Origin of the sequence: Sphingomonas sp. CFBP 13714 (assembly GCF_014842205.1) — a bacterium.
GTDB classification, from domain to species: Bacteria; Pseudomonadota; Alphaproteobacteria; order Sphingomonadales; family Sphingomonadaceae; genus Sphingomonas; species Sphingomonas aerolata.
Genome location: NZ_JACYVG010000004.1, coordinates 228,578 through 342,632, shown reverse-complemented (window position 1 = coordinate 342,632; position 114,055 = coordinate 228,578). Strand labels below are relative to the sequence as shown.

104 protein-coding genes, 2 tRNA genes, 1 pseudogene and 1 riboswitch (1 of these 108 only partly in view) are annotated in these 114,055 nt (G+C 66.5%); of the genes and pseudogenes, 55 read left to right on the top strand and 52 right to left on the bottom strand.

What is annotated here, in order from left to right; all coding sequences use genetic code 11:
- Positions 1-520: 520 nt before the first annotated feature.
- The 7 genes from IFT54_RS11760 to IFT54_RS11730 all read left to right on the top strand — a co-directional run bounded on the left by IFT54_RS11760 (position 521) and on the right by IFT54_RS11730 (position 8,487).
- Positions 521-1,855 (top strand): chloride channel protein, encoded by a 1,335-nt coding sequence (locus IFT54_RS11760; RefSeq protein WP_192070744.1) that lies wholly within the window; start codon positions 521-523, stop codon positions 1,853-1,855.
- A gap of 35 nt (positions 1,856-1,890) precedes the next feature.
- Positions 1,891-3,354 (top strand): DUF389 domain-containing protein, encoded by a 1,464-nt coding sequence (locus IFT54_RS11755; RefSeq protein ID WP_192070743.1) that lies wholly within the window; start codon positions 1,891-1,893, stop codon positions 3,352-3,354.
- 140 nt (positions 3,355-3,494) lie between these two features.
- On the top strand, positions 3,495-4,679 hold the full coding sequence (locus IFT54_RS11750; RefSeq protein WP_192070742.1) for a trypsin-like peptidase domain-containing protein: 1,185 nt from the start codon (positions 3,495-3,497) through the stop codon (positions 4,677-4,679).
- Between the two features lie 66 nt (positions 4,680-4,745).
- A complete protein-coding gene (locus IFT54_RS11745) occupies positions 4,746-5,423 on the top strand; it encodes a winged helix-turn-helix domain-containing protein (RefSeq protein ID WP_192070741.1) in 678 nt (225 codons plus the stop codon).
- A gap of 2 nt (positions 5,424-5,425) precedes the next feature.
- Entirely contained in the window at positions 5,426-6,787 is a 1,362-nt protein-coding gene (locus IFT54_RS11740; protein ID WP_192070740.1) for a sensor histidine kinase, read from the top strand.
- Positions 6,788-6,850: 63 nt separating this feature from the next.
- Entirely contained in the window at positions 6,851-7,618 is a 768-nt protein-coding gene (locus IFT54_RS11735; RefSeq protein ID WP_244648904.1) for a bacteriorhodopsin, read from the top strand.
- Complete coding sequence (locus IFT54_RS11730; protein WP_192070739.1) at positions 7,615-8,487, top strand: Brp/Blh family beta-carotene 15,15'-dioxygenase; 873 nt, start codon at positions 7,615-7,617, stop codon at positions 8,485-8,487. The genes IFT54_RS11735 and IFT54_RS11730 overlap by 4 nt, the downstream gene beginning before the upstream one ends.
- Positions 8,488-8,553: 66 nt before the next feature.
- On the opposite strand, the gene IFT54_RS11725 is transcribed toward IFT54_RS11730, so the two are convergent.
- The 3 genes from IFT54_RS11725 to IFT54_RS11715 all read right to left on the bottom strand — a co-directional run bounded on the left by IFT54_RS11725 (position 8,554) and on the right by IFT54_RS11715 (position 12,099).
- Entirely contained in the window at positions 8,554-9,798 is a 1,245-nt protein-coding gene (locus IFT54_RS11725; protein WP_192070738.1) for a DUF2254 domain-containing protein, read from the bottom strand.
- Between the two features lie 188 nt (positions 9,799-9,986).
- Positions 9,987-11,102, bottom strand: a complete 1,116-nt coding sequence (locus IFT54_RS11720) for a sialidase family protein (RefSeq protein WP_192070737.1) — start codon at positions 11,100-11,102, stop codon at positions 9,987-9,989.
- A gap of 160 nt (positions 11,103-11,262) precedes the next feature.
- The gene (locus IFT54_RS11715) at positions 11,263-12,099 is read right to left on the bottom strand and encodes a hypothetical protein (protein ID WP_192070736.1); all 837 of its coding nucleotides are present in this window, start codon (positions 12,097-12,099) and stop codon (positions 11,263-11,265) included.
- Positions 12,100-12,419: 320 nt separating this feature from the next.
- Between IFT54_RS11715 and IFT54_RS11710 the strand changes: the two genes are divergently transcribed.
- The gene (locus IFT54_RS11710) at positions 12,420-13,082 is read left to right on the top strand and encodes a hypothetical protein (RefSeq protein WP_192070735.1); all 663 of its coding nucleotides are present in this window, start codon (positions 12,420-12,422) and stop codon (positions 13,080-13,082) included.
- A 91-nt stretch (positions 13,083-13,173) separates the two neighbouring features.
- On the opposite strand, the gene IFT54_RS11705 is transcribed toward IFT54_RS11710, so the two are convergent.
- The 3 genes from IFT54_RS11705 to katG form a co-directional block, all read right to left on the bottom strand.
- On the bottom strand, positions 13,174-13,629 hold the full coding sequence (locus tag IFT54_RS11705) for an SRPBCC domain-containing protein (RefSeq protein ID WP_192070734.1): 456 nt from the start codon (positions 13,627-13,629) through the stop codon (positions 13,174-13,176).
- Complete coding sequence (locus IFT54_RS11700; protein WP_192070820.1) at positions 13,626-14,237, bottom strand: TetR/AcrR family transcriptional regulator; 612 nt, start codon at positions 14,235-14,237, stop codon at positions 13,626-13,628. The genes IFT54_RS11705 and IFT54_RS11700 overlap by 4 nt, the downstream gene beginning before the upstream one ends.
- A gap of 434 nt (positions 14,238-14,671) precedes the next feature.
- A complete protein-coding gene (katG, locus tag IFT54_RS11695; RefSeq protein WP_244648861.1) occupies positions 14,672-16,858 on the bottom strand; it encodes a catalase/peroxidase HPI in 2,187 nt (728 codons plus the stop codon).
- 589 nt (positions 16,859-17,447) lie between these two features.
- Here katG and IFT54_RS11690 point away from each other — a divergent pair.
- A complete protein-coding gene (locus IFT54_RS11690) occupies positions 17,448-18,545 on the top strand; it encodes an alkaline phosphatase (protein WP_192070732.1) in 1,098 nt (365 codons plus the stop codon).
- Between the two features lie 166 nt (positions 18,546-18,711).
- Here the strand turns inward: IFT54_RS11690 and IFT54_RS11685 are convergent, their stop codons facing one another.
- Both IFT54_RS11685 and IFT54_RS11680 read right to left on the bottom strand, forming a co-directional pair.
- A complete protein-coding gene (locus IFT54_RS11685; protein ID WP_037533177.1) occupies positions 18,712-19,263 on the bottom strand; it encodes a hypothetical protein in 552 nt (183 codons plus the stop codon).
- A gap of 72 nt (positions 19,264-19,335) precedes the next feature.
- Positions 19,336-19,518 carry a hypothetical protein gene (locus IFT54_RS11680; protein WP_192070731.1) on the bottom strand — a complete coding sequence of 61 codons (183 nt, stop codon included), beginning with the start codon at positions 19,516-19,518 and terminating at the stop codon, positions 19,336-19,338.
- Positions 19,519-19,801: 283 nt separating this feature from the next.
- Here IFT54_RS11680 and IFT54_RS11675 point away from each other — a divergent pair, with 283 nt between their 5' ends.
- The 3 genes from IFT54_RS11675 (at position 19,802) to IFT54_RS11665 (ending at position 25,295) form a co-directional block, all read left to right on the top strand.
- Positions 19,802-20,632 (top strand): 23S rRNA (adenine(2030)-N(6))-methyltransferase RlmJ, encoded by an 831-nt coding sequence (locus IFT54_RS11675; protein ID WP_192070730.1) that lies wholly within the window; start codon positions 19,802-19,804, stop codon positions 20,630-20,632.
- 288 nt (positions 20,633-20,920) lie between these two features.
- The gene (locus IFT54_RS11670; RefSeq protein ID WP_192070729.1) at positions 20,921-21,655 is read left to right on the top strand and encodes a metallophosphoesterase family protein; all 735 of its coding nucleotides are present in this window, start codon (positions 20,921-20,923) and stop codon (positions 21,653-21,655) included.
- 1,018 nt (positions 21,656-22,673) lie between these two features.
- Positions 22,674-25,295 carry an HWE histidine kinase domain-containing protein gene (locus tag IFT54_RS11665; RefSeq protein WP_244648858.1) on the top strand — a complete coding sequence of 874 codons (2,622 nt, stop codon included), beginning with the start codon at positions 22,674-22,676 and terminating at the stop codon, positions 25,293-25,295.
- A 198-nt stretch (positions 25,296-25,493) separates the two neighbouring features.
- On the opposite strand, the gene IFT54_RS11660 is transcribed toward IFT54_RS11665, so the two are convergent.
- Positions 25,494-28,382 (bottom strand): PAS domain S-box protein, encoded by a 2,889-nt coding sequence (locus IFT54_RS11660; protein WP_192070728.1) that lies wholly within the window; start codon positions 28,380-28,382, stop codon positions 25,494-25,496.
- Positions 28,383-29,052: 670 nt separating this feature from the next.
- On the opposite strand from IFT54_RS11660, the pseudogene IFT54_RS11655 reads away from it, so the two are divergent.
- A pseudogene (locus tag IFT54_RS11655) lies at positions 29,053-29,199 on the top strand (formate/nitrite transporter family protein); the annotation flags it as partial.
- A gap of 60 nt (positions 29,200-29,259) precedes the next feature.
- On the opposite strand, the gene IFT54_RS11650 reads toward IFT54_RS11655, so the two are convergent.
- Together IFT54_RS11650 and IFT54_RS11645 are read right to left on the bottom strand one after the other, a co-directional pair.
- Positions 29,260-30,234 carry a glutathione S-transferase family protein gene (locus IFT54_RS11650; protein ID WP_192070727.1) on the bottom strand — a complete coding sequence of 325 codons (975 nt, stop codon included), beginning with the start codon at positions 30,232-30,234 and terminating at the stop codon, positions 29,260-29,262.
- A gap of 25 nt (positions 30,235-30,259) precedes the next feature.
- Positions 30,260-30,472 (bottom strand): hypothetical protein, encoded by a 213-nt coding sequence (locus tag IFT54_RS11645; protein ID WP_192070726.1) that lies wholly within the window; start codon positions 30,470-30,472, stop codon positions 30,260-30,262.
- On the opposite strand from IFT54_RS11645, the gene IFT54_RS11640 reads away from it, so the two are divergent.
- Complete coding sequence (locus IFT54_RS11640) at positions 30,461-31,579, top strand: SGNH/GDSL hydrolase family protein (RefSeq protein ID WP_244648856.1); 1,119 nt, start codon at positions 30,461-30,463, stop codon at positions 31,577-31,579. The two genes, IFT54_RS11645 and IFT54_RS11640, sit on opposite strands and share 12 nt — an antisense overlap.
- 72 nt (positions 31,580-31,651) lie before the next feature.
- Positions 31,652-32,692 carry a cupin-like domain-containing protein gene (locus tag IFT54_RS11635; RefSeq protein ID WP_107930180.1) on the top strand — a complete coding sequence of 347 codons (1,041 nt, stop codon included), beginning with the start codon at positions 31,652-31,654 and terminating at the stop codon, positions 32,690-32,692.
- A gap of 3 nt (positions 32,693-32,695) precedes the next feature.
- On the opposite strand, the gene IFT54_RS11630 is transcribed toward IFT54_RS11635, so the two are convergent.
- Genes IFT54_RS11630 through IFT54_RS11610 form a run of 5 tightly spaced genes read right to left on the bottom strand, consistent with a single transcriptional unit; the run spans position 32,696 to position 40,377 of the window.
- Positions 32,696-34,438, bottom strand: coding sequence for a glycoside hydrolase family 9 protein (locus IFT54_RS11630; RefSeq protein WP_192070725.1), 1,743 nt, complete (start codon positions 34,436-34,438; stop codon positions 32,696-32,698).
- A complete protein-coding gene (locus IFT54_RS11625) occupies positions 34,438-35,940 on the bottom strand; it encodes a tryptophan halogenase family protein (protein ID WP_192070724.1) in 1,503 nt (500 codons plus the stop codon). The genes IFT54_RS11630 and IFT54_RS11625 overlap by 1 nt, the downstream gene beginning before the upstream one ends.
- Positions 35,937-37,454: a tryptophan halogenase family protein gene (locus tag IFT54_RS11620; protein ID WP_192070723.1), complete on the bottom strand. Its 1,518-nt coding sequence runs from the start codon at positions 37,452-37,454 to the stop codon at positions 35,937-35,939. The genes IFT54_RS11625 and IFT54_RS11620 overlap by 4 nt, the downstream gene beginning before the upstream one ends.
- Positions 37,451-38,854, bottom strand: a complete 1,404-nt coding sequence (locus tag IFT54_RS11615) for a tryptophan 7-halogenase (protein WP_192070722.1) — start codon at positions 38,852-38,854, stop codon at positions 37,451-37,453. Before IFT54_RS11615 ends, IFT54_RS11620 begins: the two co-directional genes overlap by 4 nt.
- Entirely contained in the window at positions 38,851-40,377 is a 1,527-nt protein-coding gene (locus IFT54_RS11610; protein WP_446740669.1) for a tryptophan halogenase family protein, read from the bottom strand. Before IFT54_RS11610 ends, IFT54_RS11615 begins: the two co-directional genes overlap by 4 nt.
- Before the next feature lie 157 nt (positions 40,378-40,534).
- Between IFT54_RS11610 and IFT54_RS11605 the strand changes: the two genes are divergently transcribed.
- Positions 40,535-43,924 (top strand): TonB-dependent receptor, encoded by a 3,390-nt coding sequence (locus IFT54_RS11605; protein ID WP_192070720.1) that lies wholly within the window; start codon positions 40,535-40,537, stop codon positions 43,922-43,924.
- Positions 43,925-44,025: 101 nt separating this feature from the next.
- Here the strand turns inward: IFT54_RS11605 and IFT54_RS11600 are convergent, their stop codons facing one another.
- The 5 genes from IFT54_RS11600 to IFT54_RS11580 form a co-directional block, all read right to left on the bottom strand.
- Positions 44,026-45,168, bottom strand: coding sequence for an endo-1,4-beta-xylanase (locus IFT54_RS11600; RefSeq protein ID WP_342354815.1), 1,143 nt, complete (start codon positions 45,166-45,168; stop codon positions 44,026-44,028).
- A 137-nt stretch (positions 45,169-45,305) separates the two neighbouring features.
- Positions 45,306-46,712: a DUF2779 domain-containing protein gene (locus IFT54_RS11595; RefSeq protein ID WP_197984649.1), complete on the bottom strand. Its 1,407-nt coding sequence runs from the start codon at positions 46,710-46,712 to the stop codon at positions 45,306-45,308.
- Positions 46,713-46,770: 58 nt separating this feature from the next.
- A complete protein-coding gene (locus IFT54_RS11590; protein WP_192070719.1) occupies positions 46,771-47,142 on the bottom strand; it encodes a hypothetical protein in 372 nt (123 codons plus the stop codon).
- 23 nt (positions 47,143-47,165) lie between these two features.
- Positions 47,166-47,762, bottom strand: coding sequence for a response regulator transcription factor (locus tag IFT54_RS11585; protein ID WP_031393582.1), 597 nt, complete (start codon positions 47,760-47,762; stop codon positions 47,166-47,168).
- Positions 47,759-49,312 carry an ATP-binding protein gene (locus tag IFT54_RS11580; protein WP_192070718.1) on the bottom strand — a complete coding sequence of 518 codons (1,554 nt, stop codon included), beginning with the start codon at positions 49,310-49,312 and terminating at the stop codon, positions 47,759-47,761. The genes IFT54_RS11585 and IFT54_RS11580 overlap by 4 nt, the downstream gene beginning before the upstream one ends.
- Positions 49,313-49,542: 230 nt before the next feature.
- On the opposite strand from IFT54_RS11580, the gene IFT54_RS11575 reads away from it, so the two are divergent.
- Complete coding sequence (locus IFT54_RS11575; RefSeq protein ID WP_192070717.1) at positions 49,543-49,827, top strand: hypothetical protein; 285 nt, start codon at positions 49,543-49,545, stop codon at positions 49,825-49,827.
- Positions 49,828-49,939: 112 nt separating this feature from the next.
- Here IFT54_RS11575 and IFT54_RS11570 read toward each other — a convergent pair whose 3' ends face one another.
- The gene (locus tag IFT54_RS11570) at positions 49,940-51,073 is read right to left on the bottom strand and encodes a hypothetical protein (RefSeq protein ID WP_192070716.1); all 1,134 of its coding nucleotides are present in this window, start codon (positions 51,071-51,073) and stop codon (positions 49,940-49,942) included.
- Positions 51,074-51,200: 127 nt separating this feature from the next.
- Positions 51,201-53,291, bottom strand: coding sequence for a TonB-dependent receptor (locus IFT54_RS11565; protein ID WP_342354814.1), 2,091 nt, complete (start codon positions 53,289-53,291; stop codon positions 51,201-51,203).
- Positions 53,292-53,540: 249 nt separating this feature from the next.
- Positions 53,541-53,781, bottom strand: a riboswitch (cobalamin riboswitch).
- 218 nt (positions 53,782-53,999) lie between these two features.
- Between IFT54_RS11565 and IFT54_RS11560 the strand changes: the two genes are divergently transcribed.
- From IFT54_RS11560 to IFT54_RS11525, 9 genes are all read left to right on the top strand, one after another.
- The gene (locus IFT54_RS11560) at positions 54,000-55,700 is read left to right on the top strand and encodes a catalase (protein WP_274604147.1); all 1,701 of its coding nucleotides are present in this window, start codon (positions 54,000-54,002) and stop codon (positions 55,698-55,700) included.
- Positions 55,701-55,770: 70 nt separating this feature from the next.
- Positions 55,771-56,343, top strand: a complete 573-nt coding sequence (locus IFT54_RS11555; RefSeq protein WP_192070714.1) for an ankyrin repeat domain-containing protein — start codon at positions 55,771-55,773, stop codon at positions 56,341-56,343.
- Between the two features lie 93 nt (positions 56,344-56,436).
- Positions 56,437-56,646, top strand: coding sequence for a hypothetical protein (locus IFT54_RS11550; RefSeq protein ID WP_192070713.1), 210 nt, complete (start codon positions 56,437-56,439; stop codon positions 56,644-56,646).
- A gap of 142 nt (positions 56,647-56,788) precedes the next feature.
- On the top strand, positions 56,789-59,101 hold the full coding sequence (locus IFT54_RS11545) for a glycoside hydrolase family 127 protein (RefSeq protein ID WP_192070712.1): 2,313 nt from the start codon (positions 56,789-56,791) through the stop codon (positions 59,099-59,101).
- Positions 59,102-59,210: 109 nt separating this feature from the next.
- Entirely contained in the window at positions 59,211-60,143 is a 933-nt protein-coding gene (locus IFT54_RS11540) for an NAD(P)/FAD-dependent oxidoreductase (protein WP_192070711.1), read from the top strand.
- A 125-nt stretch (positions 60,144-60,268) separates the two neighbouring features.
- A complete protein-coding gene (leuC, locus tag IFT54_RS11535) occupies positions 60,269-61,708 on the top strand; it encodes a 3-isopropylmalate dehydratase large subunit (protein WP_031441613.1) in 1,440 nt (479 codons plus the stop codon).
- On the top strand, positions 61,705-61,830 hold the full coding sequence (locus tag IFT54_RS20730) for a hypothetical protein (RefSeq protein WP_261362615.1): 126 nt from the start codon (positions 61,705-61,707) through the stop codon (positions 61,828-61,830). The genes leuC and IFT54_RS20730 overlap by 4 nt, the downstream gene beginning before the upstream one ends.
- Entirely contained in the window at positions 61,827-62,456 is a 630-nt protein-coding gene (gene leuD, locus IFT54_RS11530) for a 3-isopropylmalate dehydratase small subunit (protein WP_192070710.1), read from the top strand. Before IFT54_RS20730 ends, leuD begins: the two co-directional genes overlap by 4 nt.
- On the top strand, positions 62,419-63,417 hold the full coding sequence (locus IFT54_RS11525) for an NADPH:quinone oxidoreductase family protein (RefSeq protein ID WP_031441615.1): 999 nt from the start codon (positions 62,419-62,421) through the stop codon (positions 63,415-63,417). Before leuD ends, IFT54_RS11525 begins: the two co-directional genes overlap by 38 nt.
- 24 nt (positions 63,418-63,441) lie before the next feature.
- Here the strand turns inward: IFT54_RS11525 and IFT54_RS11520 are convergent, their stop codons facing one another.
- Positions 63,442-63,639 (bottom strand): hypothetical protein, encoded by a 198-nt coding sequence (locus IFT54_RS11520; RefSeq protein WP_107930146.1) that lies wholly within the window; start codon positions 63,637-63,639, stop codon positions 63,442-63,444.
- A gap of 150 nt (positions 63,640-63,789) precedes the next feature.
- Between IFT54_RS11520 and IFT54_RS11515 the strand changes: the two genes are divergently transcribed.
- The 11 genes from IFT54_RS11515 to IFT54_RS11465 all read left to right on the top strand — a co-directional run bounded on the left by IFT54_RS11515 (position 63,790) and on the right by IFT54_RS11465 (position 71,823).
- Positions 63,790-64,113: a DUF1476 domain-containing protein gene (locus tag IFT54_RS11515; RefSeq protein ID WP_192070709.1), complete on the top strand. Its 324-nt coding sequence runs from the start codon at positions 63,790-63,792 to the stop codon at positions 64,111-64,113.
- Between the two features lie 4 nt (positions 64,114-64,117).
- Positions 64,118-64,348: a BolA family protein gene (locus IFT54_RS11510; RefSeq protein WP_031395261.1), complete on the top strand. Its 231-nt coding sequence runs from the start codon at positions 64,118-64,120 to the stop codon at positions 64,346-64,348.
- 10 nt (positions 64,349-64,358) lie between these two features.
- Positions 64,359-64,685 (top strand): Grx4 family monothiol glutaredoxin, encoded by a 327-nt coding sequence (grxD, locus tag IFT54_RS11505; protein WP_031395260.1) that lies wholly within the window; start codon positions 64,359-64,361, stop codon positions 64,683-64,685.
- Between the two features lie 352 nt (positions 64,686-65,037).
- Complete coding sequence (locus IFT54_RS11500; protein ID WP_031441616.1) at positions 65,038-65,406, top strand: BlaI/MecI/CopY family transcriptional regulator; 369 nt, start codon at positions 65,038-65,040, stop codon at positions 65,404-65,406.
- Complete coding sequence (locus IFT54_RS11495; protein WP_192070708.1) at positions 65,403-67,025, top strand: M56 family metallopeptidase; 1,623 nt, start codon at positions 65,403-65,405, stop codon at positions 67,023-67,025. Before IFT54_RS11500 ends, IFT54_RS11495 begins: the two co-directional genes overlap by 4 nt.
- 146 nt (positions 67,026-67,171) lie before the next feature.
- On the top strand, positions 67,172-68,023 hold the full coding sequence (locus IFT54_RS11490; RefSeq protein ID WP_107931418.1) for an MBL fold metallo-hydrolase: 852 nt from the start codon (positions 67,172-67,174) through the stop codon (positions 68,021-68,023).
- Positions 68,008-68,748 (top strand): DUF4230 domain-containing protein, encoded by a 741-nt coding sequence (locus IFT54_RS11485; protein ID WP_192070707.1) that lies wholly within the window; start codon positions 68,008-68,010, stop codon positions 68,746-68,748. The genes IFT54_RS11490 and IFT54_RS11485 overlap by 16 nt, the downstream gene beginning before the upstream one ends.
- Positions 68,749-68,762: 14 nt before the next feature.
- Positions 68,763-69,767 carry a quinolinate synthase NadA gene (gene nadA / locus IFT54_RS11480; protein WP_037527429.1) on the top strand — a complete coding sequence of 335 codons (1,005 nt, stop codon included), beginning with the start codon at positions 68,763-68,765 and terminating at the stop codon, positions 69,765-69,767.
- Positions 69,764-70,609 carry a carboxylating nicotinate-nucleotide diphosphorylase gene (nadC, locus tag IFT54_RS11475; RefSeq protein ID WP_192070706.1) on the top strand — a complete coding sequence of 282 codons (846 nt, stop codon included), beginning with the start codon at positions 69,764-69,766 and terminating at the stop codon, positions 70,607-70,609. The genes nadA and nadC overlap by 4 nt, the downstream gene beginning before the upstream one ends.
- A 66-nt stretch (positions 70,610-70,675) precedes the next feature.
- Complete coding sequence (locus IFT54_RS11470) at positions 70,676-71,098, top strand: hypothetical protein (RefSeq protein ID WP_031395952.1); 423 nt, start codon at positions 70,676-70,678, stop codon at positions 71,096-71,098.
- Between the two features lie 5 nt (positions 71,099-71,103).
- A complete protein-coding gene (locus IFT54_RS11465; protein ID WP_192070814.1) occupies positions 71,104-71,823 on the top strand; it encodes a ribonuclease T2 family protein in 720 nt (239 codons plus the stop codon).
- Between the two features lie 7 nt (positions 71,824-71,830).
- Here IFT54_RS11465 and IFT54_RS11460 read toward each other — a convergent pair whose 3' ends face one another.
- The 5 genes from IFT54_RS11460 to rpsA all read right to left on the bottom strand — a co-directional run bounded on the left by IFT54_RS11460 (position 71,831) and on the right by rpsA (position 75,992).
- Positions 71,831-72,256: a DUF4112 domain-containing protein gene (locus IFT54_RS11460; protein ID WP_192070705.1), complete on the bottom strand. Its 426-nt coding sequence runs from the start codon at positions 72,254-72,256 to the stop codon at positions 71,831-71,833.
- A gap of 5 nt (positions 72,257-72,261) precedes the next feature.
- The gene (locus tag IFT54_RS11455; RefSeq protein WP_244648854.1) at positions 72,262-73,566 is read right to left on the bottom strand and encodes an ABC transporter substrate-binding protein; all 1,305 of its coding nucleotides are present in this window, start codon (positions 73,564-73,566) and stop codon (positions 72,262-72,264) included.
- Between the two features lie 149 nt (positions 73,567-73,715).
- Positions 73,716-73,799 (bottom strand) — tRNA-Leu (locus tag IFT54_RS11450).
- Positions 73,800-73,863: 64 nt separating this feature from the next.
- Positions 73,864-74,145: an integration host factor subunit beta gene (locus IFT54_RS11445; protein WP_031393082.1), complete on the bottom strand. Its 282-nt coding sequence runs from the start codon at positions 74,143-74,145 to the stop codon at positions 73,864-73,866.
- 128 nt (positions 74,146-74,273) lie between these two features.
- On the bottom strand, positions 74,274-75,992 hold the full coding sequence (rpsA, locus tag IFT54_RS11440; protein ID WP_031393081.1) for a 30S ribosomal protein S1: 1,719 nt from the start codon (positions 75,990-75,992) through the stop codon (positions 74,274-74,276).
- Between the two features lie 275 nt (positions 75,993-76,267).
- On the opposite strand from rpsA, the gene IFT54_RS11435 reads away from it, so the two are divergent.
- Positions 76,268-76,525, top strand: a complete 258-nt coding sequence (locus IFT54_RS11435; protein WP_192070704.1) for a SemiSWEET family transporter — start codon at positions 76,268-76,270, stop codon at positions 76,523-76,525.
- Between the two features lie 244 nt (positions 76,526-76,769).
- Here IFT54_RS11435 and cmk read toward each other — a convergent pair whose 3' ends face one another.
- Positions 76,770-77,405, bottom strand: a complete 636-nt coding sequence (gene cmk / locus IFT54_RS11430; protein ID WP_192070703.1) for a (d)CMP kinase — start codon at positions 77,403-77,405, stop codon at positions 76,770-76,772.
- 1 nt (position 77,406) lies between these two features.
- The gene (aroA, locus tag IFT54_RS11425; protein ID WP_192070702.1) at positions 77,407-78,753 is read right to left on the bottom strand and encodes a 3-phosphoshikimate 1-carboxyvinyltransferase; all 1,347 of its coding nucleotides are present in this window, start codon (positions 78,751-78,753) and stop codon (positions 77,407-77,409) included.
- Between the two features lie 98 nt (positions 78,754-78,851).
- Between aroA and IFT54_RS11420 the strand changes: the two genes are divergently transcribed.
- Together IFT54_RS11420 and IFT54_RS11415 are read left to right on the top strand one after the other, a co-directional pair.
- Positions 78,852-79,178 (top strand): TIGR02300 family protein, encoded by a 327-nt coding sequence (locus IFT54_RS11420; protein WP_031395784.1) that lies wholly within the window; start codon positions 78,852-78,854, stop codon positions 79,176-79,178.
- Between the two features lie 82 nt (positions 79,179-79,260).
- Positions 79,261-79,336, top strand: a tRNA-Ala gene (locus tag IFT54_RS11415).
- Positions 79,337-79,424: 88 nt separating this feature from the next.
- Here the strand turns inward: IFT54_RS11415 and IFT54_RS20725 are convergent.
- On the bottom strand, positions 79,425-80,639 hold the full coding sequence (locus IFT54_RS20725; protein WP_192070701.1) for a methyl-accepting chemotaxis protein: 1,215 nt from the start codon (positions 80,637-80,639) through the stop codon (positions 79,425-79,427).
- Between the two features lie 140 nt (positions 80,640-80,779).
- Positions 80,780-81,463 carry a peptidylprolyl isomerase gene (locus IFT54_RS11405; RefSeq protein ID WP_192070700.1) on the bottom strand — a complete coding sequence of 228 codons (684 nt, stop codon included), beginning with the start codon at positions 81,461-81,463 and terminating at the stop codon, positions 80,780-80,782.
- A gap of 96 nt (positions 81,464-81,559) precedes the next feature.
- Between IFT54_RS11405 and IFT54_RS11400 the strand changes: the two genes are divergently transcribed.
- The gene (locus IFT54_RS11400) at positions 81,560-81,727 is read left to right on the top strand and encodes a hypothetical protein (RefSeq protein WP_168427553.1); all 168 of its coding nucleotides are present in this window, start codon (positions 81,560-81,562) and stop codon (positions 81,725-81,727) included.
- On the opposite strand, the gene IFT54_RS11395 is transcribed toward IFT54_RS11400, so the two are convergent.
- On the bottom strand, positions 81,717-83,048 hold the full coding sequence (locus IFT54_RS11395) for an MFS transporter (RefSeq protein ID WP_052148897.1): 1,332 nt from the start codon (positions 83,046-83,048) through the stop codon (positions 81,717-81,719). The two genes, IFT54_RS11400 and IFT54_RS11395, sit on opposite strands and share 11 nt — an antisense overlap.
- 223 nt (positions 83,049-83,271) lie before the next feature.
- Here IFT54_RS11395 and pgsA point away from each other — a divergent pair, with 223 nt between their 5' ends.
- From pgsA to IFT54_RS11380, 3 genes are read left to right on the top strand one after another with little or no spacing between them, the layout of a single operon-like run.
- On the top strand, positions 83,272-83,823 hold the full coding sequence (gene pgsA, locus IFT54_RS11390; protein WP_031395843.1) for a CDP-diacylglycerol--glycerol-3-phosphate 3-phosphatidyltransferase: 552 nt from the start codon (positions 83,272-83,274) through the stop codon (positions 83,821-83,823).
- Positions 83,824-83,827: 4 nt separating this feature from the next.
- Entirely contained in the window at positions 83,828-84,085 is a 258-nt protein-coding gene (gene moaD / locus IFT54_RS11385; RefSeq protein WP_031395844.1) for a molybdopterin converting factor subunit 1, read from the top strand.
- A complete protein-coding gene (locus IFT54_RS11380; protein ID WP_192070699.1) occupies positions 84,082-84,531 on the top strand; it encodes a molybdenum cofactor biosynthesis protein MoaE in 450 nt (149 codons plus the stop codon). The genes moaD and IFT54_RS11380 overlap by 4 nt, the downstream gene beginning before the upstream one ends.
- A gap of 6 nt (positions 84,532-84,537) precedes the next feature.
- Here IFT54_RS11380 and IFT54_RS11375 read toward each other — a convergent pair whose 3' ends face one another.
- From IFT54_RS11375 to IFT54_RS11365, 3 genes are all read right to left on the bottom strand, one after another.
- A complete protein-coding gene (locus IFT54_RS11375; protein WP_192070698.1) occupies positions 84,538-85,206 on the bottom strand; it encodes a fasciclin domain-containing protein in 669 nt (222 codons plus the stop codon).
- Positions 85,207-85,352: 146 nt separating this feature from the next.
- On the bottom strand, positions 85,353-86,000 hold the full coding sequence (locus IFT54_RS11370) for a fasciclin domain-containing protein (protein WP_192070697.1): 648 nt from the start codon (positions 85,998-86,000) through the stop codon (positions 85,353-85,355).
- An 86-nt stretch (positions 86,001-86,086) separates the two neighbouring features.
- Positions 86,087-87,004 carry a LysR substrate-binding domain-containing protein gene (locus IFT54_RS11365; RefSeq protein ID WP_031395848.1) on the bottom strand — a complete coding sequence of 306 codons (918 nt, stop codon included), beginning with the start codon at positions 87,002-87,004 and terminating at the stop codon, positions 86,087-86,089.
- 150 nt (positions 87,005-87,154) lie between these two features.
- Here IFT54_RS11365 and epsC point away from each other — a divergent pair, with 150 nt between their 5' ends.
- Both epsC and IFT54_RS11355 read left to right on the top strand, forming a co-directional pair.
- A complete protein-coding gene (epsC, locus tag IFT54_RS11360) occupies positions 87,155-87,886 on the top strand; it encodes a serine O-acetyltransferase EpsC (protein WP_192070696.1) in 732 nt (243 codons plus the stop codon).
- 9 nt (positions 87,887-87,895) lie between these two features.
- Positions 87,896-88,240 (top strand): DUF2794 domain-containing protein, encoded by a 345-nt coding sequence (locus IFT54_RS11355; RefSeq protein WP_031395850.1) that lies wholly within the window; start codon positions 87,896-87,898, stop codon positions 88,238-88,240.
- A gap of 17 nt (positions 88,241-88,257) precedes the next feature.
- Here the strand turns inward: IFT54_RS11355 and IFT54_RS11350 are convergent, their stop codons facing one another.
- From IFT54_RS11350 to IFT54_RS11310, 9 genes are all read right to left on the bottom strand, one after another.
- Positions 88,258-89,172, bottom strand: a complete 915-nt coding sequence (locus IFT54_RS11350; RefSeq protein ID WP_192070695.1) for an SDR family NAD(P)-dependent oxidoreductase — start codon at positions 89,170-89,172, stop codon at positions 88,258-88,260.
- A 102-nt stretch (positions 89,173-89,274) separates the two neighbouring features.
- Positions 89,275-89,643 carry a hypothetical protein gene (locus IFT54_RS11345; RefSeq protein ID WP_192070694.1) on the bottom strand — a complete coding sequence of 123 codons (369 nt, stop codon included), beginning with the start codon at positions 89,641-89,643 and terminating at the stop codon, positions 89,275-89,277.
- Positions 89,644-89,799: 156 nt separating this feature from the next.
- The gene (gene phoB, locus IFT54_RS11340) at positions 89,800-90,492 is read right to left on the bottom strand and encodes a phosphate regulon transcriptional regulator PhoB (RefSeq protein ID WP_031395853.1); all 693 of its coding nucleotides are present in this window, start codon (positions 90,490-90,492) and stop codon (positions 89,800-89,802) included.
- A gap of 5 nt (positions 90,493-90,497) precedes the next feature.
- Positions 90,498-91,181 (bottom strand): phosphate signaling complex protein PhoU, encoded by a 684-nt coding sequence (gene phoU, locus IFT54_RS11335; RefSeq protein ID WP_031395854.1) that lies wholly within the window; start codon positions 91,179-91,181, stop codon positions 90,498-90,500.
- Positions 91,182-91,195: 14 nt separating this feature from the next.
- Entirely contained in the window at positions 91,196-91,957 is a 762-nt protein-coding gene (gene pstB, locus IFT54_RS11330; RefSeq protein WP_192070811.1) for a phosphate ABC transporter ATP-binding protein PstB, read from the bottom strand.
- Positions 91,957-93,171, bottom strand: coding sequence for a phosphate ABC transporter permease PstA (gene pstA / locus IFT54_RS11325; protein ID WP_192070812.1), 1,215 nt, complete (start codon positions 93,169-93,171; stop codon positions 91,957-91,959). The genes pstB and pstA overlap by 1 nt, the downstream gene beginning before the upstream one ends.
- An 88-nt stretch (positions 93,172-93,259) precedes the next feature.
- Positions 93,260-94,636 (bottom strand): phosphate ABC transporter permease subunit PstC, encoded by a 1,377-nt coding sequence (pstC, locus tag IFT54_RS11320; RefSeq protein WP_031395857.1) that lies wholly within the window; start codon positions 94,634-94,636, stop codon positions 93,260-93,262.
- Between the two features lie 49 nt (positions 94,637-94,685).
- Positions 94,686-95,753 (bottom strand): substrate-binding domain-containing protein, encoded by a 1,068-nt coding sequence (locus tag IFT54_RS11315; protein WP_342354813.1) that lies wholly within the window; start codon positions 95,751-95,753, stop codon positions 94,686-94,688.
- A 61-nt stretch (positions 95,754-95,814) separates the two neighbouring features.
- A complete protein-coding gene (locus IFT54_RS11310) occupies positions 95,815-97,047 on the bottom strand; it encodes an ATP-binding protein (RefSeq protein WP_056406039.1) in 1,233 nt (410 codons plus the stop codon).
- Between the two features lie 142 nt (positions 97,048-97,189).
- On the opposite strand from IFT54_RS11310, the gene IFT54_RS11305 reads away from it, so the two are divergent.
- The 4 genes from IFT54_RS11305 (at position 97,190) to IFT54_RS11290 (ending at position 99,747) form a co-directional block, all read left to right on the top strand.
- Positions 97,190-97,600: a hypothetical protein gene (locus IFT54_RS11305; protein ID WP_031441639.1), complete on the top strand. Its 411-nt coding sequence runs from the start codon at positions 97,190-97,192 to the stop codon at positions 97,598-97,600.
- Positions 97,601-97,604: 4 nt separating this feature from the next.
- A complete protein-coding gene (locus tag IFT54_RS11300) occupies positions 97,605-97,892 on the top strand; it encodes an HPr-rel-A system PqqD family peptide chaperone (protein ID WP_342354812.1) in 288 nt (95 codons plus the stop codon).
- A complete protein-coding gene (locus tag IFT54_RS11295) occupies positions 97,889-98,749 on the top strand; it encodes an HprK-related kinase A (RefSeq protein ID WP_192070693.1) in 861 nt (286 codons plus the stop codon). The genes IFT54_RS11300 and IFT54_RS11295 overlap by 4 nt, the downstream gene beginning before the upstream one ends.
- 71 nt (positions 98,750-98,820) lie before the next feature.
- Positions 98,821-99,747: a nucleotidyltransferase domain-containing protein gene (locus IFT54_RS11290; protein ID WP_244648895.1), complete on the top strand. Its 927-nt coding sequence runs from the start codon at positions 98,821-98,823 to the stop codon at positions 99,745-99,747.
- Between the two features lie 16 nt (positions 99,748-99,763).
- On the opposite strand, the gene IFT54_RS11285 is transcribed toward IFT54_RS11290, so the two are convergent.
- Both IFT54_RS11285 and IFT54_RS11280 read right to left on the bottom strand, forming a co-directional pair.
- The gene (locus IFT54_RS11285; RefSeq protein ID WP_342354811.1) at positions 99,764-100,147 is read right to left on the bottom strand and encodes a hypothetical protein; all 384 of its coding nucleotides are present in this window, start codon (positions 100,145-100,147) and stop codon (positions 99,764-99,766) included.
- On the bottom strand, positions 100,144-100,863 hold the full coding sequence (locus IFT54_RS11280) for an HAD hydrolase-like protein (protein ID WP_192070691.1): 720 nt from the start codon (positions 100,861-100,863) through the stop codon (positions 100,144-100,146). Before IFT54_RS11280 ends, IFT54_RS11285 begins: the two co-directional genes overlap by 4 nt.
- A gap of 62 nt (positions 100,864-100,925) precedes the next feature.
- Between IFT54_RS11280 and glmU the strand changes: the two genes are divergently transcribed.
- Both glmU and glmS read left to right on the top strand, forming a co-directional pair.
- Positions 100,926-102,296: a bifunctional UDP-N-acetylglucosamine diphosphorylase/glucosamine-1-phosphate N-acetyltransferase GlmU gene (glmU, locus tag IFT54_RS11275; RefSeq protein WP_244648852.1), complete on the top strand. Its 1,371-nt coding sequence runs from the start codon at positions 100,926-100,928 to the stop codon at positions 102,294-102,296.
- 96 nt (positions 102,297-102,392) lie between these two features.
- Positions 102,393-104,216: a glutamine--fructose-6-phosphate transaminase (isomerizing) gene (gene glmS, locus IFT54_RS11270; protein WP_192070690.1), complete on the top strand. Its 1,824-nt coding sequence runs from the start codon at positions 102,393-102,395 to the stop codon at positions 104,214-104,216.
- A gap of 12 nt (positions 104,217-104,228) precedes the next feature.
- Here glmS and IFT54_RS11265 read toward each other — a convergent pair whose 3' ends face one another.
- Positions 104,229-106,022: a putative bifunctional diguanylate cyclase/phosphodiesterase gene (locus tag IFT54_RS11265; protein ID WP_192070689.1), complete on the bottom strand. Its 1,794-nt coding sequence runs from the start codon at positions 106,020-106,022 to the stop codon at positions 104,229-104,231.
- A gap of 147 nt (positions 106,023-106,169) precedes the next feature.
- On the opposite strand from IFT54_RS11265, the gene IFT54_RS11260 reads away from it, so the two are divergent.
- A complete protein-coding gene (locus tag IFT54_RS11260; protein WP_166746162.1) occupies positions 106,170-107,096 on the top strand; it encodes an ROK family protein in 927 nt (308 codons plus the stop codon).
- Between the two features lie 88 nt (positions 107,097-107,184).
- Positions 107,185-109,020 carry a putative bifunctional diguanylate cyclase/phosphodiesterase gene (locus IFT54_RS11255; protein ID WP_192070688.1) on the top strand — a complete coding sequence of 612 codons (1,836 nt, stop codon included), beginning with the start codon at positions 107,185-107,187 and terminating at the stop codon, positions 109,018-109,020.
- Between the two features lie 27 nt (positions 109,021-109,047).
- On the opposite strand, the gene dinB is transcribed toward IFT54_RS11255, so the two are convergent.
- Positions 109,048-110,136 (bottom strand): DNA polymerase IV, encoded by a 1,089-nt coding sequence (gene dinB, locus IFT54_RS11250; protein ID WP_031395771.1) that lies wholly within the window; start codon positions 110,134-110,136, stop codon positions 109,048-109,050.
- 147 nt (positions 110,137-110,283) lie between these two features.
- On the opposite strand from dinB, the gene IFT54_RS11245 reads away from it, so the two are divergent.
- The gene (locus IFT54_RS11245) at positions 110,284-111,678 is read left to right on the top strand and encodes a phospholipase D-like domain-containing protein (RefSeq protein WP_192070808.1); all 1,395 of its coding nucleotides are present in this window, start codon (positions 110,284-110,286) and stop codon (positions 111,676-111,678) included.
- A 31-nt stretch (positions 111,679-111,709) separates the two neighbouring features.
- Here IFT54_RS11245 and IFT54_RS11240 read toward each other — a convergent pair whose 3' ends face one another.
- Complete coding sequence (locus IFT54_RS11240) at positions 111,710-113,389, bottom strand: formate--tetrahydrofolate ligase (RefSeq protein ID WP_192070687.1); 1,680 nt, start codon at positions 113,387-113,389, stop codon at positions 111,710-111,712.
- 4 nt (positions 113,390-113,393) lie between these two features.
- Positions 113,394-114,055, bottom strand: the 3' portion of a protein-coding gene (locus IFT54_RS11235; protein WP_031441650.1) for an ABC transporter permease. The gene runs 193 nt beyond the window's last position; 662 of the gene's 855 nt are visible here — the last part of the coding sequence; its start codon lies beyond the right edge, outside the window; the stop codon is at positions 113,394-113,396.

Below are 114,055 nucleotides of genomic sequence, written 5' to 3'. Positions count from 1 at the left end.
TTCGTGGTCTGAAGGGCAGGCATGCCCCATCTCCGTCAAGTATTCACTTTTAGCGCGTCAGGTTTAGTCATTGCGGCAGGCAGCCAGATCACGACTGTCGGCGTAACGGCCGGTCTTGCGCAGCTTCGCATCTGTGTCATCTCGCTCCTATCGAGAATGTCCGCTTGAGGGAGGAGGCACCGAATAGGACCGCTATCGGGCGACTGTGGAAAGGCCGCTTCGTGACGTCCGCTCGCCCCTCGAGAATGGCACGACGTTGGAGTTGGCTGCACATACCGCGGTACTGGCGATTTCCCGTTCTCGCCTCCTTCTGCGCCCGCCGCTTCGGCGTTCGTTTATCGAGCTATATTGCCTTAGCCGCCATCCCGACGCCGACCATCGGCTTGATCTGCTGCGGTGTGGCATGACGCGTTCTGAGGGCGCTCAGCTGACAGATGGGGTCGACGCCATACACCTCGTCCTGGTTCAACTGCTTGGTGTCAGGGGTGGCCTAACTGGCGCCGCGACCTAAAAGAGCCCGATGGCTGGCCTGTTCAATCGTCTCTTACCGTCCAAACGCTGGACGCCGTCGCGGTATCGGGCGTTGCTGCGCGCGCGCGGGCCGCGATCGACGCAGTTCCGGACGCGGGGTGCGATCCTTGCGGGGGCGATCCTGATCGGGATCGTCGCGACGCTGTTTGCGGAGGCGGCCGATTGGGCGGGCGAGGTTTTCAGCGACTTTGCAAAGACCTGGCATTGGTTGCCGCTGGTCACGACGCCGCTGACGTTCATGGGGCTGGTCTGGCTGACCCGTCGCTATGCGCCGTTCGCGCGGGGATCCGGGATTCCCCAGGTGATCGCGGCGCAGGCCAATCCGAACGACGCCACCAGGACGCTGATCTCGATCCGGACGGTGGCGGCCAAGGCGGTGCTGACGATCGGCGCTGTGCTGGGTGGCGCATCGGTTGGCCGGGAAGGCCCGACCGTCCAGCTGGCGGCGGCCGTCATGGGATTTACGCACCGTCTCGTCCGCGTGCCGTTGCGGGGCGGAGTCCTTATCGCTGGCGGTGCGGCGGGCGTCGCGGCGGCGTTCAACACGCCGCTCGCCGGGCTGCTGTTCGCGATCGAGGAACTCGCGTCTGCCTATGAGCAGAGGGTGACGCTGCTCGTCCTTGCCGCGATCGTGATCGCCGGGATGGTCGCCCAGTCGGTGCAGGGCGACTATATCTATTTCGGCGCGATCGGTGCGCATATGCCGCTGCTGTCCGCGCTGATCGTCGCGCCGGTCGCAGGGATCGCGGGTGGCATGACCGGCGGGCTGTTCTCGCGCATTCTCCTGGCGATGGCGGTCAGCCGCAATCGCGTGACGGGGTGGACGCGCGCGCATCCCGTCGCGTTCGCCGGTGTCTGCGGGGGCGTCGTCGCGGTACTCGGCGTCGTGACAGGGCTGACATGGGGAACCGGCTATGCCCCGGCGCGCGCGATGATCGTCGGCGTGGATGCGCCGCTCTGGTTCGGGCCGGCCAAGCTGGTCGCCACCGCCGCGACGGCGATCGCGGGCCTGCCGGGCGGCATCTTCGCGCCGTCGCTCGCCGTCGGCGCTGGCGTCGGCAATCTGCTGCGCGAAATTTTCCCCGGCGAGCCCGCCAGCGCGATCGTGATCCTGGGCATGGTCGCCTATTTCGCGGGCGTCGTCCGCGCGCCGCTCACCGCGGTCATCATCCTGTCGGAGACGACCGCGAGCCGCGGCCTGATGCTGCCGATGTTCGCGACCGCGTTCATCGCCGATGCGGCCAGCCAGTGGGTATGCCGCGAGAAGCTGTACCACGGTCTATCGAAGACCTTCGCCATGACGGAGACGACCCGATCCACCTGAACCCTGCCAAATTCGCAACGCTCCCCCGGGCGTGGATGGCCAAGGCCACCGAAAGCGTCGACCATGACGGCATCCTGCGACAGATTGCCGAGGAAGCGGGGTGGTCGGGACGCTACGCCTTCCTGATCGTCATTTCGGCCGCGATCTCGTTGCTCGGGCTGCTGATGCCCTCGGTCGCGGTACTGATCGGCGCCATGCTGCTGTCGCCGCTGATGATGCCGATCATCGGGCTGGGCTTCGGCATCGCGACGCTCGACTTCCACGAGATACGCCGGGCGGCGACCGCGTTGATGCTGGGGGCGGCCATCGCGGTGGCGCTGTCGGTCGTGCTGATCCTGCTCTCCCCGGTCCAGACGATCACGAGCGAGATCGCCGGGCGGACGCAGCCGACGCTGTTCGACCTGCTCGTCGCTCTGCTGTCGGCCATCGCAGGCGGCTATGCGCTGATCCGCGGGCGCGGGGGTACGGTCGTCGGCGTGGCGATCGCCATCGCCCTGATGCCGCCGCTGGTGGTGGTCGGATTCGGCATCGCGACGTGGAACTGGGTGGTGTTCTCCGGCGCGCTGTTGCTGTTCCTCACCAATGCCATCACCATCGCGCTGACCGCCGCACTCGTCGCGCGCTGTTACGGTTTCGGCAGCCACCTGTCGCCGCACCACACCGGGTGGCAGCTCATGCTGTTCGCGGTCGCGATCGGGGTGCTGTCGATCCCTCTCGGCGCGGGGCTGCGCCGGATCGCGTTCGAGGCGGTCGCCCAGCGGCAGGTACGCGATGCACTGGGCGAGGACTTTCCGCCCGGCGCGCGGCTGAGCCAGGTCGAGATCGACCATGGCGCGAACCCGGTCCGCGTTCGCGCGGTCATGCTGACGCCGCGGATCGAGCCGGGGGCGGATCGCAAGCTCGCGGCGGACCTTCGCCAACGATTGTCGCGGCCGGTCGATGTCCATGTCGACCAGGTCCGCATCTCGCCCGAGACCGGCGCGGTCGAGGCGGCGCAGATCGCGCGGGCGGGCAATGGCGATGCGCTGCGCGTCGCACGCGAGCGCGATCGGGCGATCGCGGACGTTGCGCTGATCGCGGGCATTCCCGTTTCATCGGTGCAGCTGGATTCCACGGCGCGAACGATCCGCGCGACGGCGGCGCCCCTGACGGGGCTTGGCATTGCGGGCTATCGCGACCTGGAACGTCGTGCGGACGCGGTGGTCGCCGATTGGCATGTCAGTCTCAATCCGCCGAACGATGTCGTCTTGCCGGACGTCGGTATCAAATCCGGCGTCATCGACGATCAGGCGCTCGGCGACGCAGCCTGGGTATCCGCCCGGTTCGCGCGGGCGATCGACGTGCTGGGCGGGACCCTGCGTCAGCGTACAGCGATAGCACAGGGTATCGTCGCGCGAGGGGGCAGGGCAGCCCCGGGGCGTGCGGGCGGTCGCTTGCGCCTGATATGGTCGGTCGACACGGACTCATCTCCGGCGGAAACAGGCGAGCGCGGGGCATAGCCGCTCCGGCTGGAAAGATTGCACGGATGTAATGTTCGAAACAGGCTGCGCCCATCATCCGGGTTCAGAAAGGAGCATCTGCTTTTAACTGAACAAGGACATGGATCGTGGTATTCAAGCGTCGCCTGACTGTACGTCCAATGATCGCCGCCGTCGCGCTTGGCACAACCGCACTCGCCGGCGTCGCGGGTGGCGCGATCGCTGCGGACGACGGTCGCATGAATATCGCCGACCGGTTCATTGCATCCGGTCCTGCTGCCGTCGCGTCGACCGGTGTGCACGCCTCTTTGTCGGATATGGTCGAGGCCGTAGGACCGAGCGTCGTTCAGATCCAGGTCAAGCCCGCGGCTCTTCAGGCGTTGCAATTCGAACCGACACAGTTCGGCTCAGACGATAGCGAACTGGCGGATCGTCTGGGGCAGCTGTTCGGCTTTGGCATGCAGGATCGTCACGGGCAATTCGAAGCGCCGCAGCAGCGGCAAGGCCCGCAGCGCGGATCGCTCGGCTCGGGGTTCATCGTCGATGCCTCCGGGATCGTCATCACGAACAACCATGTCGTCAACGGCGCCGATCGCGTCACCGTTCAGATGTCGGACGGACGGGAGTTTTCCGGTCGCGTCCTGGGCCGCGATCCCAAGATCGATGTCGCCGTGGTGAAGATCGACGGGAAGGGTAGATTCACCCCGATCAAATGGGGTGACAGCGATCATATCCGGGTAGGCGATAGCGTGTTTGCGGTCGGCAGTCCCTTCGGCCTCGGCAATACCGTGACGTCCGGCATCGTGTCTGCCCGCGGCCGTGAGATCGGGGCCGGGCCGTATGACGATTTCCTCCAGGTCGACGCTGCGATCAACAGCGGCAACTCGGGCGGGCCCTTGTTCGATGGGGCAGGCCGGGTCGTCGGCGTGAACACCGCCATCTTCTCGCCGACGGGCGGTAACGTGGGCATCGGCTTTGCGATACCCGCCGCAATGGCGCGCAAGGTCGCGCTTCAGATTGCGCAAAACGGCCACGTGTCGCGGGGGCGGATCGGCGTTTCCTTGCAGGACATGTCACCGGACATCGCGCGTGCGATGGGCTCGGACGTCACCAAGGGCGCGCTTATCGCCGAAGTCGAAGATAGCGGGGCCGCTGCCCGATCCGGCCTGCAGCGCGGCGACGTCGTTCGACGCTTCGGATCCACGCCGGTAGATAACGGGCGCGACCTTGCCCGGGCCGTAGCAGAGGCTCGGATCGGTTCGATCGTCCCGACGCAGGTGGTGCGTGACGGCCGTCAGGTCTCCCTGAACCTGCGCATCGCCAGCGAAACGTCGGGCCAGTCCTGAGCGTGTGGAACCGGGGGGCGGTACACGCGTCCGCTCCCTGAACACCTGAAAAGGATTATCGCGCGCTTGAAGCTGCTCCTGATCGAAGACGATGCACAAACCGCTGAGTATGTCCGCCGCGGGCTGGTCGAACTCGGACACGCGTCGGATCATGCCGCCACCGGCATCGACGGTCTCACGGCCGCTATCGTCGGCAAATACGATGCGATCATTCTGGACCGGAACCTGCCCGGGCTCGACGGACTTTCGGTGCTGAAGTCGCTGCGCGCAAAGGGTGACCAGACGCCGGTGCTGCTTCTGTCCGCGCTGGGGCAGGTGGACGACAGGATCGCAGGGCTGCAGGCCGGCAGCGACGATTACCTCGCCAAGCCGTTTTCGTTCGGCGAACTCGTTGCCCGTCTGGAGGCGATCGTGCGGCGGCGCAGCGATACGCACGCCACGCAAGGTACCAGGCAGACGGGCTCGTTGACGCTCGACCTGCTCGGCCGCACGGCCATGCGCAACGGCAGACGTATCGAACTGCTCAACAAGGAGTATCAGCTGCTCGACTATCTGACTCGCCATGCCGGGCAGGTGGTGACGCGTACGATGCTGATCGAGGCGATCTGGGATTATAACTTCGATCCGGGGACGAATGTCGTTGATGTCCATGTCAGTCGTCTGCGTGCCAAGATCGACGGTCCGGAGGATGTCCCGATGATCAGAACGATGCGCGGCTCCGGCTATCGACTGGATGCTGTCTGACGATGCGCTTGCCCTCGACGGCCGCATTGCGCGGCGCGCTCTGGATCACGCTGATCGCACTCATCGCAACCGGGATCGCCCTGAGCGTTCAATATGTCCAGACGATACGCCTGCTCGACGCGCGCGCCCAGGCGGCGGTCGACGACGAGACGGCAGGCCTGATCGAGCGCTATCAGAGTGAGGGGCCATTTGCCGTCGCACAGTCTGTGTCGCGTGCGGTCGGGCGCCCGCGCGTCACCGATTTCATCTATCTGATGACGGACGCGTCGGGACAGCCGGTTGCGGGCAATCTCGCCAAATGGCCTGACGAGATCGACCGCACCGGGTATCGCACCTTTGAAACCCAGGTCGCGACGACACGCGGCAGGGTGTTCGAACGACAGGTCGCCGCGCGCACGGTGCTTCTCGGCAACGACTATCGACTACTGGTCGGCAGCCTCTCGGACGATCGCCGCCTGCTGCACGACCGCTATGTGTCGGCACTGGCCTGGTCACTGACCGCCACCGGAGTGATCGGCCTGCTTTTCGGCTTCTGGTACAGCCGGCGCGGGCTTGCCTTTCTCGATGCCGCCAGCACTGCCGGCGATCGTTTCCGGGCAGGACATCTTGACGAGCGCTTGCCCGTGACGGGGCGCGGCGACGAATATGACCGGCTTGCAGCGACGCTGAACCATGGCTTTGCGGAGATCGAACGTTTGGTGGATTCGCTGCGAACCGCGACGGATGCGCTTGCTCATGACCTGAAGACGCCGCTGACGCGGATCCGGTCTCGGCTCGAGCTTGCGGCTTTGGGCGGGGGTCATAGTGACGCGACATCGGATATGCGCAGCGATCTCGACGCCCTGCTTCGCACGATCGACGATACGCTAAGACTGGCCCGTGCGGAGACGACGATGGCCAGCGAGTTCGGTCCTGTCGATCTGGCCGCAATCGTCATCGAGGCCGTGGAGCTTTTCGAGCCCGTGGCAGATGATCGCGGACTGGATCTGACAATCGAAACGACGCCGGTGACCATAAGGGGCGTTCGTTCGCTGTTGGGGCAGATCGTCGCCAATCTGCTCGACAATGCGATCAAATATACGCCGCCCGGCGGGTCGATCCGCGTGACTCTTGGGCATGAGATCAATGGGTTCACGCTCGTCGTGGCAGATACGGGACCGGGTATACCGGCTGACCAGCGCGAGCATGTCGTGACGCGCTTCGTTCGGCTCGACACGAGCCGGCATTCCGAAGGTTCTGGCCTTGGTCTCAGCATCGCACAGGTCGCGGCCCGCGTTCATGGCGCATCGCTGACATTAACCGACAACGCGCCGGGTCTTCGTGCGGCGGTACACTTCCCGAGGACACAGGAAATCGTCAGTTGAGACGCCGTCAAACATGACAGCTTCATGAACTTATCGCGAGCCAGGACCCAAAACATCTGAGTGATGTTGGTGGCTCAAGGTCGGCGCCGGGTCGTCCTCATGATAGGGGGCTCCCTGGTGGATCAAACCGCTTTCCTGATCGGCTTCAGCGTGATGTCGGTCGCGTCGCTGGCCATATATGCGACGGGTAAGAAGACGCAGCCGTCGGGCCATCATACGCTCCTGCACGCCAGCGTGCCGTTCATCGCGGCGACCGCGTATCTCGCAATGGCCTTTGGCATCGGCACGCTTATCAACAGCGACGGTTCGCTGACATATCTGGCACGCTACGTGGATTGGTCGGTGACGACGCCGATCCTGTTGTCGGGTCTCGTGCTGCTGGCTTTTCACGAGCATGGGAAGACGGGTGAGGTTGGTGGGTATCTGACCTCGGTCATCGTGCTCGATGTGCTGATGATCGTCACGGGGCTGATATCGTCGCTTGCCGCACCATCTATGGCGAAATGGATCTGGTACGGATGGTCCTGCGTCGCGTTTCTGGGCGTCCTGTATCTTCTATGGGGTCCATTGCGATCACTGGCGCTCAGCCGTGGTGCTGCCTTGGGAATGGCCTATGGCAAGAACCTCACCTTCCTGACCGTCATCTGGTTCCTCTATCCGATCGTCTTCCTGATAGGACCGGAAGGTTTGAAGCTGATCACCGATCCTGCATCGGTCTGGGCGTTCCTGATCATGGATGTGATCGCCAAGGTCGTCTACGCATTCTACGCGGCAGCCAACCTCGACAAGGCGTTGGCGCACGATCACGGCGAACGCGGCCACCGGGCATGACACGGCGCGCCCCGGCCCTTGGCTGGGGCTTCCTTCTGGCGGGGGCTTTGGTCGCCTCGTTTTGCGTGCTCACCGTACAGCTCGCGTTCGCAGCCCTTGCTGTCGGGGTCGTCGGCATGGCGCACGGTGCAAGTGATCTCGCTATCGTCGAGCATCGGCGGCGCCCGGCATTCCTGATGCTGTACGTATCTGCACTGTTTGTCTGTCTTATGTGGTGGATCGTCGATTCTGCGATCGCACTCCCTGCATTCCTGCTGGCGTCGGCAGTCCATTTTGGTCTTGAGGATGCCCCCGCGAGCAGGCCGTTCGAAAGGATTGCCCGCGGCATAAGCCTGGTCGCAACGCCTGCGACGCTGCACGCGGCAAGCCTCACCCGCATTCTCGATCTTGCCGGAGTTCGAGAGTCCGGTGCGCCGGCCATGGTCAGCATTTTGGCAATTGCGGGTGGCGTAGCAGCCGCCTGCCTGGTGATCATCGGCGCGGCACGCCATGATCGACGTCTTCTGGTCGGAACGACCGCGCTTCTCATTCTGCCCCCGCTCGTCGGGTTCTCAGTCGGGTTTCTGGTGCTGCACGCCGTGCCGCAGACGAAAGAACGTCGTGATCAGTTGCGGTGCGTGACGACCATTACGTATCTCCGCGCCACGGGACCAATCCTCGTCCTGGCTGTGCTGCTGGTCGGAATCATGGGCGGAGTGCTGCTGCGGTGGGACCCCTCGGGCGTGCGTTCACTCTTTGCCGGCGTCGCGGCACTGGCGATGCCGCATCTGCTGGTGACGCCGTATTTCGACAGGGTTGCGCGGCGATCCGGGTCGATGGGGCTGCCTCGTGCCCACAGGGACGTGGTGCGTGCTCATGTCCTTGAATGACGTCAGGCTGTCGGCAGAGGCCGCGATGTCGTCGAACCAGATGGCAGCATGCGGCCTGATCGTGGCTCAAGCGGGCCAGTGCCTGAGATAGGCGTCGTTGAATGCGGTCAGGTCGTCGGGATCTTCCATGGTCGTCGCCACCCGCTTCGCGTGGCGGTTGGCCCAGTGCTCGATCTCCCGACGCGCAGCCGGCAGGCTTGCGTGCATCGCCGCAAGCGTGGCCGTCAGTCGCAACGACACCTCGACCTCTGCAATCCCTTCGCGCAGGATCGGGCCGAAGGCATCACCGAGCATATCCTCCATGGTTGGCTGGCCGATGTGAACCCGTGGGGAGTCCGGCTTCTCATCGACACGCGCCGCACCGGGGCTCAGCGTGAGGAACACACGAAGCAGGGCATTGAGAACCTCGATCCCCGTTCCTGGATCATTGGTCGCCGGAGCCAAGGCCCGGCTGGCAATTTCGGACAGCGCAATCAGCCCCAGTCGAGGATCCTGGTCGAACGAGCGATGCCGTTCGATCGTGAACGTCTTGACCAGTTCGCTTCGGATGCCGTCGTCGATCTTTCCCGAGACCTGCAGAAGCGTACGCGCGGGATGCATCATCGCGCCAGGCAGGACATCGACATACACCGTCAGGTCATTGCGGTCAGCGATCGTGCCAAGTGCGGTGATGTCGATATGCGTGACATATCCGGTCTGCACCGCGGTGACTGTGACGGCATCGGCGGGGATGGCGACAGCCGCACGGCCGCCAAGATGAGGGTGTGCAGCAAAATCCTGCATTGCCTGGGTTGCGGCCTCCTCGACGCGGTCGATCACATCGGCCATCCGTCCAAACGCCGTGATATGACCGATCCAGCGCAGCAGCGTGCCGACCACCAGCAGGATGATCAGCACGGTCGCTGCGAACAGGATGATCCGGCCGTCATGGCCATAGGCGCTGGTGTTCAGGCCAACGATCCCGACCATCGAGAAAACAAAGGCGCCGAGGAAGGTCGACAACGCGTTCTGCGACGTCGGATCGCTGACCATCAGCTGGGTCGCACGCGGCGTCGCCAGCTGCGTTGCGGAGGAGTAGGCGCTGACCATTGCGGTCAACGAAAAGGTCGTGACCGCCAGCATGCTCGAGGCCATGATCTGAAGGATCGTGCCGACAGATTGCTGCCCGATATCGGCATCGAACGTGTACGGCAGATACGGCGTGACAAAAGCGGCGAGGATCGCCAGCGCGACGCTGAGCAGGCTGATGATCGCTGCCCGGAACCAGACCTGCCGGACGATCCGGCTCAAAATCCATGTCCATTGCGTCATTTAGCGCTCCTTGCGCTGGCTGGTAGCCGAATAGTCGCAACGACAACAGCCTGGCGATCCAGCGGCTCCGCTCGAACTCTCCGCAGATCATCTGTGCGAAGCAAATCATGCCCCGCGTCGATCACATTCACCGGCTGGCGCCGGAAAGATCTTATCTCGTGACGTGGCGCCGGAGCGGGACCTCCTACTCAGCGCAGCTGCGTCGGATCGATCACGACGTGACGGATTTTGGTACGGTTATACGTGTAGGTGACGTGGACCAGCCCATCGCGCGTCTGGATCACTGCCGGATAGGCATAGCCGTCGGGTAGCGGCTTGCTCTCGAGTGTCAAAGCGTTGCGCCACCGCACGCCGTCGTCGGACAAACCGATGTTGAGCGGCCAGCGTGCGCCATCGCCCGGCCGCTCGGGTAGATGCGCGCTGTGATTGTAGACGATCAACTGGCGCCCATCGCGCAGCGTCACCGCATCGGTACCCGCATTGGGATTGGGCAGGTCGATCGCCGCGATTGGCGACCAGTTGCGCCCGGCGTCGCGTGACCAGCTCATCGCAATCGCACCCTGCCGCGTCCGCGCCACGAGTTCCAGTCGGCCGTCGCGGTGAAACAGGATGCTCGGCTGGATCGCCTCGATGTGCATCGGTGAGGCCACCGCGTCGCCGACCTGCCAGCTTCTCCCGCGATCGGTGCTCCGCTCGATCCGGATCGACCAGATATTGGCCTCTGCGCTGCCTTCCTCGCGGCTCGACGGTGACACCCAGCTGCCGTCGGGCGCAACGACGGGCTTGTTCTTGATCGGTCCCAACACGCCATCCGGCAGGCGCTGCGGCTGGCTCCAATGTCGTCCGCCATCGGTCGAGCGGATGACCATGCCCCACCACGCCCGCGGATTTGGCCCGACCTTGTAGAAGAGATGCAGGGCACCGTCCGCAGGCTGAAACAGCACCGGGTTCCAGGTCGGAAATCGCTGACCGTCCGCGGACACACCATCGGCGACCGCGACCGGGGTCTCCCATCGCGTCGCGCCGCGTCGTGCGAACCAGATACGGACGTCAGGCTGGCTTTCGCCGGAACCGCCGAACCAGGCTGCCGCCAGCGTCCGGTCAGGCAGTTCGACGATCGCCGAGGCATGCGCCTGCGGATAGGGCGCATCCGTGTATATGAATTCCGACGATATGATCGGCGACCGAAGCGGGGCCGCAGCGGTCGACGGGGCATGGCCGATCCGGGCTTGCGCCGTGGCGCTGACCGCGAGTGCGATTGCCGCGACCTTCACCATGTGCGCCAGAAATGCCCTGAATTTCATCGCTGTACCCCAACAACGTTGCGGGTACGCGTAGACCCGTATTGCGCGAGCCGGATAGCATGGGGTTTCCAACCGAGCCAATGGCAGCTGATGTGCGCGATGCCCGTATTCGAGGTCTGCCTGACCATTCGATTTGGGAGCAAAGCGCCCGCACCATAGTCTAGAAGCGGCGTGGTTCGTGTCCGATCAGGTCGCACGTGCCCCGAAAGCCATAATCACTCATGCCCGTGACCGTGATGCGGCCGCTGTGCCGATCGATCACGAGCCGTGGCTTGTTCAGGCCGTTCAGGCGGTAACTTGCGCGGACCGTATCTGGGCTGACAGTCACGTCGTACAAATCCCACCATCCCTGATTGCCACGGGAATTGATCGGCGGGATCAGCGACTTGGGTAGCCGGATACGTCCGCCACCGGCCCAGGTCTGTACCATGAGCGAGGCATCGAAGACCTCCTTCCTGGTTTCGGTGTACGTGCCGGACTCATAGCGGTCACGATCACGGTTCCAGTTCCACGTCGTCCCGCTCGCAAAGCCGGTTTTCGATCCGTCCCCAAAACACACGAGCCCGAGTTCCACGTTTCTGCCGTCAACAACAGGTCCTCCCGAAGGATAGCGATCCTGACCGCCGCCGGACCCCGCTGGCGCGCGTCCATAGGCCAGATCGGGGTCATAGTCGGGACGGGGTCGTGGCGCAGCCTGACCACCATGGCCGGAGTTGGGCCGGAGGTTCGCGGGCTTCCTGCAATCGGGGGAGGTGGTCGGCTGGATGGAATTGTAGCGGCCTTCCATCGTTGCAATGCTCACGCACTGGCGGCGATCGGCGTTCCACCAATAGGTATAGACGCGATCGTCGCCTTGCTCACCCCGGATGTTGACGTAGCCGCGTCGTTGCAACTCCATCTCGGCCTGACCTGCACGGGCGCCTACCATGTCCTCGAGACCCGTGGATTGCGCGTGGGCAATTGCGGGAAGTGCCGAACCCATCACAAGGGCGGTCATGGTCGTGGACAGGCCAGACGGACAACGCATCGCGATTCTCCCGTTCGTTCGAAATCACCTCATCATCAATTGAACGATTGTATAAAAAGGGAGCGACGGCGTCCATCGCGGTCAACGGTGTTCGTCTACCGACTGCCCACGGGAATTGGACGGCAAGAATGCTCGCTTGGTCCGAAGAGCCGCTCGGTCGGTGCTGGTCTTCATCACATACGGCAGGACCCGCGATAGTGCGTCTTCGGCAAGCACTAGGGGGCGGAGTCTAGCACAAGGCAGGCCGTTGCGATCGACGCCCGGATCGAACATGATGCAGCATGGACTTCATGAAGTGGCTCAATTCGCTCGACGAACTTCTGTACGAAGTGATGAGCTGGGTGGTCTTCTTTCCCCTTACGCTTTGGCAGGCGCTCTTTCGACCGATCCGTACGATGGAGGAGATCGAGCGCGAAGCCGCGCTGCCCGACGATGAACGCTACGCGTCGATACTCAGTCCGCCCCTTTTTCTGGCTCTCACGCTGTTGCTGGGGCACAGCGTCGCTACGGCGTTGGGCCAGACCGACGAAATCATCGCCAATCATCATGGTCTGGCCGACCTGGTCAACGACAATGCCAGCGCCCTGGTCCTCCGCGTCGTCGTTTTCGCGGGTTTCCCACTCTTCCTGGCAGCCCGCATGGTGCGCCAACGCAGGATCAAGCTTGATCGCAATTCCCTGCAGCAGCCATTTTACGCGCAATGTTACCCGGCGGCCGTCTTTGCGCTGGGTCTGAGCGTCGGCAGCAGTTTCGGGATGGACCATCATCAAGCGACGCGCATGATTGGACATTGGCTCGTCGGATCGAGCATCGTGAACTTCTGGATCGTCGAAACGCGCTGGTTCGCGCAGGTGTTGGGGATCAGCCTGGTGCGCGCGACCTGGAACGTCCTTGTCGGGCTGCTGGAAGGCGCAACATTTCTGATCGCGGTGGGCTTTTTGTTCACCCGCTAGCGCGGACTTTGCGATCAATGGAGAACCGCCCGCCCCACGCTTGCCAGGCGGTTCTCTAAGACCTGCGAAAGCATGATCACTGCACTGGCGGTTACAGCGCACCTCCTTCGGCCAGCGTCTGGAGCTGATCGGCCATCGCGCCCCAGCCGGCTTCGAAGCCCATCGACCGGTGGCGCTCCCACGCTTCATCGGTCCAATGGCGTGCCGCGGCGGTAAAACGGGTGCCGTCCCCGTCTTGCGCGATCTCGAACAGGCCGACCATTAACGGCCCACTGGGCTGCCAACCCGCTGTAAAAGCATCGGTGAATACGAAGCGGCGGTTAGGCTCATAGTCGAGGACTACGCCCTCGTTAAGCATCTCCTCACCGTCGGGGCCATGCATGACCACCAGGCTACGGCCTCCGGGGCGCCATTCGATCTCGCGTGCTTCGGCGCGCCACGGTCGCGGACAGAACCACTCCTCGAAGCGGTCGACCATTGTCCGCCAGACATCCTCCACGGGGGCAGCGATGCGGCGCTCGACACTGAGTTCACGAATATTGCTCATCGTTTCTCTCCTCGGCACAATAGGGTTACGTAGCGCTTCAGGTGCCGCACGCTCTCGCGCGCCGCTTGCGGATCACCAGTTGCCTTGGCGACGACGAAACCGCCTTGGAGCACCACTTGAAAGTGGAGCGCGAGGCTCGCTGCATCGACGTCGGCAACGCCGTGATCAGCCAGCGCTTCGGCGACGTCGCCTTCGAGCGTGCGCGCATGGCCGACGATTGCCGCCTCAGCAGCGCGCGCAATCGCGGGGTGTGATTGATGCACCTCCTGCGCGAGCGTGCCAGCCAGACAGGTGAAGGCGTCGGTGCCGCCGTCGATCAGCGCCTCGCGCAGGTCAAGATAGCCCAACACGCGCGCCAGTGCCGCGGGTTCGCGATGATAGTCCGCATCGGCGAATAGCGGCGTCGTGATCGCCAGCCAGTGGCCGGCGGCGGCCACCCCCAGCGCCTCCTTGGAAACGAAATGGTGGAAGAAGGCGCCCTTCGTGACTCCGGCAGCCGCACAAAGCTGGTCGACGCTGGTGGCCGCAAAGCCGTTGCGGCGGATGAGCGTCACGGCTGCGTCCAGCAGCTTGTCGCGAGCGCTATTGGAAGATCCTCGACTCGTCATAATGCAAACATACCAACCGGTCGGTATGCCCGCAAGGATCATCAAGACGGTGTTCGGAAGCGATAGTCGCAAAGGTCGGGATTGAAAGTCGGTGCCCCTATCGAATGGTAGGAACTGAGGGGGCGAACGCGTCGCGAATGTCCGGGCCCGGGTCCATGCACCCGGCCGTCGGGACCAGTACACAGGTCGTACGATTTCGACCGGGATTGCCTGAAACGCTATTCAGTGCAGGTCGCTCTGCCGTCGGGGCCAAGCGCACAAGCAGCCGCCCTTATAAGCGCGATAATGGCGGCTGCAGTGCAACCTGGAAGCCCATGGCTAAAGGGCACGGAATGATCAGAATCGATTCTCATAACTCAGGCCAGTGGCGGATAAGCCGTGAACGTTCGGAAACTTTCCCCGATCGACACGGCCTATCCACCCACCGACGTAGCTTACGTCGCCTGGTTCGACGATATCGGCTTGGCGGTGACGTCAAAGCGGTCGGCGTTCATAACCTTGACCCAGGCACGGATGAAGTCGCGCACGAACTTTTCCTCGTGACCGTTCTCGGCATAGACCTCGGCCGTCGCGCGCAACTGCGAGTTCGAGCCGAAGACCAGGTCGGTGCGGGTCGCCTGCCACTTCTTTTCACGACCGCCGCGATCATAGCCGATGAACTTCTCGTCGCTCGACGTGTCGACCAGATCCCAGAACGTGTCATTGTCGAGCAGGTTGACGAAGAAGTCGTTCGTCAGCTGCCCCGGACGCTTGGTCAACACGCCGTCGGGTGCATCGCCGAAGTTCGCGCCCAGCACGCGCAGGCCACCGACCAGCACGGTCATTTCCGGCGCGGACAGGCCGAGCAGCGAAGCCTTGTCGAGCAACAGCTCCTCGGTCTTCACCGGGTGACGCGTCTTCAGGTAGTTGCGGAACCCGTCGGCCTGCGGCTCCATCCACACGAAGCTTTCGACATCCGTCCACTCCTGCGTCGCATCGCCACGGCCGCCAAGGAACGGTACCGCCACGTCGTGCCCGGCGTCGCGTGCCGCTTTCTCGACCGCTGCCGAGCCCGCCAGCACGATCGCGTCGGCCAGCGACATGCTGCCCCGCAAGTCGTTCAGCTTTGCCAGAACCTGGCTGAGCTGCTCGGGCTCGTTGACCGGCCAGTCCTTCTGCGGCGCGAGCGCGATGCGCGCGCCGTTCGCCCCACCGCGGTGGTCCGACCGGCGATAGCTCGACGCCGAAGCCCAGGCGGTCTTGACCAGCTGGCCGATCGTCAGCCCGCTCGACAGCACGGCGTCCTTGAAGGCCGCGACGTCAGCGTCCGACGGTACGGTGCCTTCGGGGACCGGATCCTGCCAGATCAGCGTCTCTTCGGGAACCTCGGGCCCAAGGTACCGGACCCGTGGCCCCATGTCGCGGTGCGTCAGCTTGAACCAGGCGCGTGCGAACGCGTCGTCGAGCGCCGCCTGGTCGTCGCGGAAGCGCAGCGCGATCTCGCGGAACTCGGGGTCCACCTTCAACGCCATGTCCGCGGTGGTCATCATCGTCGGCACACGCTTGTTTGGGTCGCGCGCGTCGGGGGCCATGTCCTCCGGTTCCGGGTTGACCGGCTGCCACTGCTTCGCACCGGCCGGGCTTTCGGTCAGCTCGTAATCGTATTTGAACAGCAGGCGGAGATAGTCGCCGGTCCACTTGGTCGGGTTGTTCGACCACGCGCCCTCGATGCCCGAGGTCGTGATATGGCCCTGGCCGATCTCCTCGCTGTCGGTCAGCCAGCCGAGGCCCTGCATGTGGACCGATTCCGAAGACGGAGCCTTGAAGTGCGGTGCGGCCTTGGCGCCATGCGCCTTGCCGAAGGCATGGCCGCCGGCGGTCAGGGCAACGGTTTCCTCGGAGTTCATCGCCATCCGCTGGAACGTCGCCTTCATGTCGCGTGCGGACATGAGCGCGTCGGGCTCACCGCCCGGTCCCTCGGGATTGACGTAGATCAGCCCCATCTGGATCGCTGCAAGTGGCCCTTCGAGCTCGGGCATGTCCTCGCTGATACGCGTCTGCGCACCCTCGTTGACCCAGATCTCCTCGGCGCCCCAGAAGGTATCGCCCTCGGAGGCGAAGACGTCCTTGCGGCCGCCGGCGAAACCGAACACCGGTCCGCCCATGCTCTCGATCGCTACGTTGCCGGCGAGGATGAACAGGTCGGCCCAGCTGATGTTCTTGCCGTATTTCTGCTTGAGCGGCCACAACAGGCGACGTGCCTTGTCGAGGTTGCCATTGTCCGGCCAGGAATTCAGAGGCTCGAAGCGCTGCTGACCCGACGACGATCCGCCGCGGCCGTCCGTTACCCGGTAGGTGCCGGCGGCATGCCATGCCATGCGGATCATGAACGGGCCGTAATGACCATAGTCGGCAGGCCACCAGGCCTTGCTGTCGGTCATCAGCGCCGTCAGGTCCGCCTTGAGTGCTGCATAGTCGAGCTGCTTGAACGACTCGGCATAGTCGAACTCTTCGCCCATCGGGTCGGGAGAGACGCCGTGCTGATGCAGCATGTCGATCGGCAGCGCGTCGGGCCACCAGTCCTTGTTCGTGCGACCGAGGAGCGAGCGGGCCTTAACCTCGCCGCCACCCTGGGGGCCCATTGGGCAACCGCTTGCCTTAGGCTGTTCGTAATCGGCCATCTTGGCGTCCTCTCCTAATGAGTTTTACCACCGTGCTGGTAAAATGCCGGATCTCGGGTACATTTGTCCAATCGATTATACGGGCGACAGCTATCATCGCACTCGATCACAGAGGGCTGTGAGCGTGTCGTCTGACGGCGCGTACATTCGCGATGATCCGGGTCATCATCATCGTCAGGCCGACAGACGTCGCGGCAACCGATATGATCAAGGTGTCGCCAAACTTACATTTACTGAGGTTAGAGGATGGGCGTCTTTAGTCTGGTTCAGAGTTTTTCGTCGTGACCGCGCCCCAAGTCCGCCCGATAGATCGTTGGTTCGTCGACCTCGAAAAGCGTGGCGTGTTCGCAGACCCGGCTAGCCGTGAAGGACGGGACTTCGTCTATCGCCGCAGCGCGGCGGGTGCATCGCTGCAACGTGACCTGCTCGTTCCGGCGTGGACTGAGAGCGCAAGACCGGGCGCTGGCGATCTCCGTCCGCACGACCCGATCAATCCGCAATACGACCCGGCAACGCCCTCCGCACCGGCCCCGATGCAAGGACCTCTGCAATGAAAACCGCGATCTACAAATTCCTGGGCGGCACGGCGTTTGCTGGCGCCATGCTCGCGGTCTGCAGCACGCCCGCTGCAGCGCAGGAGGCGCGCAACGTCATCCTCTTCCTCGGCGACGCAGGTGGCCTGTCGACGCTCGGCGCCGCAGGGATCCTGGCGCACGACCGGCCGCAATCGCTGTTCATCCAGTCGATGCCCAACGTCGCGCTGTCGGATACGTCCGCACTCGATCGATGGGTGACCGATTCCGCGGCCGGGATGACCGCGGTCATGACGGGTCACAAGACGAACAACGCGATGGTATCGACGACGCCCTCAGGACCGGGCGGCCGCGCGATGCCGGTCAAGACCCTTCTCGAATATGCCGAGCAACGCGGGCTGTCGACGGGTGTCGTCACCAACATGAATATCTGGGATGCGACTCCGGCCGCGACCTTTGCGCATGTCGCCGCGCGCGCGGACAAGGGCGAGATATTTCGCCAGATGCTCAAGCCCCGCTTCGGCGACGGCGTCGATATCCTGATCGGCAAGGGCCGTGCCGACGCCGTCGCGGCATTCGCCGGCCCGGGCACGAGCGCGGAACAGGCGTTCAGGACCGCCGGCTACCGCTTCGGCGAGGATCCCGCGCTGGTCGCCCAGGCACCCCGGACCGCGGTGCTGCGCGATGCCGACTTCGCGCCACTTCCCGCCGTGGAGGCGACCGTCGCGCAGCTCGCCCGCAACCCGAAGGGCTATTTCCTGATGGTCGAATGGGACATGCACACCGACGATCCCAAGGCAGGCCTGCGGCATGTCGTCGAGATGGACGACATGATCCGCCGGATCAGCGCGGTCGCCGGCAAGGACACGCTGATCCTGTTCACCGCGGATCACAGCTTCGGCCTGCGGATGACCGGCGGCAAGCGCACGACGCCGCTCGCGACGCAATATGATCCCGATGCGAAGTCGGTGATCAGCGTCGAACCCGGCCATACCGGCGAAGAGGTCGTCGTCGCCGCAAGCGGCCCCGGTGCGGACAAGGTCCGGGGTTTCATGCCCAACACGCGGCTCTTCGACATCATGCTGTCGGCATTCGGCTGGAAGAAGGACAAATGATCCGCCCTCAGCCTGCCTGACGGCTTTTTTCGCTCCCGGATCGCGACGCGTATGACGATGGACTAGCGGCCGAAAGCGGTCAGCCCAACGATGAATGAATGTACGAAGCTGGGGAATGGGGTGAGGGCGCGCGTGATGTCCGGCAATACGTCGTCATGCCTTATCCTCACCTCTGCAGCCGGCCCGAGCTGTCCTGCAACAGCCAGAAACGGGTATAGCGTTGCAGGCGCGGGAGAATGATCCACTGCAGGGTCGCGGTGAGCAGCAGGGACGAGGGCAGGAGTTGCAGCGGCAGTGGTGCGTCCTTCAACACCGTACGAACCATCATGCTGATGAGGAGGAGGACCGGGAACACCGTCAGCCATGTCGTCACGAACCGCTTCCACTTGCTGGCACTCGCATCGCTCGGCAGCTCGAAGGTGACGCCGTCGCCAGTTTCGAGCTGGCGGAGCGCCGTGGAGAAGCGGTCCGCGACGGCGACATGCGCGCGCATCTTGGGGTCGTCATGCCATGTATCGGCTGCGGCGCGATCGTCGAAGCGAAAGAGCAGGTGCTGAAAGCCGGCGGTCTGACCGAGCCGGATCGCAGCCCGATACCCCGGCGCCGCACGGGCGTGCCGGTTCAGTTCCTCCACCCAGCGTTCGAAATCCTGCTCGTGGCCGGCACGGATGGCCCGGCTGGTGATGATCGTGGCGGTCTGGTCAGGATCGATTGGCATAACGGCGAGAACAGACGAGGCGGCCGGTACGTTGCGCGGCCGCTTCGTGCATTTTGCCCGTGTCGACTCGCATCAGGACAGGCCTGTCAGTTTTAGCGCCTGACAGACCGTATAGCGCGTCACCGGACCGCCGCGTGCCGCCGTGAGGCCACTAGCACTGCACGCGGCGATCAGCGCGCCAATCGTCGGGCGACCGTCACGATCGCCGCCGTCGCGGCGATAGGCGGTGATCGCATCCTGAATGCACCGGATCACCGGTTCATTCCGTTCATAAGCCCGGGCGCGGCGATCGCCATGCCGGAGCGCCATATCTGCAATGCCATCCATCATCGTCGACAGTCGATAACCGATTATCGCGACGGGATCATCATCGTCCGACACCAGGCTAGGGCGTGCGGCCCGTGCCATGATCAGAACGGCGTTGAAGGTTTCCGCGCGACTTTATAATGGCACTGGACCGGTTACTTCGGTCACCTCGCGCCCGGCAATTGTGCTCGGCAGCCCGCATGCAGGCAGAGCGTCAGGGTCTTACGTCACAATGAATTATCGCCATTCCTTCCATGCGGGCAACAGTGCCGATGTCGTGAAGCACAGCCTGCTGATCGCGCTCGTGCGGGCCTTGCAGCAGAAACCGGGCGCGCTGACGCTGATCGACACGCATGCCGGCTGCGGGCTGTACGACCTTGACGGCGAGGACGCGCAACGCACCGGCGAGTCCCTACAGGGTGTGCTGCGGGCCTTTGCCGAGCCGAACCCGTTGCTGGACGACTACTGCGCCGCCGTGCAGGCGGTGAATTCCGGGACCGAGCCGCAATTCTACCCCGGCTCGCCCCGGATCCTCGCGCAGCTTCTGCGACCGCAGGATTTGCTGATCCTGAACGAGAAGCACCCCGAGGACGCCTATACCCTGCGCGGGGTGATGCGCGGCACGCCCGCTGCGGTGCACGAGCGCGACGCCTATGAGCTTTGGCTGGCGCTGCTGCCGCCCCGGACCGCGCGTGGCGTGGTGGTGGTCGACCCGCCGTACGAGCAGCCCGATGACCGCGACCGTATCACCGCGACCCTCGCCGCCGCGCACCGCAAATGGGCGCATGGCGTGACGGTGATCTGGTATCCGCTGAAGGACCGCGCCACGCATACGCGGTGGACGGGGCAGTTGCGCAGGCTCGGTATCCCCAAAGTGCTGGGGGTGGAGCATTGGCTGTACGATGCCGATCAGTCCGGCATCTACAACGGCGCAGGCCTGTATATCGTCAACCCGCCCTACGCCTTCACGCAGGCGCTGCCGCCTATGCTCGAAGCGCTGCGCGCGGTGCTGGCGCCGGAGGGGCATAGCGGCGAGATCACCGCCGCGTGGCTGGGCGATTAGCGTAAACCCGCATCGCCCCGCTCTGGCCGGCTGCAAACGGCCGGGCTGCCAACGTCAAAAGACCGGACGCTCTGGCAGGCAATTCGCATCGTCGAGAGCGGCCGTCCGTTAAGTACGATCATTCCCGATTCTCCAGCTCCGGTCGGCGATTTTGGGAAGATCTATTGGGACCAGAATCCGTGCCGCCGGCGGGCGCCAAGCTGCTGACGGTTCCGAAACCGGCCTCATGCGTGTCGTTGCAGAAGCGCGGGGGTTACGATCGCACGGCGAGATCGTTATAGATTCGTAATGAAGATCGCTGCAATTTCCGACATTCACGGGAATGTCGCTGCCCTCGACGCAGTTCTCGGCGACATCGCCACCCGGCACGTGGACCAGATCGTGAACCTCGGGGACATCTGCTCAGGGGGCCTGTTCCCGCGGGAAACAGCCGATCGACTGATGCCTCTGGGATTGCCCACTATACGCGGCAATCACGAACGTCAGATCTCGGAGCAGCCTCGCGAGCGCATGGGATTGTCCGATCGCCACGCCTTCGACCAGCTGAGCGCTGAACAGCGTGCGTGGCTGACAGCATTGCCCACGACCATGCGCCTGTCCAAAGATGTGCTGCTTGTTCATGGCACGCCGGACAGCGACCTGACCTATTGTCTAGAGACGGTGACGGAGGCGGGGCTTCGTCAGGCCACTCGCGAGGAAGTTCGACACCGTGCGGGAACTACCGATGCGGCCGTGATCCTCTGCGGCCATACGCATCTCCAGCGGGTGATGACGCTCGACGACGGGCGCATCGTCATAAATCCGGGAAGCGTTGGCCTTCCGGCATATGACGATGACCGACCCTACGCTCACCTGGTGGAAAGCGGATCGCCGCATGCGCGCTATGCGGTATTGTCCAATGAGGGTGATGGCTGGGTGGTAGAGTTTCTGTCCGTCGATTATGATTGGGAACAAGCGGCCCGTGATGCCGAGGCGAATGCCCGTACCGACTGGTCCAGACCTTTGCGAACAGGTCGGGTCTAGCACGAGGGTATCGTATTTCCCGATGCGAAGTGCGTTTCGGGAAGCCGTGTCGCTTCTCGAAATCCGGTCCCTCAAGGAACGGCATCAGCGCCGAGCCTCCCCGAAGCCAATTTTCCGCAGTCGCCGACCAAGCGTCACGTGTGAGCTCGAAGCCCTCAACGTTACCGGCATCATCGTCAGGCAGCGTATGCGCCGCCGGGTTATTGGTCGCGTCTTGAAGCCTGGCACCGAAGACATATCGCAGGGTCGGGTCGGTTGCCGGGGATGCGTGTTGGGTTCATCGTTCTTCCTTTTCTGCCCTGCGGGAACTTACGAGCATTCGTTGACGCCATCGACGTATCTGGCCGTCAATGCTCTGACTTGGCTGAGAATTTTGTACGTAAACATGTCAAAAATTATGACATATTCGTTCAAGGGCATGAGCACGGCGCTACGGGAATAATTGCGATGATCGTTGCAGCGGCAAACCGATAAGCAACATTCGCTAGGCAAGATTTCGAAAATATGGTGTGGATACGGCGATGTCGAGGAATGCCACGGCAATCATCGACCGTACGTCTTGATCGAGGAATCCAATGCGCGCGTCAGTGTTACAGGCGTCCGCTGCGGTCGGAGCCGCCCTGCGCGGCAAGCATCCGAACGCCCCGACGCCTGCTCGCCAAAGCAGCGTGCCGACACCGAGGGGCCGCTCCGCGTTGCGAACCGCTACGTGCGACATTCACGAACGCCGGCATCGTCATCCCGTGCTTTCGCGTCGCGCGGCAAGCACGGCCGACCGGGACGAATATCGTCAGCTTCTCGGCCACACATACGGTTTTCATACCGTCGTCGACCCCATGCTCGGTGTCGGCGGTGGACTGACCGGCTGCCTTGTCTGCGACCTGCCCGAACCAGGAGTGAGTGCCGGTGACCGGAGCCGGTGTGCCGTCAGGCTGGACACCAACCTACCCGACGCTGCCGTGCAGGACCCACCTGCTGCAAGGGCAGCGGCGGTGTCGATGTTTGTGGCGTATGAGGGATGGATGCCGGCATGACGAAGCAAATGGACGGTGCCGTCGATCTGACCAACTGCGATCGCGAGCCGATCCATATTCCCGGCTCGATCCTCCCCCATGGTGCGATGCTCGTGGTCGATCCTGCAACGATGCTGGTCGAGCAGGTCGCAGGCGACACCCTCGGCCTGTTCGGCAGGGATGCGGCGTCGCTGACCGGGCAGGACCTGGCGAAATTGCTAAATGCCGAACAGCTTCAGCGGCTTCGCGAGTTGCTTCAAAGCTCCAGCCTCGCGCGCCCGCGTCACCTGCTGGATCCGTTGCTGCGGGTCGTCCCCGACCGCGCGATCGATGCCAGCGTCCATCTGAGCGATGGCGCGCTGGTGATCGAGGTCGAGGATGCCGACCTGAGTGACCGTCATGCCGTCGATCCGCTCGCCTGTGTCCAGGAAATGTTCGACGGACTTGGCGACGCTCCCGATCTCCAAGCCTATTGCCAACTGGCTGCCGAGCGGGTGCGGGCGGTCGCGGGCTACGACCGGGTGATGGTCTATCGCTTCATGCCCGACGATTCAGGCTGGGTATTCGCCGAAGCCCGGCACGACGACATCACGCCATTCCTCGATCTGCACTACCCAGCGTCGGATATCCCGAAACAGGCCCGCACGCTGTATCTGACCAGCTGGCTGCGTCTGATCACCGAAGTCGATTACACGCCCGCGCCGCTGCTGCCGTCGATCAATCCGAGCAGCGGCCTGCCGCTCGACATGAGCCACGCGACCCTGCGTGACGTGTCCCCGATCCACCGGGAATATCTGCGCAACATGGGCGTCGACGCCTCGATGTCGATCTCGATCATCTTCGAAGGCAGGCTTTGGGGGCTGATCGCCTGTCACCATCATACGCCGCGCCGCCTGCCGCGTCATCTCCGGGGCGTCTGCGAGCTGTTCGGATCGATGTTCTCGCTGCAACTCGAAGTGCGGCTGCGCGCCGAGCAGCTCGAGGCCCGGTTGCTGTCCCGCAAGGCGCTGTCCGGGATCATGCACGCGCTGGCGAGCGAGGACGATTACGGTGCCGGGCTGGTCGCGCAGCAGCAGCAGCTGCTCGACTACATAGAAGCGGGTGGTCTTGCGCTGCGGGTTGGGCAGACCCGTGGCGGTGTCGCCATCCGCGTCAACAGCGGCATCACCGCGTTGGGCAATACGCCCGATGACGACCAGATTGGCGCACTGACAGACTGGCTGACCCTGCGCATGGGCACGTTCGAAGGGGTGTATGCCACGGATCGGCTAAGCGAAGAATATCCGCCGGCCAAGGCCTATGCGGAGATCGCCTCCGGGTTGCTTGCCGTGTCCGTCTCGCGCGAACCGCGCGACTTCGTGCTGTGGTTCAGGCCCGAGGTCGTCGAGACCGTGCAATGGGGCGGCGATCCGAACAAGCCGATGGAGGTCGGTCCGAACGGCATCCGGCTGACGCCGCGCAAATCCTTCGAGGCGTGGACCGAAACCGTGCGCGGCCGGTCGACCCCCTGGTCGCCGTCCGACAACGATGCCGCGTTCGACCTGCGGGTCTCGCTGCTGGAGGTCGTCCTGCGGCGGATCGATGCTGCCGCACGCGAACGGCTTCGCGCCTGGCAGCAGGAACAATTGCTGATGGCCGAACTCGACCACCGGGTGAAGAACACCTTGGCCAGCATTCAGGCGATGGTGGCGCAGACGAGCCGGAGTGCGTCCTCGCTTGCTGCTTTCACGCACGGGCTCGACCGGCGGATCCGGTCGATGTCGCGCGCGCACAGTCTGCTGACGCAAAGCCGGTGGGAAGGCGTGTCGCTCGACGTGCTGATCCAGCAAGAATTGGACGCGTATCGGGCGGAGCATGCGAACGTCACGATCAGCGGTCCAGATGTGATGCTTCTCCCCAAAGCAGCACTGGCACTGTCGTTGGCGATCCATGAGCTTGCCACCAACGCCGGCAAATACGGGGCCTTGTCGGCCGCCGGCGGTCATGTCGACATTCGCTGGCAGTTTGACCCGCACGCTGGACTGGAGCTGCGATGGCAGGAAAGCGGCGGTCCTCCGGTCAGCAAGCCCACACGGCGCGGTTTCGGATCGATCCTGATCGAGCGGGCCTTGTCGCTCGAAACTGGCGGATCTTCGACCCTGACGTTCGACCCGGGCGGGGTGGCGTGCGCGATCGTCATGCCCGCGTCGGTGGCGCAGTCTGGCGGCACCGCCTCCCACGCCTCTATCGCCCATGATGCTCCTGCGAAAGTCACCGACATTCCTACCGACAACCCGCCGCGCATCCTGATCGTTGAAGATTCAGCCATGGTGCTGATGCTCATCGAGGATGTGGTCATCGATCTGGGCTGGGACATCGTCGGTCCCGCGATGCGGCTTCCGGAAGCTTTGAAGCTTTCGCGCGAGGCGGCGATCGATGCCGCTCTGATCGACGTCAATCTCGATGGTGAAATGTCGTGGGATGCTGCTGCCATCCTGCAAGATCGCAAGATCCCGTTCGTCTTCACCACCGGCTACGACAGCGCCACCGTCCTGCCGGAGCGGTTCGCCGGCCATCCCGTCCTCAACAAGCCGTTCTCGGCCGAAGACGTTGGACGCACGTTGCAAACCTTGTTGAGCCGGCACTGAGCGTGCCGCGGGTGAATGCCGGGCAGCGTAGACTGATCGACCATGCCTGGCCGCGACCGGTTGCGGACGTTCGTTCATGCTTGGCGACACCGTTGAAAAATGGCTGGCATCCAACGATGATCAACTGCGGTTCCTGCGATTGCTCTCTTTGCAGCAAGCGCAATGTCACAACCGTCCGGTTGCGCGACCGCTTACGCTTCATCGACGGCGTGACACTTTTTTGAGGGCTCGCGACAATGTGTCGATCGAATAGGGCTTATGCACCAGTTCGAACCCGTGCGTACCGCTCTGCGCCAGAACCTCGCTGTACCCGCTGGTCAACACGACCGGAAGCTTAGGATACAGCCGGCCGATCTCCTGACCCAGCTCGATACCGGACATGCCCGGCATCATCACGTCGGAGAAGACGATGTCGAACCTGCCTGCATCTGTCGCCAGTTCGGCGAGTGCCTTGGAGGCGTCCATCGCCAAGACCGTATGATAGCCCAGCTCTCCCAACGCCTCGGTCGCGAACATGCCAACCTCGGCATTGTCCTCGACGACCAGCACACAGGCGCCTTCGCCGAGCGGCAGGGAGTTGTCGCCTTCTTCGGCCGCTCCGCCGTCCAGCCCGTCGACCCGGGGCAGGAACATGGTGAACGTTGCGCCTTCGCCTTCGTCGCTTGTGACGACGACGCCCCCGCCGGACTGCTTCGTGAAACCGAAGACTTGGCTGAGGCCAAGGCCTGTCCCTTCGCCTACCCCCTTGGTGGTGAAGAACGGTTCGAAGATCCGTTCAATGTTGTCGGCTGGAATACCGGGACCGCTGTCGGTCAAGGAGACCGTCACGAACTCGCCCGGCGTGGCCGGATGGGACCGTATGGCGGGCATGCCGGATGCTGCCGCAACGACGATGGCCAGCTCGCCCGCGCCGTTCATGGCATCGCGCGCATTGACCGCCATGTTGACGATCGCGGTGTCGAACTGGCTGCGGTCCGCGTCGATGTAGCAAGGCTCCGTCGGCAGCCGATGCGATACCTTGATGCGTGCGCCCGTCAGCGTCCGCACCATGTCGCTGACCGTCCGCACGCTTTCCGAGACATCGAAGACTTCGGGTTTGAGCGACTGGCGGCGCGCGAATGCGAGCAGCTGGTTGGTCAGTTTGGTCGCGCGTTCGGCGGTGTCGGAGATCGCGTCGATATAGCGCTGCCGGCGTTCGTTGGAGAGACCTGGCCGGCGCAATAGGTCGATGGAACCCCGGATGACCGTCAGCAGATTGTTAAAGTCGTGCGCCACCCCACCGGTGAGTTGCCCGATCGCCTCCACCTTCTGCGATTGGCGCAACGCATCCTCGGCCTGGCCGAGGTCGGCGGTTCGCTCGGCAACGCGCTGCTCGAGCGTTTCGGCGAGCGCGCGCAGATCGGCGACAGCACGGTCGCGCTCCGCTGCGATGCTCCGCCGTTCCTCGACGTCGATCAGGACCCCGGGAAAGCTCAGCGGCGTTCCGTCGGGTGCATGATCAACCCGACCGTTCGCCTCGATCCAGTAATATCGACCGTCAGCCCGGCGGACCCGGTATTGATGCGCATAGGACCCACTGCGGGCGATTACCGCGTTGATGGCCTCCGTCAGCCCTGCCTGATCGTCGGGATGTACCGTTGCTGTAATCTGCGCGAGCGGGATGCCGGATCGGCCGAGCGCCGGATCAAGGCCGAAGGCACGCGCGAATGCCTCGTCTACGGTGAATTGATCGCTCGGCAGGTCCCAGTGCCAGGTGCCGATGATGGCGCCGGCTTCCAGCGCGAGTTTCACCCGCTCGACGTTCTGACGCGCGACGGCTTCACTGACACGCAGGCGTTCCTCCGCTTCTCGGCGGGCGGTCACGTCGTTGAAAATAATTGCGATCTGTCGATCTGCGGGATCGCCAACCCTTACTGCCCGTACGTCGAACCAGCGCTGGAATGCTTCGGCATAATTCTCGAAATTGGTTGCTTCACCGGTCTTGGCCACATGCCCGTATGTCTCGAACCAGAACTGCTCGAGGTCAGGTGCGAATTCCGTGACCCACTTGCCGCGCAAGTTGACGCCGGACTGGCGTTCAAAGGCGGGGTTGGCTTCGACAAACCGGTAATCGACGGCTTTGTCATCCTCGTCGAACTTGACCTCTACGATGGCGAAAGCCGCATCAACCGTGTCGAAGATTGTCTGGAAGCGCTGCTGCGCTTTCCGGAGCGCTTCGCCGGCAAGATGCTCTTCGGTACGATCACGCAAAACCTTGACGTAACCGGTATGGCGGCCGGCCGAATCCCGGAGCAGGGATAGCTCACCGCTGGCCCAAAAAGGCTCGTCCCCCTTGCGCACGTGCCAACGCTCATCAGTGGCCCGCCCTGTCTCACGGGCGCAGGCCATCTCTTGCACCGGCACCCCGGCCGCGCGGTCATTATCCGTGAAAAAAAGGAAGACGCTTTGACCGATCACCTCGGCTTCCGACCAGCCCAGCACCCGTTCCGCGCCATAGCTCCATTCGATGATACGGCCTTCGAGATCGCAGGCTACGATGGCGAAGTCCTGTGCGCTATCGACGATCGCCCGCTGGCGCGCTTCGGCTGCAATCAGGCGTCCCGTTGCAACACGCTGCTCAAACTGCACCATGACCTGTCGCGCCATGACGCGGATCGTCTGCTTCTGAACCTCGGTCAGGTCGCGGGGGCGATAGTCCAGAACGCAGAGCGTGCCGATCGGAAAGCCATCAGGGGACTTCAACAGGGCGCCAGCATAGAAGCGCAGATGCGGCTCACCCGTGACCAGGGGGTTGCAGTCGAAGAGTGGGTCGTCTGTCGCATCGGGGACGAGCAGGAATTCATCCTCGAGGATTGCACGCCCGCAGAAAGACGTCTCCAACGGCGTCTCACGAACGCCAAGCCCGACTTCCGCCTTGAAGAACTGGCGGCCGTCCCCGATCAGATTCACGATCGCGATTGGCGCCTCGCAGATCGCCGCCACCAGTTCGGCGATCTCGTCAAACGCCGCCTCGCGCGGAGTGTCCAGCAGGTCATATTCTGCGAGGGCAGCCAGTCTCTGCTTCTCGTGCGCGGGCAGATCGGTCATCGGACTCCAAAGGTTTAGCGGATCACTGTGCTGTAGCATCGTCACCGCCAAGCTCAACGTCGGTCGTTCTTAAACTGTCAAAACCGACCGGTTGTGGCACCCGCAGCGACTTATGCTCTTTCCCGTTCCTCGGCGATGACTCCGTGATCTGAAATTCCTGCATCGCGACCGCTGCGATCACTGAAAGATCCGATGACAGGGAACCTCGGCATGCCTCTCACGTATGTTGGTTAACGAATATATCGTGGGATTGAGACGAGGGGTCGATGACTGAGACTGAAAGAGTTGCCTATCATCGCGACCGGGCTGAGCAAGAACGAAGGCGCGCGAGCCAGGCAATCGATGACCGCAGCAAGAATGTTCATATCGAACTGGCCCTGGCCCATGGAAAAGCGGTCGTTCTTGGCGGGCATCGTCTTCGCGCAGCGCATGATCGATGATGCGGGCCGAAGAGGCTTGACGGTATTACCTCTCGGACGCTTACGCGCATAGCGATGATCATGCGGCGACTGGGGGGCGGAACGGGATGCCGGTGTCTGTCCAGGTTCCACCGTCCGACCACAAGCGATTGTAACACGAGATCAGGTAGCGAATGCTGTCCAGCCCATCGTATCGGAATAGGTGTCGATCCGACGCGGCATGAACGATCGGCGACGCTGCAGACGCGACGATGGATTCGAAGCTGGACAAGCCTGCGCTCGCGACGCTGACATCGGGTGTCCTGGCGAACCTGCTGGTCTGTCTGGCCGTGTTGATGGCGACGTTCGCCAGAACGCTGTCGGGCAAGGTCGCCGTGATCATTGGCCCCGTCGCCATCTTCGTCGCCGCGAGCTTCGGACATTCCATCGCCAACATGTCCCTGCTGCCAATCGGCTGGTCAGGTGAGCGTCTGATCGCCTTCCGCGGTGAGGTGAGCCCAAGGGAGGGCAGGACCGACGGGCACGATGCCGCAGGGGTTGAGGTCGCGGTGGCTGGCGTAGTAATGCGTCTTGATGTGATCGAGATGCACCGTCGCGGCGATGCGCGGATCTGCCAGCATCCGCGCGACGTAAGCATCCAACGCCGGATAGTCGGCGATGCGGCGCACGTTGCACTTGAAGTGGAAGTGATAGACCGCATCGAAGCGGACCAGCGTGGTGAAGAGGCGGATATCGGCCTCCGTCATCGCCTCACCTACCAGCCAGTCGCTGCCGGACAGCCTCTCTTCCAGCCAGTCGAGCGATTCGAACAGCGGGCGCACCGCCGCCTCGTATGCGTCCTGCGTCGTGGCGAAGCCGGCCTTGTACACGCCGTTATTCACCGTGTCGTAGACGCGGTCGTTGACCTCATCGATCTGCTGGCGCTGGGCTTGAGGATAGAGGTCCGGTCCGGATCCGGCGAACGCCGCGAGCATCCGGATGATGTCCGCCGATTCGTTCGACACGATCGTGTCGGTCTCGCGATCCCACAGGACGGGTACGGTGACCTTGCCGGAATAATCCGGCCTGGCGCGGGCGTACAACTGCCACAGGAACTCGGCGTCGTGCAGCGGATCGCCACTGCCGCCGCGGCTCGTGCCGAAGGTCCAGCCATTGTCCAGCATGACAGGATCGACCACCGAGACACCGATCGCGTCGTCCAGCCCGTAGAGCGCGCGCACGATCAGCGTCCGGTGCGCCCAGGGGCAGGCATAGCTGACATAGAGGTGATACCGGCCGGGCGCCGCCGGACGGCCGGGCTGTCCGTCCTGGCCGGGGCTCCCCACCGGGGTCAGCCAGTCGCGAAAGCCCGCATCCTGCCGTTCGAACGCGCCGCCCTTGCTGTCTTCCGTCACCTTGCCCGCGTGCCACGCACCGTCGATCATTCTACCCATGTCATCCCTCCGTCGAAATCGGACCTCAAGCAAGATCCGCCACAGTTCCCCTCACGAACGACCAAAGGCTCTTTTCGTCCCATGCGATGGCTTTGGCGCCGGGTTCGGGACCGGTCGCCCCGATCCAGGCAAACAGCGGCCGCAGGTCGACGGTCGCGTCCACCACGCCGGTCGCCGGGTCGTCGCGAAAGGGATAGGAGGTGCAGGAGCGGTAGGAGGTTCTTGAATGGCGAAGCATGGTCGGATGGCAGGGATGGCGGCTGGGTTGGTGATCCTTGCGGCGGCGGTCGAGGCTGCTGCACAGCCTCGCGTCGAGCGCCTGACAGAGAGGCCTGTCGCGCTGACGCTGTTGCCGGCCACAATGCATGGCCGTTTCGAGCGGAAAGGCGCCGGCTTTGTCCGCCAGTGGCCGGGCAGTTATGCCGAGACGGCGTTTCGGGGCTCGGCGGTATCGTTCGACGTGGGGCCGGGCGAAGTGGCACTCCACGTGCTCGTCGATGGACGCAAGATCACGACGCTCGTCAAGCCCGTCCCCGGCCTGTACCGCGTCGCCGGGATGCCCGCCGGGCGCCACGTGTTGCGCATCGAGGTCGCTTCGGAAAGCCAGTCCGGTCCGACCGGCATCGGGCCGTTCTTTGCCGAGCGGGGGACTGTCGGAGCTAGGTTGCGCAATCGTACGCGGCAGATCGAGTTCGTCGGCGATTCGCATACCGTCGGTTATGGTGTGACGTCGCCCAAACGCGAATGTACCCAGGACGAGGTCTGGGCGACGACAGATACGTCGCGCGGCTTTGGCGCGCTGCTCGCCCGCCGCTACGGCGCGGATTACGAAGTGAATGCGATTTCCGGGCGCGGGGTGGTGCGCAACTATGGCGGGTTCGCGGCCGACACGCTGCCCGAAGCCTATCCCTTCTCCCTGTTCGATCATCGATCCCGCGCCAGCGTGCCCGGCTGGCATCCGCAGGTGATTATCGTCTCGCTCGGCACCAACGATTTCACCACACCGCTTCACGCCGGCGAGACATGGGCGAACCGCGACGCCCTCCATGGCGATTACGAACGACGCTATGTGCGCTTCGTGCAGGCGCTCCACGCGCGCGATCCACGCGCACAGATCGTGCTGTGGGCCACGGACATGGCCAATGGCGAGATCCAGGCGGAGGTGGCCAAGGTTGCCGCGACCTTGCGCAGATCCGGCGCGCCGTGGCTCACCTATGTCCCGGTCAACGGCCTTTCCTTCACCGGGTGCCACTCGCACCCCTCGCTCGCGGATCAGACCGTGATTGCCGACCGGATCGCGGCGGTGATCGACGCGCGCGTCGCGGGATGGGCCCGACGCTCCTGATCGACGGACGGCCGGTTCGTCGGGCCAGCGAACGCAATAGGGCGCGGCGCATTATCCTGCTATCGCAGCGGGATGACGATATCGCATCCTGCCCCCACCGATGCCCGTGTCGAGGAACGTGCCGCAGTCGACGCCGCGACCTTTGCCGCCGAGATCGCCCTGCGCGACGCGCCGATCGTGTTGCGCGGCCAGGTCGCGCACTGGGCCAGCGTCCGGGCTGCGGCGGGTGGCGATCGCGCGACGGCGGCGTATCTGACCGGGCTCGGCGATGGCGGCAAGCCGATGGAGGTGCTGATCGGCGGCCCGGCGTTCGGTGGCAAATTCTTCTATCGCGGCGATAATCTGGAAGGGTTCAACTTCCACCGCGAAAAGGCGCCGCTCGGCGTGTTGCTGAGCGAATTGCTGCGCCTGTCGGACGTCCCCGAAGCCGAGCGGCATATCCTCTATGCGAACGCGGCGACCGCGCCCGAGCATCTGCCGGGATGGGCGGCGGCGAACCCGCTCGAACTGCCGATGGGCGGGGCGACGCCGCGGCTGTGGATCGGCAACGGATCGCAGACCGCGACGCATTATGACGGGTCGACCAATCTCGCCTGCGTGGTCGCTGGCGAGCGGCGGTTCACGCTGTTTCCCCCCGATCAGGTCGGCAATCTCTATCTGGGGCCGCTCGACCGGACGCTGGCGGGGCCGCCTTCGAGCATGGTCGATCCGCTTGCGCCCGATCTGGAGCGGTATCCGCGCTATGCCGAGGCGCTCGGCCACGCGGTGGTGGCCGATCTTGGGCCGGGCGACGCGATCTTCATCCCGGCGATCTGGTGGCACCACGTCCAGGCGTTCGGGACGCTCAACGTGCTGTGCAACTATTGGCGCGCCTATGATTCGAGCGTGTCGGCGTTCCATGCGGTGGTGCACGCGATGATGGCGGTGCGCGACCTGCCCGCGGCGGAGAAGGCGGGCTGGCGCGCGTGGTTCGAACATTATGTCTTCGCGGACGAGGCGAGTGCGGCGGGCGATCATCTGCCCGCGCCCGCACGCGGCGTACTGGGCCCGGCCAGCCAGGACCGGACCGAGCGGATCCGCGGCTATCTGCTGAAATCGCTCCAGCGCCGCTGAGCGTCAGTCGCTGTCGAGATAGGCGGCGACCCAGACGAGCGGCGCGTTCCAGTTGATCGCCACCTCGTTCAGCGCATAGGCGTTGATGTCGTCCGCCCAGCAGCGTTGCGGCGCGCACCGGCCCTTCAGTTTCACGGCGACCGGATCGACCATCGCGCTGTTATTGGGGCCGCCCGACACCACCCCCGGCGGCGGCGGTGGCGAAGATGCCGACAGCTGATGCGCCCAGAACCGGTGATGCGGGTTGGTCAGCGGCTTCCAGCCGGTCCCCGAGACATAGGATTGGCCCAGCGGATTGCGGCCGAGGATATAATCGGCCGCATCGACGACGCCGGCGCGGTAGCGCGCATCGCCGGTGAAACGCTGTGCGAGGCCAAGCAGCATCGCGCGGTTGAGAATGCTGGAATTCGACCCCCAGCTATAGGTCTGCGACGCGTAGGGGATGCGGTAGCCGGCGCGCGCGGTTTCGGCGAGGAAGCCGTCGGCGGTCGCGACGATCGCCGCACGTGCGCCATCGCGGATCATCGCGGGAACGCCGCTTGCGGTCGCGAGCGTGATCATGCCGAGTGGTGCGACGCTGGCCCAGCCGGGTTCGCCGGTCGCGCCGGTCGGCAGCGCTGCGCGGTAGGCGGTATCGCCGGTCGTCGCGAACAGCTCGGCTGCAGCCCAGGCGCGTTCGTCGTCGAGCGTCTCGTCGCCATAGCCGCCGCTGCCGGTGAAGCCCTGCGCCGCGAAGATCGTGGGGTTGCGCTGCGCGGCGGTCCAGGCGGCGCGCGCGGCGGCAAGGCACCGCGCGGCAAAGGCGGGATCGATCGGCTGCCACAGCCGCGCGGCCTGCGCTGCAACCGCGGCAAGATTCAGCGTTGCCGCGGTCGAGGGCGGGTAGAGGAGCCGCGGTTCTTTGTCGTCGGCGGGTGCGGTCGGCAATGTCGTCCAGCGCGCGTCGGCGACCTTGTGATGCGCCATGCCGCCCGCGTCGACCGGAGTCAGCGCAAGCCTGCCGGAGCGATCATGCGGGCCGACGGGGAGTGCGGCGCGGGTGCCCGCGGGGACTTGCATCCGCAGCATCCACTCGACCTCCCACCGCGCCTCGTCGAGCAGGTCGTCGCGGCGGTTGCCGGCTTCTGGCAGCCGCGCCTGACCGTCGGCGAACACGCGACGCGCAAGCCCGGTCTCGTAGAGATTCTGCAGCGTCCACACCGCGATGCCGCCGTTGACGACATATTTGCCGTGGTCGCCCGCGTCGTACCAGCCGCCGGTGACGTCGAGCGTATAGGGGCAGCCGGGCCAGACATTGCCCTTCTCGTCCGCGCCCGAAAAACAGGTGGCGACCTCGCGCGGATGTCCGGCCGCGCGGGCCCAGCGGGCACCGGCCCAGCGCGCGTCGATCGGCGTGCCGGCGCGCTGCTGGTAGAAGAAGTTGAGCGCGTTCAGCGCGAGCGGGGCGTAGACGTCGCGGCCGACGCGGAAGCGGCCGCTTTCGGTCCCGTCGACGCGCAGCCGGTAGTTGCCCGGGCGGGTGAGCGCGGTGAAGCGCGCGACATGGACATGATCGCCCGACGCCGCGTCGTCACCGCCGACGCTGGTGCGTCCCGTCAGCAGGGTCTTGCCGGCGTCGTCGACCACCACCCAGTCGAGCGGCCGAGTCGCGTGATCGGCGACGATCGCAAGCTTGGGGTCTTCGGGACGGAAGCCGAGCTGGTTGAGGTTGATGACGGCCGCGGCAAGGAAGAGGGCGATGGGCATCAGATTGTCCTGTCCTGGCCCAACCGTGCCAGCGCGTCGGCATGGGGGGGCATGTGCGTCAGCGAGGTGGCGACGACGCGTTCTATCTGAGCGAGCCGCTTTGCCGCGATGGCGATCGGCAGCGCGTCGCAGATTGGGTCATGGCCGGTCACGGGTGCGTCCTGTCCGGTCAGCAGAGCAAGCCAGCTGACCTCGTTGAACAGCTCGTCCGCTTCGCGGAAGATGCGTCCGCCGGCGCGGAACAGAGCGAGCTTTTCGGCGAGGCCATCCGGGATCGGCGCCGCCGCGCGCTCGCGCCAGAAGGGTTCGGTGCGGGCATTGAGGTGATAATGCGCGACGAGGAAGTCGCGGATCCGGACGAACTCGCCGGTCATCGTGCGATTATATCGGTCGACGATCGCCTGGGCAGGGGGGCCGCCCGCCGGAAGCATTCGCAACAGATGCTGAAGCCCGCTCTGCACCAGATGAATGCTGGTCGATTCCAGTGGCTCCATGAACCCCGCCGCCAGGCCGAGCGCGATGCAGTTGCCGCTCCAGAGCCGAGTGCGGTGCCCGGTGGCGAAGCGGATCACGCGCGGGTCGGCCAGTGCCTCACCGTGCAGCCCGGCGAGCAGCGTCGCGGTCGCTTCGTCCTCGCTGCAGTGGCGGCTGGAAAAGACATGCCCGTTGCCGGTGCGATGCTGCAGCGGGATACGCCAGCGCCAGCCGGCGGGTTCCGCGATCGCCCGCGTGAGCGCGAGCGGCGCGGCGTCGGCGGCCGAAGGGACGGCGACCGCACGATCGCACGGCAACCACTGCGACCAATCGGTCCAGCCCGCCTGCAGCGCGCCCTCGATCAGCAGCGCGCGAAACCCGGTGCAGTCGAGGAACAGGTCGCCCTCGATACGGCTGCCGTCGGCGAGATGGACCGCGGCAATTCCGGCGGGGCCACGCTCGACGCGGTCGACCCGGCCCTCGCGCCGGACGACGCCGTGTGCCTCGGCCTGCGCGCGCAGGAACGCGGCGTAGCGGCCTGCGTCGAAATGATAGGCATAGCCGATCCGCGACAGCGGTGAATCACCGTTCGCGATCGGGCGCGAGAAGCGGCCGGCTTCGGCGGCGCGGGCTTCGAGCGAATAGGCGCCGAGCGCGTCGGCGGCCCCCGCCTGGCGCGCGCGCAGCCACTGCGCGGCGAACGGCACGCCGGCGATGTCGGTCCCGATCTGGCCGAACGGATGGACGTAGGATTCACCCGGGCGCGTCCACCCCTCGAAGCGGATCCCGAGCTTGTAGCTGCCGCCGGTCGCACGGAGGAATGCGTCCTCGTCGATCCCGAGCATCGCGTGAAAGGTGCGGATCGGCGGGATCGTTGCCTCGCCGACGCCGATCGTGGCGATGTCGTCCGATTCCACGAGCGTCACGCGCGTCCCGGCCGGGCCCAGCAGGCGGCCAAACGCGACCGCAGCCATCCAGCCCGCGGTACCACCGCCAACGATCACGACCGATCCGAGTGTGCCGGTCATGCGCGCACCCGCGTCGGGCAAATGCGGGCGAGATAGTCCTCGTGCCGGGGCATTCGCGATGCGGCATCGGCAAACATCGCGCGCAGCCGGTCGAACCGTGCATCGACCTCGCGTGCGTCGACTGCGTCGGCCAGCCGGTCCCAGCCGTCGGGAACGATGCCCTGGCCCAGCAGCACCGCGACCCAGCTCACCTCCGCGAACAGATCGTCCTCCCAGCGGAACAGCCGTCCGCGGCGACGCCACAAGGCGAATTTCTCGCTCAGGCTGTCGGGGATCGCCCGCGCCCGCGTCTCGCGCCAGAACGGCGAATCCTCGCGGCGCGTCGCATGGTAATGGAGGATGAGGAAGTCGCGGACCTGGTCGAACTGAGTCGCTGCCAGCCGATTATAGGTGTCGATCTCGACCGGCGAGAAGCCCTGGTCGGGAAACAAGGCGAGCAGTTTCGAGATGCCGGTCTGGACCATGTGGATGCTGGTCGATTCGAGCGGTTCGGTAAAACCGGACGCAAGGCCGAGCGCGACGACGTTGCCGATCCACTGCTTGCGCCGCCGTCCCGCGGTAAAGCGCAGCAGGCGTGGTTCGGCGAGCGGGGTGCCGTCGACCCCGGCGTGCAGCGTCGCCGCGGCCTCATCGTCCGAACAATGCGCGCTGCTGTAGACATAGCCGTTGCCGGTGCGGTGCTGCAGCGGGATGCGCCATTGCCAGCCGGCCGCGCGCGCGGTCGAGCGGGTATAGGGGGTGATCGCCGCGCCGGCGTTCGCGGTCGGCATCGCGACGGCCCGATCGCAGGGAAGCCAGTGCGTCCAGTCCTCATAGCCTGCGCCCAGCGTCTGCTCGATCAGCAGGCCGCGGAACCCCGAACAGTCGAGGAACAGGTCGCCTTCGATGACGCGGTCGCCGGCCAGCGTGACGTGGCGGACATGGCCGGTCTCGCCGTCGAGCGCCACATCGACGACATCGCCTTCGACGCGCACGACACCGTCGCGCTCGGCGCGGCCACGCAGGAAGCGTGCATAGAGGCCCGCATCGAAATGATAGGCGTGCGCCATCTGCGACAGCACCGACGCCGGGTCGGGCGAGGGGGGCATGAACCGCCCCGCGCGTGCGGCGACCGCGCACAGTGAATAGGCCTCGATATCCTCGACGACCCCGGCGGCGCGGCGACGACGCCAATATTGGTGGAAGCGCACACCCTCGATATCGAAACCGAACCCGCCAAAGGGATGCAGATAGCGCTCGCCAAGCGCACCCCAGTCGACGAACTCGATCCCGAGCTTGAAGCTCCCCGCGGTCGCGGCGAGGAATTCGGCTTCGTCGATTCCCAGCATCGCGTTGAAGCCGCGGATCGGCGGGATCGTTGCTTCGCCGACGCCGACCGTGCCGATCGCGTCGGATTCGACCAGGGTGATGCTCGCCCCGGTCGGGATCAGCCGGGCGAGCGCGGCCGCCGCCATCCAGCCGGCCGTACCGCCGCCGACGATGACGATGTGGCGGACGGGCGCGCCGATCGTCATGCGCGCGCCCGCAACGCGGCCATCGCCTGCGCATAAGGGGGAAGCGCGCGGACCTGCGCGATGACCCGCGCACGCTGCTCGGCCAGATGCCGCTCGATCGCCGCCAGCGGCACTATGTCCGCGCGCGCATCGTAACGGCGCGGCATGAGGCCCATCGCGTCGAACATCACCGCCCAATCCTCTTCCTCGAACACTTCGTCGTCATACATCGGCAACCGCCCGCGCGCCGCAAACAGATCGTGTTTGGCCGCCAGTGGTCCGGGTAGCGATGCCGCGCGGCGGTCGTCCCACAGCGCGCCCGCGCGACCGGCCACGGCATAATGCGCGATCAGGAAGTCGCGCGCGCCCTGCAGCGCCCCGGCCACGGTGCGGTTGAAGGCGGCGGCTTCGACGGGTGCCTCCGGTCCGGCGGGCCAGAGCTGGATCAACTGCGCGAGCGACCGCAGCAACAGCGTCAGTGCGGTCGGGTGCAGCGGTTCGAGCAGGCCCGCGGCGGCGCCCAGTGCGACGCAATTGCCGCGCCATGCCTCGACGCGGCGCGCCGCACGGAACGGCTTGCCCGTGCCGCCCATGCTGCACGTCAGTCGCACATCCGCGCCGTCGAGCGGCCAGGTCGCCGTCCAGCCCGCGTCCTGCGCATCGACCTGCGTATAGGGCGGGGGGGCGCCCTGCGCGGACACCGTCTCGGCATGCGTGCGGTTGCAAGGCAACCAGCCGGACCAGTCCTCGGACGCGGGGCTGATACGGCTGGCGACGCGCGCGTCGGTTCCCGAACAGTCGAGGACGAGCCAGGGTTCGATCCCGGTACCGTCCGCGAGCGTCAGCCTCTCGACCATGCCGTTCGCTGCGATCTCGGCATCGACGAAGTCCGCGGACGCGCGTTCCGCCCCCGCCCGCAGCGCCGCCCCGCGCAACAGCGCTTCATAGGGCGCGACGGGCAGATGCAGCGCATGCGCAATCGGCGCTCCGGGGGCGAACCGGCCCGCCTGCGCGGCGACCGCGGACAGCGCATGATCGGCCAGCCGGACCGGGTGCCCCGCCGCGCGCAGCCGCCCGGCGAGCTGGTGAAACGCGATGCCCTCGAGCGGCGCACCGGTCTCGCCATAGGACAGGAACGCCGCCGCGCCGTCGGCCCGCCAGCCGCCGAACGCGACGCCCAGCGCATGGCCACCGCCCGTCATCCGGACCAGCGTCGCCGCATCAAGACCGAGATCGGCATGGAAGCCCGCGAGCGCCGGCGGCACCGCGATCACCGGTGCGAAATCGCCCAGGCCATCGCCGCCGGTGCCGTCGTCGATCACCACCACGCGGTAGGACGTGCGTGGCAAGCGCCGCGCCAGCGCCGCCGCGGCGATCCAGCCGCACAGGTTCGCGCCCAGCACAGCGATCGTAGCTGTCACGCGGCAGCTCCGATCCGCGCAAGATAGTCCGCATGCGTCGGCATCCCCTCGGCGGTGCGGCGGCAGGCGTCGGCGACCGCCGCGACGCGCGCGCGAGCGTCCGCGACGGGCAGTGCGGCGACGAGGGGGTGGATGCGTTCGGGCATGATTCGCTGGCCATAATAGACCGCGAGCCAGCTCGCCGGCAGGAACATGCCCTCGCGATATTGTTCGACGATGCCGCGATCGCGAAAGGCGGCGATCTTCCCGGCCAGCGAGGGGGGCAGGTCCATCGTCCGCATGTGGCGCCAGAACGGCGTGTCGTCGCGCTCGGTCGCGCAATAATGCAGAACCAGGAAGTCGCGGACGCGGTCATATTCCAGCGCCATCGCGCGGTTGAATTCCGCGGCATCCGCAGGGTCGAGCACGGCGTCGTTCGGGAACAGCTCGATCAGCTTGCCAATGGCCAGCTGTATCAGGTGGATGCTGGTCGACTCGAGCGGCTCGAGAAACCCGGCGGAAAGGCCGATCGCCACGCAATTGTCGATCCACTGGCGGTGCCGACGCCCGGTGCGGAATCGCAGCATCCGCGGCTCGGCCAGCACCTCGCCTTCGAGATTGTCGAGCAGCACCGCGCGCGCGCGTTCCGGATCGGTGAAGCGGGTCGAGAAGACATGACCGTTCCCGGTGCGATGCTGCAGCGGGATCCGCCATTGCCAGCCGGCGTCGCGCGCGGTGGCGCGGGTATAGGGGACGAGAGCTCCGGCGTTCGCCGTCGGGACCGCCCAGGCCGCGTCGCAGGGCAGCCAGTGCGCCCAATCCTCGTGTCCCGCCTTCAGGGCGCCTTCGATCAGCAAGGCGCGGAACCCCGAACAGTCGACGAACAGATCGCCCTCGATCCGCTGTCCGTCCGCCAGGCGAAGCGCCGCGATACCGCTCGGGCCCCGTTCGACGTGCTCGACGCGGCCCTCGATCCGCGTCACGCCGCGGGCTTCGGCATAGTCGCGCAGATATGCGGCATAAAGCCCGGCATCGAACTGATACGCATAGGAATAGGTCGACCCGACCGATCGCGGATCGTCGAGCGGCGGCGTGAACCGCCCGGCACGCGCCGCGACGATCGGGAGCGAGCACGCGGCGAGCGCGGGCGTCTCATCCGGCCTGCCCCGGGTCGCGTGAAGCCAATGCTGATGGAACGGCAGTCCGTCGATATCATGCCCGAAATCGCCGAACGGATGGATGTAGCTGTCGCCGATCCGACCCCAATCGCAGAACTCGATGCCCAGCTTGAACGTCGCCTTGGTACGCCGGACAAAATCGGCTTCGTCGATACCCAGTCTTTGATTGAAGAAACGGATGTGCGGCACCGTGGCCTCACCGACACCGACGGTGCCGATCTCCTCGGACTCGACCAGCGTGATGTCGGCCAGCCGTGCCGCGGACGGCGTACCGGTCGTGAGGCTGAGCGTCGCCGCGGTCATCCAGCCCGCGGTACCGCCACCAACAATAACGATGCGTAGCCGAGCACGTTCGTCCAATTCCACCCCCCGACTATGTTGCAATCATGCAACAAGCCTAGCAATTCACTAAAAAACCGTCCGATTCAGTCTAGGCCGAACTCATCCCTCTCGCTACCAAACATTGTAAGAAAAAAGCGCTTACAAATGATAGCGCTAACACAATGAGGGGATGCCGGGAGTCATGGCCAAGTTCGAGATCACACGCGCCGCGCGTCGCGGGAACCTCCTCAAAGGTGGTGCCTCCCTGCTTGCGCTGTGCCTGGCCGCCGCGCCAAACGGCGCTCTGGCTCAGCAAGCCGATGCCGCCGCCGGCCAAACTACGCAGACGCCGAACGCAGCAGCGCGTACCGCATCTTCTGATCGCGCTGCGGTAACCGTGGCCGGGGCGCCCCAGGCGGGCGCGGCACAGCCCTCCGCCAACGGGCAGGTGCCCTCGGGCGGTGCCGAGGTGACGCAGGCCGAGCAGTCGACCGCAACGCCGCAGGACGAAGCCGCCGATCAGGACATCGTCGTCACCGGCATCCGCCAGAGCCTGAAGAGTGCGCAGGCGATCAAGCGCAATTCCGAAGTCGTGGGCGATTCGATCTCGTCCGAAGACATCGGCGCGCTGCCCGATCGTTCGGTCACCGAAGCGCTGCAGCGCGTGCCTGGCGTGTCGATCAGCCGCTTCTCGGCCGGTGCCGATCCCGATCACTTCGCGACCGAAGGGTCGGGCGTCACCGTCCGCGGCCTCAGCTACACGCGCTCCGAGATCAACGGCCGCGATTCGTTCAGCGCAAACAACGGCCGCGGCCTGTCCTTCGCCGACGTGCCCGCCGAACTGCTTGGCGGCGTCGACGTGTTCAAGAGCCCGTCCGCCGACATGATCGAAGGCGGCATCGGCGGCTCGGTCAATCTGCGCACGCGCCTGCCGTTCGATTCCACCGGACTGGTGCTGGGCGGGACGCTCGAGAACAATTACGGCGATTTCGTCAAGAAGTCGGCACCGACGGTCTCGGTGCTCGGCAGCAATCGCTGGGAAACCGGCATCGGCGACTTCGGCATCCTCGCCAGTTTCGTGCGCTCGCAGGTCCGCAGCCGCGCCGACAGCGTGCAGATCTCGAACTGGGGCGAGCGCGTGATCGGCGCCGACGGGTCGCTGTTGCAGCCGGTCGACGCGACCACCGGCGTGGTCAACACCGGCCGCACCGTCTACGTGCCCCGCGGCGCGGCGATCCGCAGCCAGGAGTTCAACCGCACGCGCTACGGCTATTCGGCCGCCGGCCAGTGGCGCAGTCCCGACAAGTCGATGACCGCGACCGCGCAGTTCCTGCGGACCGACTCGCGCGAGGCGTGGACCGAGAATTCGATCGAGGTCGCGACCGACAACGTGCTGGCGGCAGGCGACACGCAGCCCTTCCCCGGCACCAGCTTTGCCTATGACGACGATAACGTCTTCACCAGCGGGATCATCACCGGCCCGAACGGCTATCGCGCCGACCAGGATCCGGCGAACGGCGGCGATCAGCGTACGCCGAGCAACGGCCTGCAGAGCAACAACATCTCGCGCGGCAACCAGTCGCGCTTCCGCACCAACGACGCCAGCTTCAACCTGAAGTGGCAGGCGACGAACCGGCTCGGCATCAACCTGGACTACCAGCATGTCTGGTCGCAGGTGAAGGTCACCGACCTGACGGTCTGGGGCACGACCTTTCAGAATGCCGATATTCGTCTGGACGGGACCAACCCGGCCTATGTGAACTTCATCCCCGTGACGAACACGCCGAACAATTACCAGAACGCCGCGCACCCGAGCTATCTCGACGCGTATAACAACTTCTACCGTTCGGCGATGGACCATATCGAGGACAGCGAAGGCAACGAGGATGCTGCGCGCATCGACCTCGATTATGCCTTCCCGGAGGATAGCTGGCTGACCTCGGTCCGCGTCGGCTATCGCTTCGCCGATCGCCAGAATGAAGCGCGTTCGACCGGCTATAACTGGGGCGTGCTCAGCGAGATCTGGGGCGGCGGCAACAACCAGGATAACGCAGCGGCGCCGACTGGCCCGGGTGGCCCGGTCTGGTTCGATCGGCCGATCGACGGCAATCCCGTCACGCGCAACACGGGCAATCTCGGCCCGCAGCAGGCATTCCTTTACGACAACTTCTTCCGCGGCAAGGCGAACGATTCGTCGAACGGCGGGCGCGTGTTCGTGCCGGGGTCGTTCCTCCAGGATTATGGTGCGGCGACGCAGGCGATCAGCCAGATCGCGCAGGAATGGCGCAACTTCACGAGCAACCTGTCGGGCGCCAATGGCTGGGTGCCGCTGGCGGGCCGTGCCGGTGTCGTCGCCGGAACGCCGTTCCTGCCGGGTGAGATCAATCCGGTCAGCGAGCGCAACAACGCGGTCTATGCGATGGCGCGCTTTGGCAACGACCTGTCGAACGGCTGGAACCTGAGCGGCAATATCGGTGTGCGGTACACCAAGACGGACCGCGTCTCGTCGGGCTTCTTTGCCTTCCCGCAACAGTCGTTCAGCTGCGTCGCGCCGACCGACGGGCAACCGGTCTCGCGGTTCTGCGCGTTGCCGCAAGCCGTACGCGATGCCGCGGCGGCGTTCCAGAACGGCAGCACGACGCCCAACGACGCCAAGCTGAGTTACGACTATTTCCTGCCGAGCTTCAACGTGAAGCTGGCGATGGGCGGTGGTCTTCAGTTCCGCGCGGCGTTCACCAAGAGCGTCGCTCCGCCAGATTTCGGGCTGACCCGGTCCTATTATAACATCAATCTGAACACGAGCGACCAGACGATCCTGTTCAACGGCGCGCCGGTTGCCACCTTCCAGGTCGGCAACCCGTTTCTGAAGCCGGTCCGTGCGGACAATTACGATGTGACCGCGGAATGGTATTTCTCGAATGTCGGCCAGCTCACGCTGTCGCTGTTCAAGAAGGACCTGTATGGCGTGCAGACCAACAGCCTGCAGCGTCAGAGCTTCACCAACAACGGCGCGACATTCGACGGGATCATCACGACCCCGCTGAACTCGACCGAGACGGGTCGCGTGAAGGGGTTCGAGGTCGGCTATCAGCAGACCTATGATTTCCTGCCCGGGTTCCTGAGCGGGTTCGGTCTCGCGGCCAATTTCACCTACGTGAAGTCGTCGGGCGTGTCGCAGCAGAATCTCGACTCCGACGATCCCAACGTCACCGCGGGTATCATCTCCAACGTCGACACCAGCGGGCTGCCGTTGCAGGGGCTGTCGAAATACCAGTTCAACTTCGCGCCCTTCTATCAGCGTAACGGGCTCGAAGTGCGCGCCGCGTATAACTGGCGGTCCAAGAACCTGCTGACGATCCGCGACGTGATCGTGCCGAACTCGCCGGTCTACGCGGAGAAATACGGGCAGCTCGACGCCTCGATCTTCTACGCGGTGACGCCAGCGATCAAGATGGGGTTCCAGGGCGTCAACCTGACCAATTCGATCACGCGCACGTCATATGTGATCAACGATGATCTGCTGACGCGGCCGCGCAACTGGTTCATCGCGGATCGCCGCTTCACCTTCTCGATCCGCGCGTCGTTCAGATAAGCGCGAAAGGGTCGGCCGGTCCGGCCGACCCTTTCGATCCTTTTCCCGTTCTCCCTCCTGGGCGCCGCGCGACAATCGCGGCGCCCTTTTTTGTCCGGGCGTCAGGTGCGGGGCGGGGCGGCAGCAAGCGCGGCGGCGATCGCCATGTACATCGGTTTGGGCTTGAACGCGGCATCATAGGGGCAGGGGCGGCGGCGGGCCTTGTCCTTGCGCGGCTCGAACCCCTCGATCCAGCTATAGCGGTCGGTCATTCCCCACAGCAGCACGTCGCGAAGCTGCGGATAGGCGAGCATCACGTCGAGATAGCCGCGCGTGAAATCGGCCACCGCCTGATCGCGGACCGTGAAGTCGGCAGGGAGTGCGTTGTCGCGGACGTCGAGTTCGGTGATCACCAGGCCATAGCCCATCGCGGTGACCGCATCGAGGAAGCGGCGCCACTCGCCCTCGAGCCCTGCGATCGTCGCGCGCGCATCGATCCCCTGCGTGACCAGGTGAGACTGTACGCCCAGCGCATCGACCGGCACGCCGCGCGCCTTGAACCCTTCGAGCAGCTTGAGCACGCCGGCGCGGTGCGTGGCGTTGCCGGGTTCCCAGCTCATATAGTCGTTATAGACCAGCTGCGCGTGCGGCGCGACGCGGCGCGCGGTGTGGAAGGCGAGGTCCAGCGTTGCCTCGGGACTGCCCAGCGCGCGCGACAAAGCGGTCTGGTACAGGCTCGCATCCTTGGGATCGACCGCCTCGTTGACGACGTCATAGCTGCGGATCCGTGTGCCATAGCGGCGGCATACCGTGGTGATATGGTCCACCAGCAGATGTTCGGCGGCGCGCGCGGGGGTTGCGCCGAAATCATGCGCTTCTTCCCAGCGCGGCATCCATTTGGGCTGATGCCACAGCAGATTATGCCCGCGCACCGGCAGTGCGTTGGCGTCCGCCCATGCCATCATCGCATCGGACCGGGTAAAGTCGAAGGCGGTCGCGCTGGGTCGCAAGGCCTGCCACTTCATCTCGTTTTCGGCGACGAGCAGACCACAATCGCGCTTGAGCAGCTCAGCATAGGCTGGATTCGCGAACGAGCCGCGATCGGCACCGGCGGCACCCCATGCGAAACTCGATCCCATCCGCATCCCCTTGGCCGCGGCGATGCCGTGCAGGCCGGTCGGTGCAGGTGCGGCCGTTCCACGGGCGCCGGCCGATACGGCAAGACCCGTCAGCATCGCCAGCCCGGTGCGTCGCGTAATTTCCACAGCACATCCTCTCTTTTATGATAGCGCTAACGCTGACGGCTTCTCCGCACCAGGTCAATCCCGAAGCCTCTGGTTTGATATGCAAACTGGATGGCCGAAGACGCAACGGTTCGGTGGCAAGAGGGCCCTGGACGTGTCTATGCAACGGGGGAAGGTGGGCCCGGTTCAATCAGCCGTTCTGCAACGACCCGCATCGCCTCGACATCCCGGCCGCAATAGAGGCGCAGGGCGGTATCAAGTTCGGCGCGGCGCTCTGGCGTAGATGCGACGTCGACCGCTTCGCGATACGCCGCGACCGCGTCGCCGCCGTCCCGTACGGCCAGCGTGGCATAATCGAGATGCGGTGCGATCGTCGGCAGGACCGCCTTGATCGACCAGCTTCCGCGCTGGTCCCGGTGGTACCAATGGTCGCGGGTGACGGGGAGCAGATCGACGATGCGCGCGGCGAGATCGTCGAGCACGGCGGCGAGATCGGGATAGGCACGCGCGAGGCGCAGCACGACGTCGCGTTCGAAACGGGCGTGCCAGGCAATGACCGCGCCGGTCCGTGGCAGTGCGGCAAGCGCCTCGGCACAGGCGCGACGCGGATCGTCGCCGCTCAGGTCGAGGAACTCGTGTCGTACGATGCCGTGGTCAGCGGCTTCGACATCCGCGACGAATTGAAACGGCACCTGCTCGTAGGGCGAGCAGCCGGGCCAGACCGGCAACGCGTTGCTGACGGTTTCGAAGTCCAGCCAGATGCGCGGATACGACCAGTCGGCCATCGCCTGCGCAGCGCCCGCGGGATCATGCTCGACCTGACCGGTCATCGTGGCGCGGTGGACGCGGCGGTCGGTGTCGGAGCGCAGATCCTCGACTGGGACGAGCGTCAGGTCGTCGATGCCGCGGCGCAGGAACGCTTTGCCTGCGCCGCGCGGCAGGATCGTCACGGGCCAGTACGGACCCGCCGGCAAACCTGCGTGGCAATAGTCGGTGAAGACACAGGTGTACGGCGCGTGGCAGTGATCGCCGACGATCGCCGCAGGTTCGCTTTGTGTAAGCAAGGCCTTGGCCGCACCGATGCGCGCGCCTTGTGTCGCCACGATCGGCGCAACCAGCGCGGTCACGTCGGTATCGACGAACAGCCCACCGCGATCCCCCGAGCGGTCCAGCGTGAAGTCCCGATCGAGGTGGCGGACGTGAACCGATGTGATGCGGAGGCCGTTGGCGGCGGCGACCCAGGCCTGAGTCGCGAGCGCGGCGAGATGGTCCGGCTTTGCCTTGGTCGAACCGCGAACGGCAATGATGCGCCAGCCGTCGCCATCCGGTTCGAGCATATCGACGATCGCCTTCACGCCGTCGTGGAAGAACTGCGCGCCCGCGATGGTCTGGCGCGTCGCAATCGCTGCGTCGGTCGCTGCTGACGCTGCCGATCGACCGGAGGCGGGGTCGATCATGACCATGTCAGGCATTTGCCGCCGCGCCTCGGCAGCAATCGCATGCGCGGTCGCCCGACGATCGGCGGCATCGTTCATCGAGCCTGCGCTGTCGGGCCGAAACGTCATCAGCCACAATTGCCGCGGGCACCGCTCGAACGCGGCGAGGCGCGATGGCGAGAGCGTGTCAGGCGACAAAATCACACCCCTCCATCGACCATCCGTCCCAGCGCATCACGAGATCCCGCGCGTCGCGCGACGTTGCGGGATCGACCGCGACCGCGTCGATCCGTTCGGACTGGCGTTCGATCAGGCCGAGCCACTTGGCGCGGACCGCCTCGACGTCCGCCGGGAGCATGTAGCGATGCCATAATCGCGCGACGCGTCGTTCGATGAAAAGGCGCTCGAGCACGTCGCGCGTGCGGTCCAACGGCAGTCCCGCATGGCTGCGCCGCAATTCGCCGACGATATGCGACGGATAGATCTCGCGGCGGGTCTTGAGCAGGTCGAGAATGGCCCGTTCGATCATCGTCTCGTCGATCGCCGTGGTAGTCGGCATGAAACCTCCGTCAAAGGATGCGGTCACCGCGCGAGCGCGATCAACTGGGCAAGACCGTTGGTACCGGTCTTGGCGACGATGGCCGCGCGGTGATCTTCGACCGTCTTGGGGCTGAGCCCGAGGATGTCGGCAACGGCCTTGTTGCTATGTCCCTGCACGAGCAGGTCGAACACCTGACGTTCGCGCGCCGACAGGGCTGCGGTTCGTGCGCGGATGCTGCGTTGGCGCCGGGACCATGCGACCCCCTCGTCAACCGCGCTGAGCAGGCGGGTTTCGTCGAGCGGCTTTTCCAGATAATCGAGGCCGCCATAGCGCCGCACCGAATCCACGGCATTCGCGGTCGTCGGCCACGCGGTCATGAAGACGATCGCAACCGCGGGGTCGATCATTCGCACGCGGTCGGCAAAGCCGAAGCCGTCGAGGTCGCCCATCATGATGTCGGTGACGATGCACAGCGCCGGTGCTTCTGCGTAGACCGACAGCAGCATGACCGGGTCGAGAAAGGGTTCGGCGGCATGACCGTGACGGCAGAGCAGCCGTGCGACAGCCGCGCCCAGGTCATGGTCGTCATCGACGACATAGACGGCGGCACGATCCGGCTGATTGGCGGGGAGTGTCATGGCTCGGCTCCGGGGCGCGGGAGGGATAGCGTCGCGCAGATGGTGCCGTCGGCGTGCGTGACACGCTCCACCGAGCCGCCATGGGCTTCGACGATCGCCCGCGCCACGAGCGCCCCGACGCCCATGCCGGGGCGTGCTTCCCGCCGATCGGGGCAGCGGTTCGCGACCATGACCACGACCCGGTCGTCGTTCTGATGGGCAGAGAGCGCGACACGACCGTCGCACGCCTGCACCGCATTGCGGACGAGATTGACGACAGCCTGCGCGAGTTCAATCTCCTGGCCGAAGACGACCAGGTCGGGATCGATGGGCGAAACCTCAACCACGACCCGCGCCGCCCTGGCCTCGGCACGGGTCAATGCCGTGACGGTCTCGACCAGCGCGGACAGGGGCAGGGCGCTCGGTTCGTCGACCGATCGACCGCCGAAACGGCGCAGCCGGCGGACCAGCGTGGACAGCGCCGCCGCCTTGCGGTCGATCAGCGCGGCGGTCTGGGCGATGTCCGGATCGGCGGCGACGGTGATCTCGTGCAGGTGCTTGGCCTCGATCGCCAGCGTCGAAAGCGGCTGGCTGATCTCGTGGATCACCGCCACCGACATTGCGCGCAACGTCTTCAGCCGTTCCGCCTGGAACAGCATGCGGTCGCGGCGCGACAGGTCGCTCTGGGCCCGCGCCTGCGCATCGGCGAAGCTGCCCGCGAGGTAGCCGACGACGACGATCGATGCGAGGCTCATGTGCAAGGCGAGCCGTTCGGCGACGGGCAGGTCGGTCGCGGTAAAGGGCAGGACGATCGCCGCCACGATCACGATCGCGCACCAGCCTGCGGTGCGGCCGAAACGCAAACCGATCCAGGCGACCGCGAGCAGCGCCGGGGCGGCGGGGACGCCCAGCCCGATCTCCGCCAGCAGCGTGCTCGCGGCGATCGCTGCGCCGAGGACGATGGCCGCTTCGGCCAGTCCGGCAAGCTGGCGCAGCGTCGGGCGGTGCAGTGCCCGGGGTCGGTCCTGCCCCGCATGGACCACCCAGAGCAAGGGCGGGGCGATCAGCAACACGCCGAGCAGGTCGCCGACGACAAAGCCCGTCAGCGATGCCACCGTCTGACGCAGGCCCGAGACGCCCGTCAATTCGGGACTGAACAAGGTCCAGGGCAGCGCCGCGATGGTCGCCGCGACCGGCGCGGTGACTGCGGCGAGGCCGAGCGGCATCGGCGCGACGCCGAGGCTCGACTGCGACCGCGCCGCGACGTGGCGGACCAGCCAGACGACGATGCCATAGGTCAGCGCGGGCCGGGCGACGCCGTTTGCCGCGGTCAGCCAGCCGGCCTGGCCCGGAACGATGATGCCGGCGATCGTCTGCACGATCAGTTCCGTCGCCATCACCGCCAGCGTCAGCCGCGGGCCACGGCTCCACAGCAGCGCCAGCCTGACGCCCGCGGCGGGATAGAGCAGCGAGTAGAAGCCCTGACCGCCCCAGCCTGCCGCGGCCTGGTGCGCGGCCGCGAACGCCGCTGCATAGCCGATGAGCCAGGGAAGGTCGGCCAGTCGTGGCACTGTTTTGCCGGCTACGGCACCGATCGAGAGGCGGGGCGGAGAGGGAGGCAGCGGCATTAAGGGCTGCCTAGCCGCATCCGGCGCCGATAGGCCATCGGGGAAATTCCCGGGTTTTCGGCGCGGCGGCGATGGCCATGATGATCGCGAGCCAGCCCCGGGAATGTATCGATGCCAGCCCATAGTGTCTCGCGATCGCGGAATCGTCACCGCGTAACGGGCGCAGCCGTACGATGACGGAAGGACCTGATCCGATTCACGAGGTGCGCGAGCTCTGGTACCAGGAGGATGGCAGCGTCATCGTCTACAGCCATCAGGTCGTGCCGCGGCAGTGGTGGAATCGCCTGACGCGGCCGATCGGCGTGATACTGATTCTGCTCGCCATCGCGTGGCCCGCATTGCTGCTATCCCATGGATGGACATGGCTGGGCCTGGCGTTTGCCATCGGCGACGTGTGCGTCATATTCGTCGGCCGCGATCTGATCCTGTGGGGGGCCAGGCGCTGGAGCGATCCGTAGGCAACCGCGCTTAGACGCGGAACCGGAATGTCTGCGCAGCAGGGTAGGTGCCCTGACGGGCTTGTGGCTCGCCAGGGCACATCAGGCAATGGCCGGCCCCCCGACCGGCTGGTCAGTCGCCGGGGAGGGCGGCACCGGCGACTGCGAACAGATCCGCCGCAGAGTGGCGGGACAGGTCGATCGGAAACGCCGCGCTCATCGACACGCCCGCCGGCGCGTCGTCCGCATCGAAGCCGAGCGCGCGGCAGGCCGCCACGCTTGCCTTGGTCCTGCAGGCGAGCCCGCCGCCATGTGCAAAGACGTTCAGCAGCACCCGGCGTGCGTGCGAGCGCGGCCGGATGCGCAGATCGGGAACGTCGGTATAATAGATCTCCAGCGCGCCGGGGCAGAGCCGGGCGAGATCGTCGAGCAGCGCCTCGCGCTCGTTCGGTGCGGCGGTCGGTTCGGTGCGCAGCGCTTCCTCGTCGCCGTCGGTTTCATCGTCGGCCTCGCTCTCTCCGGCCAGATCCTCGACGGCGGGTGCGGGGCGGTCGGCGAGCAGCCGGGCGAGCCGCTCCTCGAACGCGACCGGATCGACCGCTGGCGCGTCGCCGGGTTCGGTGCCGTCGTTGCAGGGCGGCATGAACGCGGCAATGAGGTCCCGCTCGATCGGCGCAAGCCAGTGCTTCTTCACCCATGCGCTCGGCCGCTGCCCGGGCTCGGGGAGAACGGACGCGGCCAGGTCGCGCGGCAATTGGAGATAGGTAAAGCCGAGGTGATCGAGCATCGTGGCCTCGTTCCCCGGCCCGAACACATCCCAATGTGCGGCTGCGAGCTGCGCCTTGGCGAAGGTGCAGCTGCCGCCCTTGCGCTGGAGAAGCGGGCTTTCATCGCCGTTCAGTGCCAGCATCGCGACGATCGTCTCGATCGGTCCGTTGGGCTCTGCGGCGGCGAGCGCATGCAGATGCTTGAGATGCCGACGGGCGAAGGTGACATAGGGCGAGCGCAGCGTCTGATAGGTGACGTGCTTCTCCCAGCGCTCGAGGACCGATCCGCCAAAGGGCCGCTCGGCCTTGCCGGCATATAGGCCGACATAGACGAGCCGGTCGTCATGGAACATGCCGTAGATGCCGGGCCCGCGCAGTGCCTCCGGCTCCCCCGCCCAGGGTGCCCGCGGCACGGCGCGCAGGTTCATCCATGCCGGCTTGCCGAGCGTGGGCGGCACGGGACGCAGGGTAAACAGCTCGGAAGCCCGGTAAAACGGCATGCGCAATGTCTCCTCATGGGGTGGCCATGCGGCTTAGGCGGACGCGCGCGCGACCGGCTATCCGGGGTTTTCCCGGGGGGCGACATCGCCGGCGGCCCGTCCCGCGGGCTGCCGGTCACGGGGCGCGCTAGAAACCGACGCGAAGCGAGACGTCGACGGCGCGGGGACGACCGAGGACCCATTGCTGATTGCTGTACGTGCTGATCGCATAGTCCCGGTCGAACAGGTTGTAGCCGTGGATGTCGACCGCGAGCCGTGGCGTCACTGCATAGGAGAGCGTTGCATCGACCATGGTGTAGCTGGGGACGCGGAAGCTGTTCGCATTGTCCGAATAGCGTCGTCCGACGTAGCGCAGCCCGGCGCGCGCCTGGAGCGCGTGCGTCGCGTTCCAGCGCAGCCAGAGATTGGCGAGCGTCTCGGGTACGTCCGGCGGGGTATTGCCATCGAAGCGCGTGCCGCCGGAGACGAAGTCGTCGAACGTCGCGTCGAGTATGCTGCCGTTCGCATCGATCCCGACACCGTAAGGCAGATCGAGCGATACCGCAGCCTCGATACCCTTGGCCGATCGCTGGCCGACCTGCTCGACCGGGCTCGTCGGGGTCAGCTGTGCCAGCAGGCGCTTCTTGACGATGCGGTAGGCGGCGAGGGTGGCGGTGCCGCGACCGTCGAGGAACACCGCCTTGGCGCCGACCTCGACCTGGTCGCCAACCGCGTTGCTGAACTGCACCTGCCCGGTCGAATAGGTCGTCAGCGTCCCCAGCGGGTCCACGCCGGTGGCATATTGCGCATAGAGCGACACCGTCGGGATCGGCTGATAAACGCTCCCCACCCGCCAGGTCAGATTGTGCAGCCGCTTGTCGAGCGCGAACGTCTCGGTACTGACGCCGCCCGGATAGTCGATCGACCAGCGGCGGATCGTGTCGCGCTCGAAGCGGACGCCACCGACGATCGAGACGTGCGTTCCGAGCTTCAGCCGGTCCTCGGCGAAGACCGCATATTCGGTCGTGCGCGTGCGATAGCGCGGTGCGATGCCTTGCGTGTCGATGATCAGACCGGGATCGAACGCGAAGGGATCGACCTCCGAAACCTGCGGGTCAGACCCGAAATTGTGGGAGTAGGTCAGTTTGATGAGGTTGACGTCGAAGCCCATGACTAGGTCGTTGCCGACGCCATCGGCGACGTCCGTCCTGAACGTCACGCTCCCCTGATCGCCCCACTGCGTCTGGTCGTGGACGATCCCGGTCATGTCGGTACGCAGGATGCCACCGGGTGTGCCGGTGTTGCCACTGCCGTTGGCGCAGACCCCGTCTGCGGCGACCCAGCAATAGGTTTCGAGATTGAGCCAGGAGCGTTTGGAGCTGAGGCGATAGGCCTGGTTGCTGACGGTGACCACATCGCTCGGCGTCCAGTCGACCTGCAGGCTGGTGCGGTTGTCCCGGTAGCGGATGACGCCGTCGCGTGTGTTGTAGTTGCGCTCCCGGATGCGGTCGTCGAGCCGACCGTCGATCAGCGGCGTACCGAAATAGCGCATCGGCTTCTGGTCGCCATAATCGTCCCGCGCGGTGACGACGAGCGTGTCGGTCGGTGCCCAGCGCAGCGTGCCCGACACGGCATGGCTGCGCGACTGGCCGCGATCGACATAGCCGTCCGATCGGCGATAGCTGCCGTCGATGCGGTAGGAGAGGCGCTCGGTGATCGGCCCCCCTGCGCCCGCCGCGAGATGGAAGCTGTCCTGCGAGCCATAGCCGATCTCCCCCTCCACATGCGTCCGCTGCGTATCGGGTTTGCGCATCAGGACATTCACTGCGCCGCCCAGCGCGCCCTGGCCGTAGAGCACCGAGGCCGGGCCGCTCAGGATGTCGATCCGCTCGACCATCCACGGATCGGTCGGGAAGGTGATCGTGCCGGCAGCCGGGAACAGCCTGATGCCGTCGATGAGCTGGAGCACGGAGCCCTGACCGCTGAACCCCCGCGCGGCGAGTGCGGTGCCGCCATTGCCGGGATTGCCCGCGTTGCTGATGCCCGGTGCGCGGCTCGTCGCGTCGATCACGGACAGGTCGCCACGCGCGCGGATCGTGGCGCCATCGATGACCGAGAGCGTCGCGGGGGTCTCGAGCGGCGTGAGGCCCAGGCGGCTGCCGGTCGCATTCGGCGTGGTGAGCGTGTCCTGGGCATGCTGTCCGACGACCAGGATGTCCTTGGTATCGGGATCCGGCACGGACTGGGCGTGGACTTGTGCTGCGAAGACAGGCGAAAGAATAGCCCCCGCGAGCGCGAGGCGAGACAATAGGAACGGCATTACGGTAATCCCCCGGGCGTCTAGCGAACCCGGCAGGGACCTCCCGCGAACGGCCGACATCCGCGCCAGCCGGACGCGATTGCGACCGGCACGCATGCCCGTGCGGTCCCCACCGCACACGTCGTCGCTCGACGGAGTACCGTGCCGCGGCCACCCCCTGGGCCAGGCAAGAGCGACCAGACGCCGGCAGGTCTCCTGGCTCACGGGTCATCACACGATGCACGGCCTTCCCAGGCCCTCATGACGAAACGTCTGGCCCAGTGGCTGCTCCTTCCTTTGCAGGAAGAAGCGAAATGCATCGCGCTCGCCGCTTACAGTTGCAGGGACAGCCTCGGCTTCAGGTGGCAAACCACCCTCACCGCGTTCCCTTTTAAGCCCCTTTCGGGGCACCGACGCGATCATGCCGCCCTGCTCGGATCGAACAGGTCAGCGGCGCCGGTCTACCCCGGTCAGGATCGTTCGGCAATCGTCCGGCGAGCACCGCGATGGCGGCTCGATCGTCCTGCTCGATTGCTGTGATCCAGAAGCTCCGTTTGGCGCGATGCGCGTCCTCGATCAGGAGGCGGGGGTGCCGCACGCTCTGTGCGGGGATGCCACGCTGATGGCATGCAGGATTAAGGGATCGAGATGAAGAACGTGAAGAGCCGTCAGGCCGTGACGGCGATGCTGCTGGCTGCGACATCGGCGGGTGCCATGATTCAGCCGGTTGCCGCGCAGACGGTGGCGCCGGCCGAGACGCAGGCGGAAACCCGCATGACGACCGCGGCGGCACCGTCCAGCGCCGGCAAGCCCGCGCTGGCGCAGGCCGGTGTGGCCGGCACCGTTGAAGCCAAGGGTGATTCAGCCAGTGCCGCCGCACCGCAGATGACCCGCGACAATGGCGCGCCGATCGGCGAGAACCGCCACTCGAAGGCGGCGGGCGACCTTGGCCCCGTCCTGCTTGAGGACACGACGCTGATCGAGAAGCTCGCACGCTTCGACCGTGAGCGCGTGCCCGAGCGCGTCGTCCATGCCCGCGGGACCGGTGCCCACGGCGTGTTCACCGCGACCGCGGACATTTCGAGCATCACCAACGCATCCTTGTTCATGCCCGGCAAGCAGACGCCGGTGTTCGTCCGCTTCTCGACCGTGATCCACCCCTCGGGCAGCCCCGAGGGCATGCGGGATCCGCGCGGCTTTGCGACCAAATTCTACACCGATCAGGGCAATTGGGATCTGGTCGGCAACAACCTGCCGATCTTCTTCATCCGCGACGCGATCCAGTTCCCGGACATGATCCACGCGCTCAAGCCCTCGCCGGTGACGAACAAGCAGGACCCCAATCGCTTCTTCGACTTCTTCTCGGCCACGCCCGAGGCGACCAACATGCTCGCGCATGTCTATTCGAACCTTGGTACGCCGGCATCCTACCGGACGATGGACGGCAACGGCGTCCATGCCTTCAAGCTGGTGAATGCCAAGGGCGAAACGGTGTTCGCCAAGTTCCGCTGGATCAGCCGCCAGGGCGTGCGCAACCTGAACGGCGCGCAGGTCGCGACCGCGACCTGGAACTACCTGACCGACGATCTCTATGGCGAGATCGGCAAGGGCAACTTCCCCGTCTGGGACCTGATGGTGCAGACGATGTCGGCGTCGGCGTTCGCCAAGCTCGACTATAATCCGTTCGACGACACCAAGGAATGGCTGGGCGTGCCGTTCCGCAAGATCGGCGAGATGACGCTCAACAAGGTGCCGACCAACTTCTTCGACTATACCGAGCAGTCGGCGTTCGCACCCGCCAACCTCGTGCCGGGGATCGAGGCGTCGCCGGACCGGATGCTGCAGGGTCGGCTGTTCTCCTATTCGGACACGCAGCGCTATCGCATCGGCGCCAACGCGATGCAGTTGCCGGTCAATCGTCCGCTCGCGAGTGTCGTCAACAATTACCAGGACGGCCAGCTCGACCATAGCAACCGCGCGTCCGACGTGAATTATTTCCCGGCGGCGACCGCGGCAAAGTCGACCGATGCCCGCTTCCGCGCCGCGCCCTATGGCATCGATGCGACCGTCGATGCGAAGCCGATCGCCAAGACCAACAACTTCGCCCAGGCGGGCGAATTCTACCGGGCGCTCAAGCCGCAGGACAAGGCGGATCTGGTGACCAACCTGGCAGGTGATCTCAATGTCGTGACGTCGGCACGGACGAAGACGATCATGGTCAGCTATTTCTACCAGGCCGACAAGGACTTCGGCACGCGCCTGGCAACTGCGGTGAACGTGCCGATCGCCGACGTGTCGCGCGCGGTGGCGGACTATCGCGCCGCCAACCCGGGCCAGGGCGCCCGCTGATCCCGGGGCAGGAGGCGCGGCATGGCGCGCGCCTCCTGCCGTGGCAGACTTCAAGGAATCGAGATCGACGATGCTGACTTATCTTGCCGCGCTGCTCGCCGCTGCTGGGCCACAGGCCGCTGCGACCGAGCGACAGACGCCTCCTGGCGTCGCGGCCTTGCCATCACCCGAGCGTCGCCAGCAGCTGCTGTTCGAGGCGGCCCGGCTCGGCCGCATGGACATGATCGATCCGCTGCTCAAGGCCGGCGCCGACATCAATGCCTATGACGAGCGCGGTTTCACGCCCGTGATCCTTGCGGCGTATAACGGACAGCTTGCTACGGTCGACGCGCTGATCGGCAAGGGCGCCGACGCCTGCCGTCCGGATCGCGACCAGGGCAACAGCGCGCAGATGGGTGTCGCGTTCAAGGGCGAGGATGCGATCGCGGCGCGGTTGCTGAAAGCAGGATGCGACGTGAACGCACGCAATCACGCCGGCCAGACCGCGCTGATGATGGCATCGCTGTTCAATCGGCGGGCGCAGGTCGACCTGTTGCTGGCGGCGGGTGCGGACCGGACGATCCAGGATGCGGCGGGGCGATCGGCCGGTTCGGTCGCGGCCGGGCAGGGCAACGCGGCGATGGCGGAACGCGTCAAGCGCTGACGCAAGTCTTCGGGCGTCCCGCGCGCCGCAGCAGGCCGTGTCGCTGCCGTTCCGCATTGACGCGGCGCGGCATCCGGGGCCATCGCGTTGGCCATGACGAAGAGCAAGGGACGCACCGGCGCACACGCGCGCGCCAATATCCAGCCTGCGCCGACAGCCGCCGAGCTCGACGCAGCCAAGCACGAGGCCGTCCAGATCGAGGGGCGGCTCGCCGGCCTCGCGGCCGGGCATCCGTCGGTGAAGATCTGGAAGGCCCGCCTCCGCGTCGCGCAGGCGGTGATTGCTCGCGCGCCGCGCGACTGAGACGCTCATAGAGGTGCGGCCGGGTCTGGATCACGGCGCACTGATAATCACCATCACACCGTCAGCTCATGTCAGTCCCGGGATTTACTCAGACAAGTGAAGCCGATAGCCTGCGCTCTAGAGACGTGGCTGGGAGAGTGACATGGGTTGGACGCGTCGCGGCGCGCTAGGCGCGGGGATCGCGCTGGGGGCGGTGCCGCCATTCGCCTTGGCGGCGGCGGGCGCACCCTCGGCAGCGACCCCCTTTCCGCTGTCGCAGGTGCGGTTGCGGCCGTCGATCTTCCTGACGTCGGTGCAGGCGAACCAGCGCTATCTGCTGTCACTCGATGCGAACCGTCTGCTGCACAATTTCCATGCCGGGGCAGGGTTGCCGACCAAGGGCGAAGTCTATGGCGGATGGGAGTCGCGCGGGATCGCCGGGCATTCGCTCGGCCATTATCTCAGCGCGCTGTCGCTGGTCTACGCGCAGACGGGGGACCAGCAATTCCGTGACCGCGCGGCCTATATCGTCGCCGAGCTCAAGGCGATCCAGCTGAAGCAGGGGGATGGCTATGCCGGCGGGACGACCGTCGAGCGCGACGGCAAGACCGTCGATGGCAAGGTCGTGTACGAGGAACTGCGCAAGCGGGAGATCCGGTCGACCGGGTTCAGCCTGAACGAAGGGTGGGTGCCGCTGTACACCTATCACAAGGTCATGGCGGGCGTGCTCGACGTGCACCGGCATGCCGGACTTGCAGAGGGTCTGGCCGTGGCGATCGGACTTGGGAGCTATCTCGGCACGATCCTGGAGGGACTGAACGACGTCCAGGTCCAGGACATCCTGCGGACCGAACATGGCGGGCTGACCGAATCCTATGCCGAGTTGTACACGCGAACCGGCAATCGCCGCTGGCTGACGCTCGCCGAACGGTTGCGGCATCACGCGATTGTCGACCCACTCGGGGACGCGCGCGACGACCTCGCGGGGCATCATGCCAACACGCAGATCCCGAAGATCGTGGGGGAGGCGCGGCTGCATGAGCTGACCGGCGATACCGATCATGCCAGGGTCGCGCGGTCGTTCTGGACGATCGTGACGCGCGACCATAGCTATGTCATCGGCGGCAATTCGGACCACGAGCATTTCGGTGAGCCGCGCAAGCTTGCCCAGCGGCTCGACCAGCAGACGTGCGAGGCGTGCAACAGCTACAACATGCTGCGCCTGACCCGGCATCTCTATGGCTGGACCGGTGATGCGCGCTATTTCGACTTTTACGAGCGCGCGCATCTCAACCACATCATGAGCCAGCAACACCCCGACACGGGGATGTTCACCTATTTCACCGCGCTGGCGCCGGGCATGGGGCGCGTGCATTCGAGCCCGACCGAGGATTTCTGGTGCTGTGTCGGGTCGGGCATGGAAAGCCATTCGAAGCATGGCGAGAGCATCTACTGGAAGCGCGGCGATGCGGTTGCGATCAACCTCTATTATGCCTCCACGCTGGATGCCCCCGAGGCGAAGCTCGACATCGATACGCAATTCCCGCTCGGCGACACGGTGCGGATCGCGGTCAGGACGGCGCCGCGGACGCTGGCGCTCCGCGTGCCCGGCTGGTGCGCCGCGCCGCTGTTGCAGGTGAACGGCAGAACGGCTGGCGTGCGCGACGGCGGCTATCTGCTGCTGACCGGGCTCAAGGCGGGCGACCAGATCGCCTTGTCGCTGCCCATGCCGGTGCGCGTCGAATCGATGCCCGACGATCCCAGGCTGGTCGCGTTCCTCAGCGGCCCGCTGGTCCTTGCGGCCGATATGGGCGCGGGGGACCGTCGGTCCGACGGGCCGGACCCCGCGCTCGTCACCGATCGGGCGGAACCGGTGCTGGCGGCGGCAGGTGGATTGCACCGGTATCGACTGGGCGGGCAGGGCAAGCCGGGTGATCTGACGCTGCGACCGTTTTTTGCGCAGCATGACAACCGCACCGCGGTCTATTTTCGCCGGTTCGGTACCGCCGAGTGGCCGACCGCGCAGCTCGCCTGGGCGCGTGCGTCGCAGGAGCGGGCGGCGCTGGCCGCGCGGACGGTCGATGTCATCCGACTGGGCGAGCAGCAGCCCGAGGTCGACCACGCGTTCGCCGACAGCGGCAACTCGGCGGCAGTGTCGCATGTCGCCGACCGCAGCCGCAACGTGAACATCGGATATTTCGAATTCGACCTGGCGGTCGCGCCGGGGCCGCTAACGCTGCAGGTCGAATATGGCGGCGGGCAGCGCAACAAGGATTTTCGGATCTCGGTCGACGGCACGCCGTTGGCGCGCGAGCGGCTCACGGGTGACGTCACCGCCGCCCGCAACGTCCGGACCTATACGCTGCCGCCCGAAACCACGCGCGGCAAGTCGAAAATCCGCGTCCGCTTCGACTCCGACACATGGCAGGGGGTCGAGGTCTATACGGTGCGGACCATGCGATCCGAGACGATCTGACCGATACGACGGAAATAGGTCTAGACGGTAAAGTCGGGGGATTTCCGGCTGGTCGGTTAGGTCCGAGGGCGGTATCGGGCCACCCCGCGGATCGTCGATCGGAGACGTCATGAAGGTTGCGATCATTGGTGCAGGAATTGCCGGCCTCAGCTGTGCGCTGCGACTCCAGCAGGACGGCTGCGTGGTGACACTGTTCGACAAGGGACGCGGGGCGGGTGGTCGGATGGCGACGCGGCGGATCGAGACGCCCGGCGGCATGATCGCGTTCGACCATGGCGCGCAATATCTGACGATGCGCGACCCGGATTTCGTGGCGGCGATGCAGGGCTGGGCGGCGGCGGGCGTCGTCGCGCGCTGGCCCGCAGCGGGGTCCGATGCCTGGGTCGGGACGCCGGGGATGAACGCGATCGTCGGGCATCTCGCCGCGCAGGCGGACGTCCGCTGGAACACCCAGGTCACCGGGCTGCGCAGGACGACGGCGGGATGGCAGGTCGATCCGGGCGACGCGGCGCTGTTCGACAGCGTCGTCGTCGCGATCCCTGCGGAACAGGCGGCGGGGCTGCTCGCACCGCATGACGCGGCGATGGCGCGCGTCGCAGCGGACAGCCGGTCTGCGCCCTGCTGGACGGCGATGTTCGCGTTCGAGACGCCGCTCGCTATTTCCGACGACGTACTCAAGGATCGCGGCATCATCGGCTGGGCCGCGCGCAACAGCGCGAAACCGGGACGCGATGGTCCGGAGGCCTGGGTCGTCCAAGCGACGCCAAACTGGTCCCGCGATCATCTGGAGGACGCTGCGGAGACGGTGGTCGACCAGCTGCAGGCGGCGCTCGCCGCGCAGTGTGCCGACGCGCTGCCCGCGCCGATCGTCCGTGTCGGTCATCGCTGGCGCTATGCGCGCGCCGCGGTGGGCGAGGCCGGCTGTCTTTGGAATGCGGGTGAACGGATCGGGGCGGCGGGCGACTGGCTGCTGGCGCCGCGGATCGAGAGCGGCTGGCTATCCGGCCGACGCCTTGCCGAGCGGATGCTGGCAGACGCGTAACGACAGATCCCGGCGCCGCGCGGTTCGTCACGCGGACCACGCATCGACGCGATCCGGCCATGGTCCGACGCATGAAAATTGCCGCGAACCTTTGCGTGGCAGGCATTATCGGTTAACGGGGCCGCATGGCCACCCGTCCGCAGACACTCTACGAAAAGATCTGGGCATCGCACGTCGTCGAACGGCGCGACGATGGCACCTGCCTGATCTATATCGATCGCCACCTCGTCCACGAGGTGACCAGCCCGCAGGCGTTCGAAGGCCTGCGCGTCGCCGGGCGGCGGGTGCGGCGGCCCGATCTGACGCTGGCGGTGCCCGACCATAACCTGCCGACGACCGCACGCGTCGACGCCGCGGGCGTGCCGCTGCCGATCGCCGATCCGGAAAGCGCGCAGCAGCTCGACGCGTTGCGTCGCAACACGACCGAGTTCGGGATCGACTATATCGACGCGACCGCGGTGCAGCAGGGGATCGTGCATGTCGTCGGGCCCGAGCTCGGCTTCACGCTGCCCGGCTCGACGCTGGTCTGCGGCGACAGCCACACCTCGGCGCATGGTGCGCTCGGCGCGCTCGCCTTCGGGATCGGCACCAGCGAGGTCGAGCATGTGCTCGCCACGCAGACTTTGTTGCTGAGCCAGTCGAAGACGATGGAGGTCCGCGTCGACGGCACGCTGGGCTTCGGCGTCAGCCCCAAGGACGTGATCCTCGCGATCGTCGGGCGGCTCGGTGCTGCGGGCGGGACCGGTCACGTGATCGAATATACCGGCGACGTGATCCGCGCGATGTCGATCGAGGGGCGGCTGACCGTCGCCAACATGTCGATCGAGGCGGGGGCCCGGGCCGGCCTCGTTGCGCCGGACGAGACGACCTTCGCCTATATCAAGGGCCGGCCGATGGCGCCGAGTGGCGAGGCGTGGGAGCGCGCGCTGGCCTGGTGGCGGACGCTGCCGAGTGATGCGGCGGCGTCCTATGACAAGACGGTCGTGTTGCAGGCGAGCGATATCGCGCCGGGCCTGACCTGGGGCACCAGTCCCGAGGACGTCGTGCCGATCACCGGCCATGTCCCCGACCCGATGAGCTTTGCCGACCCCGCCAAGCAGGCGGCGGCGCGCAAGTCGCTCGAGTATATGGGGCTGACGCCGGGTACCGCGATGCAGGACGTCGCGATCCAGCATGTCTTCATCGGCAGCTGCACGAACAGCCGGATCGAGGATCTGCGCGCGGCTGCGGCGATCGCGAACGGTCGGCGGGTCGCCGACGGTGTCCGCGCGCTGGTGGTCCCCGGTTCCGGCCTCGTGAAGCGTCAGGCCGAGGCCGAGGGGCTCGACCGGATCTTCACAGGCGCGGGCTTCGAATGGCGCGAGCCGGGCTGCTCGATGTGCCTGGCGATGAATCCCGACAAGGTGCCGCCGGGCGAGCGTTGCGCCTCGACGAGCAACCGCAATTTCGTCGGACGGCAGGGGCCGGGTGCGCGCACGCATCTCGTCTCGCCCGCGATGGCGGCCGCGGCCGCGGTCACGGGCCGGCTGAGCGACGTGCGCGACCTGATGGGACATGAGTTATGAAGCGTGTGATGATGCTGTTGATGGCCGGCGCGGTGATGAGTGGCGTTGCGGCCTATATGGCGGCGGCGCGGACGCTGCCGGGCACCGGACGTGTCGCCCCCGCCGAGACCGGCCCGCGATGAAGCCTGTTTCGACGGTTTCGGGGCGCGCTTATCCCTGGGGGGCGAAGAACGTCGATACCGACGTGATCATCCCCGCACACTGGCTGAAGACGATCACGCGGACGGGGCTCGGGCGCGGCGCGTTCGAGACGGTCCGTGCGCAGCCGGACAATGTGTTCGACGATCCGCGCTATGCCGGCGCGCCCATCCTGATCGCGGGCGACAATTTCGGCTGCGGGTCGAGCCGCGAGCACGCCGCCTGGGCGCTCGCCGACATGGGCATCGCCGCGGTGATCGCGCCGAGCTTCTCGGACATTTTCTCGGGCAACGCGTTCAAGAACGGCATCATCGCCGTCGTCCTGCCGCAGGATGTGATTGACCGGCTGATCGAGGTTGCACGGACCGACAGCGTGACGATCGACCTCGAATCGATGACCGTCACCACCCCGTTCCAGGACCGCTTCGTCTTCGATCTCGACGCGTTTCGCCGGGAATGCCTGATCGAAGGGCTGGACGAGGTCGGGCTGACACTGGCAAGAGATACCGCGATTTCAAAATTCGAGGAGGCGGTGGCCGAACATCGCCCCTTTCTGGAGAGGGAAAGCGGTTATGCGGGCATTGCTGTCGAAGGCGTCGGGCGGACCTGAAACTCTGATATTGTCGGAGCTGCCCGATCCGGTCGCCGCGCCGGGGCAGGTCGTGATCGCTGTGAAGGCCTGCGCGATCAACTTTCCCGATGTGCTGATCATCGAGGACAAATATCAGTTCAAGCCCGAACGCCCCTTTGCACCCGGCGGCGAAATCGCGGGGATCGTCGCCGAGGTTGGTGATGGGGTCGAGGGCTGGGCGGTCGGCGACCGGGCGATCGCGATGCTCGGCCATGGCGGACTGTCCGAAAAGGTCGTCGCCGACCCGGCCAAGCTCTATCGCCTGCCCGAGGGGCGCGACTTTGCCGAGGGCGCTTCGCTGATCCTGACTTATGGCACGACGATCCATGCCTTGCTCGACCGCGGGCATCTGAAAGCGGGGCAGACGTTGCTCGTGCTGGGCGCGGCTGGCGGCGTCGGGCTTGCGGCGATCGAGCTTGGCAAGGCGTTCGGTGCGCGGGTCGTTGCCGCGGTCTCGTCTGAGGAGAAGGCCGCCGCCGCGCGTGCGGCGGGTGCCGACGAGACGATCGTCTATGCCCGCGCGCCGTTCGACAAGGACCAGTCCAAGGCGCTGGCCGAGCAGTTCAAGGCCGCGGTCGGCAAGGCGGGTGCCGACGTGATTTATGATCCGGTCGGCGGGGACTATGCCGAGCCCGCGCTGCGCTCAATCGCCTGGGAGGGGCGGTATCTGGTCGTCGGCTTCCCCGCCGGTATCCCGCGGCTGCCGCTCAACCTGACGTTGCTCAAGAGCTGCGACGTGTGCGGTGTATTCTGGGGTGCGTTCGCTGCCCGTGACCCTAAGGCCAACCAGGCGCATATCGAAACTCTGTTCGAGCTGTGGCGCGACGGCAAGATCGCGCCGCGGGTAACCGAGCGGTTCGCGCTGGAGGACGGTGGCAAAGCGATCGCGAAGATGGCCGCACGCGCCGCGATCGGGAAGCTGGTCGTCGAACTCGGCTGATGATGTCTCTCGCGCCGTGCCGGTTCAGAGCAGGCGCGAGATCGTCATGACGATCGCCATCCACAGGATCGCGGATGCGGCCGCACCGAGCGCCATGCCATGCGCGATCGAAGGGAAGCTACCGCGACCATGACCACCGGCACCGATCGGCGGCGTTGCGGGGTGCCGCGATACGGCGGTGTCGGACGGCGGCGAAATGCTCCTTGGATGGTGGCCAGTCATTCTACTCTCCATGCCCGTGCCCTGTGTCACGTGACTGTCTTATAGATGATGGATGTGCCGGCATTGTTCCAGAGCCGCACCAAATTATTGCGGAGCCGCGGACCGCTACCTATCTGCTAAGCTCGACACGCCGGAGGGAACACGTGCGCCATGACGACTTTTGACGATCGCGAGCGATCTTTCGAGGCAAAATTTGCCCGCGACGATGAACTCGCATTCCGTGTCACGGCGCGGCGCAATCGGTTGGTGGGGCAATGGGCCGCGGCCGAGATGCGGCTGACCCGCGAGGAGGGTGACGCCTATGCGACGGCCTTGGTTCACGCCGATCTCGAAGGCGGGGGCGACGACGATGTCGTCCGCAAGCTGGTCGGCGACATGACTGCCGCGGGTCTTGACCATGACGAGGCAACGGTGCGCCGTGCGCTGGCGACGCAGATGATCGAGGCGCGTCGCCAATTGATGGAGGCCCAGTAATCCAATGCCGATGACCGCCGACGATATCCGCACGATGATTCGCGACGCCATTCCTGATGCCGAGGTCGAGATCACCGACCTGGCCGGGGACGGCGATCATTATGCTGCGCGCGTGACCAGCGCGAGTTTTGCCGGGCTCAGCCGGGTGAAGCAGCACAAGAGCGTTTACGACGCGCTGGGGGGCCGCATGGGCGGCGTCCTTCATGCGCTGCAACTGACCACCGTGATTGCATAAGGACGACGACATGACTGACGACACGCACGCGCGCATTGATGCGCTGGTGAAGGCCAACCCCGTGGTACTCTTCATGAAGGGCAGCCCGCTGTTCCCGCAATGCGGGTTTTCGAGCCGCGCGATCGCGATCCTCAACCATCTCGAGGTCGAGTTCGAGAGCGTCGACGTGCTGCAGGACCAGGGCATCCGCCAGGGCATCAAGGCCTATTCGGACTGGCCAACCATCCCGCAGCTTTATGTCGATGGCGAATTCCTCGGCGGATCGGACATCATGATGGAGATGTACGAGAGCGGCGAACTGAAGCAGGTCCTGGACGCGCAGAAGGCGGCAGGCTGAGTATTTGACGAGGCTCTGGATCGCGCGGGGGTATCTGGCGGCCGCGCGGTCGGGGCTTTGCAGGGTGCCGGGTGAGGGTGGACCGGTGCGAGACCTGAATGACAGCGACCGGTCCACCCTGCATAAGCGCTGAACGCTCGGTAACGCATGAGACGGTGCAGGCGACGTGCCAGTTCGCCCGAGTTGCGGACTTTCGCCGGTCTCGGTGGTTAATCGGCCGCAGCGGCGGCCGCTGATCGTAAAGAAGCCCGACACAAACGGTCATCGGCGTCGATCGCGAGACCGTAAGAAACTGACGTTGACTACGACCGTAAACGAGCTGATTACAAGCGTAGTCAGTTAGGAGTGAGTCGTGGCCGAACGGATCAGTGATGCCGAGCATAGCGTCATGGAAGTGCTGTGGGACGAATCCCCGCTGAGCGCGCAGGATGTCGCCGAACGCGTCGATCCCGCACGCGGCTGGAGTGCTAACACGGTCAAGACGTTGCTTGGGCGGCTGATAGCGAAATCGGCGATCACGCATGAGGAGGATGGCCGGCGCTATCTCTATCGTCCGACCGTCGCGCGTGGTGATTATGTCGCGGGCGAATCGCGGCGGCTGATGGACCGGCTGTTCGGCGGCAGGCTGACGCCGCTGGTCGCGCATCTCGCCGAACGCGACGAACTGACCGCGCAGGACATTGCCGAGATCGAGGCGTTGCTGAAGGATCTCAAGGCATGAGCGCGGGGCCAATCCTTTCCGGGGGGATCGGAGACGGCCCCGCCGCCGCCCTCCGGTCGATCGATACGGCCGCACTTGCGGGCTGGGCGAGCGACGCGCTGATCGCATCGACGCTGCTGATGCTCGTCGTGCTGCTGGTCCGCGCGCCGGTGCGCCGCGCCTTCGGGGCGCAGGTCGCCTATGCGCTCTGGGCGCTGCCCGTGTTGCGGCTCGTGCTGCCGTCGATGCCCGAGACGTGGCACGCGGCGGCGACGCCCATTACGCGCGCTGGCGAGACGATCAGCGTCTACATGATCGCGCCCGCTGCAACGGCCGCCGCTAAGGGTGCCACGACGGCTGCCGCGCCGGCGGACGTGGTCGAGCCGTCGTTCGGCGCTGTTGTTGCGGGACTGTTCGGCGGCGGGCTCGGTAGCGCGCTGGGGGCCGCATGGACGGTCGGGGCGCTCGGGCTGCTCGTCTGGCATCTGCTTCAGCATCGACGGTTCTGCCGGCGGATGCTCGACAGCGCGGACCGGCTCGACGATCGCGACGGGGTGCGCGTGATCGCCACCGCGGCGGCGCCGGGTCCGCTCGCCTTCGGTCTCGTCCGCCGCTACGTCGCGTTTCCGCGGGATTTCGCGGATCGCTACGATGCGGACGAGTGCGAATTGGCGCTCGCGCACGAGATTGGCCATCACCAGCGTGGCGACCTGTTCGCCAACTGGGTGGCGCTGGTCGTGCTCGCGCTTCACTGGTTCAACCCGGTCGCCTGGCATGCGTTTCGCCGGTTCCGCGCGGACCAGGAGCTTGCCAACGACGCACGGGTGCTCGCCGGCCGGTCCGCGGTCGACCGCCACATCTATGCCTGCGCGATCGTCAAGGCGGCGCATGGCGGCGCGGTGTCGGCCGCGTGTCACCTCCACACCATCACCGATCTGAAAGGGAGATTGCGCATGTTGACGACTTCTCGGATTTCACGCGGCCGGATCGCGACGGGGGCGGCCTCGGTCGGCCTGCTGGTCGCGACGGGGCTGGCACTGACCGCTTCGGGCACCAAGGCCGCCACGGCGATCCGTGCCGGTGTCGAGGAACGCGTGGCGCCGGTCGCCCCGGCGGCGCCCCTGCCACCTCTGCCACCTCTGCCATCCATGCCAGTCTTGACCCCGGTCGCACCCGTAGCGCCCGCTGCGCCGCTTACCGCACGCCCCGCCGACGCGCGTCAGGTCACGACGATCGTCACGCGCGACGGCAAGACCGTCAGCACGCGGGTCATCCGTGCGAAGCCGGGCAGCACGATCGTCGCGTCGGGGATGGTACCCGAGGTGACCGAACGCACCTGCGTCGATGGCAAGGACGGGCCGGGCAAGCACTATGTGATCGACCGGACCGAAGGCGGCGTGCGCAAGATGGTCATCTGCACCAATCGCATCGAACAGGCCGCCGCCGACGCCGCGACCGCCGCAATCAACAGCCGTGAGATCGAGGCGAGCGCCTACGCCTCCGCACTCGCCAGTCTGAAAATCGCGCGGGCGTCGATCGAGAAGAACGCCGACATGACCGCCGCGCAACGCCGCGAGGCGCTTGCCGGCATCGACGAGGGTCTGGCCGAGGTCCAGGCGGACATGGCCAAGCGCGATTGAGCCGGGTTCCGGGGTAGGGCGGTGCCTGCGGCCCTGGATCCTGACTTTCGTCCGAATGACGGGATCGGAGTGGTATTACAGGGTCGGGCGGCGGGGTCTCGGGTTCGGGTCTTGCCATGCGCGCCGCCAGCCGCCATTTCGGGGGCATGGCTGAGCATCCGACCGGCATCCCGATCCAGCTCGAGCCGCTCGTCGTCCGCGTGCTCGCGCCGAACGCGTCGCCCTATACCTTCACTGGCACGCAGACGTATATCGTCGGGACGACCGCGCTGGCGGTGATCGATCCCGGGCCCGACGATCCCGCGCATCTCGATGCCTTGCTGCGCGTGATCGATGGCCGCCCCGTCGCCGCGATCGTCGTCACGCATCATCACCGCGACCATAGTCCGGCGACGCGCCCGTTGCAGGCCGCGACCGGCGCGCCGATCGTCGGCGCCGCCGCGTTCGCGCCCGGTGTCGCGGCCAATAGTTCGTTCGACGCGCTCTATGCACCCGATCGCGTGCTGGCGGACGGTGAGACGGTCGGCGCGGCGGGCTGGACGCTCGAGGCGATCGCGACGCCGGGGCATACGTCGAACCATCTTGCCTTCGCCCTGCGCGAGAGCGGGGCGCTGTTCTCGGGCGATCACGTCATGGGCTGGTCGACCAGCGTGGTCGTGCCGCCCGATGGCGACATGACCGACTATATGGCGAGCCTCGAGCGGCTGCTGGGTCGCGACGACCGGGTCTATTATCCGGGGCATGGCGAGGCGATCGAGCGGCCGCAGCGGCTGGTGCGCGGGATGCTCGGCCACCGCAAGCAGCGCGAGGGGCAGATCCTCCGTCTGCTGCGCGAGGCGCCGCGGGGTGTCGCAGCGCTGGTCGAGCGCATGTATGTCGGGCTCGATCCGCGGCTGGTGCCGGGCGCCGAGGGATCGGTGCTGGCGCATCTGTACGACCTGCGCGGTCGCGGGCTGGTCGGCGAGACGGAAGGGGATGGTGCATGGCGGATGGCGTGAACGAGGACAGCCGCGGCACGGACGGTGCGCGGCGTGGCGGGGTCGGGTCGTTCCTGGCCAAGGCGGCGGGGGTGTTGGTGCTGCTCGCGCTGGCCGCGCTGATCGCCCTGTGGGGCGTGCAGCGGTACGTGCAGAGCCGCCTGACCCCCGACCCGACGACGATCGCGAGCGCCAGCCTGGAGGGGCTGCGCGAACAGAATCGGCTGTCCACCTTTGCCGCTAGGTTTGTCGCGGTGGTGACGTCGCGCCAGTCGCAACTGGGCTTCACCACCGAGAAGACGCTGATCATGCCGGGGATGGTCCGCTATGAGGTCGACCTCGGCAAGCTGTCGCAGCGCGACGTCGCCTGGGATGCCGCGACGCGGACGCTCGCGGTGCGATTGCCGCCGGTGGAGGTGGAAGGGCCGCAGATCGACCTCAACGCGCTGCGCGAATATGGTTCGGGCGGTGTGCTAGCGACGCTGACCGATGCGGAGAAGCGGCTCGACACCGCCAACCGGCGCGCGGGCCAGATCGAGTTGGTTCGCCAGGCGCGCGAGCCCGCGATGATCCGGCTGGCGCGCGACGCGACGCGGCGGGCGGTCGAGCGTAGCTTCGCGATGCCGCTGCGCGCGGCGGGGGTGGATGCGACCGTCAGCGTGCGCTTCGCGGACGAGGCGCAGGCGTCGACCGAGCGATGGGATACGTCGCGTTCGCTGCAGGACGTGCTAGGGAACCGCAACTAAACCGGGATACGACAATGGAACTCCACCAGAATTTTGCGGGCATCGACATTCGCGGCGAGATCGAGCGGCTCCGCAAGGAGAAGAACGCGATCATCCTCGCGCATTATTACCAGAAGCCCGAATTGCAGGACATTGCCGATTTCGTCGGCGACAGCCTCGACCTGTCGCGCAAGGCGGCGGCGACCGAGGCGGATGTCATCGCGTTCTGCGGCGTGCGGTTCATGGCGGAGACCGCCAAGATCCTGTCGCCCGACAAGATCGTCGTCCTGCCCGACATGGATGCCGGCTGCAGCCTCGAGGACAGCTGTCCCCCCGAACAGTTCGCCGCGTTCCGTGCGAAGCATCCCGATCACATCGCGCTGACGTACATCAACTGCTCGACCGAGGTGAAGGCGCTGTCCGACATCATCGTGACGTCCTCGTCGGCCGAGAAGATCCTGTCGCAGCTGCCCGCCGACCAGAAGATCATCTTCGGGCCGGACCGCAATCTCGGCGGCTATCTGGTGCGCAAGACCGGGCGCGAGATGCTGTTGTGGCCGGGCGTATGCATCGTCCACGAGGCGTTCAGCGAAAGCGAACTGCTCAAGCTCAAGGCCGCCAATCCGGGCGCGCCGATCGTCGCGCATCCCGAATGCCCGCCGATCATCCTCGACCATGCCGATTATATCGGGTCGACACGCGGCATCCTCGACTATGCGATCGCGATGCCCGGCGACACGCTGATCGTCGCGACCGAGCCGCACATCATCCACCAGATGGAAAAGGCGCTGCCGAACAAGCGCTTCATCGGTGCGCCCGGCGCGGACGGTAACTGTAACTGCAATATCTGCCCGTACATGGCGCTCAACACGATGGAGAAGCTGTACGTCGCGCTGCGCGACCTGTCGCCGCGGATCGAGATCGAGGAGGGGCTGCGGCTCCAGGCGAAGAAGAGCCTCGATGCGATGCTGGCGATGGCCTCGGGCACCGTGGGCATGGGCGATCTCGGCCCGGCGCAGACGAGCGGGACGCGTTCGTGAGCGCAGCGCTGGCGGGCTTCGACATCGATAGGTTCGTCGCTGCGACGCTGGCCGAGGATCTGGGCACGATCGGCGACATCACCTCTGCGGCGGTGATCCCCGCCGAGGCGCGCTTTGCCGGGGTGATGGACAGCCGCGACGCGATCACCGTCGCCGGTCTCGCCCTGGCCGATGCGTTCTTCCGTGCGCTCGATCCCGAGGTTCGGATCGAGCATCTCGTGGAGGACGGTCAGACGGTCGCTGCGGGTACCGAACTGATGCGGATCGAGGGCCGCGCGCGTGCGATGCTGACCGCCGAGCGGTCCGCGCTGAATACGGTCCAGCACCTGTCGGGTGTGGCGACGATGACGCGGGCCTATGTCGATCGGATGCAGGGCACCGGCGCCATCCTGCTCGACACGCGCAAGACGATCCCCGGGCTGCGCGTGCTCGAAAAATACGCGACCCGCATGGGCGGTGCGCAGAACCACCGCATGGGGCTGTGGGATGCGGCGATGATCAAGGACAATCATGTCGCGGTCGCCGGCGACGTCGGCGAGGCGGTGCGCCGGGCGAGGGATGCGGGCATCGCGCAGATCATCGTCGAGGTCGACCGGGTCGACCAGATCGAGCCCGCGCTGGCGGCGGGGGCGACGCACCTGCTGCTCGACAACATGCCGCCCGACATTCTCCGCGGCGCGGTCGCGCTGGTCGATGGCCGCGTGCCAACCGAAGCATCGGGCGGCGTGTCGCTCGACACGATCCGCGCGATCGCCGAGAGCGGGGTCACCTATGTCTCGGTCGGACGGCTGACCCAGTCCGCGCCCGCCGCCGATATCGGGCTCGATTTCGCGACGCTTTAACTGGCGCGCGGGCAGAGACGCGGTATCGTGCCGCCACGACATGATCGCGAAGTGAACAGGGTGAAAATGCGTCCCAAATCCGTTGTATTGGCCGAATGGCTGTATCTCGCCTCGATCGGTCTGCTGATCGCGGTCAGCGTGCTGACCTGGGATGCCGCGGTTGCGCAGGGCGGCTTCGCACTGGCGGCAGGGGTAACGGCGTTCGGTGTCGGACTGTCGCTGCTGCTGCTGATCCTGACGACGCGCAGGGGTAGCCGGGTTGCCCTGTGGCTGCTCGTCGCGCTGACGGTGCTCGGCGCGGCTGGGGTGATGCTGCAGGTCGCGACGGGGGTGCTCGCGACGGGGCTGATCGGGATGCTGACGATCGCGCAGCTCGTGCTGACGATCCTGCCGATCGTCCTGCTGTTCCGGCCGCGCGCGCGCGCCTGGTTCGACGAGGTCGCGGACCGCGGCATCGACGACGATGCCGAGGAGGAGATCGAGGCATGACACGGATGAACCGGCTCGCGGGCATGATCATCGTCGCCGGGCTGTCGGCGCCGGGCATTGCCGCGGCGCAGGCCTATAGCTGTTCGGTGCCCATCGGCGGCACCGACCGCGTCCGCCCCGACCTGCCGTCCGCGCGCGAACCCGCGCGGATCCTGCCGATCGCTAGCTATACGCTCGCCATCACCTGGGCCCCGCAATATTGCCGCGAGAAGGGCGACCAGCCGAGCGCGCGGTTCCAGTGCGGGGCGGGCAACCGGTTCGGCTTCACGCTCCACGGCCTGTGGCCCGACGGCGCGGGCAAGACCTGGCCGCAATATTGTCGCGCAACCGCGATCGTCCCACAGGCAGTGATCAAGCGCCAGCTCTGCTCGACGCCGTCGGCGCAGCTGATCCAGCATGAATGGGCCAAGCACGGGACCTGCATGCCGGGCTATCAGCCCGCACGCTATTTCCGCCAGTCGAGCAGCCTTTACGCCAAGCTGCGCTATCCCGACATGGACACCCTGTCGCGAAGCCCGGTGACCGCCGGGCAGTTCGCCACGGCGATGGCGAAGGCCAATCCCGGCCTTAACGCGGCCATGATGCGGGTCACGACGACCAAGCAGGGCTGGCTCGACGAGCTCTGGATCTGTCTCGACACCGCCTTCCGCTACAAGCGCTGCCCCGCGCATGCAGGCGGGGTCACGCAGGGCACGCCGATCAGGATCTGGCGCGGCGAGGGCTAACCGGCACTCAGCCGGCCAGCGTGACGGTCGAGGGGTGGTGCTTGTCGAGGTGACGCTTGATGATCCGCAGGTTGCGCGTGTTCGATCGGAACATGAAATCCGCGGCGTCGCCGACGAACGGCACCAGCCCGAGCGCTGCGTCGAACCCGACATTGCCCATCATCCGGGCAAGCTGGAACTTCGACATGCCGAGATTGCGCGCCTCCCAGACGAGCCAGCTCCCCATCAGCGCACCGATCAGGTCGCCGACGACGGGGATCAGACCGACGATCGCATCGAGCCCGATCGGGCGGTTGATCCCGGGGACCATGAACGCGCGTTCCAGAATGCGCTCCAGCGCCTCGACCCGGGCGCGGACCGAGGCCGGGTCCTGACCGATCGCGAGGCTGCTGGCCAGCGTGGCGGGATCGATGCGAGTGGCATTGTTGGTCATGCGACTCACTTGGTGTCGGGGCGAAGCCTGTTCAACGGGTGCCACGCGCGGCTGTTCGGCTGCCATTGTTGCAGCCGCGTCGCGACCAGCGACCAGCGGAGCGGCCGTGCGAGCGGAATGAAGGGCACGTCCTCGTTCAGCGCGGCATCGGCCGCCGCAATTCTTTGGCTGCGTTCGGCGAGCGTCGGTGCCGCACGCGCGGCGTCGAGTGCCGCCTGCGCGGGGGCGCTGCAGACGATGCAGGCGTTCGCCAGATACCAGCGCGCGCTGTCATAGGGCGCCACCAGGTCGATCAGCCGCAGATCGGCGGGGGCGTCGATCGCGACGCGCTCGGGCAGGATACCGATCCGGAGCAGGGCGGCGGCGACATGCGCGTAGAGGATGGTCGCGCCCGATCCCGCGGGCATCGCGATCCGCATCGCGATCGGCCCGCTCTGCGCCTGCTCGCGCCACGTCGCGACTCGTAACCGGGCGCCCGCGCGGCGCTCGTCCTGGTTCAGCAGCGTCCATGAGGGCACCTGCGGAAGCCCGGCGGAGTCGAGCGGTTCGGCGAGGATGCGGTCCGCGGCCTCCCAATTGGGGGCGATCGCGGCGGTCAGCGCGGTGCGATCGATCGCCTGCGAAATCGCCGCACGGTTCGCCGCCTCGGCAAGGAAGCCCGTCCGCGAAACGATCGCGAGCCCGAACAACCCGACTGCGGGGTCGACCCGGATCGCGGCGGGGGCGATATCAGCCGTCGCGAGAAGCGGCCAGTCGGCGAAGCTGCCGCCGCTGACCAGGTCCGAGTCGCGATGCGCAAACCGTGCGATCGCCCGCGCGGCGCGCTCGCCGATCAGACGGACATCACGCTCTGGCTGCATCTCGAGCTGGTCTTCGGGGTCGGCGCGGTTGAGATCATAGACCGGGCGCAGCAACGGCGCGGCGCCGGGCTGGGCAATGCGGAACGGGCCGCTGCCGCCGGGCGGGCGCAGACGCAGCAGCGCGAGTTCGGGCTGAGCGAACAGCTTGAGCAGGTCGGGACGCGGCCGCGACAACCGGACCTCGATCACCTGCGGCGTCATCACGACGATCTCGTCGACCGCGCTGAGAAAGCGGGCGAGCGGATTGCGCGATGCCGGCACGATCTGGCGTTTGAGCATCGTGACGATCTGGTCCGCGGTGATGCGGCTACCGTCGCTCCACGTGGCTTCGCGCAGGCGGAAGATATAGCTCATGCCATCATCGATGACGATCCAGCGTTCGGCGAGGCCAGGCTCGATCTGGCCGGCAGCATCGAACCGGACCAGCCCCTGCGCCGTCGAATCGATCAACAGGCGCGAGGGGAGGTCGATCGGGCCCCGGCGGGCATCCGCGGCAGCAGGCACACCACCGATCGCGCTGACGACGACCGCGCCCGAGTCGCGGCGCCGGTTGCAGGCCGCCGGTGCGAAGAGCAGCGCGGCGGCACAGGCAAGCGTGATGGTGCGGACGGCGGGACTCGAACCCGCACTCCAGGGGAGGGAGATTTTAAGTCTCCTGCGTCTACCGGTTTCGCCACGTCCGCACACTGAAGTCAGAAAGACGAGGTCGAGCGCAGGGTCAACCCATGTTGGACCCGCAGGTGCCGCTCAATCGACGTTAAGACGCGAGCGCATTTCCTTGCCGGGCTTGAAATAGGGGACGCGCTTGGCGTCGACGGCGACGACTTCGCCGGTCCGGGGATTGCGCCCGGTCCGCGCATCGCGCGCGCGCGTGGAAAATGCGCCGAAGCCGCGCAGTTCGACCCGGCCGTCGGCGGCCAGCCGCTTCGATATCTCGTCGAAGAAACACGAGACGATCAATTCGACCTCGCGCGGCTCCAGGTCCGGATGCGCATCGGTCAATTTTTGAACAAGCTCAGATCTGATCATGGTAACGAGCCCCCGCCCATATGTGATAATACTGATTTAGGTCAGTAATTGGGGCGATAGCACCAAATGAGTTTCAAGCCAAAAGCAAAAGGGACCGAAATGCATCGAGCATCCCGGTCCCAATTCGCTTACTTCTTTTCGGCTTCCGTGCGGGCCTTGAGAGCCTCGCCCAGGATGTTGCCGAGGGTCGCGCCGGAGTCCGACGAACCATACTGAGCGACAGCCTGCTTCTCTTCGGAGATCTGCATAGCCTTGATCGAGAAGGTCGGCTTCTTCGAACGATCGAAGCCCGTCACCATCGCGTCGAACTTCTGGCCGACCTGGAAACGCTCCGGACGCTGCTCGTCGCGATCGCGACCCAGATCCGTGCGCTTGATGAAGCCGGTCGCGCCATCGTCGCCCTGCTGAACTTCGAGGCCCGCGTCGCGGACTTCGAGGACGGTGACCGTGACGATCGCGTTCTTGTTCAGCTTGTCGCCTGCTGCTGCGATGCCGCCGGCCGAAGGCCCGCCGCGCTCGAGCTGCTTCATGCCAAGCGAGATACGCTCCTTCTCTGCGTCGATGTCGAGCACGACGGCCTCGACGGTCTCACCCTTGCGATGCAGGTTGAGCGCGTCCTCGCCCGAAACGCCCCAGGCGATGTCGGACATGTGGACCATGCCGTCGACGTCGTTGTCGAGGCCGATGAACAGACCGAATTCGGTCGCGTTCTTGACTTCGCCCTCAACGGTCGAGCCGATCGGATGCGCGGCAGCGAAGGCCTCCCAAGGATTGGCCTGAGCCTGCTTGAGGCCGAGCGAGATGCGACGCTTCTCGGAATCGACTTCGAGGACCATGACGTCGACTTCCTGCGAGGTCGACACGATCTTGCCCGGATGGACGTTCTTCTTGGTCCAGGACATTTCCGACACGTGGACAAGGCCTTCGATGCCCGCTTCCAGCTCGACGAACGCACCATATTCGGTGATGTTCGTGACGCGGCCGGTGAGCTTTGCGCCGACCGGATACTTGACCATCGCGCCATCCCAGGGATCGCTCTCCAGTTGCTTCATGCCGAGGCTGATGCGCTGGGTGTCCTTGTTGATGCGGATGATCTGCACCTTGACGGTGTCGCCGATGTTCAGGACTTCGCTCGGGTGACCGACGCGCTTGTAGCTGAGATCGGTGACGTGCAGCAGGCCATCGATGCCGCCGAGGTCAACGAACGCACCGTAATCGGTGATGTTCTTGACGACGCCGTCAATGATCTGGCCCTCAGCGAGGCTGAGGATCAAGCCCGAACGCTGCTCTGCACGCGTCTCTTCGAGAACCGCGCGACGCGACACGACGATGTTGCCGCGCTTGCGGTCCATCTTCAGTATCTGGAAGGGCTGGGGGATATCCATCAGCGGGGTGACGTCGCGCACGGGGCGGATGTCGACCTGCGAGCCCGGCAGGAACGCGACGGCGCCGTTCAGGTCGACGGTGAAGCCACCCTTCACGCGCCCGAAGATCACGCCCTCGACGCGGGTCGTCTTCGAGAATTCGGTTTCCAGCTTGTCCCATGCGGCTTCGCGGCGCGCACGATCGCGGCTGAGCATCGCTTCGCCATGGACGTTCTCGACGCGGTCGACATAGACTTCGACTTCGTCGCCGACCTTCAGGTCAGCCTTCTGGCCCGGCGCTGCGAATTCGCGAAGCGGCACGCGGCCTTCCGACTTCAGACCAACGTCGATGACGGCCATGTCGTTCTCGATGCCAGTCACGGTGCCATGCACCACGCGGCCCTCGAAGCTGTCGGCGTCGCCGAGCGTCTCGTTCAGCATCGCGGCGAAATCGTCGCGCGACGGCATTACCTGGGTTGCCATAGAATTCAGTAATCCTAGTCTGTTTCCGGCCAAGCGGTTGGATCCGCTGGTCTTGGCCTTCGTTGCCGCGACGACCGAACGCCGGCACGGCATCCGGACGGCACGAGGCGCAGAGGATGTAGACGCTGAATGCGAAAACGGCGCGTGAGACTCAAAGGTCTCCGCGCCTTCCTCCACGAGCATCGCTCGCCGGACGCTTCTGTGTAGCGGAAATCCCGTCTCGGAGCAAGTTCGCCGCTGCAGCGTTACGGGCGGCTCACAACAGGAGCGAAGATTTGAGCGAACGCGGCATTCTCGTGCTGGGCTGGATCGCCACGGCGACGGCGATCGTGATGTACCTGTCCTATATCGACCAGATCATGCTGAACCTGGCCGGTCAGAAGAGATCGGTGGTCCAGCCGTTCGCGACGATGGTCAATTGCGGGCTGTGGGTCGCGTATGGCGTGCTGAAGCCGAAGCGCGACTGGCCGATCGCGGTGGCGAACTTCCCGGGGGTGGTGCTGGGGGCGATCACGCTGGCGACGGCTTTGTAAGGGGGGGGCGTTTCCGCGCGTCCTTGTTCTCCCGCAAAGGCGGGAGCCCAGTCTGGGTCCCCGCCTTCGCGGGGAAACAGCGTTGTTTTAAGGTACCCTAGCCCAACCAAAAGCCACCCCGGCGAAGGCCGGGGCCCAGTTGGGGTGCATCGCTGACTGAGTGCAGCGCTTCGTTACTGCGACCTTTCCAACTGGGCCCCGGCCTCCGCCGGGGTGGTGTTACCGTCCGCGGGAAGCCAAAGGCCTAACCCGACGCCTTCTTCGCCCGCTGCGCCTCAACCAGCGCCACCGCGCGCTGCACCGACGCTTCGATCGACAGGAAGCTCGTATCGAGCAGCGCCGCGTCCGGCGCCATCACCAGCGGTGCGATCGAGCGCCCGCTGTCGCGCGCATCCCGCGCCCGGATGTCCGCCAGCACGCGGTCCTTGCTCGCCGTCCCGCCACGTGCCTGCAATTCAGCATGGCGCCGCTGCGCGCGGATATTGGGGGTCGCCTTCACGAACAGCTTGGCATCCGCATCCGGCGCGATCACCGTGCCGATATCGCGCCCGTCGAGAATTGCGCCACCCGCCTGCGCGGCAAACCGCTTCTGCCGCTGCATCAGCGCCGCGCGGACCAGCGGATGTGCGGACACGATCGAGGCCATCGCCCCGACATCGTCGTCGCGCAGCGCCGGGTCGGTCATCATCACATCGTCGAAATCGCACGCGGCGACCGCATCGGCTTCCTGTTCGGGATCCAGCCCCATCCGCGCCACGTTCAGCGTGACCGCGCGGTAGAGCAGGCCGGTATCGAGATAGGGGAGGCCGTAATGCTTTGCCAAGGCGCGCGCGATCGTGCCCTTGCCCGATGCCGCCGGACCGTCGACTGCGATGATCATCTTAATTCCCCTGGCCGGTCGCCCGACCCGTTAATTCGTCGAGCGACCGGAAGAACACGGGATAGCTCGTCGCCACCGGCGATATGTCGTCGATCGTGATCGGCTCGCGGGCGCCAAGTCCAGCCACCACCATGCTCATTGCGATGCGATGATCGAGTTTCGAGGCGACCCGAGCGCCACCGCGAATCGCCGCCCCGCCCGAACCCGTGATCGCCATGCCGTCTTCGAATTCCTTGCACAGCACGCCGCACGCCTCGAGCGCGATCCGCATCGTCGTGATGCGGTCCGATTCCTTCACCCGCAGCTCGTGCGCGCCCCTGGCGACGGTCGTGCCGGACGCAAACGCCGCGGCGACGAACAGCACCGGATATTCGTCGATCATGCTCGGCGCGAGATCGGCCGGCACCTCGATCGAGGTCAGCGCGGCATGGCGGACGCGCAGGTCGGCGACGGGCTCGCCGCCGACGGTCCGCGGATCGAGCTCGGTGATGTCGGCTCCCATCATGCGCAACGCGGTGACGATGCCGACCCGCGTCGGGTTCAGCCCGACATTGCGCACGACGATGTCCGACCCCGGCACGATCGACGCCGCGACCAGCCAGAAGGCCGAGGACGACGGATCGCCCGGCACGACGATATCTTGCGGTGTGAGTTCCGCTTCCCCGGTGATCGAGATCACGCGGCCCGCCTCGGTCTCTTCGACAATCAGCTTCGCGCCGAACCCGGTCAGCATCCGCTCGCTGTGATCGCGCGTCGCGACTGGCTCGATGACCGTGGTGATGCCGGGCGTGTTGAGTCCCGCCAGCAAGATGGCCGACTTCACCTGCGCCGACGCGACCGGCAGCGTGTAGGTGATCGGCACCGCGGGGCAGATCCCGCGCACCATCAGCGGCAGCTTGCCGCCGGGCGACGCGGTGATGTCCGCGCCCATCTGCGACAGCGGCTCAATCACGCGGCCCATCGGTCGTCCCGACAGCGAGGCGTCACCGGTGAAGGTGCAGGTGATCGGGTGGCTCGACACCAGCCCCATCAGCAGCCGCGTCGAGGTGCCCGAATTGCCCATCTCCAGCGCGGTCTCGGGCTGGAGCAGCCCGCCGACACCGACGCCGTCGACGACCCAGATGCCGTCGTCCTGCCGCTCGATCGTCGCGCCCATCGCGCGCATCGCCGCCGCGGTGGCGAGCACGTCCTCGCCCTCCAGCAGGCCGGTGATCCGGCTGGTCCCGACCGCGAGGCTCGCGAACATCAGCGCGCGGTGGCTGATCGACTTGTCGCCGGGGACCGCGATCGAACCGGTCAACGGACCGCGCGCGACGACGTCCAGCGGTTGGGGGAGGGGGTGTGTCATGGGGCCGGGCTTTTGACAGTGGCCTTGCGCTATGGCAAGGCGCGCCCACTTTGCGGGGGCATCCCCCACAATCTATCCATTCGAAAGGTTCTATCGGCATGATCAAGCCGGAATGGGGCACGAAGCGTTCGTGTCCGAAATGCGCGACGCGTTTCTACGACCTCGAAAAGGCCGACCCCGTCACTTGCATCGAATGCGGGTATGCGTGGGAGCCCGAGCCGATCCTGAAGTCGAAGCAGCCGCTGCCGTTCGAGGTCGCCAAGCCCGACACCAAGAAGCCCGACGCGGATCTCGAGGGTGACGAGGAAGAGGATATCGCCTCGATCACCGGCGAGGACGAAGAGCCGTCCGCGGACGACGAAGTCGATCTGGGCGGCGACGACGACCTCGGCGTCGAGACGCCGCAGGACGAGCACGAGCGTTGAGATAAAGAAATTTGGCAGGCGGCGTTTACGCCGCTTGCCAACCCGGGCGGCTCCGGTTAGTGAGCCGCCTCCCAACGGGAATGGGGCCGTAGCTCAGCTGGGAGAGCGTTCGCATGGCATGCGAAAGGTCAGGGGTTCGATCCCCCTCGGCTCCACCATTCTCGTTGATACGCGACGCGGTCGCGGTCCCATATTGGTGATGGATACCCCGCAGCGGGTCGTAACGCCGTTGTGCCGTCATAGGCCTCAATAGGTCGCCTGAAAGGTCTCGGTAGCGACGCTGAGACCATGGGTCAGTGCGTTTACGGATTCGAGCTGCTGGCCGATCCGCCGGGCCAGGCTGATGAAGCGCTGGTTGCGGATTTCCAGATGCTCGACGCTGTCGGTCATCGCGCGTGCGGTGAGCGCGGTTTCGTCGATCGCGGCGGTGATCGCGAGGATGCGCTCGTTCTGACTATGTGCGGTGTCGGTCACGATGACCGCGCGAGCCTGGATATCGGCGATGTCGTGCGCGATCGCGCGATTCGCCGCGACGACGTCGCGCGTCGCGATCTGCATCGCCGAGATCTGCGGCTCGATCCGCGCGACCGCATCGGACGTCTGCGTGGCAAGCGTCTTCACCTCGGCTGCGACCACCGCGAAGCCGCGCCCGGCCTCTCCGCTGCGCGCCGCCTCGATCGCGGCGTTGAGCGCGACCAGACCGGTCTGCCGGGCGACCGCGCGGATGATGTCGAGGATCGAGCCGATCGATCCGGCACGGTCCGACAGCCCTTGCGACAGGGCGACCGTCTCGTGCGCATGCGCCATCGCACCGCTGGCGGCGCTGCTGGTGTGGCGGACCTGGTCGACGACCGTGTCGATCATGCCCGCCATCATCGCCGAGGTCTGTGCGGCATCCTGCATCGCGGCGGTGGATTGCTGCGCGGCGACGACGACGTCGCCCAAATCGCGGACGATCAGTTCGAGTTCGGCTTCGCCCGCGCGGCCCATCGCTTGGCCTTCCGCCGCCGCGGCATCGGTTTCGGTGACGACGGTCGCGATCTCCTTGCGGAACCGTTCCGCCTGCGCGGCTTGCGCCGCGACGACGTCGGTCAGCCGTCGCTCGACCGTGACGTCGCGGTAGGTGATTACCGCGCAGTGCCCGGGCAGCGGGGCGAAGTTGATATGCAGGATCGTCCCGTCGTCGAAATGATGATCGATATCGACGCCTTCCTGCCGGGACTGCCAGCGACGGTGATTGTCGACCACGGTCGCGATTCGTGCCGCGGACCAGCCGACGGCGGTGCCGACGACTTCGAGATAGCTCGCCATGTCCATGCCGACCATGACGCGGTCCGGGTCGAAGCGGAACAGCGCCGCCACGCGCGGATTGACCAGCGCGATCCGCTCCGCCGCGTCGAAGATCACGACGCCGTCCGCGACCGCGGTCATCGCGATCGCCAGCAAGACGTCGGGGGGCATCAATCCGGTGCCTGGCGCGGCTTCCACCGCTGGCGAGGGGCGGGGGATTACGGCATGTCGCGTCTGCATCACCGCGGACTAGCCAAAAATGGTTTTAAATCCGTTACTTAACCCCGATCCGTTACCCTTTACGACGGGCGTTACCGTGTCGCGGGCGGAGTCCGCCGGGCGGTCAGGATGCGGATCGGCGCGGCGATCATCTGGCCCTTCATCACGCCTTCGCCCTTGGTCGGCGAGGTAGGCGCGGCAAGGATGCCGCGGACGATGTCCATGCCCTGGACGACGTGCCCGAACGCGGCAAAGCCCGTATTGTCGCCCGGCTTCTCGGGATGCGCGTCGAGGAAGGGGATCGCGCCGACGGTGATGAACACGTCGGCGCGCCCGGTCCCCGGCGCCAGCCGTGCGAGCGAAATCGTGCCGTCGGTGTGGAGCACGCCGGTCTTGCTGGTCGGCTCGTGCGCGATCGGCGGGAAGGCGCGCTTGGGATCGCCCTGGATCCCGCCCTGGATCAGCCCCGTATCCGGCCCCAGCCGCAGCGCGCGATAGAAGGTCGTGCCGTCAAGCTTTCGCGCATCGACATAGCGCAGGAAATTCGCGGTGGTGATCGGGGCGCGCTCTTTCTCGAGTTCGAGCACGATGGGGCCGAGGCTGGTGGTCAGCGTCACGCCGATGGTCGCGGGGCGCGGCGTCGCAGCGGGCACCGGTGGCGACGCATCTGCGGGCGCGGTGGCAGGCGCGGTGGCAGGGGCTGGCACGGGTGGCACGCCCTGTGCGGCGAGCGGGGCGCTTGCCATCAGGGTGGCGAGGACGGCGTATCGCAGCATGTCGAAACTCCTGAATTCTGTCCCATTCGCGGACGGGTTAAAACGGGACGATTTTGTCGCTGGTCGAAAAGGTAAACACCGCGTTAACCGGTCGCCATGACCCGACGCCTAGTCCTGACCAACGAAGCCGCGCGCCACCCGTTTCGACGGACGCTGCCCCCGCCCGTGATCGCCGCGCCGGGCGGGCGCGACGATCAGGACGTCAAGCTGTTCGTCCTGAGCTTTGCGGCCTTCTTCACCTGTTTCTACAGCTTCATTTTCTGATCACGGGCAGGCAGGTTTCGGCATCGTCGTCGCAGGCGCGGTGCAGCTTCTGCGCGATCCAGGCGGATACCAGGCACATGCCGGCGACCAGGAACAGCAGGTCTTCGGGCGTCACGCCCGCCATCGTGATGCCGATGACCGCAATCGACCCGATCGTCATCGCGCCCGAATTGACGACGTTGTTCGCGGCCACCGTCCGCGCGGTCTGATCCTTTTCGACCGTCGTCGTCAGGAACGCGTATAGCGGCACGACGAACATCCCGCCGGTGATCGCGATCATCATCAGCGTGCCGAGCACCGGCCAGGCGCGCGGCTGTGCGAGGAATCCGGCCCAGTCGTAGAAATGGCCCGGCGCCGCCGGTGTCCAGGTCCGTACCAGGACCGAGAAGATAAGGACGAATACGCCCATCGCGATCACCGATGCGGGTGCGTAGCGCGCCGAGATCCGGCCCTTGAGCATCGTGTTGATCACCACCGAACCGATCGCGACGCCGATCGAGAACACCGCGATCACGAAGCTCGCGACCCGCTCGTCCGCGGTCAGCACGTTCTTGACCAGCGGCGGGAAGATCACGATCAGCACCGCCCCGATCGTCCAGAAGAAGCTGATCGCGCAGATCGCCAGGAACAGCCGCGGGATGTGCATCGTCGCGCTGATCAGCCGCCACGACGCGGTGAACGGGTTGTAGTTGAGCACCAGCGGCGGGCCCTCGCGCGGTGCCGGCGGCACCTGGCGACCCGCGAACCAGCCGATCACCGCGATCGCCAGAACCGCGATCGCGGCGCGCTCGATATGATCGGTCATGAACCCGGCAGTGATCGTCCCCATCAGGATCGCCAGATAGGTACCGGCCTCGACCAGCCCGGTGCCGCCGAGCACGTCGCAGGGCGGCAGATGCTGCGGCAGGATCGCGTATTTGATCGGCCCGAAGAACGTCGAATGCACGCCCAGGCACAGCACCGCCCCGAGCATCAGCCCGAGGCCGATCGTCGAATGGCCGCTGCGCGCCACCATCAGCCCCGCCGCGCCGAGCGCCATGATGCCGATCTCCGCGCTCTTCACGAGCCGGATGATCCGCGCCTTGTCATGGCTGTCCGCAAGCTGCCCGGCGAGTGCCGAGAGCAGGAAGAAGGGGATGATCGCAATTCCGGTGGCGAGTGCGTTGAAATTCGCCTCCATCCGCGGATCGTTGAAGATCGCATAGGTCGCGAACAACACCATCGACGTCTTGAACAGATTGTCGTTGAAGGCGCCCAGAAACTGTGTCGTGAACAGGGGCAGGAAGCGTCGTTGCTTCAGCAACCCGAGTGCGTTGCGCATGCGAGAAAAGGCCCTGATCGTGGCAATAAGACTGCCGCGGCCTTAGCCCAGCGGGGGCGGTAGGCCAATGGTTTAGCGCCGTCCGCGTCGGCCGGGTGTCCGCGTACGGGATCCGGACGAGGCCCCGCGCCACGGTCCGGCGTCCGCGCTTGCCGCACATTAGTCGGCACCGATTGGTAAAACCCGGTTTCGCCAAGGGCATGACCGGAGTAGGGAAGGCGGGGTGTGGACCCTGCCCAACCTTCTGACGCTGTCGCGCATTGTCGCGGTACCCCTTCTCGTCGGCTTTCTGTGGTGGCCCGGCTGGGCGGCCGGCTACGGAATCGCCTTCGCGCTCTACTGCCTGATGGGCATCACCGATTATTTCGACGGCTATCTCGCGCGGTCGAACGGTGCGGTGTCGCGCCTCGGGATCTTCCTCGATCCGATCGCGGACAAGATCATGGTCGCGGCGGTCATCCTGATCCTGGTCGGCACGCGCGACATTGCGGGCGTCCATGTGATCGCCGCGCTCGTCATCCTGCTCCGCGAGATCGCGGTGTCGGGCCTGCGCGAATTCCTGGCGCAGGTGCAGGTGTCCGTGCCCGTCTCGCAGCTCGCGAAATGGAAGACGACGCTGCAGCTGGTCGCGCTGGGCGGACTGATCCTCGCCGGTGCGCTGCCCGACATGCCATGGGTGCACGGCGTCGGGCTCGCCGCGCTCTGGGGGGCTGCGGTCCTGACGCTGGTGACGGGCTGGGATTACCTGCGCGTCGGCCTGAAGCATATGGATTGAGCGCATGACGGTGACGATGGTGTATTTTGCGTGGGTCCGCGAACGGATCGGGACGGGCGAGGAACGTGTCGATCCGCCCGCATCGGTGACCACGATCGCCGAACTGGTCGACTGGCTGGCGCTGTCCAGCCCGGGCCATGCCGCCGCCTTTGCCGATCCCGCCCGGCTGCGCGCCGCCCTTGATCAGGCGTTCGTGCCCATCGATACCCCGATCGCCGGCGCGCGCGAGATCGCACTCTTCCCCCCGGTGACGGGCGGATGATCCGGATCATCGTCCAGACCGCGCCGATCGACCTGTTGGCAGAGATCACGCAGGCCGAAACTGCCGGCGAACGCGGCGCGGGCGCGGTGGCGACGTTCACTGGTCTCGTGCGCGCTGATGACGGCGTCGAGACGCTCGAACTGGAACATTATCCCGGTGCGACCGAGGCTGCGCTCACCAAGGTGGCGACGGGTGCCATCGAGCGTTGGGGGCTGAGTGCGGTGACGATCGTCCACCGGGTCGGGCCGATGCATCCGGGTGAACGGATCGTCTTCGTGGCGGCGGCGTCTGCACACCGTGCGGCGTCGCTCGAGGCCTGTTCCTATCTGATCGATCGGTTGAAGACCGATGCGCCGTTCTGGAAACGCGAGACCCGCGGCACACAGGCCAGCTGGGTCGAAGCGCGCGACGCCGACAAGGACGCCGCCGCGCGCTGGACCTCCTAGACGGCGTTAGCCGATCTTGGGAACGCTCATGCCATTGGTGAGATGGACGACACCGTTGGTCGCCTTGACATCTGCCGTGTCGACATAGGCCTTGCTGCCGGCAACATCCGTCAGTTCGATATTGCCGTTCGGACCCACCGATGCCGTCAGCGGCTGGCCGGCCAGCGTCGTGAGGACGGCCTTGCCGCCACCCGACGTGATCTGCGCCTTCAGCTGATCCGACGTCACGGCGCCTGCGACGACGTGATACTTCAGGATCGTCGCCAGCGTGGGCTTCGCCTCCGGCTTCATCAGCGTGTCGAGCGCGCCGGCGGGAAGCCGCGTGAATGCCTCATCGCTCGGTGCGAAAACGGTGAAAGGGCCGGGGCCCGCAAGCGTCGTGCCGAGGCCGGCTGCAGTCACCAGCTTGGCGAGCGTCGCGCGGTTTGGAAGCGTCGGCAGCGCTGCCGCGATCGTCGCGGTCGCTGCAGGCTGTGCCGCGGCGGGTGCTGCAGGTGCGCCGGCCATCGGTGCGGCGGTACCGGCCTGTGCAGGGGCCTGCATTGGGGCCTGTGCGGGCGCCGTGCCAGTTGGCGCGGTCTGTACGGGCGTCGTGCCGCTCGGCGCAGTCTGCGCGATCGCCGGCGCAGCCGCGAAAAGCGTTGCGGCAAGGACGAGAGGGGTCTTGGTGATCATGGATTTCTCCTGGCTGAAACAATCGTGAAATAAATTCTGCGATAGAACGTATGGAGTCACGCGGCGGTTTGCCAAGTTACGGACGCGCCAACAGGACAAAGTGCGCCGTTGACGCGATGAAGTGTTGGCAAGCTATCACACCTCGCTCAAGACAGGCGGGGTACGATTACCCCGTTGACGACATGAACAATGCCGTTCGACTGACGCACATCGGCGGTCTCGATATAGCTTTTGTTACCGTTGACGTCGGTGAGTGCAATGATATCTCCGACGAGGGTCACCGTGATTGCATCACCTTCGACCGTCGTCAGTGCGGCAGTGCCGCCACCTGCCGCGACACGTGCCTTCAGGTCGGCAGCGGTGATGTCGCCGGGCACGACGTGATAGGTCAGCACTTTCGCCAGCGATGCCTTGTTCTCGGGCTTGAGCAAGGTCTGGACCATGCCGGGCGCGAGCCGGCCGAACGCGGCGTCGGTCGGTGCGAAAACGGTGAACGGCCCGGTCCCGGACAGCGTCGCGGTCAGGTCCGCAGCCTTCAGCGCGGTGACCAGCGTTGCGAGATTGGGTGCGGCGGAGGCATTGTCGACGATCGTCCGCGTCGCGATCATCGGCACGCCGCCGACGGTCGGGTTGGCGACGGCGATCGGCCCGTTGGGCGTCGACAGTGCGGGGTTGGCGGGGGGCGGCGTGGTCGGCGTGCCGAGGTCGCTGTTGCCGCTGCTGCACGCGGCGAGCGCGAGCGCGACGAGACCGGTGGTGCCCAGGCCAATATACAGGGGGCGCATGTTCGACATCGAAATCTATCTCCTCAAACGGGCGCTTGCGAACCGCAACTACGGTTGAGCCCGGAAATTGTTGCAGTGCGAGCCAGCGCGGCCGGTCAGCGGGCCTCGGCAAGCGCCTTGGCGAGCAACTGGAAGTCCTTCTCGCGCGGCGAGGCCTTGCGCCACACCAGCGCGATCCGGCGAAACGCGTTCTCCGCATCGAGCGGCAGCGCGGTGATCCCGGTATTTTCGAGGATCCCGGCGTTCAGCGCCATCTCAGGCAGCATCGTGATGCCCAGGCCATTGTCGACCATCTGCACGATCGTGTGCAGCGACGTGCCCATCATCGTCGCCTCGGCACGGATCTCCGGCCGGTTGCACGCGGCAAGCGCATGATCCTTCAGGCAATGCCCGTCCTCGAGCAGCAACAGCCGGGTCTCGTCGATCGCCGAGGCGGGAATGGCGGAGGCGGGGATCGAGGTCCGGTCTGCGGGCACGTCCTCGGTCGGGAAGGCGACGAACAGCCGGTCGTCGAACAGGGGCTCGAACGCGACCTCGCCGCACGCATAGGGCAGGGCGAGCAGCACACAGTCGGTGCGGCCGTTGTGCAGCCCCTCGCACGCCGCGCCGCTCGGCTCCTCGCGCAGGAACAGCTTGAGGTCGGGATAGTCGCGTCGCAGCCGCGGCAGGATGCGGGGGAGCATGAACGGCGCGATCGTCGGGATCACGCTCATCCGCATGTCGCCCGACAGCGGCCGACCGGCGGCGCGCGCCATGTCGCCAAGTTCCTCCGCCTCGCGCAGCACGCGACGCGCCTTGTCCGCGATCCGGTCCCCCAGCGGGGTGAAGCGGACGACGCGGCGCGTGCGTTCGACGAGCACCACGCCGATCAGCGTCTCGAGCTCGCGCAGGCCTGCCGACAGCGTCGACTGGGTCACGAAACAGGCCTCGGCAGCACGGCCAAAATGGCCATGATCCTTCAGCGCGACGAGATATTGGAGTTGCTTGAGCGTGGGGAGATAGGTTGCAGCCATTGATCGCCCATATCGATCGTGCACCCCCGTTTGTCCATGCCGGGTCGATAATGAGACCGTCAGCGCGGGCGTCCGCCGCGGCGTTGCCCCCGCCCGCTGGAAATCGCCCCAGTGAACGCCTAAATGAGCAGACCGCCAAGGGGAATGCGCATGTTCAGCCGGTTAGGGGCTTATCTCGACTCGATCCGGGCGCGTGACCCGGCGCCGCATTCTCGCGCGGAGATCATGCTCTACCCCGGCGTCTGGGCGCTGGGGATGCACCGCATTGCACACCGGCTGTATAGCGGGCAGAATTTCTTCCTCGCGCGGTGCGTCAATCATTTGTCGCGCTTCCTGACCGCGATCGACATCCATCCCGGCGCGACGATCGGCCGCAACTTCTTCATCGACCACGGCTTCGTCGTGATCGGCGAAACCTCGCTGATCGGCGACGACGTGACGATCTATCAATGCGTGACGCTGGGCGGGACGAGTCCCGACAATGGCGTTGCGGGCAAGCGCCACCCGACCATCTCGGACGGTGCGATCATCGGATCGGGCGCGCAGGTGCTGGGGCCGATCACGCTCGGCCGCCGCTCGCGGGTCGGCGCAAATGCGGTCGTGACGCGCGACGTCCCCGAGGGCACGACCGTCGTCGGCATCCCGGCGCGCGCGACGACGGTAGAGGGCGGCGCCGCACCGGAGGCCCCGCGCTTCGTGCCCTATGGCACGCCGTGCACCGAGGCCTTCGACCCGGCCACGCAGAAGATGGAGATCATGCGCTGTGAGCTGGAGATGATGCGCAAGCGTCTGGACTCTCTGCTCGCCGATCAGGACCTGTCGACCGATCGCGACGGGCTCCGTCGCGCCCCGGTCGAACAGGATCTGCGCGATCGGGCCTGATCCGTCCTGATGAACAACGTCACGCCCTTCCCGACCCGCAATACCGCCCCCACCCAGATCGGCTTCGATCGGCTCGAACTGATGCGGATTCTCGACCTCTATGGACGCATGGTCGCGGCGGGACATTGGCGGGACTATGCGATCGATCTTGGCCGCGAAGCGGCGGTGTTCGCCTGTTTCCGCCGCGCGGCCGAGCGGCCCGAATTCCGGATCGAAAAACGCCCCGCGCTTCGCAACCGCCAGGGCATGTGGGCCCTGGTCGGCGAAGGCGGGGCGGTGATCAAGCGGGGCCATGACCTCGGCCCGATCCTCGCCCCGGTCGAGCGACGGCTGATGAAGCTCGTCGAAAGCTGAGCCCGCCGGCGCGGTGGTCAGCCGCGCTGGAGCTTCGCCAATATGGTCATCGCCTGGTCCGCGCCCGATTGCGGGACGATCTCGCCGTTGCGGTCGGTAATCGCCACCCAGTTGGCGGCCACCCCTTCGACCGACAGATCGTCGCCCGACAGCAACGCGCCCGGTGTCAACGTGACATAGGCGGCCTGGAACACGCCAGCGCCGGCGCCGAGGATCATGTTGGTCGGGGCATCCTCAGACACCAGGAAGACTGCGCCCGGCGCGACCTTGTCGGGGGAGAAGGCCTTGAACGCCTCTTCGGGAAAGATGTCCTGCGTCATCCGCGTGCCTGCGGTCGGCGCGATCGTGTTGACGCGGATGTTGTTCTTCGCCCCTTCGATCGCGAGCGTCTTGGTCAGGCCGGCAAGGCCGAGCTTGGCGGCGCCGTAATTGGCCTGGCCGAAATTGCCGTACAGGCCGGTCGACGACGCGGTCATCAGGATGCGGCCGTAATTCTGCGCGCGCATCCCGTCCCAGACCGCCTTGGTCGCGTTGGCCGAGCCGTTCAGATGGACGTCGACGACGAAGTTGAAATCGGCGGGGTTCATCTTGGCGAAGCTCTTGTCGCGCAGCACGCCGGCATTGTTGATGAGAATATGGACGCCGCCCCATTTTTCGGATGCACGTGCCACCATCTCGACCATCTGGTCATAGTCGGTGACGCTGCCGCCATTGGCGATCGCCTCGCCGCCTGCGGCCTCGATCTCCTCGACGACCTTCAGCGCTGCGTCAGACTGTCCCGTACCGTCGCGCGAGGCGCCCAGATCGTTGACGACAACCTTCGCACCGCGCCGGGCCAGCTCGAGCGCATATTCGCGGCCGAGCCCGCCGCCTGCGCCGGTGACGATCGCAACGCGGCCAGCAAAACCGAAGGATCCAAAGCTGTCGAACATGGAAAAAGGCGCCCCTTTCTTATCGTGGAGCGCCTTTCCTAGAACGTAAAGCAGTCGGCGCAAGCCGCGGCGTTAGCCACGGCCCGCACCGATGGTAATCGCTTACTTACCGCCGCGGTTCTTGCAGCCATCCTTGACGGTGCGCGAGCAGATTGGATACTCGGCAGGCGCGGGGGTCGGCGGCGTCACCGTCGGCTGACCGAAGACGATGTTCGCACCACCGGGTGCAGCCATCGGAGCCTGGGGCGCTGCGGGCGGCGGCGGTGCCATTGCCGGATCGGCAGGGGCTGCAGGATCGGCTGCCATCGCCGGATCGGCGGGAGCGGCAGGATCTGCGGCTGGCGGTGCCATTGCCGGATCAGCGGGCGCGGTCTGGGCGGCCGGGTCTGCTGGCGGCATCGTCTGCGGCGCGGTCTGCGCGAGCACGGGCGAGGCGAGCAACGCTGCAACGGCGAGAAGAATGGACTTCATGCGAATCTCCTGAATACTTGGAGCGCAAATTCGTTAGCGCCACGGTTGAACGCACTAAAACCCGCTTGGGTCCTTCGTTTCGCGTCCGATTCTAACCGGCTTGTCTTGGTCCTGCACTAATGACGCGGTCGGCGACCGCTTGCAGCACCCCGACTTTCACCCGCCAGTATCAAGCGAATAGCCAGCCGAGCGCACCGTGCGGATGATATCGGGACGTTCGCCGGTGTTGATCGCTTTCCGCAGCCGCCGGATATGCACGTCGACGGTGCGCGATTCGATGTCCGAATCATGGCCCCACACCGCATCGAGCAGCCGTTCGCGCGAGAAGACCCAGCCGGGATGTTCGAGGAAATGCTTGAGCAGCCGGAACTCGGTTGGCCCGAGGGCGACGACCTCGCCCGAGCGGCGGACCTTGTGGCCGACGGTGTCCATTTCGATGTCGGCATAGCTCAGTGCCTCGCCGGCAAGCGCGGGGCGGACGCGGCGCAGCACGGCGCCGACGCGCGCGACCAGCTCGCGCGGCGAGAAGGGCTTGGTGACGTAATCATCGGCGCCGGTCTCAAGCCCGCGGACACGGTCTTCCTCTTCCCCACGTGCGGTCAGCATGATGATCGGCACGTTCTGGGTCTCGGGCGCGCGACGCAGGCGGCGACACACCTCGATCCCAGACAGGCCTTCGACCATCCAGTCGAGCAGGACGATATCGGGCACCTTCTCACGCGCGAGGAGCAGCGCCTCTTCGCCATCGGGGGTGTGCGCGATCTCGAAATCCTCACGCTTGAAATGCCAGACCAGCAGTTCGGCGAGCGCCGCGTCGTCCTCGACCAGCAGCATCCTTGCACGGGCCATGTCGATTACTCCTGTATGCCGCCGCGATCGCGGTCGGCCATCTGGGTGCCGGTCGCGGCAAAATAGACCATCTCGGCGACGTTGGTCGCGTGGTCGCCGATCCGTTCGAGATTCTTCGCGACGAACAGCAGGTGCGCGACCTGGCTGATCGTCTTGGGATTTTCGACCATGTAGGTCACCAGCGTGCGAAAGATGCTGTCGTAGAAATCGTCGAGCGCGGCGTCGCTTTCGACGACGAGCATCGCCGCCTCGAAATCGCGTGCGGCAAAGGCGTCGAGCACGTCATGGACCATCTCGCTCGCCATCCGGCCCATGGCGGGCAGGATCGAGATCGGGTCGATCCGGTGCTCGCTTTCGATCATCGGCACGCGCTTGGCGATGTTCTTGGCATAATCGCCGATCCGCTCGACGACGCCCGCGATCTTCAGCGCGGCGACGACCTCACGCAGGTCGATCGCCATCGGTGCGCGCAGTGCGATGATCTGCACCGCCAGCCGCTCGACCTCCGCCTCGATCGCGTCGATCTGCTTGTCCGCCGCGCGGACCTCGCGCGCGAGCGCGACGTCGTTACGCTGCAGCGCCTTCATCGCATTGGCGATCGCGTCCTCGGCGAGGCCACCCATCTGCGAGATGAGGCCCCGGAGGCGGCCGATCTCGTCGTCGAAGACCTTTACGGTATGCGTGTTCATCGATCCCGTCCCCATCAGCCGTAGCGGCCGGTGATGTAATCCTTGGTGCGTTCCTCGCGCGGGTTGGTGAAGATGGCGGAGGTGTCGCCATATTCGACCAAGGTGCCGAGGTGGAAGAAGGCGGTGCGCTGGCTGACGCGCGCCGCCTGCTGCATGTTGTGCGTGACGATCACGATCGCATAGCGGCCGCGCAGCTCGTGGATCAGCTCCTCGATCTTGGCAGTCGCGATCGGGTCGAGCGCGCTGCACGGCTCGTCCATCAGGATCACCTCGGGATCGACCGCGATCGCGCGCGCGATGCACAGCCGCTGCTGCTGCCCGCCCGACAACGCGGTACCGCTGTCGGTCAGGCGATCCTTCACCTCGTCCCAGAGACCCGCACGCCGCAGCGACTTCTCGACAATCTGGTCCAGGTCGCTCTTGGCGCCCGCGAGCCCGTGGATGCGCGGGCCGTAGGCGACGTTCTCAAAGATCGACTTGGGGAAGGGGTTCGGCTTCTGGAACACCATGCCGACGCGTGCGCGCAGCTGGACCACGTCCATGTCGGGGGAATAGATGTCGTGGCCGTCGAGCTCGATCTTCCCCTCGACCCGCGCGCTGGCGACGGTGTCGTTCATGCGGTTGAGCGTGCGCAGGAAGGTCGACTTGCCGCAGCCCGACGGACCGATGAACGCGGTGACATTGTCCATGTCGACGTCGATCGACACATTGTCGATCGCGCGCTTCTGCCCATAATAGACGCTGACGTCGCGCGCGGTCATCTTGTGGTTGGTCATCACCAGCGGGTCTCGAATTTGTTGCGGAGGTAGATCGCGACGCCGTTCATCGCGAGCAGGAAGACGAGCAGGACGATGATCGCGGCCGAGGTCTTCTCGATGAAGCCACGGCTGACCTGGTCGGACCACAGGAAGATCTGCACCGGCAGCACGGTCGCGGGGTCACGCAGTCCCGATGGCGGCGCGGCGATGAACGCGCGCATGCCGATCATCAGCAGCGGTGCGGTCTCGCCAAGCGCACGTGCCATGCCGATGATCGTGCCGGTCAGGATGCCGGGCAGCGCGAGCGGCAGGACATGGTGGAACACGACCTGCACCGGCGACGCGCCGATCCCGAGCGCGGCGTCGCGGATCGATGGCGGCACCGCCTTGATCGCATTGCGCCCGGCGATCACGATCACCGGCATCGTCATCAGCGCGAGCGTCAGCCCGCCGACCAGCGGCGCCGATCGCGGCATGCCGAAGGTGCCGAGAAACACCGCAAGCCCGAGCAGCCCGAAGATGATCGAGGGCACCGCGGCAAGGTTGTTGATCGACACCTCGATCAGGTCGGTCCAGCGGTTCTTCGGGGCATATTCCTCGAGATACAGCGCGGACAAGACACCGATCGGGAAGGCGAGCAGCAGCGTGACGATCATCGTCAGCAGCGAGCCCTTGAACGCCCCCCAGATGCCGACCCGCGTCGCGTCGGTCGAATCGGCGGTGGTCAGGAACGTCATGCTCAGCCCGCGCGTCAGCACGCCGCGCGCCTTGAGCCGGGCGACGACCGCCTCCGCCTCGGGCGGGCCGTCACCCTTGGCGGCCATGTCGACCGGGCTGGCGACGGGCACCGCGATCACCGTCTTGCGTGAAAGCAGCCCAGGATCCGCCTTGAGCGCATCGCGCACGGTCACCCAGGCGCCGTCCGACAACAGGCCTTCGCCGTCCTTGCCGAACGCGCGCGTCGCCGCGCTGTCGACCACACCCTCGAGACCGGCGCTGGCGAGCGCGAGATCGGCGCCGCGGCTTGTCAGCCGCGCGGGTTCGATCGGCAGTGCGGCGGCGGCGAAATCGATCGGCAGCGCGACGCGCGTCTCGACGAACCCGCTCGCGCCCTGCCACAGCATCGACGACAGCAGGAAGGCGAGGAAGCCCGCGGAGAGCCAGACCGCGGCCAGCCCGGCGAGGCGGAAGCGGCGCTCGGCAGCATAGCGGCGGCGGATGCGGCTTTGCATCGCCTTGGTGGTCCAGTCGGTCGGCACGCGCGCCGTGGCGGGCTTCGCCGAGGCCGTAGCGTCTGGCGTACCGATGAAGGGGGTGACGCTATTCATAGGCTTCGCGGTACCGTTTCACGACCGTCAGCGCGACGATGTTGAGGAGCAGGGTGACGACGAACAGCGTCAGCCCCAGCGCGAAGGCGGCGAGCGTCTTGGCGCTGTCGAACTCGGCCTCGCCGGTCAGCAGATCGACGATCTGCTTTGTGACGGTCGTCGTGCTGGCGAACGGGTTGAGCGTCAGCGTCGCGACACCGCTCGCCGCCATCACGACGATCATCGTCTCGCCGATCGCGCGGCTGACCGCGAGGAGGACACCGCCGACCACGCCGGGCAGTGCGGCGGGGAGCAGCACGCGGCGGATCGTCTCGGACGAGGTCGCACCCATCGCAAGGCTGCCGTCGCGCATCGACGAGGGGACCGCGGCGATCGAATCATCGGCCATCGACGACACGAACGGGATGATCATGATCCCCATCACGAGCCCGGCGGCGAGCGCGCTCTCCGACGAGGCCCAGCTGATCCCGATCCACACCGCGAAATCGCGCACCGCCGGCGCCACCGTCAGCGCGGCGAAATAGCCATAGACGACGGTCGGCACGCCCGCGAGCACCTCGAGGATCGGCTTCATCCATTTGCGCGTGGTCGGGGCGGCATATTGCGTGAGGTAGATCGCGCTCATCAGCCCGAACGGGATCGCGACGATCATCGCGATCACCGCGCCGATGAAGAACGTCCCCCAGAACAGTGGCACCGCGCCGAGCGACGCGCCCGGATCGCGCGCGTCGACGACCTGCGGGCTCCAGTGCGTGCCGAACAGGAAGTCGGTGATCGGCACGATCGAGAAGAAGCGCGCGGATTCGTAGAGTAGCGAGGCGACGATGCCGACCGTGGTCAGGATCGCGATCAGCGACGCGCCGAGCAGCAGGATCATCACGATCCGCTCGACCCGCGTGCGCGCGCCGAAGCCCGGCCGCACGCGCAGGAACGCGAACGCACCGCCGGCAAAGGTGAGTAACAGCGCGAGCGCGGTCGCGATCCAGTCGTAGCGCGACTGCGCGGCTGCATAGACCGGCGACAGGACGCGCGCGAGCTCGTGGAACGCGCCGAAGCTTCGTCCCTCCGCCAGGCTGCGCGCCTCGGACAGGATCGAGGCCCGGTCGAAGCCGGGCGGGGGCAGCTGCACCGCGGCGGGGCTGGCCAGCACGGTGTCGGTGACGAGCGCGGGTGCGACCATCGACCAGCCGACCAGGAACAGCAGCGGCGGGATCGCGGTCCACAGCGCGACATACCAGCCGTGATGCGCAGGCAGCGAGCTGAACCGCGCGGTGTTGCCGACCCGGAACCGAGCGGCGCGCATCCGTGCGCTCAGCCATGCGATCAGCCCGAGCCCGAGAACGAGGAAGAAGAGGGCGAGCGCCGACATCAGGCCGTCTCCGCCGGTTTCAGGGCGGGGATCGTGTTCCAGTAGTGCATCACGACAGCACCGCCGGGTCGAGGATCGTCTCGTTGGCGATGATCGCCGCCGACCGGGCCTGGACCGCGGGCGGTGCGGCGATCAGGCCGCGCTTCACCAGCGGTCCGGTCGCGCCCCAGTTGGCGGCATAGAGCTTCAGGAACGTCCGCAGGCCCGGGATCGCGCTCAGATGCGCCTTCTTCACATAGATGTAGAGCGGGCGTGACCCCGGATAACGATTGTCGGCGATCGTCGCATAGGTCGGCTCGACGCCGGAAATCGCGACGCCGTTCACGTCGTTCTTGTTCTCTTCGAGATAGCTGTAGCCGAACACGCCGATCGCATTGGGGTTGGACTGGAGCTTCTGGACGATCAGATTGTCGTTCTCACCCGCATCGACATACATTCCGTCCTCGCGGACGCGGGTGCACAGCGCCTTGTGCGCATCGGGATCGGACTTGGCGAGCGGCTTGGCGCTGGGGTCGCTGGCCTCGCAGCCCTTGGTCAGGATCAGCTCGGCGAGCGCGTCGCGCGTGCCGCTGGTCGCGGGCGGGCCATAGACCTGGATCGGCACCGGCGGCAGCGCGGGGTTCACGTCGCGCCATACGCGCGCGGTGTTGGGCCGGCCACCGGGACTGGCGGCTAGCGCCTTATACAGGTCGGTCGGGGTAAGCTGCATCTTCGGGCCGTTCTTTGCCTCGGCAAAGGCGATGCCGTCGATCCCAACCTGGATTTCCAGGATCTGGCCGGCGCCGTTGGCCGCGCAGTCCTTATACTCGCTCGCCTTCATCCGCCGCGACGCATCCTCGATATCGGGATGGCCGGCGCCGATGCCTGCGCAGAACAGCTTCATCCCCGCGCCAGTGCCGGTCGATTCGATCACCGGTGCCTTGGCATCGGGATCGTTGGCGACCAGCTGTTCGGCGATCATCGTCGTGAACGGATAGACCGTCGACGATCCGACCGCGGTGATCTGATCGCGCGAGCCTGCGCCGCCGCCATTCGCCTGATCGACGCATCCGCCGATCAGCGTCGCGCCCGCCAGTGCCGTGACCGCCAGTCCTGAAATCGCCCCGAAACGCTGCACGTCAATTCCCGTCATGCCTGCCCGATAGCGCGGCTAGACCGGATCCTGTGTGACAATCGCGTTACCGTTTGATGACACGCGACGAATTGGCGGGGCCGGCACCGGCCGGCGGCAGGATCACCGCGACCGTCGTGCCGACCCCGACCTGGCTCGCGATGTCGAGGCGTCCCCGATGCCGCTCGACGATATGCTTGACGATCGCCAGCCCCAGTCCGGTGCCGCCGAGCGACCGGCTGCGCCCGGCATCGGCGCGGTAGAACCGTTCGGTCAGCCGCGGGATGTGCACCGCGGCGATGCCGTCGCCCTCGTCGCGCACCGCCAGCCGGACCATGCCGGTCACGTCGCGCGCCAGGGTGATCGTCACCGGCGTCCCCGCGCGGCCATATTTCATCGCGTTGCCGACCAGATTGTGCAGCATCTGCGACAGCTGCACGCGGTCGCCCGACACCGGGGGGACGGCGGGCTCGATCGTCGCGACCAGATCGAGGCCGCGGTTGCCCGCGCCGTCGGCCAGTTCGGCCCGCACGTCGCCGACCAGAATGGCCAGGTCGATCGGCGTGTCGGGGACGCGGTATTTCTCCGCCTCGATCCGGCTGAGCGAGATTAGATCCTCGATCAGCCGCAGCATCCGCTTGGCCTCGTCGTCCATCACCTTGAGGAAGCGCGCGCGGATCGCCGGATCCTCGCCCGCTTCCTCGCTCAGCGTCTCGATGAAGCCGAGGATCGAGGCGAGCGGCGTGCGCAGTTCGTGGCTCGCATTGGCGACGAAATCGACGCGCATCCGTTCGGCGGCATAATTGCCGGTCTGGTCAATCAGATGGACGATGCGCTGGCCGTCGGACAATTCGCCGACGCGCATTTCCCAGCGCTGGTCGCGGGTGCCAAGGCCGACCAGCTCGATCGGCGGAGTCTCGCCCAGCGCGGCGGGGGACGACAGCGCTTCGGCCGCGGCGGGGTGGCGGATCGCCACGCGCGCATCGTCGCCGATGATGTGTTCGCCGAGCAGCGCACGCGCGGCGCGGTTGGCGAGCACAACGCGGCCGTCGCGGACCAGCAGCACGGGCTCAACGATCAGGTCGAGCGTCTCGTCGAGGATCGCCGGATTGACCGGCGCGGGATCGGCGGCGGCGGGCGGCTCGTCCCCGGTCCCGGCGGCGACCAGTGCGGCGGCGATCCCGCCGACCAGCGCGACCAGCCCCGCCTGGATCGACGTGCCGATCGCGAATACCGCGATTGCGGCACCGCCGGCCACAATGATCGCCCAAAAGGTGCGCAGTCCAAATCCGGTCAACATGCGCGCGTGTCTAGGCCATTCGCTGCCCCGCGCGCCAGCCCGTCCCGCAGCGGCACAGCGCCGGCCCCATCGCCCCCTGCAAAGCCCGGTTGCTTGCGCGAGGTTCATGATTGTGAAAGGGCATGATGCTAGCGGAGACCCGATGAGCGACGACACGCGCCCCGACACCGATCCGATCGAGACGACGCCGTCGCGGCGCCGCGTCCTGACGCTCGGCGCGGTCGGTGCCGCTGCGGTCGTGTCGATCCGTCCGGCGCTGGCGCAAACCGCGGGATCGGTGCTCAATTGCGACATTCCGGTGCCCGATGCGGGCCGCGCAGGCAGCTTCATCGATGCGCAGGGCAAGATCGTGCCATCGGGGACCAAGGGCGCGTTTGCGGGCGCCAGCCGGCCGTTCAAGGGCGAGGAGGTCCGGCGCGTGCTCAACAGCGGCGGCCAGCTGCCCGGCACCGATTCCGAACGCAGCCGCGCCTATGTGAACTATATCCGCCGGTTGCAGCGCGGCCAGGGCGGCTTCACCTGCTTCGCCTCGTTGCAGATGCCGCGCGGCTGAGGCCGTGGACGACTCCGCACCGGGGCCGATCTACCGCGCCGACCCGCCGGGCGCGCTGGTGCTCGCCCCGCTCGACGCGTTTACCGCGGTCTATCACCGTCGCTCGGGCATGACTCACCTGCTGACCGAACCCGCGCCGCAGATCCTGGTGATCCTCGGCGAGGCAGGGCTGTCACTGGGTGCGCTGCTCGACCGGCTGGCGGGTGACTATGATCTCGCCGACGCCACAGCTTCGGCGCTGGCGGCGCGGCTCGACGAGCTGGTCGCCGCCGGGCTTGTCGCAACGTCGTGAGACACGCCTTCGCGCTACGGATCGGTCCGATCGGATTCCGGATCGGATCGGACTGGCGCGCGCCGATCGATCAGCTGCGCAGCCTCTACAGCGACTATCCCGCGCCGCAGGCCGGGGTGGCGGATTACACTGTCCGCCTCTTCGCGCGGCGACCCTGGCGGCGGTTGCTCCGCCCGTCGGTCGAGATCGGCGGCGATTACATGCTGCCAGAGGCCGCGCCGCTTCCGCTGCGGCACGGGCTGCTCGCCGCCGAAATGGCGATGAACCTCCAGATGGCGCTCGGCGCACGCCGCCACCTGTTGCTCCATGCCTCAGCGGTCGAACGCGATGGCCGCGCGGTGCTGATGACCGGGGTATCGGGTGCGGGTAAATCGACACTGGCAACTTTGCTCGCGGCGCGGGGCTGGCGGTTCATGGGTGACGAATTCGCGTTGCTCGACCCCGCGACCGGGCTACTTCACGCCTTTCCGCGACTGATCAGCCTGAAGAATGCGGCGATCCCGGCGGCCGAGGCGGCCTGGCCAGACGCGCGGATGGGGCCGCTGATGGCGGCGACTCCGAAGGGCGATATCCGCCACATGGTCCCCGACGCACGCGCGATCGCCGCGATGGATCAGCCGGCGACCCCCGCCTTGCTGCTGTTTCCCCGCTACGGCGATGCGGCGGCGGTCCGGCCGGTGCCGCCTGCCGAGGCGTTCGTGCGGATGACGCAGGCCTCGACCAATTATGTCGCGCTCGGCGAGCCGGGGTTCACAGCGATGACCCGCCTGATCGCGCAGATCCCCGCAGTCGCAATCGACTATCCCGACGGCGCCAGCGGGGTCGCGCAGGTCGAGGCGTTATGCGCGGCGCTGTGACAAACCTCCCGCGTACCGTGGCGGCGGACGCACGCCTGCTTGCCGGTGCGCTCGCCGATCCGGGACGCGTCATGGCGCTCGACGCGGAAGGCTGGACCGCGCTGCTGACGATCGCCCGCGCCGAACAGCTGATCGGGACGCTGGCGCTGCGCCTCGACGGCCTGCCGCTGCCGCGCGCGGTCGAGGCGATCCTCGGCGATGCACGCGACGCCGCGGAACAGGGCCGCCGCGCGGCGCTGTGGGAGGCGGAGATGGCGCGGCGTGCGCTTGCGCCGCTCGGCTGCCCGGTCGTGCTCCTCAAGGGGACGGCCTATGCCGCGGCGGGACTGCTCGCGGGGCAGGGCCGGTCGATCGGCGATCTCGACATTCTCGTGCCGCGGGCGGCGCTCGACCGGGTCGAGGCGGCGGTGCTCGGCGCGGGGTGGGAATGGGTGAAGCCCGATCCGTATGACGACGCCTATTACCGGCGCTGGATGCACGAGCTGCCGCCGCTGATCCACCGCGAGCGCGACCGGATGATCGACGTCCATCACACGATCCTGCCGCTCACCGCGCGGGTCACGCCCGATCCCGCGCGGCTGATCGCGGAGAGCGTCCCGCTCGGCAACGGCCTGCGCACGCTGTCGCCCAACGGCATGATCGTCCATGCCGCCGCGCATCTGTTCGCGGACGGCGACCTGGCGGGCGGCCTGCGCAACCTGTGGGACATTCGCTGTCTGGTCGAGGAATTCGGCACCGAGGGGCTTGCAGAGGAGGCGGCGCGGCATGGTTTGCGCCTCCCCGTCGCGCGCGCGCTGCGCCTCGTCGACAGCGTTTTCGCCGGGGGCCGGCTGGCGGCCAGCGACCGGCTCTATGTGCGGCGGCTGACCGCGCGCGACGGCTGGGGGCGGCCGACCCGCCCGGTCACGCGGCTGGCCTTCTACGTCCGGTCGCACGCGCTGCGGATGCCGCCGGCGATGCTCGCGCGCCATCTGTGGACGAAGTGGCGCAAGGCCTGAGCGCCCGCGCGGGGGATCAGTGCAGCGTGCGCAGCCGCGGCGGCCGTGTCCGGCGCACCATCGCGATGATCGCGACGACGACGGCGATCGCGATCGTGTCGGCGATCCAGTCGCGAATATCGCAGTCGCGGTGCAGCGACGGGATCGACTGTGCCACTTCGACCATCGCGCCGAGGAAGGACAGGCGTTCGAGCACCTTGCGTCCGCGCGCCGCCGGATAGGCGAACGACGCCAGCGCGGCGAGCGTCGCGAAGGCGAGCATGTGCTGGAACTTGTCGCCGAACTGGTCGATCGGCAGATGCGGCGGCTTGGGGAGCAGTGCCATCGTCACGGCGCAGACGATCGCCAGCGCCAGCGCGATCTTGAAGAACCCGGTCAGGTCGCGGTCGCGGCCGTTCACGCCGCGGTGCGCCGGGCGAGGTCGTCGAGCGCGGGGATCAGCGCATCGAATCCGTCGATCACCGCCTCTGCCCCAAGCTCGTCGACCGGCTGCATCAGAAAGCCGAAGCTGCACGCGATCGTCGGCAACCCTGCCGCCTGTCCCGCCTGGATATCGAAGATCGAATCGCCGACGAACGCCGCGCGGGGGGCGTCACCTTGCGCCCCGGCGCGCTTCGCGTCCGCCACCACGGCGCACTGCCGCACCATTTCGTGGATCGGCATCGGCGACGGCTTGCCCTCCGCCATCGTGTCGCCGCCGAGGATGCAGGCGAACCGGTCGGTCAGGCCGAGTTCGTCGAGCACGGTGCGCGCGAATCGTTCGATCTTGTTGGTGACGATCCCGATCGTGACGCCGCGCGCCGCCAGCGCGTCGAGCGCCTCGATCACCCCGGGATAGGGCCGTGTCAGCACACAGATATGCGCCTCGTAATAGGCGAGCAGCGCGGCGTGCAGCCGGTCGAGCATCGCCTCGTCATAGCCGCCGGTCGCGGTCAGCCCTTGTTTCAGCATGTGCCGCGCGCCGCCGCCGATCATCGGCTTGACCTGTTCGACGCTCAGCGCCGGCCGGTCCGCGAGCGCGAGTGCATGATTGACCGCCGCGGTCAGGTCGCCGCTGGTGTCGAGCAGGGTGCCGTCAAGGTCGAACCCGACGATATCGAATGAAAAATGCGTCATCGCCGTGATGCCTGCCAGCGCGGCTATGGAATTGGCAAGGCTTTCGTGGCAGCGGTCCTTCCATGACGACGCATATGCACGACCAGTCCATCGCGGTGATCATCCTGGCGGCCGGCAAGGGCACCCGGATGAAGTCCGACCTGCACAAGGTGCTGCACCCGATCGCGGGGCGGCCGATGCTGCACCATCTGGTCGCGAGCGCGGCGACGCTGCACCCCGCGCGCACCGTCGTGGTGACGGGTGCCGGGCGCGAGCAGGTCGAGCGTGCGGTCGCCCCGCTGGGGATCGCGACGGCGCTTCAGGCCGAACAGCTCGGCACCGGCCACGCCGTGGCGCAGGCGCGCGCCGCGCTGGCCGGGTTCGAGGGCGATGTGCTGATCCTCTATGGCGACGTCCCGCTCGTGACCGCCGCGACGATGCAGCGGATGATCGACCGGTTGCACGGCGACGATGCGCCCGCCGCAGTCGTGCTCGGTTTCCGTCCCGCCGATCCCGGCGCCTATGGCCGCGTCATCGCCGATGCCGCCGGCCGGATCGACCGGATGGTCGAATATAAGGACGCTTCCGACGCCGAACGCGCCGAGACATTGTGCAATTCGGGGCTGATGGCGGTCCATTCGCGCGACCTGTTCGCGTTGCTCGCGCGCGTCGGCAACGACAATGCGGCGGGCGAATATTATTTGCCCGACATCGTCATGCTCGCCGCCGCCGACGGCCGGACCTCGGCAGTGATCGAGACGGGCGAAGGCGAGGTGGCGGGCGTCAACAGCCGTGGTGAACTCGCCGCGGTCGAGGCGGCTTGGCAGGCGACGCGCCGTGCCACCGCGATGGCGGACGGCGCAACGCTGATCGCGCCCGACACGGTCTGGTTCGCACACGACACGCTGCTCGGACGCGACGTGACGATCGAGCCGAACGTCGTGTTCGGCCCGGGCGTTCGCGTCGCCGATGGCGCGGTCATCCATGCCTTCAGCCATGTCGAGGGCGCGAAGATCGGCGAGAAGGCGGATGTCGGCCCGTTCGCGCGCCTGCGGCCCGGTGCGGATCTCGGCGCCGGATCACGCGTCGGCAACTTCGTCGAGGTGAAGAAGGCGACGATCGGCGTCGGCGCGAAGGTCAATCATCTGAGCTATATCGGCGATGCCGAGATCGGCGCGCGCGCGAACATCGGCGCGGGCACGATCACCTGCAATTACGACGGCTATTTCAAATATGGTACCGTCGTCGGCGAGGACGCGTTCATCGGCTCGAACTCCGCGCTGGTTGCGCCGGTGACCGTCGGCCGCGGCGCGATCGTCGCGGCGGGGTCGGTGCTCACGCGCGATGTCGACGCCGACGCACTCGCGCTCGTTCGTCCGCCCCAGGTCGAGAAGCCCGGCTGGGCGGCGCGATTCCGCGAAATGATGGTCGCCCGCAAAGCCGCTCGTCGGTGACGCCCCGCGCGACCGATCGCACGCGGTTCCCGACTGGACCAGGATCATGCGGCGCGTGTCGCACGCCTCGCCCGACAAGACGAATGGATAGATAGCATGTGTGGCATCGTGGGAATCCTGAGCACTGACGACGTTGCCGAGCGGTTGCTCGACGGTCTCAAGCGGCTCGAATATCGCGGCTATGACTCGGCCGGCATCGCGACCGATCATGACGGCGCGATCGAGCGGCGGCGCGCATCGGGCAAGCTGGTCAACCTCGCCAACGAGCTCGCCGCGCATCCGCTGCCGGGCAGGACCGGGATCGCGCATACGCGCTGGGCGACGCATGGCGGGCCTACCACCAACAACGCGCATCCACACGCGACCGGCGAGGTCGCGGTCGTCCACAACGGCATTATCGAGAATTTCAAACCGCTGCGCGACGAACTGATCGCGCGCGGCCGGACCTTCACCAGCGAGACCGACACCGAAGTCGTCGCGCATCTGATCAGCGAGAAAGTCGAGGCCGGCAGCGATCCGATCTCGGCGGTGCGCGAGATCCTGCCGCGGCTGCACGGCGCGTTCGCGTTAGCGATCCTCTTCCGCCAGCATCCCGATCTGCTGATCGGCGCGCGGCTCGGCTCGCCGCTGGTCGTCGGCCACGGCGAGGGCGAGATGTTCCTCGGCTCGGATGCTCTCGCGCTCGCGCCGCTGACTCAGCGTATCGCCTATCTCGACGAGGGTGACTGGGTCGTGCTGACGCGCGACGGTGCGCAGGTCTATGACCGCGACAACGCGCCCGTCGAGCGCGCGATCACACTGTCGGGGATCACCGGCGAGGTGATCTCGAAGGGCAACCACAAGCATTACATGCTCAAGGAGATCTACGAGCAGCCGATCGTCGTCGCGCAGACGCTGCGTTCGTATCTGAAGCGGATGGAGGGCGAGGTCTCGCTGCCGATCCCCGAATTCGACCTGTCGACCATCAAGCGCGTCACGATCGTCGCGTGCGGGACGAGCTTCTATGCGGGCATGGTCGCCAAATACTGGTTCGAGCAGTTTGCGCGCGTCCCCGTAGACCTCGATGTCGCGTCAGAGTTCCGCTACCGCGCGCCGGTGATGGAGGAGGGCGGCCTTGCGCTGTTCATCTCGCAGTCGGGCGAGACCGCGGACACCCTGGCCGCGCTGCGCCATGCCAAGGCCGAAGGGCAGAAGATCGCGGTCGTCGTCAACGTGCCGACCAGCAGCATGGCGCGCGAGGCGGACCTGTTGCTGCCGACGCATGCCGGCCCCGAGATCGGCGTCGCCTCGACCAAGGCGTTCACCTGTCAGCTTGCGGTGCTGGCCGCGCTTGCAGCCAATCTGGCGCGCGCGAAGGGCCTGCTGACCCGTGAGCAGGAGCGGGAGATCGTCCGCCACCTCGCCGAGGCGCCCGCCGCGCTCAACGGTGCGCTGGCCTATGACGAGGCGATCGAGGCGATGGCGCACACCGTCGCCGGCGCGCGCGACGTGCTGTATCTCGGCCGGGGCACGGATTATCCGCTCGCGCTCGAGGGGGCGCTGAAGCTGAAGGAAATCAGCTATATCCATGCGGAGGGCTATGCCGCGGGCGAGATGAAGCACGGCCCGATCGCGCTGATCGACGAACATGTGCCGGTCATCGTCATCGCACCGTCGGGGCCGTTGTTCGACAAGACCGTCAGCAACATGCAGGAGGTGATGGCGCGCGGCGGCAAGGTCGTGCTGATTAGCGACTATGACGGCATCCAGGCGGCGGGCGAGGGCTGCATGGCGACGATCACCATGCCCAAGGTCCACCCGCTGATCGCGCCTCTGGTCTATGCGGTGCCGGTCCAGCTGCTCGCCTATCACGTCGCTGTGCTCAAGGGGACCGACGTCGATCAGCCGCGCAACCTGGCGAAGTCGGTCACCGTCGAATAAGGGCGCCGCGGCTCAGGCCGCCTCGCGGTGGGGCAATGGCGGCATCTGGTCGTCGCCGTTGAACCGCGCGATCCAGGGTAGGACGTCCTGCGCTTCGAGCGGGCGGGCGAAGACATAGCCCTGTGCCTCGTCGCACGCCATCCGCGTCAGCGTGTCGACGGCGCCGACGGACTCCACGCCCTCGGCCACCACGCGGAAGCCGAGCTTTTTCGACAGCGAGATCATCGTCGCGATCACCGTCCGGCTGCGGGCGTCGTCGGTGTCGAGCGGGTCGACGAACGACTTGTCGATCTTGACCACGCTCGCGGGCAGCGTCTGGAGATAGGCCAGGCTGCTGTGGCCGGTCCCGAAATCGTCGATCGCAACGCGGACCCCGGTCGCCGCCAGCGCCTCGAGCCTGGCGAGCGACTGCGCCGAATTCTCCATCATCGCGCTTTCGGTCACCTCGACCTCGAGCATGTCGGGCGCGACATTGTGCGTGTCGAGCGCCGCGGCGATTGCCGCGACGAGTCCGTCCTCGTCGAGATTGGTCGCCGAGATGTTGATCGACAGAGGCAGCGAGACGCCACACGCCTGCCACGCCGCCAGCTGACGCAGGGCGGTGTCGAGGACGAATGCGGTGGTCGGCTTGGCGAGCGTGGTCCGCTCGACGATCGGGATGAACTCCGCGGGCGATACGTCGCCCAGCGTCGGGTCGTTCCAGCGCAGCAACGCTTCCGCCCCGACGCAGCGACGTGATCCGAGGTCGATCCGCGGCTGATAGACCAGGCGGAGCGACGCGCCGTCCTCCAGCGCGGTGCCGAACGCGCTGAGCAGCACGATATTGCGCCGGTATTCGGAATCGTTCGACGTCGCATAGACGCTGATCAGGCTGTCCTTGGCCTGCGCATCCTGTGCGGCGCTGTGGGCGGCGCGCAGGATTTCCTGCGACCGGATCGCGCCCAGCGTCACGGGGACGATCCCGGCCGCCATCGTCGTCACGAACCGCGCGATCGAGCCCGCGGCACTGACCGCGAGCCCGGCGCTCACCACGTCGAGATAGCCGGGCATGGTCGCACCGGGCGAGGACAGGAAGGCAAACTGGGTCGCGGCCACGTGATAGAGCGTTCGTGCGGATCCCAGTTGCTCGCGCAAGGTCCGCGCCGATTCCTTGACGAGCGTTTCGATATAGCCGGCGCCCATCACCCGGATCAGCGCATTCAGCTGGTCGGCGCGCGCGAGGTCGAGCAGCACGACGAAGCGCTGCTCGCCGGGCGTGTCACGCGCGAGATCGTCGAGATCTTCCAGAAACCGGAAGCGGTTGGGTAGCGCGCTGACCGGATCGACCCGCCCGACCGCATGCTGGAGGTCGATCTGCGCCATGACCATCGCCGCAAGGTCGGTCAGCGCGGCAAGCTCCTCGGGCGAGGCGGTTCGGGGTTCGGCGCCCAGCACGCAGAGCGACCCGAGCCCATGGCCCTCCCGCGTGATCAGCGGCGCACCCGCATAGAAACGGATGCCGGACTGCGCGAGCGGGCTGTTGGCATAGAAGCCGTCGGCGGCCAGATCGGGTATCACCAGACCCTGCGTTGTCTCGGCGACCTCCGCGCACGGGGCCTTGGCCCGCGCGATGTGGTCGTGCGTGATTCCGACGCGCGATTTGAACCATTGCCGGTCGGTATCGGTCAGCGAGATTGCGGCGATCGGGAGCCCGAAGATCTGGCCTGCCATCCGGGTGATGCGATCGAAGCTTTCGCTGGCGCTGGTGTCGAGCAGGCGCAATTGGCGCAATGCATCAAGCCGTGCCGCCTCTTCAAACGCCCGCATTTCTCTGCTCCAGTCGCCAGCATTATGCGCAACGAGTCGACTTGCACGATATACTTATGTTGTTAACATGGAGTAAATTACAGCAACTTGACGGATCTGCCCCGCCGGACGAATTGCTGCAGCCAAAGCATTGGTTTGGGGACAGGGATGAGCGAAATACCATTGGTGGCCGGGATCGAACTTGGCGGGACCAAATGCATCTGTATCCTGGCGCGGGGGCCCGATGCGATCGAGGAAATCGTACGAATTCCGACAACTCGCCCCGACGAGACGCTCGCCGCGATCGAAGCCGTGCTCGACCGCTGGAGCGGTTTCGTCGCAATAGGGATCGCAAGCTTTGGCCCGGTCGGGATCGACCGGCGCGGCGGTGATTACGGCCATATCACCTCGACGCCCAAGCCCGGTTGGGCGGGGACCGACGTCGCCGGGCGTCTGCAGCGTCGCTATGCGGTACCGACCGGCTTCCATACCGACGTCGTCGGCGCGGCGCTGGCCGAGGCGCGCTGGGGTGCGGCGCAGGGCCTGGCGGACATCGCCTATGTGACGGTCGGCACCGGGGTCGGGGCGGGGCTGATCGCGGGCCATCGACCGGTCGACGGCCTGATGCATTCGGAACTCGGGCATATCCGGCCGGTCCGAACGCCGGGCGACGACTGGATCGGCAGTTGCCCGTTTCACGGCGCCTGCCTCGAGGGGCTTGTATCGGGGCCGGCGATCGCCGCGCGGCTCGGCCATCCCGCCGATGAGGCCCCCGCCGATCATCCGGTCTGGACGGGCGTCGCGGAGGCGCTCGGCCAGTTATGCCACACGCTCGTGCTCACCGGCATTCCGCGCAGGATCGTCATCGGTGGCGGGGTGATGGGCGCCGGCCATCTGTTTCCGCGGGTCCGTGCCGCGCTGACGCGTAGTCTCGGGGGGTATATCGCATTGCCCGAGCCGACGCTGGTCGATACGTTTGTCGTACCGCCGGCACTCGGCGGCAATGCCGGCCCGCTCGGCGCGATTATCCTTGGTGGCCAAGCGCTTGGTGACTCGGTCGGAGGGTCGGGAAGCTCGGCCTTCATGTCATATTAATTACAGATGCCTACCCACCGGGCCGCGCGATAGGGCCTGGAAAACCGCTTATACGGGCGGGGTCAGGTATCGCGAGGAACGGTGTCCGATGCGTATTCTGATTGTCGACGACGAACCCGGAGTTCATGACGACTACGCCCGTGCGATACTCGGGACGGAACCGGCGGCGGCTGACCCGCAGGCCGACGGGTTTTCTATAACCTCCGTCGGGACCGGCATCGACGCGATCGCTGCGGTCGAATCCGCAATCGCCGAAACCGCGCCGTTCGCGGTCGCCTTCCTCGATCTGCAGATGGCGTCGGGGCTCGACGTCTGCGAGACGGCGCGCCGGATCCGTGAACTGGACCCCGACATCAATTTCGTGATCGTCACCGCGCTCGACGGTGCCTCGCTCGCCGGGATCGCCAAAGTGGCCGGGCCGGTCGACAAGGTCTTCCATATCGCCAAGCCGTTCGTCGGCGCCGAGTTGCGCCAGACCGCGCTGGCACTGACGCAGCGCTGGCAGTTCGACCATGACTGCAACGCGGTGCGTGCAGCGCTCGTGCGGCAGGTGGCGCAGCTAGAGGTCCGGGCTGCCGAGCTCGCCGCCAATGAAAGCCGCGCGATCCATCTCGCCACGCATGATTCGCTGACCGACGCCCCCAACCGGCTGGCGTTCCTCCGCGCGCTTGCCGAACGCACCCGCGCGGACGGGTGGTTCGCGACGGTGATGATCGATCTCGACCGGTTCAAGCTGGTCAACGACACGCTGGGGCATCTTGCCGGCGACGCGCTGATCCGCGAGATCTGCGCGATCCTCGGCCGGTCCTCGCCCGACGGCGCGCTGGTCGCGCGGCTTGGCGGCGACGAATTCGGCGTGTTGTTCAGCACCGCGGACGAGACCAGCGCCTTGCTCGCCTGCGAACGGATGATCGCGGCCTGTTCGGTCAGCCTCCAGGTCTTTGGCAGTTCCGTCCAGGGCGGCGCCTCGGCCGGGCTGGTCGTGACGCATGGCGGGCAGGGCAGCGACCCGGTCGACGTCATGCGGCGGGCCGATCTCGCGCTCAACGACGCCAAACGGAGCGGCCGGCGCATGGCGCGCGTGTTCGACGAGAGCATGGACGAGGATATTCGCTTCCGCCGGCGCGTCGAAAGCGGGCTCGGCGAAGCGATTGCGAACAACGAGCTCAGCCTGGTGTTCCAGCCGATCGTGTCGCGCGAATCGATCGAGGTGGTCGGGTTCGAGGCGCTGCTGCGCTGGAACACCATGGCTTACGGCCCGATCAGCCCGGGCCTGTTCATGCCGATCGCGGAGGAATCGAACCTCATCCACGATCTGGGCGACTGGGTGCTGCGCAACGCGCTCGCGGTCCTGACACAGTGGCCGGGCCAGTATGTCTCGGTCAATTTCAGCCCGCGACAGTTCCGGCGCCACCATTTCGTCGACTATGTCAGCGAGAGCGTCCGCCGTGCCGGGGTCGATCCCAGCCGGTTGCAGATCGAAATCACCGAGACCGCGATCTTCGACGATGCCGAGCGCGCGGCGGAGACGCTGGGCGCGCTGCGCCGCATGGGGTTCCGCATCGCGCTCGACGATTTCGGGACGGGCTATTCGAGCCTGCACAACATCCGCACCTTCGCGCTCGACTGCCTGAAGATCGACCGTAGCTTCATCGAGGGGATGGGCCGCGAGCGCGAAAGCGCGGCGATCGTCCATTCGATCATCAGTCTGGGCCGCGCACTCGGCATCGGGGTCATCGCCGAAGGGGTTGAGACCGAGGCGCAGGTCCAGGCCTTGCGCCTGGCGGGGGCCAGCCATCTCCAGGGCTTCTTCTTCTCGCACCCGGTGCCTGCTGCGATCGCCCGGACCATGGCGGAAGCACGCGGTCTGGGTGGGGATCCCGCCGCGGCGCCCCGCGTCATGGCACCGTCGCCGGGCGTCTGACCCCACACCCGCGAAGCGAGCGGCGGGTTAGAGCAGCACGGGCTGCGCGTCGTCCGGCTCGTCACCGACCAGCCCCGACAGCGTCAGGCCGAGCAGCCGGACGCCCTGCGGGACCGGAAGCTGTGCCATCAGCAGGTCCAGTCCGGCGGCGACGAACGCAGCCTTGTCGACCACCGCGGCGCTCGACGATCGGGCACGCGTGATCGTCCGGAAATCGGCATGGCGCAATTTCAGCGTCACCGTCCGCCCGCGCGTGTCGTGCCGTTCGATCCGCACCCACGCCGCATCGGCGACGCGGTGCAACGCCTCGCGCAACGCTGCCGGATCGCTCAGATTGGTCTCGAACGTCCGCTCCGCACCGACCGACTTGGCGGCACGGTTGACGCGCACCGGGCGGTGATCGATCCCGCGTGCTGCCCCGTAAAGATAGTCCGCATAGCTGCCGAAATGCGCCTGGAGGAACGCCAGCGGGCGTTCGAGCAGATCGGCACCGGTCAGGATGCCGAGCTGTTCCATGCGCTTGGCGGTGACCGGGCCGACGCCGTGGAACCGCTTGACCGGCAATGACGCGACGAACGCGGCCCCCCGTTTCGGCGTGATGACGCAGATCCCGTCGGGCTTGTTCTGGTCCGACGCCAGCTTGGCGATGAACTTGTTGTAGCTGACCCCGGCAGAGGCTGTCAGCCCGGTATCGGCCTTGATCCGCGCACGGATCTCCTCGGCGATCGCCTGCGCCGATCCGACCCCGCGGATATCGGCGGTGACGTCAAGATACGCCTCGTCGAGCGACAGCGGTTCGACGAGCGGGGTGAAATGCGCAAAAATCGCGCGGATCTGATCGGACACCGCACGGTACACGTCGAAGCGCGGCGGCACGAAGACGAGGTCGGGACAGCGCCTGAGCGCGGTGACCGATGGCATCGCGCTGTGCACCCCGAAGGTGCGCGCCTCGTAGCTCGCGGCAGCGACCACCCCGCGCGCGCGCGAACCACCCACCGCGACCGGCCGTCCCTTCAATGTCGGGTCGTCGCGCTGTTCGACCGAGGCATAGAAGGCGTCCATGTCGACATGGATGATCTTGCGCTGCACCGGCGGCGGGGTAGGAGAAGCGGCCATCTGCACCGCAGATAGGTTCTGACGATGCGCGGAAACAGAGCGTCGTTACGGCGTTGAACGAATTCGGCCGGGCGCAAGCGGCGACGACAAGGGGACCTGGACGTGCGGATCGGAACCGAATGCTGGCGTATCGAACGCGCGGACCAGATGTCCGTGATCGTCGATGCGGAGGAATATTTCCGTCAGGCGCGTGTTGCCATGCTCAATGCCAAGCGGCGGATCATGCTGATCGGCTGGGATTTCGATGCGCGGATCCAGCTCGAACCTGGGGTCGACCGCCCCGGCGAACCGCCGACGCTCGGCGCCTTCATCCTGTGGCTGGTCGAACGCGAGCCCGAGCTCGAGATCTTCCTGCTCCGCTGGGACACCGGTGCGATCAAGTCGCTGTTCCGCGGCTCGACGCTGTTCACGATGATGAAGTGGATGCGGCATCCGCGCATCCATACCAAGCTCGATGGTCATCATCCGACCGCGGGGTCGCATCACCAGAAGATCGTCATCATCGACGACTGCCTCGCCTTTTGCGGCGGGATCGACATGACCGGTGACCGCTGGGACACGCGCGAGCATCGCCATGACGATGCGCGACGGCGGCGTCCCTCGGGCCGTCCGTACAAGCCGTGGCACGACGCGATCAGCGCGGTCGCAGGCCCCGTCGCGACTGCATTAGGGCAGCTGTTCCGTGATCGCTGGGTGCTGGCCGGCGGCGTGCCGATCGCCGAGGCGAGCCCTGGCGCGGCGTGCTGGCCCGACGAGCTCGGCGTGCATTTCCGCGATGTCGACGTCGCGATCGCGCGGACCGAACCCGAGATGGACGACCAGGTCCCGGTGCATGAGAGCGAGGCGCTGTTCCTCGCGCAGATCGCCGGCGCCAAGCGGCATCTTTATATCGAGAGCCAGTATTTCGCGTCGCGCAAGATCGCCGAAGCCGTCGCGCGGCGGCTTGACGAGGCGGACGGGCCCGAGATCGTGATCATCAACCCGGTGACTGCGCAAGGCTGGCTAGAGCCGATCGCGATGGACACCGCGCGCGCGCGCCTCATGACCGCGCTGGCGCACCGCGACGTCCACAAGCGGCTGCGCATGTACCATCCCTATACCAGCGGCGGGGAGGCGATCTATTGCCATGCCAAGATCCTGATCGCGGACGACCAGATCTTCCGGCTCGGGTCGTCGAACATGAACAACCGTTCGCTGCGGCTCGACACCGAATGCGACCTCGCGATCCGCGCGCATGACGAGGCGACGAGCACGGGGATCACCGCGATCCGCAACGACCTGATCGCCGAACATCTGGCGGTCGATGTCGAGGTGGTGACCACGATGATCGCCGAGACCGGGTCGCTGATCGAGACGATCGAGCGGCTGCGCGGGCAGGGCAAGTCGCTGCGCGCCTATGAGGCGCCCGACCTGACCGCGGTCGAGGAATGGCTGGCGGACAATGAGGTGCTCGATCCCGAGGGGCCCGAGGAGATGTTCGAGAGCTTCGCGAAGCGCGGCCTGTTCCGCCGCCTCCGCCACCGCCGCCCGAAGAAGAAGTGAGCGATCCTCCCCCGCCGGGGGGAGGATCAGATTAGAACAGCCCTTCGATCAGCCCATCCGCATCGAGCCGGATCGCTTCGGCTGCGGGAACGCGTGGGAGGCCGGGCATCGTCATGATCTCGCCGCAGATCGCGACGACGAAGCCCGCGCCTGCGGCCAGCCGAACCTCGCGCACCGGCACGATATGCCCGGTCGGCGCGCCGAGCAGCGCAGGGTCGCTCGAAAAGCTGTACTGCGTCTTGGCAAGGCAGACGGGCAGGTGGCCATAGCCGGCATCCTCCCAGCGCTTGAGCTGCGCGAGCACGCTGGGCTCGGCGACCGCATGTTCGGCGCGGTAGATGCGCCGGGCGACCGTGTCGATCTTGTCGAACAGCGACAGATCGTCACCATAAAGCGGCGCGAAATTCGCGGCATGCGTGTCGCACAGCTCAGCGACTGCGTCGGCGAGCTTGGTTGCCCCCGCGCCGCCCTCGGCCCAGTGGCGGCACAGAATCGCACGGGCGCCGTGCGCGCTCGCCGCCTCGTGCATGACCGCGATCTCGGCCTCGCTGTCGGTGTAAAAATGGTTGATCGCGACGACCGCGGGGACACCGAACTGGCGGATATTCTCGATATGGCGGACGAGATTGACCGCACCGCGCCGGACCGCCTCGACGTCCTCCGCGCCCAAATCGGCCTTGGCGACCCCGCCGTTCATCTTGAGCGCGCGGACCGTCGCGACGATCACCACCGCATCGGGGGACAGCCCAGCCTGGCGGCATTTGATGTCGAAGAACTTCTCCGCGCCCAGATCCGCACCGAAGCCCGCCTCGGTCACGACATAGTCGCCCAGCGCCAGCGCCGCGCGCGTCGCGATCACCGAGTTGCAGCCATGCGCGATATTGGCGAACGGCCCGCCGTGCAGGAAGGCGGGGTTGCCCTCCAGCGTCTGGACGAGGTTAGGCTTGATCGCCTCTGCCAGCAGGACCGCCATCGCGCCGTCGGCCTTCAGGTCGCGCGCGGTGATGGGGCTGCGATCGCGCGTATAGGCGACGACGATGTCACCCAGCCGCCGCTCCATGTCGGTCAGATTCTCGCTGAGGCACAGGATCGCCATCACCTCGGAGGCGACGGTGATGTCGAACCCCGATTCGCGCGGATACCCGTTGGCGACCCCGCCGATCGACTGGACGATGTCGCGCAGCGCACGGTCGTTCATGTCAAGCACGCGGCGCCACACCACGCGCCGCACGTCGATCTGCAGCGCGTTGCCCCAATGGATATGATTGTCGATCATCGCCGCGAGCAGGTTGTGCGCCGCGGTGATCGCGTGGAAATCGCCGGTGAAATGGAGGTTGATGTCCTCCATCGGCGCGACCTGCGCACGTCCGCCGCCGGTCGCGCCGCCCTTGGTGCCGAAGCACGGCCCGAGCGACGGTTCGCGCAGCGCCAGCACCGTCTTGCGCCCCGTCAGGTTCAGCGCATCGGCCAGCCCGACCGAAGTCGTCGTCTTGCCCTCGCCCGCGGGCGTCGGGTTGATCGCGGTGACGAGCACCAGCCGGCCGCGTTGCGCCCCCTCGCGGCGGCCATGCGCCTCGAGCCAGTCGAGTGCGATCTTGGCCTTGAACCGGCCGTAAGGCTCGACCGCGTCGTCGGGGATGCCGAGCGCGTCGGCGACCCGCGCGATGGGGCGCAGCGCGACGCTGCGGGCGATGGCAATGTCGGTTGTCATGAGCCTAGTTCTTCAGTTTCCAGCCGCTTTTCAGCAGCATGTAGCACAGGGTGGCGAGCGCGACGTCGATCGCCAGGATGACGAGGCCGCCGACGAGCACCGGCGAATCGGCAACGCCCAGAAAGCCGTAGCGAAAGCCCGAGATGATGTAGAAGAACGGATTGACGTGGCTGAACGCGCGGAACGCGGGCGCCAGCGTGTCGACCGAATAGAAGGTGCCCGACAGCAGCGACAGCGGCGCGACGACGAAGTTGGTCACCGCGGCGGCATGGTCGAACTTGTCCGCCCAGATCGACGTCAGCACGCCGAGCAGCGCGAGGAAGGTCGCGCCGAGCAGGCCGAACCACAGGATTGCGAGCGGCGCATGCGGCGTGACGTGCACGCCCGGATACAGCGCCATCGCCGCCCAGACGACGCACCCGACCAGCACCGCACGCGTCACCGCACCGCCGACGAGCGCTGCGAGCAGCTCGGCGGTCGACAGTGGTGGCTGAAGATAGTCGACGATCGTGCCCTGCATCTTCCCGACCAGCAGCGAGAAGCTCGCATTGGCGAAGGCCGGGCCCATCATGCCCTGGCTAATGATCAGCCCGGGGGCGATGAAATCGGCGAACATCACGGTCTCGCCGCCAACCAGCACGGGGCGTTTGGCGCCCGTCGCAATGG

Excerpts from the sequence above, each read along its gene's own strand:
- IFT54_RS11305 (WP_031441639.1), top strand. The coding sequence starts at position 97,190 with ATGAGCGACGACACGCGCCCCGACACCGATCCGATCGAGACGACGCCG.
- epsC (WP_192070696.1), top strand. The coding sequence starts at position 87,155 with ATGTTCAGCCGGTTAGGGGCTTATCTCGACTCGATCCGGGCGCGTGAC.
- IFT54_RS11310 (WP_056406039.1), bottom strand. The coding sequence starts at position 97,047 with ATGTTGACCGGATTTGGACTGCGCACCTTTTGGGCGATCATTGTGGCC.
- IFT54_RS11345 (WP_192070694.1), bottom strand. The coding sequence starts at position 89,643 with ATGAAGTCCATTCTTCTCGCCGTTGCAGCGTTGCTCGCCTCGCCCGTG.
- IFT54_RS11380 (WP_192070699.1), top strand. The coding sequence starts at position 84,082 with ATGATCCGGATCATCGTCCAGACCGCGCCGATCGACCTGTTGGCAGAG.
- IFT54_RS11685 (WP_037533177.1), bottom strand. The coding sequence starts at position 19,263 with ATGCCAATCGATCCTGACCAGACCGCCACGATCATCACCAGCCGGGCC.
- pstB (WP_192070811.1), bottom strand. The coding sequence starts at position 91,957 with ATGACCAACCACAAGATGACCGCGCGCGACGTCAGCGTCTATTATGGG.
- IFT54_RS11760 (WP_192070744.1), top strand. The coding sequence starts at position 521 with ATGGCTGGCCTGTTCAATCGTCTCTTACCGTCCAAACGCTGGACGCCG.
- IFT54_RS11520 (WP_107930146.1), bottom strand. The coding sequence starts at position 63,639 with ATGACTGGCCACCATCCAAGGAGCATTTCGCCGCCGTCCGACACCGCC.
- IFT54_RS11485 (WP_192070707.1), top strand. The coding sequence starts at position 68,008 with ATGGCGGATGGCGTGAACGAGGACAGCCGCGGCACGGACGGTGCGCGG.
- IFT54_RS11555 (WP_192070714.1), top strand. The coding sequence starts at position 55,771 with ATGCTGACTTATCTTGCCGCGCTGCTCGCCGCTGCTGGGCCACAGGCC.
- IFT54_RS11665 (WP_244648858.1), top strand. The coding sequence starts at position 22,674 with ATGGATGCCGGCATGACGAAGCAAATGGACGGTGCCGTCGATCTGACC.
- IFT54_RS11465 (WP_192070814.1), top strand. The coding sequence starts at position 71,104 with ATGAACCGGCTCGCGGGCATGATCATCGTCGCCGGGCTGTCGGCGCCG.
- IFT54_RS11400 (WP_168427553.1), top strand. The coding sequence starts at position 81,560 with ATGACCCGACGCCTAGTCCTGACCAACGAAGCCGCGCGCCACCCGTTT.
- IFT54_RS11725 (WP_192070738.1), bottom strand. The coding sequence starts at position 9,798 with ATGACGCAATGGACATGGATTTTGAGCCGGATCGTCCGGCAGGTCTGG.
- IFT54_RS11650 (WP_192070727.1), bottom strand. The coding sequence starts at position 30,234 with ATGGGTAGAATGATCGACGGTGCGTGGCACGCGGGCAAGGTGACGGAA.
- IFT54_RS11720 (WP_192070737.1), bottom strand. The coding sequence starts at position 11,102 with ATGAAATTCAGGGCATTTCTGGCGCACATGGTGAAGGTCGCGGCAATC.
- IFT54_RS11570 (WP_192070716.1), bottom strand. The coding sequence starts at position 51,073 with ATGCCGTTTTACCGGGCTTCCGAGCTGTTTACCCTGCGTCCCGTGCCG.
- IFT54_RS11550 (WP_192070713.1), top strand. The coding sequence starts at position 56,437 with ATGACGAAGAGCAAGGGACGCACCGGCGCACACGCGCGCGCCAATATC.
- IFT54_RS11605 (WP_192070720.1), top strand. The coding sequence starts at position 40,535 with ATGGCCAAGTTCGAGATCACACGCGCCGCGCGTCGCGGGAACCTCCTC.
- glmU (WP_244648852.1), top strand. The coding sequence starts at position 100,926 with ATGACGACGCATATGCACGACCAGTCCATCGCGGTGATCATCCTGGCG.
- IFT54_RS11585 (WP_031393582.1), bottom strand. The coding sequence starts at position 47,762 with ATGACACTCCCCGCCAATCAGCCGGATCGTGCCGCCGTCTATGTCGTC.
- pstC (WP_031395857.1), bottom strand. The coding sequence starts at position 94,636 with ATGTCGGCGCTCGCCCTCTTCTTCCTCGTTCTCGGGCTCGGGCTGATC.
- IFT54_RS11630 (WP_192070725.1), bottom strand. The coding sequence starts at position 34,438 with ATGCCCATCGCCCTCTTCCTTGCCGCGGCCGTCATCAACCTCAACCAG.
- IFT54_RS11740 (WP_192070740.1), top strand. The coding sequence starts at position 5,426 with ATGCGCTTGCCCTCGACGGCCGCATTGCGCGGCGCGCTCTGGATCACG.
- IFT54_RS11715 (WP_192070736.1), bottom strand. The coding sequence starts at position 12,099 with ATGACCGCCCTTGTGATGGGTTCGGCACTTCCCGCAATTGCCCACGCG.
- IFT54_RS11265 (WP_192070689.1), bottom strand. The coding sequence starts at position 106,022 with ATGCGGGCGTTTGAAGAGGCGGCACGGCTTGATGCATTGCGCCAATTG.
- IFT54_RS11355 (WP_031395850.1), top strand. The coding sequence starts at position 87,896 with ATGAACAACGTCACGCCCTTCCCGACCCGCAATACCGCCCCCACCCAG.
- IFT54_RS11690 (WP_192070732.1), top strand. The coding sequence starts at position 17,448 with ATGAAAACCGCGATCTACAAATTCCTGGGCGGCACGGCGTTTGCTGGC.
- IFT54_RS11595 (WP_197984649.1), bottom strand. The coding sequence starts at position 46,712 with ATGACGTTTCGGCCCGACAGCGCAGGCTCGATGAACGATGCCGCCGAT.
- pstA (WP_192070812.1), bottom strand. The coding sequence starts at position 93,171 with ATGCAAAGCCGCATCCGCCGCCGCTATGCTGCCGAGCGCCGCTTCCGC.
- grxD (WP_031395260.1), top strand. The coding sequence starts at position 64,359 with ATGACTGACGACACGCACGCGCGCATTGATGCGCTGGTGAAGGCCAAC.
- IFT54_RS11705 (WP_192070734.1), bottom strand. The coding sequence starts at position 13,629 with ATGAGCAATATTCGTGAACTCAGTGTCGAGCGCCGCATCGCTGCCCCC.
- IFT54_RS11525 (WP_031441615.1), top strand. The coding sequence starts at position 62,419 with ATGCGGGCATTGCTGTCGAAGGCGTCGGGCGGACCTGAAACTCTGATA.
- cmk (WP_192070703.1), bottom strand. The coding sequence starts at position 77,405 with ATGATCATCGCAGTCGACGGTCCGGCGGCATCGGGCAAGGGCACGATC.
- phoB (WP_031395853.1), bottom strand. The coding sequence starts at position 90,492 with ATGGCCCGTGCAAGGATGCTGCTGGTCGAGGACGACGCGGCGCTCGCC.
- leuC (WP_031441613.1), top strand. The coding sequence starts at position 60,269 with ATGGCCACCCGTCCGCAGACACTCTACGAAAAGATCTGGGCATCGCAC.
- moaD (WP_031395844.1), top strand. The coding sequence starts at position 83,828 with ATGACGGTGACGATGGTGTATTTTGCGTGGGTCCGCGAACGGATCGGG.
- IFT54_RS11490 (WP_107931418.1), top strand. The coding sequence starts at position 67,172 with ATGGCTGAGCATCCGACCGGCATCCCGATCCAGCTCGAGCCGCTCGTC.
- IFT54_RS11280 (WP_192070691.1), bottom strand. The coding sequence starts at position 100,863 with ATGACGCATTTTTCATTCGATATCGTCGGGTTCGACCTTGACGGCACC.
- IFT54_RS11545 (WP_192070712.1), top strand. The coding sequence starts at position 56,789 with ATGGGTTGGACGCGTCGCGGCGCGCTAGGCGCGGGGATCGCGCTGGGG.
- IFT54_RS11620 (WP_192070723.1), bottom strand. The coding sequence starts at position 37,454 with ATGACGATCGGCGCGCCCGTCCGCCACATCGTCATCGTCGGCGGCGGT.
- IFT54_RS11735 (WP_244648904.1), top strand. The coding sequence starts at position 6,851 with ATGTTGGTGGCTCAAGGTCGGCGCCGGGTCGTCCTCATGATAGGGGGC.
- IFT54_RS11420 (WP_031395784.1), top strand. The coding sequence starts at position 78,852 with ATGATCAAGCCGGAATGGGGCACGAAGCGTTCGTGTCCGAAATGCGCG.
- IFT54_RS11560 (WP_274604147.1), top strand. The coding sequence starts at position 54,000 with ATGAAGAACGTGAAGAGCCGTCAGGCCGTGACGGCGATGCTGCTGGCT.
- IFT54_RS11700 (WP_192070820.1), bottom strand. The coding sequence starts at position 14,237 with ATGACGAGTCGAGGATCTTCCAATAGCGCTCGCGACAAGCTGCTGGAC.
- IFT54_RS11590 (WP_192070719.1), bottom strand. The coding sequence starts at position 47,142 with ATGCCGACTACCACGGCGATCGACGAGACGATGATCGAACGGGCCATT.
- nadA (WP_037527429.1), top strand. The coding sequence starts at position 68,763 with ATGGAACTCCACCAGAATTTTGCGGGCATCGACATTCGCGGCGAGATC.
- IFT54_RS11625 (WP_192070724.1), bottom strand. The coding sequence starts at position 35,940 with ATGACCGGCACACTCGGATCGGTCGTGATCGTTGGCGGTGGTACCGCG.
- IFT54_RS11575 (WP_192070717.1), top strand. The coding sequence starts at position 49,543 with ATGACGGAAGGACCTGATCCGATTCACGAGGTGCGCGAGCTCTGGTAC.
- IFT54_RS11470 (WP_031395952.1), top strand. The coding sequence starts at position 70,676 with ATGCGTCCCAAATCCGTTGTATTGGCCGAATGGCTGTATCTCGCCTCG.
- IFT54_RS11755 (WP_192070743.1), top strand. The coding sequence starts at position 1,891 with ATGGCCAAGGCCACCGAAAGCGTCGACCATGACGGCATCCTGCGACAG.
- IFT54_RS11260 (WP_166746162.1), top strand. The coding sequence starts at position 106,170 with ATGAGCGAAATACCATTGGTGGCCGGGATCGAACTTGGCGGGACCAAA.
- IFT54_RS11245 (WP_192070808.1), top strand. The coding sequence starts at position 110,284 with ATGTCCGTGATCGTCGATGCGGAGGAATATTTCCGTCAGGCGCGTGTT.
- katG (WP_244648861.1), bottom strand. The coding sequence starts at position 16,858 with ATGGGCCCCCAGGGTGGCGGCGAGGTTAAGGCCCGCTCGCTCCTCGGT.
- IFT54_RS11670 (WP_192070729.1), top strand. The coding sequence starts at position 20,921 with ATGAAGATCGCTGCAATTTCCGACATTCACGGGAATGTCGCTGCCCTC.
- IFT54_RS11730 (WP_192070739.1), top strand. The coding sequence starts at position 7,615 with ATGACACGGCGCGCCCCGGCCCTTGGCTGGGGCTTCCTTCTGGCGGGG.
- IFT54_RS11240 (WP_192070687.1), bottom strand. The coding sequence starts at position 113,389 with ATGACAACCGACATTGCCATCGCCCGCAGCGTCGCGCTGCGCCCCATC.
- IFT54_RS20730 (WP_261362615.1), top strand. The coding sequence starts at position 61,705 with ATGAAGCGTGTGATGATGCTGTTGATGGCCGGCGCGGTGATGAGTGGC.
- IFT54_RS11290 (WP_244648895.1), top strand. The coding sequence starts at position 98,821 with ATGGCGCTCGACGCGGAAGGCTGGACCGCGCTGCTGACGATCGCCCGC.
- IFT54_RS11750 (WP_192070742.1), top strand. The coding sequence starts at position 3,495 with ATGATCGCCGCCGTCGCGCTTGGCACAACCGCACTCGCCGGCGTCGCG.
- IFT54_RS11460 (WP_192070705.1), bottom strand. The coding sequence starts at position 72,256 with ATGACCAACAATGCCACTCGCATCGATCCCGCCACGCTGGCCAGCAGC.
- IFT54_RS11675 (WP_192070730.1), top strand. The coding sequence starts at position 19,802 with ATGAATTATCGCCATTCCTTCCATGCGGGCAACAGTGCCGATGTCGTG.
- IFT54_RS11350 (WP_192070695.1), bottom strand. The coding sequence starts at position 89,172 with ATGTTCGACAGCTTTGGATCCTTCGGTTTTGCTGGCCGCGTTGCGATC.
- IFT54_RS11255 (WP_192070688.1), top strand. The coding sequence starts at position 107,185 with ATGCGTATTCTGATTGTCGACGACGAACCCGGAGTTCATGACGACTAC.
- leuD (WP_192070710.1), top strand. The coding sequence starts at position 61,827 with ATGAAGCCTGTTTCGACGGTTTCGGGGCGCGCTTATCCCTGGGGGGCG.
- phoU (WP_031395854.1), bottom strand. The coding sequence starts at position 91,181 with ATGAACACGCATACCGTAAAGGTCTTCGACGACGAGATCGGCCGCCTC.
- glmS (WP_192070690.1), top strand. The coding sequence starts at position 102,393 with ATGTGTGGCATCGTGGGAATCCTGAGCACTGACGACGTTGCCGAGCGG.
- IFT54_RS11540 (WP_192070711.1), top strand. The coding sequence starts at position 59,211 with ATGAAGGTTGCGATCATTGGTGCAGGAATTGCCGGCCTCAGCTGTGCG.
- dinB (WP_031395771.1), bottom strand. The coding sequence starts at position 110,136 with ATGGCCGCTTCTCCTACCCCGCCGCCGGTGCAGCGCAAGATCATCCAT.
- IFT54_RS11395 (WP_052148897.1), bottom strand. The coding sequence starts at position 83,048 with ATGCGCAACGCACTCGGGTTGCTGAAGCAACGACGCTTCCTGCCCCTG.
- IFT54_RS11510 (WP_031395261.1), top strand. The coding sequence starts at position 64,118 with ATGCCGATGACCGCCGACGATATCCGCACGATGATTCGCGACGCCATT.
- IFT54_RS20725 (WP_192070701.1), bottom strand. The coding sequence starts at position 80,639 with ATGCCCCCCGACGTCTTGCTGGCGATCGCGATGACCGCGGTCGCGGAC.
- IFT54_RS11495 (WP_192070708.1), top strand. The coding sequence starts at position 65,403 with ATGAGCGCGGGGCCAATCCTTTCCGGGGGGATCGGAGACGGCCCCGCC.
- IFT54_RS11370 (WP_192070697.1), bottom strand. The coding sequence starts at position 86,000 with ATGTCGAACATGCGCCCCCTGTATATTGGCCTGGGCACCACCGGTCTC.
- IFT54_RS11445 (WP_031393082.1), bottom strand. The coding sequence starts at position 74,145 with ATGATCAGATCTGAGCTTGTTCAAAAATTGACCGATGCGCATCCGGAC.
- IFT54_RS11645 (WP_192070726.1), bottom strand. The coding sequence starts at position 30,472 with ATGCTTCGCCATTCAAGAACCTCCTACCGCTCCTGCACCTCCTATCCC.
- IFT54_RS11710 (WP_192070735.1), top strand. The coding sequence starts at position 12,420 with ATGAAGTGGCTCAATTCGCTCGACGAACTTCTGTACGAAGTGATGAGC.
- IFT54_RS11635 (WP_107930180.1), top strand. The coding sequence starts at position 31,652 with ATGACGATATCGCATCCTGCCCCCACCGATGCCCGTGTCGAGGAACGT.
- IFT54_RS11405 (WP_192070700.1), bottom strand. The coding sequence starts at position 81,463 with ATGCTGCGATACGCCGTCCTCGCCACCCTGATGGCAAGCGCCCCGCTC.
- IFT54_RS11375 (WP_192070698.1), bottom strand. The coding sequence starts at position 85,206 with ATGATCACCAAGACCCCTCTCGTCCTTGCCGCAACGCTTTTCGCGGCT.
- IFT54_RS11515 (WP_192070709.1), top strand. The coding sequence starts at position 63,790 with ATGACGACTTTTGACGATCGCGAGCGATCTTTCGAGGCAAAATTTGCC.
- rpsA (WP_031393081.1), bottom strand. The coding sequence starts at position 75,992 with ATGGCAACCCAGGTAATGCCGTCGCGCGACGATTTCGCCGCGATGCTG.
- IFT54_RS11660 (WP_192070728.1), bottom strand. The coding sequence starts at position 28,382 with ATGACCGATCTGCCCGCGCACGAGAAGCAGAGACTGGCTGCCCTCGCA.
- aroA (WP_192070702.1), bottom strand. The coding sequence starts at position 78,753 with ATGACACACCCCCTCCCCCAACCGCTGGACGTCGTCGCGCGCGGTCCG.
- IFT54_RS11365 (WP_031395848.1), bottom strand. The coding sequence starts at position 87,004 with ATGGCTGCAACCTATCTCCCCACGCTCAAGCAACTCCAATATCTCGTC.
- IFT54_RS11640 (WP_244648856.1), top strand. The coding sequence starts at position 30,461 with ATGGCGAAGCATGGTCGGATGGCAGGGATGGCGGCTGGGTTGGTGATC.